This window comes from Pseudomonas sp. RL_5y_Pfl2_69 (assembly GCF_963970465.1).
In the GTDB taxonomy this organism is placed as follows: domain Bacteria; phylum Pseudomonadota; class Gammaproteobacteria; order Pseudomonadales; family Pseudomonadaceae; genus Aquipseudomonas.
Window position 1 is genome coordinate 1 of record NZ_CAXAOU010000008.1, and the last position, 113867, is coordinate 113867.

General features: G+C 58.5%; 107 protein-coding genes, 1 tRNA gene and 3 pseudogenes (1 of these 111 running past the window's edge). 54 read left to right on the forward strand and 57 right to left on the reverse strand.

The genetic code is table 11. From position 1 onward, the window contains the following. Positions 1-270 precede the first annotated feature (270 nt). The gene (locus AACY07_RS14685) at positions 271-2730 is read right to left on the reverse strand and encodes a UvrD-helicase domain-containing protein (protein WP_339475554.1); all 2460 of its coding nucleotides are present in this window, start codon (positions 2728-2730) and stop codon (positions 271-273) included. Positions 2731-2996: 266 nt separating this feature from the next. Here AACY07_RS14685 and AACY07_RS14690 point away from each other — a divergent pair, with 266 nt between their 5' ends. Further along, positions 2997-3692, forward strand: coding sequence for a pirin family protein (locus AACY07_RS14690; protein ID WP_133078013.1), 696 nt, complete (start codon positions 2997-2999; stop codon positions 3690-3692). 275 nt (positions 3693-3967) lie between these two features. Here AACY07_RS14690 and punC read toward each other — a convergent pair whose 3' ends face one another. Then, positions 3968-5149, reverse strand: coding sequence for a purine nucleoside transporter PunC (gene punC / locus AACY07_RS14695; protein WP_133078012.1), 1182 nt, complete (start codon positions 5147-5149; stop codon positions 3968-3970). Positions 5150-5268: 119 nt separating this feature from the next. Between punC and punR the strand changes: the two genes are divergently transcribed. Beyond that, positions 5269-6228, forward strand: coding sequence for a DNA-binding transcriptional activator PunR (gene punR, locus AACY07_RS14700; RefSeq protein ID WP_339475556.1), 960 nt, complete (start codon positions 5269-5271; stop codon positions 6226-6228). Here punR and AACY07_RS14705 read toward each other — a convergent pair. After that, positions 6164-6775 carry a LysE family translocator gene (locus AACY07_RS14705; protein WP_133078010.1) on the reverse strand — a complete coding sequence of 204 codons (612 nt, stop codon included), beginning with the start codon at positions 6773-6775 and terminating at the stop codon, positions 6164-6166. The genes punR and AACY07_RS14705 overlap by 65 nt on opposite strands. Positions 6776-7013: 238 nt before the next feature. Further along, a complete protein-coding gene (locus AACY07_RS14710) occupies positions 7014-7541 on the reverse strand; it encodes a DUF4174 domain-containing protein (RefSeq protein WP_133078009.1) in 528 nt (175 codons plus the stop codon). Between the two features lie 226 nt (positions 7542-7767). On the opposite strand from AACY07_RS14710, the gene AACY07_RS14715 reads away from it, so the two are divergent. The 3 genes from AACY07_RS14715 to AACY07_RS14725 all read left to right on the forward strand — a co-directional run bounded on the left by AACY07_RS14715 (position 7768) and on the right by AACY07_RS14725 (position 9680). Beyond that, positions 7768-8307, forward strand: a complete 540-nt coding sequence (locus tag AACY07_RS14715) for a DUF3455 domain-containing protein (RefSeq protein ID WP_133078008.1) — start codon at positions 7768-7770, stop codon at positions 8305-8307. 90 nt (positions 8308-8397) lie between these two features. Continuing rightward, positions 8398-8961, forward strand: coding sequence for a sigma-70 family RNA polymerase sigma factor (locus AACY07_RS14720; protein ID WP_339475560.1), 564 nt, complete (start codon positions 8398-8400; stop codon positions 8959-8961). After that, the gene (locus tag AACY07_RS14725; RefSeq protein WP_326426928.1) at positions 8958-9680 is read left to right on the forward strand and encodes an anti-sigma factor; all 723 of its coding nucleotides are present in this window, start codon (positions 8958-8960) and stop codon (positions 9678-9680) included. Before AACY07_RS14720 ends, AACY07_RS14725 begins: the two co-directional genes overlap by 4 nt. Here the strand turns inward: AACY07_RS14725 and AACY07_RS14730 are convergent. Together AACY07_RS14730 and AACY07_RS14735 are read right to left on the reverse strand one after the other, a co-directional pair. Then, the gene (locus tag AACY07_RS14730) at positions 9667-10251 is read right to left on the reverse strand and encodes a DedA family protein (RefSeq protein ID WP_339475562.1); all 585 of its coding nucleotides are present in this window, start codon (positions 10249-10251) and stop codon (positions 9667-9669) included. The genes AACY07_RS14725 and AACY07_RS14730 overlap by 14 nt on opposite strands. A gap of 71 nt (positions 10252-10322) precedes the next feature. Further along, positions 10323-11369 (reverse strand): DMT family transporter, encoded by a 1047-nt coding sequence (locus tag AACY07_RS14735; RefSeq protein ID WP_339475564.1) that lies wholly within the window; start codon positions 11367-11369, stop codon positions 10323-10325. A gap of 269 nt (positions 11370-11638) precedes the next feature. On the opposite strand from AACY07_RS14735, the gene AACY07_RS14740 reads away from it, so the two are divergent. Beyond that, positions 11639-11725, forward strand: a tRNA-Leu gene (locus AACY07_RS14740). Between the two features lie 146 nt (positions 11726-11871). On the opposite strand, the gene AACY07_RS14745 is transcribed toward AACY07_RS14740, so the two are convergent. Beyond that, complete coding sequence (locus AACY07_RS14745) at positions 11872-12885, reverse strand: GlxA family transcriptional regulator (protein ID WP_339475566.1); 1014 nt, start codon at positions 12883-12885, stop codon at positions 11872-11874. A gap of 215 nt (positions 12886-13100) precedes the next feature. On the opposite strand from AACY07_RS14745, the gene AACY07_RS14750 reads away from it, so the two are divergent. Then, complete coding sequence (locus tag AACY07_RS14750; RefSeq protein ID WP_339475568.1) at positions 13101-13646, forward strand: cysteine hydrolase family protein; 546 nt, start codon at positions 13101-13103, stop codon at positions 13644-13646. A gap of 210 nt (positions 13647-13856) precedes the next feature. Here AACY07_RS14750 and AACY07_RS14755 read toward each other — a convergent pair whose 3' ends face one another. Further along, positions 13857-14678 (reverse strand): MinD/ParA family protein, encoded by an 822-nt coding sequence (locus tag AACY07_RS14755; RefSeq protein WP_339475571.1) that lies wholly within the window; start codon positions 14676-14678, stop codon positions 13857-13859. A 148-nt stretch (positions 14679-14826) separates the two neighbouring features. Between AACY07_RS14755 and AACY07_RS14760 the strand changes: the two genes are divergently transcribed. Then, on the forward strand, positions 14827-15069 hold the full coding sequence (locus AACY07_RS14760; protein ID WP_339475574.1) for a hypothetical protein: 243 nt from the start codon (positions 14827-14829) through the stop codon (positions 15067-15069). A gap of 471 nt (positions 15070-15540) precedes the next feature. Here AACY07_RS14760 and AACY07_RS14765 read toward each other — a convergent pair whose 3' ends face one another. The 5 genes from AACY07_RS14765 to AACY07_RS14785 all read right to left on the reverse strand — a co-directional run bounded on the left by AACY07_RS14765 (position 15541) and on the right by AACY07_RS14785 (position 19400). After that, positions 15541-15825: a helix-turn-helix domain-containing protein gene (locus AACY07_RS14765; RefSeq protein ID WP_339475916.1), complete on the reverse strand. Its 285-nt coding sequence runs from the start codon at positions 15823-15825 to the stop codon at positions 15541-15543. A gap of 163 nt (positions 15826-15988) precedes the next feature. Then, positions 15989-16318: a type II toxin-antitoxin system RelE/ParE family toxin gene (locus AACY07_RS14770; RefSeq protein ID WP_339475577.1), complete on the reverse strand. Its 330-nt coding sequence runs from the start codon at positions 16316-16318 to the stop codon at positions 15989-15991. A gap of 370 nt (positions 16319-16688) precedes the next feature. Further along, a complete protein-coding gene (locus AACY07_RS14775; protein ID WP_339475580.1) occupies positions 16689-17228 on the reverse strand; it encodes an AAA family ATPase in 540 nt (179 codons plus the stop codon). A 126-nt stretch (positions 17229-17354) separates the two neighbouring features. After that, complete coding sequence (locus AACY07_RS14780; RefSeq protein WP_339475583.1) at positions 17355-17783, reverse strand: LexA family protein; 429 nt, start codon at positions 17781-17783, stop codon at positions 17355-17357. 114 nt (positions 17784-17897) lie between these two features. Further along, positions 17898-19400: a GGDEF domain-containing protein gene (locus tag AACY07_RS14785; protein WP_339475918.1), complete on the reverse strand. Its 1503-nt coding sequence runs from the start codon at positions 19398-19400 to the stop codon at positions 17898-17900. Between the two features lie 419 nt (positions 19401-19819). Between AACY07_RS14785 and AACY07_RS14790 the strand changes: the two genes are divergently transcribed. Then, complete coding sequence (locus AACY07_RS14790) at positions 19820-20350, forward strand: glyoxalase superfamily protein (protein ID WP_339475585.1); 531 nt, start codon at positions 19820-19822, stop codon at positions 20348-20350. A 280-nt stretch (positions 20351-20630) separates the two neighbouring features. On the opposite strand, the gene AACY07_RS14795 is transcribed toward AACY07_RS14790, so the two are convergent. Beyond that, positions 20631-21083 (reverse strand): hypothetical protein, encoded by a 453-nt coding sequence (locus AACY07_RS14795; RefSeq protein WP_339475919.1) that lies wholly within the window; start codon positions 21081-21083, stop codon positions 20631-20633. A gap of 198 nt (positions 21084-21281) precedes the next feature. After that, positions 21282-22163 carry a LysR family transcriptional regulator gene (locus tag AACY07_RS14800; RefSeq protein ID WP_339475587.1) on the reverse strand — a complete coding sequence of 294 codons (882 nt, stop codon included), beginning with the start codon at positions 22161-22163 and terminating at the stop codon, positions 21282-21284. 122 nt (positions 22164-22285) lie between these two features. On the opposite strand from AACY07_RS14800, the gene AACY07_RS14805 reads away from it, so the two are divergent. Next, on the forward strand, positions 22286-23392 hold the full coding sequence (locus AACY07_RS14805) for an NADH:flavin oxidoreductase (RefSeq protein WP_339475588.1): 1107 nt from the start codon (positions 22286-22288) through the stop codon (positions 23390-23392). A 10-nt stretch (positions 23393-23402) separates the two neighbouring features. On the opposite strand, the gene AACY07_RS14810 is transcribed toward AACY07_RS14805, so the two are convergent. Beyond that, the gene (locus AACY07_RS14810; RefSeq protein WP_339475589.1) at positions 23403-24281 is read right to left on the reverse strand and encodes a serine hydrolase domain-containing protein; all 879 of its coding nucleotides are present in this window, start codon (positions 24279-24281) and stop codon (positions 23403-23405) included. Between the two features lie 268 nt (positions 24282-24549). Here AACY07_RS14810 and AACY07_RS14815 point away from each other — a divergent pair, with 268 nt between their 5' ends. The 5 genes and pseudogenes from AACY07_RS14815 (at position 24550) to AACY07_RS14835 (ending at position 30704) form a co-directional block, all read left to right on the forward strand. Continuing rightward, positions 24550-25038, forward strand: a complete 489-nt coding sequence (locus AACY07_RS14815) for a GNAT family N-acetyltransferase (RefSeq protein ID WP_133078663.1) — start codon at positions 24550-24552, stop codon at positions 25036-25038. A gap of 225 nt (positions 25039-25263) precedes the next feature. After that, entirely contained in the window at positions 25264-26163 is a 900-nt protein-coding gene (locus tag AACY07_RS14820) for an alpha/beta fold hydrolase (protein ID WP_133078662.1), read from the forward strand. A gap of 566 nt (positions 26164-26729) precedes the next feature. Further along, the gene (locus tag AACY07_RS14825) at positions 26730-27230 is read left to right on the forward strand and encodes a sigma-70 family RNA polymerase sigma factor (protein ID WP_339475593.1); all 501 of its coding nucleotides are present in this window, start codon (positions 26730-26732) and stop codon (positions 27228-27230) included. 11 nt (positions 27231-27241) lie between these two features. Further along, a pseudogene (locus tag AACY07_RS14830) lies at positions 27242-28187 on the forward strand (FecR domain-containing protein). A gap of 114 nt (positions 28188-28301) precedes the next feature. Continuing rightward, positions 28302-30704 carry a TonB-dependent siderophore receptor gene (locus AACY07_RS14835; RefSeq protein ID WP_339475596.1) on the forward strand — a complete coding sequence of 801 codons (2403 nt, stop codon included), beginning with the start codon at positions 28302-28304 and terminating at the stop codon, positions 30702-30704. 348 nt (positions 30705-31052) lie between these two features. On the opposite strand, the gene AACY07_RS14840 is transcribed toward AACY07_RS14835, so the two are convergent. Then, positions 31053-32063, reverse strand: coding sequence for a zinc-dependent alcohol dehydrogenase family protein (locus AACY07_RS14840; RefSeq protein ID WP_339475598.1), 1011 nt, complete (start codon positions 32061-32063; stop codon positions 31053-31055). Between the two features lie 160 nt (positions 32064-32223). On the opposite strand from AACY07_RS14840, the gene AACY07_RS14845 reads away from it, so the two are divergent. Together AACY07_RS14845 and AACY07_RS14850 are read left to right on the forward strand one after the other, a co-directional pair. Then, positions 32224-33138, forward strand: coding sequence for a LysR family transcriptional regulator (locus tag AACY07_RS14845; protein WP_339475601.1), 915 nt, complete (start codon positions 32224-32226; stop codon positions 33136-33138). Between the two features lie 135 nt (positions 33139-33273). Continuing rightward, positions 33274-33501: an AbrB/MazE/SpoVT family DNA-binding domain-containing protein gene (locus AACY07_RS14850; protein WP_339475603.1), complete on the forward strand. Its 228-nt coding sequence runs from the start codon at positions 33274-33276 to the stop codon at positions 33499-33501. 523 nt (positions 33502-34024) lie between these two features. Here AACY07_RS14850 and AACY07_RS14855 read toward each other — a convergent pair. Both AACY07_RS14855 and AACY07_RS14860 read right to left on the reverse strand, forming a co-directional pair. After that, positions 34025-34918: a hypothetical protein gene (locus tag AACY07_RS14855; RefSeq protein ID WP_339475606.1), complete on the reverse strand. Its 894-nt coding sequence runs from the start codon at positions 34916-34918 to the stop codon at positions 34025-34027. A gap of 731 nt (positions 34919-35649) precedes the next feature. Next, positions 35650-36165 (reverse strand): DUF2938 domain-containing protein, encoded by a 516-nt coding sequence (locus tag AACY07_RS14860; RefSeq protein ID WP_339475608.1) that lies wholly within the window; start codon positions 36163-36165, stop codon positions 35650-35652. Between the two features lie 79 nt (positions 36166-36244). On the opposite strand from AACY07_RS14860, the gene AACY07_RS14865 reads away from it, so the two are divergent. After that, positions 36245-36706 (forward strand): helix-turn-helix domain-containing protein, encoded by a 462-nt coding sequence (locus AACY07_RS14865; protein ID WP_339475610.1) that lies wholly within the window; start codon positions 36245-36247, stop codon positions 36704-36706. A 133-nt stretch (positions 36707-36839) separates the two neighbouring features. Here the strand turns inward: AACY07_RS14865 and AACY07_RS14870 are convergent, their stop codons facing one another. The 3 genes and pseudogenes from AACY07_RS14870 to AACY07_RS14880 all read right to left on the reverse strand — a co-directional run. Then, a complete protein-coding gene (locus AACY07_RS14870) occupies positions 36840-37169 on the reverse strand; it encodes a hypothetical protein (protein ID WP_133078653.1) in 330 nt (109 codons plus the stop codon). Between the two features lie 44 nt (positions 37170-37213). Then, the gene (locus tag AACY07_RS14875) at positions 37214-37780 is read right to left on the reverse strand and encodes a DJ-1/PfpI family protein (RefSeq protein WP_339475615.1); all 567 of its coding nucleotides are present in this window, start codon (positions 37778-37780) and stop codon (positions 37214-37216) included. A gap of 107 nt (positions 37781-37887) precedes the next feature. Then, positions 37888-38075: pseudogene (locus AACY07_RS14880) on the reverse strand (integrase); the annotation flags it as partial. 59 nt (positions 38076-38134) lie between these two features. On the opposite strand from AACY07_RS14880, the gene AACY07_RS14885 reads away from it, so the two are divergent. The 14 genes from AACY07_RS14885 to AACY07_RS14950 all read left to right on the forward strand — a co-directional run bounded on the left by AACY07_RS14885 (position 38135) and on the right by AACY07_RS14950 (position 49219). Continuing rightward, positions 38135-38482, forward strand: a complete 348-nt coding sequence (locus tag AACY07_RS14885; RefSeq protein ID WP_339475617.1) for a metalloregulator ArsR/SmtB family transcription factor — start codon at positions 38135-38137, stop codon at positions 38480-38482. 22 nt (positions 38483-38504) lie between these two features. Further along, the gene (locus AACY07_RS14890) at positions 38505-39788 is read left to right on the forward strand and encodes an arsenic transporter (protein WP_339475620.1); all 1284 of its coding nucleotides are present in this window, start codon (positions 38505-38507) and stop codon (positions 39786-39788) included. 28 nt (positions 39789-39816) lie between these two features. Further along, a complete protein-coding gene (locus tag AACY07_RS14895; RefSeq protein WP_339475622.1) occupies positions 39817-40287 on the forward strand; it encodes an arsenate reductase ArsC in 471 nt (156 codons plus the stop codon). A gap of 9 nt (positions 40288-40296) precedes the next feature. Then, a complete protein-coding gene (gene arsH, locus AACY07_RS14900) occupies positions 40297-40995 on the forward strand; it encodes an arsenical resistance protein ArsH (RefSeq protein ID WP_339475624.1) in 699 nt (232 codons plus the stop codon). Positions 40996-41250: 255 nt separating this feature from the next. Next, a complete protein-coding gene (locus tag AACY07_RS14905) occupies positions 41251-42234 on the forward strand; it encodes an AraC family transcriptional regulator (RefSeq protein ID WP_339475627.1) in 984 nt (327 codons plus the stop codon). Positions 42235-42381: 147 nt separating this feature from the next. Next, entirely contained in the window at positions 42382-43416 is a 1035-nt protein-coding gene (locus AACY07_RS14910) for a DUF1254 domain-containing protein (protein ID WP_339475630.1), read from the forward strand. Positions 43417-43466: 50 nt separating this feature from the next. Beyond that, positions 43467-44312 (forward strand): MipA/OmpV family protein, encoded by an 846-nt coding sequence (locus AACY07_RS14915; RefSeq protein ID WP_339475633.1) that lies wholly within the window; start codon positions 43467-43469, stop codon positions 44310-44312. A 14-nt stretch (positions 44313-44326) separates the two neighbouring features. Further along, a complete protein-coding gene (locus tag AACY07_RS14920) occupies positions 44327-45142 on the forward strand; it encodes an acid phosphatase (RefSeq protein WP_339475636.1) in 816 nt (271 codons plus the stop codon). A 16-nt stretch (positions 45143-45158) separates the two neighbouring features. Beyond that, the gene (locus AACY07_RS14925; RefSeq protein ID WP_339475638.1) at positions 45159-45926 is read left to right on the forward strand and encodes a hypothetical protein; all 768 of its coding nucleotides are present in this window, start codon (positions 45159-45161) and stop codon (positions 45924-45926) included. Between the two features lie 330 nt (positions 45927-46256). Then, entirely contained in the window at positions 46257-46799 is a 543-nt protein-coding gene (locus tag AACY07_RS14930) for a DUF3833 domain-containing protein (RefSeq protein WP_339475641.1), read from the forward strand. Then, a complete protein-coding gene (locus AACY07_RS14935) occupies positions 46796-47506 on the forward strand; it encodes an SDR family NAD(P)-dependent oxidoreductase (protein ID WP_339475644.1) in 711 nt (236 codons plus the stop codon). The genes AACY07_RS14930 and AACY07_RS14935 overlap by 4 nt, the downstream gene beginning before the upstream one ends. A gap of 14 nt (positions 47507-47520) precedes the next feature. Further along, complete coding sequence (locus AACY07_RS14940) at positions 47521-47826, forward strand: DUF6482 family protein (RefSeq protein WP_339475646.1); 306 nt, start codon at positions 47521-47523, stop codon at positions 47824-47826. 111 nt (positions 47827-47937) lie between these two features. Next, a complete protein-coding gene (locus tag AACY07_RS14945) occupies positions 47938-48801 on the forward strand; it encodes an AraC family transcriptional regulator (RefSeq protein WP_339475648.1) in 864 nt (287 codons plus the stop codon). A gap of 34 nt (positions 48802-48835) precedes the next feature. Next, on the forward strand, positions 48836-49219 hold the full coding sequence (locus AACY07_RS14950; RefSeq protein WP_133078639.1) for a cupin domain-containing protein: 384 nt from the start codon (positions 48836-48838) through the stop codon (positions 49217-49219). Between the two features lie 44 nt (positions 49220-49263). Here AACY07_RS14950 and AACY07_RS14955 read toward each other — a convergent pair whose 3' ends face one another. Beyond that, entirely contained in the window at positions 49264-49833 is a 570-nt protein-coding gene (locus AACY07_RS14955) for a YceI family protein (RefSeq protein WP_339475650.1), read from the reverse strand. A gap of 480 nt (positions 49834-50313) precedes the next feature. On the opposite strand from AACY07_RS14955, the gene AACY07_RS14960 reads away from it, so the two are divergent. The 3 genes from AACY07_RS14960 (at position 50314) to AACY07_RS14970 (ending at position 53008) form a co-directional block, all read left to right on the forward strand. Then, on the forward strand, positions 50314-51297 hold the full coding sequence (locus AACY07_RS14960) for a DUF1852 domain-containing protein (protein ID WP_339475653.1): 984 nt from the start codon (positions 50314-50316) through the stop codon (positions 51295-51297). 27 nt (positions 51298-51324) lie between these two features. Further along, positions 51325-52359, forward strand: a complete 1035-nt coding sequence (locus AACY07_RS14965) for a methionine synthase (RefSeq protein ID WP_338647756.1) — start codon at positions 51325-51327, stop codon at positions 52357-52359. 139 nt (positions 52360-52498) lie between these two features. After that, positions 52499-53008: a flavin reductase gene (locus AACY07_RS14970; RefSeq protein ID WP_133078635.1), complete on the forward strand. Its 510-nt coding sequence runs from the start codon at positions 52499-52501 to the stop codon at positions 53006-53008. A gap of 79 nt (positions 53009-53087) precedes the next feature. Here the strand turns inward: AACY07_RS14970 and AACY07_RS14975 are convergent, their stop codons facing one another. From AACY07_RS14975 to AACY07_RS14990, 4 genes are all read right to left on the reverse strand, one after another. Next, on the reverse strand, positions 53088-53927 hold the full coding sequence (locus AACY07_RS14975; RefSeq protein WP_339475655.1) for a 5'-nucleotidase, lipoprotein e(P4) family: 840 nt from the start codon (positions 53925-53927) through the stop codon (positions 53088-53090). A gap of 187 nt (positions 53928-54114) precedes the next feature. Then, positions 54115-54483 (reverse strand): histone-like nucleoid-structuring protein, MvaT/MvaU family, encoded by a 369-nt coding sequence (locus tag AACY07_RS14980; protein WP_339475657.1) that lies wholly within the window; start codon positions 54481-54483, stop codon positions 54115-54117. Positions 54484-54724: 241 nt separating this feature from the next. Then, positions 54725-55546, reverse strand: coding sequence for a P-loop NTPase (locus AACY07_RS14985; RefSeq protein ID WP_133078632.1), 822 nt, complete (start codon positions 55544-55546; stop codon positions 54725-54727). A 1073-nt stretch (positions 55547-56619) separates the two neighbouring features. Next, positions 56620-57117 carry a winged helix-turn-helix transcriptional regulator gene (locus AACY07_RS14990; protein ID WP_133078631.1) on the reverse strand — a complete coding sequence of 166 codons (498 nt, stop codon included), beginning with the start codon at positions 57115-57117 and terminating at the stop codon, positions 56620-56622. A gap of 121 nt (positions 57118-57238) precedes the next feature. On the opposite strand from AACY07_RS14990, the gene AACY07_RS14995 reads away from it, so the two are divergent. The 3 genes from AACY07_RS14995 (at position 57239) to AACY07_RS15005 (ending at position 60982) form a co-directional block, all read left to right on the forward strand. Further along, positions 57239-58267, forward strand: a complete 1029-nt coding sequence (locus AACY07_RS14995; protein WP_339475662.1) for a histone deacetylase family protein — start codon at positions 57239-57241, stop codon at positions 58265-58267. Positions 58268-58325: 58 nt separating this feature from the next. Continuing rightward, entirely contained in the window at positions 58326-59396 is a 1071-nt protein-coding gene (locus tag AACY07_RS15000; protein ID WP_339475664.1) for an ornithine cyclodeaminase, read from the forward strand. A 170-nt stretch (positions 59397-59566) separates the two neighbouring features. Next, positions 59567-60982 carry an amino acid permease gene (locus AACY07_RS15005; protein ID WP_133078628.1) on the forward strand — a complete coding sequence of 472 codons (1416 nt, stop codon included), beginning with the start codon at positions 59567-59569 and terminating at the stop codon, positions 60980-60982. Positions 60983-61036: 54 nt separating this feature from the next. On the opposite strand, the gene AACY07_RS15010 is transcribed toward AACY07_RS15005, so the two are convergent. Next, entirely contained in the window at positions 61037-61930 is an 894-nt protein-coding gene (locus AACY07_RS15010; RefSeq protein ID WP_339475920.1) for a LysR family transcriptional regulator, read from the reverse strand. Between the two features lie 193 nt (positions 61931-62123). Here AACY07_RS15010 and AACY07_RS15015 point away from each other — a divergent pair, with 193 nt between their 5' ends. From AACY07_RS15015 to AACY07_RS15045, 7 genes are all read left to right on the forward strand, one after another. Then, positions 62124-62600 carry a (R)-mandelonitrile lyase gene (locus tag AACY07_RS15015; RefSeq protein WP_445261383.1) on the forward strand — a complete coding sequence of 159 codons (477 nt, stop codon included), beginning with the start codon at positions 62124-62126 and terminating at the stop codon, positions 62598-62600. A 94-nt stretch (positions 62601-62694) separates the two neighbouring features. Next, positions 62695-63534 (forward strand): SDR family oxidoreductase, encoded by an 840-nt coding sequence (locus AACY07_RS15020; RefSeq protein ID WP_339475669.1) that lies wholly within the window; start codon positions 62695-62697, stop codon positions 63532-63534. A gap of 148 nt (positions 63535-63682) precedes the next feature. After that, the gene (locus AACY07_RS15025) at positions 63683-64018 is read left to right on the forward strand and encodes a hypothetical protein (RefSeq protein WP_326426970.1); all 336 of its coding nucleotides are present in this window, start codon (positions 63683-63685) and stop codon (positions 64016-64018) included. 587 nt (positions 64019-64605) lie between these two features. Beyond that, entirely contained in the window at positions 64606-66105 is a 1500-nt protein-coding gene (glcD, locus tag AACY07_RS15030; protein ID WP_339475672.1) for a glycolate oxidase subunit GlcD, read from the forward strand. Continuing rightward, a complete protein-coding gene (glcE, locus tag AACY07_RS15035) occupies positions 66105-67166 on the forward strand; it encodes a glycolate oxidase subunit GlcE (RefSeq protein WP_339475675.1) in 1062 nt (353 codons plus the stop codon). Before glcD ends, glcE begins: the two co-directional genes overlap by 1 nt. A gap of 3 nt (positions 67167-67169) precedes the next feature. Next, on the forward strand, positions 67170-68423 hold the full coding sequence (gene glcF, locus AACY07_RS15040) for a glycolate oxidase subunit GlcF (protein ID WP_339475677.1): 1254 nt from the start codon (positions 67170-67172) through the stop codon (positions 68421-68423). After that, on the forward strand, positions 68402-68803 hold the full coding sequence (locus tag AACY07_RS15045) for a heme-binding protein (protein WP_339475679.1): 402 nt from the start codon (positions 68402-68404) through the stop codon (positions 68801-68803). The genes glcF and AACY07_RS15045 overlap by 22 nt, the downstream gene beginning before the upstream one ends. 736 nt (positions 68804-69539) lie before the next feature. On the opposite strand, the gene AACY07_RS15050 is transcribed toward AACY07_RS15045, so the two are convergent. From AACY07_RS15050 to AACY07_RS15070, 5 genes are all read right to left on the reverse strand, one after another. Continuing rightward, the gene (locus AACY07_RS15050; protein WP_133079456.1) at positions 69540-70967 is read right to left on the reverse strand and encodes a sigma 54-interacting transcriptional regulator; all 1428 of its coding nucleotides are present in this window, start codon (positions 70965-70967) and stop codon (positions 69540-69542) included. Next, positions 70936-72414: an ATP-binding protein gene (locus AACY07_RS15055; protein WP_133079455.1), complete on the reverse strand. Its 1479-nt coding sequence runs from the start codon at positions 72412-72414 to the stop codon at positions 70936-70938. Before AACY07_RS15055 ends, AACY07_RS15050 begins: the two co-directional genes overlap by 32 nt. 100 nt (positions 72415-72514) lie before the next feature. After that, positions 72515-73531, reverse strand: a complete 1017-nt coding sequence (locus AACY07_RS15060) for an SCO family protein (RefSeq protein WP_339475682.1) — start codon at positions 73529-73531, stop codon at positions 72515-72517. Then, positions 73528-76335, reverse strand: coding sequence for a multicopper oxidase domain-containing protein (locus AACY07_RS15065; protein WP_339475684.1), 2808 nt, complete (start codon positions 76333-76335; stop codon positions 73528-73530). The genes AACY07_RS15060 and AACY07_RS15065 overlap by 4 nt, the downstream gene beginning before the upstream one ends. 183 nt (positions 76336-76518) lie before the next feature. Continuing rightward, positions 76519-77970, reverse strand: coding sequence for an ATP-binding protein (locus tag AACY07_RS15070; protein WP_133079452.1), 1452 nt, complete (start codon positions 77968-77970; stop codon positions 76519-76521). A 281-nt stretch (positions 77971-78251) separates the two neighbouring features. On the opposite strand from AACY07_RS15070, the gene AACY07_RS15075 reads away from it, so the two are divergent. Genes AACY07_RS15075 through AACY07_RS15090 form a run of 4 tightly spaced genes read left to right on the forward strand, consistent with a single transcriptional unit; the run spans position 78252 to position 83878 of the window. Next, on the forward strand, positions 78252-79598 hold the full coding sequence (locus AACY07_RS15075) for a hypothetical protein (protein ID WP_133079451.1): 1347 nt from the start codon (positions 78252-78254) through the stop codon (positions 79596-79598). Between the two features lie 35 nt (positions 79599-79633). Beyond that, complete coding sequence (locus AACY07_RS15080; RefSeq protein ID WP_339475690.1) at positions 79634-81883, forward strand: Ig-like domain-containing protein; 2250 nt, start codon at positions 79634-79636, stop codon at positions 81881-81883. A gap of 57 nt (positions 81884-81940) precedes the next feature. After that, the gene (locus AACY07_RS15085; RefSeq protein ID WP_219261748.1) at positions 81941-82402 is read left to right on the forward strand and encodes a curlin; all 462 of its coding nucleotides are present in this window, start codon (positions 81941-81943) and stop codon (positions 82400-82402) included. 27 nt (positions 82403-82429) lie between these two features. Further along, positions 82430-83878 carry a curlin gene (locus AACY07_RS15090; protein ID WP_133079448.1) on the forward strand — a complete coding sequence of 483 codons (1449 nt, stop codon included), beginning with the start codon at positions 82430-82432 and terminating at the stop codon, positions 83876-83878. A 713-nt stretch (positions 83879-84591) separates the two neighbouring features. Here AACY07_RS15090 and AACY07_RS15095 read toward each other — a convergent pair. From AACY07_RS15095 to AACY07_RS15190, 20 genes are all read right to left on the reverse strand, one after another. Then, on the reverse strand, positions 84592-85452 hold the full coding sequence (locus AACY07_RS15095) for a CsgG/HfaB family protein (RefSeq protein ID WP_133079447.1): 861 nt from the start codon (positions 85450-85452) through the stop codon (positions 84592-84594). A 31-nt stretch (positions 85453-85483) separates the two neighbouring features. Next, on the reverse strand, positions 85484-85903 hold the full coding sequence (locus AACY07_RS15100) for a curli assembly protein CsgF (protein WP_133079446.1): 420 nt from the start codon (positions 85901-85903) through the stop codon (positions 85484-85486). Further along, positions 85900-86262 (reverse strand): curli production assembly/transport protein CsgE, encoded by a 363-nt coding sequence (gene csgE, locus AACY07_RS15105; RefSeq protein WP_339475922.1) that lies wholly within the window; start codon positions 86260-86262, stop codon positions 85900-85902. The genes AACY07_RS15100 and csgE overlap by 4 nt, the downstream gene beginning before the upstream one ends. A 26-nt stretch (positions 86263-86288) precedes the next feature. Continuing rightward, on the reverse strand, positions 86289-86828 hold the full coding sequence (locus tag AACY07_RS15110) for a type II secretion system protein (protein WP_133079444.1): 540 nt from the start codon (positions 86826-86828) through the stop codon (positions 86289-86291). Continuing rightward, positions 86803-87177: a type II secretion system protein gene (locus tag AACY07_RS15115; RefSeq protein ID WP_339475695.1), complete on the reverse strand. Its 375-nt coding sequence runs from the start codon at positions 87175-87177 to the stop codon at positions 86803-86805. The genes AACY07_RS15110 and AACY07_RS15115 overlap by 26 nt, the downstream gene beginning before the upstream one ends. A 4-nt stretch (positions 87178-87181) precedes the next feature. Further along, positions 87182-87655, reverse strand: a complete 474-nt coding sequence (locus AACY07_RS15120; RefSeq protein WP_133079442.1) for a prepilin-type N-terminal cleavage/methylation domain-containing protein — start codon at positions 87653-87655, stop codon at positions 87182-87184. A gap of 2 nt (positions 87656-87657) precedes the next feature. Beyond that, the gene (locus AACY07_RS15125; RefSeq protein WP_133079441.1) at positions 87658-89490 is read right to left on the reverse strand and encodes a secretin N-terminal domain-containing protein; all 1833 of its coding nucleotides are present in this window, start codon (positions 89488-89490) and stop codon (positions 87658-87660) included. Then, on the reverse strand, positions 89487-90011 hold the full coding sequence (locus tag AACY07_RS15130) for a hypothetical protein (protein WP_339475697.1): 525 nt from the start codon (positions 90009-90011) through the stop codon (positions 89487-89489). The genes AACY07_RS15125 and AACY07_RS15130 overlap by 4 nt, the downstream gene beginning before the upstream one ends. Further along, positions 90011-90559, reverse strand: a complete 549-nt coding sequence (locus AACY07_RS15135) for a GspMb/PilO family protein (protein ID WP_219261740.1) — start codon at positions 90557-90559, stop codon at positions 90011-90013. The genes AACY07_RS15130 and AACY07_RS15135 overlap by 1 nt, the downstream gene beginning before the upstream one ends. Further along, complete coding sequence (locus AACY07_RS15140; protein WP_133079438.1) at positions 90546-91091, reverse strand: PilN domain-containing protein; 546 nt, start codon at positions 91089-91091, stop codon at positions 90546-90548. Before AACY07_RS15140 ends, AACY07_RS15135 begins: the two co-directional genes overlap by 14 nt. A 1-nt stretch (position 91092) precedes the next feature. Further along, complete coding sequence (locus AACY07_RS15145; protein WP_339475699.1) at positions 91093-91896, reverse strand: hypothetical protein; 804 nt, start codon at positions 91894-91896, stop codon at positions 91093-91095. Continuing rightward, complete coding sequence (locus AACY07_RS15150) at positions 91877-93583, reverse strand: GspE/PulE family protein (protein WP_133079436.1); 1707 nt, start codon at positions 93581-93583, stop codon at positions 91877-91879. The genes AACY07_RS15145 and AACY07_RS15150 overlap by 20 nt, the downstream gene beginning before the upstream one ends. 84 nt (positions 93584-93667) lie before the next feature. Beyond that, on the reverse strand, positions 93668-94198 hold the full coding sequence (locus AACY07_RS15155; protein WP_133079435.1) for a response regulator: 531 nt from the start codon (positions 94196-94198) through the stop codon (positions 93668-93670). A 218-nt stretch (positions 94199-94416) separates the two neighbouring features. After that, positions 94417-95370: a peptidylprolyl isomerase gene (locus AACY07_RS15160; RefSeq protein ID WP_339475702.1), complete on the reverse strand. Its 954-nt coding sequence runs from the start codon at positions 95368-95370 to the stop codon at positions 94417-94419. Positions 95371-95383: 13 nt separating this feature from the next. Continuing rightward, the gene (locus AACY07_RS15165; RefSeq protein WP_339475704.1) at positions 95384-96934 is read right to left on the reverse strand and encodes a cytochrome c/ABC transporter substrate-binding protein; all 1551 of its coding nucleotides are present in this window, start codon (positions 96932-96934) and stop codon (positions 95384-95386) included. Between the two features lie 9 nt (positions 96935-96943). Continuing rightward, complete coding sequence (locus AACY07_RS15170) at positions 96944-97579, reverse strand: SCO family protein (RefSeq protein ID WP_339475706.1); 636 nt, start codon at positions 97577-97579, stop codon at positions 96944-96946. Beyond that, positions 97576-98232: an SCO family protein gene (locus tag AACY07_RS15175; RefSeq protein WP_133079431.1), complete on the reverse strand. Its 657-nt coding sequence runs from the start codon at positions 98230-98232 to the stop codon at positions 97576-97578. Before AACY07_RS15175 ends, AACY07_RS15170 begins: the two co-directional genes overlap by 4 nt. Before the next feature lie 13 nt (positions 98233-98245). After that, a complete protein-coding gene (locus AACY07_RS15180) occupies positions 98246-100174 on the reverse strand; it encodes a cytochrome D1 domain-containing protein (protein ID WP_339475709.1) in 1929 nt (642 codons plus the stop codon). An 87-nt stretch (positions 100175-100261) separates the two neighbouring features. Further along, on the reverse strand, positions 100262-106084 hold the full coding sequence (gene mnxG / locus AACY07_RS15185; RefSeq protein WP_339475710.1) for a manganese-oxidizing multicopper oxidase MnxG: 5823 nt from the start codon (positions 106082-106084) through the stop codon (positions 100262-100264). Positions 106085-106285: 201 nt separating this feature from the next. After that, the gene (locus tag AACY07_RS15190; RefSeq protein WP_133079428.1) at positions 106286-106903 is read right to left on the reverse strand and encodes a lytic transglycosylase domain-containing protein; all 618 of its coding nucleotides are present in this window, start codon (positions 106901-106903) and stop codon (positions 106286-106288) included. 193 nt (positions 106904-107096) lie between these two features. Here AACY07_RS15190 and gspG point away from each other — a divergent pair, with 193 nt between their 5' ends. The 4 genes from gspG to AACY07_RS15210 all read left to right on the forward strand — a co-directional run bounded on the left by gspG (position 107097) and on the right by AACY07_RS15210 (position 110288). Further along, on the forward strand, positions 107097-107531 hold the full coding sequence (gene gspG / locus AACY07_RS15195) for a type II secretion system major pseudopilin GspG (protein ID WP_133079427.1): 435 nt from the start codon (positions 107097-107099) through the stop codon (positions 107529-107531). 14 nt (positions 107532-107545) lie between these two features. After that, a complete protein-coding gene (locus AACY07_RS15200; protein ID WP_339475714.1) occupies positions 107546-108733 on the forward strand; it encodes a type II secretion system F family protein in 1188 nt (395 codons plus the stop codon). 292 nt (positions 108734-109025) lie between these two features. Continuing rightward, the gene (locus AACY07_RS15205) at positions 109026-109658 is read left to right on the forward strand and encodes a hypothetical protein (protein WP_339475716.1); all 633 of its coding nucleotides are present in this window, start codon (positions 109026-109028) and stop codon (positions 109656-109658) included. Positions 109659-109679: 21 nt separating this feature from the next. Beyond that, positions 109680-110288: a helix-turn-helix transcriptional regulator gene (locus AACY07_RS15210; protein WP_219262771.1), complete on the forward strand. Its 609-nt coding sequence runs from the start codon at positions 109680-109682 to the stop codon at positions 110286-110288. A 612-nt stretch (positions 110289-110900) separates the two neighbouring features. Here AACY07_RS15210 and AACY07_RS15215 read toward each other — a convergent pair. The 3 genes and pseudogenes from AACY07_RS15215 to AACY07_RS15225 form a co-directional block, all read right to left on the reverse strand. After that, complete coding sequence (locus tag AACY07_RS15215) at positions 110901-111383, reverse strand: GNAT family N-acetyltransferase (protein WP_339475924.1); 483 nt, start codon at positions 111381-111383, stop codon at positions 110901-110903. A gap of 45 nt (positions 111384-111428) precedes the next feature. Further along, positions 111429-111860 (reverse strand): annotated as a pseudogene (locus AACY07_RS15220) (GNAT family N-acetyltransferase); the annotation flags it as partial. A 518-nt stretch (positions 111861-112378) separates the two neighbouring features. Beyond that, positions 112379-112753: a tautomerase family protein gene (locus tag AACY07_RS15225; RefSeq protein ID WP_133079281.1), complete on the reverse strand. Its 375-nt coding sequence runs from the start codon at positions 112751-112753 to the stop codon at positions 112379-112381. A 106-nt stretch (positions 112754-112859) separates the two neighbouring features. On the opposite strand from AACY07_RS15225, the gene AACY07_RS15230 reads away from it, so the two are divergent. Continuing rightward, on the forward strand, positions 112860-113729 hold the full coding sequence (locus AACY07_RS15230) for a LysR substrate-binding domain-containing protein (RefSeq protein ID WP_339475719.1): 870 nt from the start codon (positions 112860-112862) through the stop codon (positions 113727-113729). Positions 113730-113765: 36 nt separating this feature from the next. On the opposite strand, the gene AACY07_RS15235 is transcribed toward AACY07_RS15230, so the two are convergent. Then, positions 113766-113867: the end of a DUF2867 domain-containing protein gene (locus AACY07_RS15235; protein ID WP_339475722.1), read on the reverse strand. It continues 420 nt past the right edge of the window; only the last 102 of its 522 coding nucleotides appear in the window; its start codon lies beyond the right edge, outside the window; its stop codon occupies positions 113766-113768.

Below are 113867 nucleotides of genomic sequence, written 5' to 3' on the forward strand. Positions count from 1 at the left end.
ATTACATCGAGATGTTCTACAACGCAAAACGCCGCCATGGTTTCAACAATCGGCTGTCACCGGTAGAGTTTGAAAAGCGTTACGCAATGAGCTTGCAAGGTGTCTAGAGAATCCGGGGCGATTCAGTTGCTGAGCCCTACTCATTCAAGTGCGGTCATTCAAGTGCAGTTATTCGAGTGCAGTTATTCGAGTGCGGTCATTCGGGTGCGGTGATGCCATCCAGGGCGGATGGCAGATGGACGGCCTTACCGTTTCGACGCTTGCTGAAGATTACGCCCGCAAATCCTCAAAAAACGCCTTGCCTTGAGGCACACGATCAGAGGCCTTGGGGACATTCGGTCCCTGGGCATCCTGATTTTCCAGATACCAATAGCAGTGCTTGACCGCCCGGGTGATGCCTACATAGGCCAGCCGCAGGATTTCGTCTTTCTGGGCGCTGTCATAAGGCTCAGGGTCTGCGTCCTTGCCCAGGCCAGCCATGCGATACACCTGATTCTTGTAGGGCGAAGACGTCAGGTGCTGGCAGTCACCCAGCAAGAAAACGGCATCCGCCTGCAATCCCTTGGAGCTGTGATAGGTCAGTTGCTTAAGCCTGCGATCCTCAGGCGCCAACCTAGAATCAACATTAACTACAGACTGAATATCCTTTTCTATCAATAGTTTATCGCTACTTTTTCGATACAACATCAAGATGCTGTCACCGGCGTTGTAATGCTCGATCAGGCGCGCAGCCAACCCCTGATCATCGCGATGCAGCACATTGACCGGAACTGGCGTCTTGGGCTCGCCACTGGCCTTGGCCTTTTTGCCGGCAATGGAGGGCGCCGCGCGCACAATATGCTCGGCCGCATCGATGATGTGCTGATGACTGCGGAAGTTGTCGCTGAGCATCACCCGCGTGGTCGCGGGCGACGGGAATTCCTTGTTGAACTCCATGAAGTATTTGGGCGAGCTGCCTCGCCAGCCGTAGATCGATTGCCAGTCATCCCCGACACACAGCAGCGACGAGCGCTGGGCCCCGCGCCCCACATGCATCGCCGGTCCACGACTGCGGATTTCGCGCAAGCTGGCGCGCAACCAGGACACGATCTGCGGTGAGACGTCCTGAAACTCATCGATCATCAGATGGGACAGCGGGCGCAGTTGCTCATGGCTCAGCAACTTGAAATTCTGCGGGGTATTCTCGCCAAACAGGGAGAACATGCGGTTGTAAGTCATGACCGGTGGCGTCTGGGCCAGCAGATGATCCTCCAGCGCCCTCCAGTACAGGCTCAAGGCCTCAAAGAAGAAACGGTCCGGGTCTTCCTTGGCAAAGCGCATATCGCCCACCGCCGCCGCCACGTCGAGCCCCAGGTTCTCGATAAAGCTTGCCGCCGCGACAAAACTGTCGAGCAGCGGCGCTGAACCCAACTCACCCTTGAGTTTGTAATCAAAGCCCGGGCCTGCGCTGGCATCACCCGCCATTGAACTGATAACACGCTTGGCAGAGTCATAACTATCTAGCCAAATCAATGGCTTACCGCAGAAAGCTCGAAACAGAGTGCGCTTTACTGCCCACTCGGCACGCACACTGAGCCGGGCACCTGGACGGCAAATCTGCGGATTCTCCCGAGGATCGAAGCCCAGTACTACCCAGGCATCCAGCTCGGCAATGTAACCGTGGCAATGGAACTGCGAGCCATTGATCTCGACGGTTTCGCGATTGGGCTCGATACCTTTGATCGGCCACGCACCGGCGGCAAACCACAAGTCTTCCAGGGTGTCGCAGAGTTCTTCATCGCGCTTGGCGGCCAGTTCGGTCACGGCCATGCGCTTTTGCACTTCAGGATGGTCGCGCTCCAGCTCCTTGAGCTGCAAGGCATGCATGCGCAGAGGTGCCAGGGTCTGACGAAAGCGCTCATCGCGGGTGTACAGACCGTGGTAGCAGGCATTGAGCTGCTGACGCTGGGCATCGTTGATGCGCAGGTCAAACGGGTTGCTGTCGGCATCTTCATCGTTGAGCAGGCTACGGGTGTTCAGGGTCTCGAAGGCCTGCAACCGGGAGTAGCCGGGCAAGCTGCGCACCATGGGCAAAATCCGCGAGTGAAAGGTGCGCACTACATCCCGGGCTTCCTTGAGCGACAGGGTGCGGCCCCACAAGGCAAAAATCTCTTGCAGCTTCTTGATGAAATCCTTGCGCGATTCGCGGGTAAAGGTCACGACGGTCATCGAATCGAGCTCAAAACCCAGGTAGTGGGTCAGCAGCAGGATCCGCAACACCAGCGATGTCGACTTCCCTGCCCCGGCACCCGCGACCACGGAGGTAGACGGCGTATCGCTGAAGATCATCTTCCACTGTGCGGCACTGGGCTGAGCGTGCTCGGGCAGGATGGCGGCAACATCCGCCTTGATCTGCTTTTTCAGTTCTGGCCCCAGCGGCAGCCGCCAGTCATCGAACAGGTTGTCATCGATACCGGGCGCCCGCAGCTCCTGCGGGCGCGTGTCGCTGATAAACAGCACCTGACGGCCCTCTTCCAGGCCTTCGGCATGGCCCTCTGAAAAGCCGTAATCGACCCCGGCACTGTGCCCGCTGCGAAACCCGTCCGCCTGGCCTTGCAACCAGGACGCAGCATGTTGTGCCCGCAAACGGTTCAAACCACTGCCAAATAATCGCGCAGCCAGGCGCTTGAACAATGGCAATTGGGTAATGGGGGCAAGTTCTTCAGGCAGTTCGGGGGTGTGTTGCGGCACGCTGACTCCAGGGTGTGAGGCTGTCCGGGCGGATGGGCTATGGTCGCCCCATTGCGCACAGAGATCTAGCTAATTGCTTGAGCATCAGCCGTTTAGGGCAGGCAGTGAAGGTAAAGCCTATTTAGAGACAACACTAGACATCTATTTATTAGATTGGTTACACGCATTTTTTAAGCTTTTTATCGATATGTTCCTGGCAGAGAATCACACCATTATCAACCGGGTAGCCGTTCACACCCACGGGCAACCTGAACAGGAGACGCATCATGCTTGAACTCAGACCCTTCACTACCCTGGGCGGTGCCAACCACGGCTGGCTGGACGCCCATCACCACTTTTCATTCGCCGAATACTACGACCCACAGCGTATGAACTGGGGCAACCTGCGGGTGTGGAACGACGACGTTATCGCCCCTGGCACCGGTTTCCCGAAGCACCCTCACCGCGACATGGAAATCATCACCTATGTGCGTGAAGGTGCAATCACCCACGAGGACAACCTGGGCAACAAGGGCCGCACTGAAGCGGGCGATGTCCAGGTCATGAGTGCGGGCACCGGCATTGCTCACAGCGAATACAACATGGAGTCGACACCGACCAGGATCTTCCAGATCTGGATCATCCCGAACAAGGAAGGCGAGGCACCGTCCTGGGGCGCCCGGCCCTTCCCCAAAGGCCAGCGCGAAGGCTTTGTGACCCTGGCCAGCGGCAAGGATGGGGACCACGAAAGCCTGGGTATTCGCGCTGATGCACGACTGGTCGCCGCCAACCTCAAGGCCGGAGAAACAGCCGAGTACCGGCTGGACAGTGGCCGCCGCGCCTACCTGGTACCTGCCACCGGGGTGATCGAAGTCAACGGCCTGCGTGCCAGCGCCCGTGACGGCGTGGCGGTGGTCGATGAGTCGGTACTGCGCGTGACAGCCATTGAAGACAGCGAAATCGTGCTGGTGGATGTGGCCTGATCCACCTGCTAGGCCACCAAACCTGTAGCCGCTGACGAGCCGTGCGAGGCGGTCGTAAAACCAGCGCATTATCACGACTGCTACGCAGCCGGACGCAGCCTCGCACGGCTCGTCAGCTGCTACGGTTGTCGCATCTCATACCACCGCGTAGCAGTTGACGAGTAGAACGAGGCTACGTTCGAGATGGTGCGCCACTGCGACGAAGCGGTCGCAAAACCTGAACACGCGTTGTGCCTGGCAAACCGTGGACTCAGATTTTACGACTGCCGCTACCTTCAGGAGGTCGCGAATGCCTTGGCATTTGCCTTGCGCCGCTGAATCAAGTAACCCAGCACCGCCAAGGGCGCAGTTGCCAGCATCACTTCAACGGTGATTTGCAGTGGCTGGCTGATAAACGCCGAAACCAGCAGGCTGCCCAGAAAACACAGACCAAGCTGCAAGGTGTTTTGCAATGCAGCCGCTTTGCCGGAATTTTCCGAAAACGGCATCAAGGCATTGGCAACCACAATGGGATAACTCGCACCGTTAACCAGTGCCATCAAACAAAACGGAATCAGCAAGGTGGTCAGCGTTGGCTCGGTTTGCGTGGCCACCAGATACAGCCCCACCATGCTCGCGCAGTAAGCGACCAGCAACCAGGGCAACAGCGTACGGCCACTGACCCGCAGCAGTGCACTGCGACAGCTGTAGCCACCGACCAGAAACGCCAGGGTGGGCAGCGCGTAACTCAAGCCTATATCGCTCGGGCTGTAGCCCATGTCGCCCAGGATAAAAGGCGATGCCGTCAACCAGGCAAAGAAGCTGGCCGAGCAAGCCGCGAAGATCATCACATTGCCACTAAACGGTGCCGAGCGCAGAAGCTGCCAATAGCTCACGCCTGACGCTACCGTCCGGGGCGTTGTGCGCGCTTTTTCCTTGAGCATCAGCGTGGGAATGATCAGCAGTACCGCCAGGCCCAGCAACACCGCGAAGATCGCTTGCCAGCCCAGGTGACTCAGGACCACGGCGCCCAGCAAAGGAGCCAACGCCGGTGAGAGGCCCATCAGCGGCATGATCCCGGCGAATACACGGCTGGCCTTGTCGGCCGGGTAGCGATCAATCACCAGCGCTTGCCAGGTAACGGCCGCGGCACAAATACCAATGGCCTGGATAAACCGCAAGCTCAAGAGCAACACGCTGCTCTCAACCCAGAACATGCCCCCACACCCCAGTGCAAACAGGGACAGTCCCGCCAGCAGCACCGGCTTGCGACCCAGGCGATCCGACAGCGGTCCCCAGAGCAACTGTCCCACTGCAAAACCGGCCAAAAAGATACTCAGACTCGCGCCCACAGCGCCGGCAGACAGCCCTAATTCACTGCGCAAAGCGCCGAATGCAGGCAGGTACATATCCATCGCCAGGTAGCCGAGCATGCTGAGCCCGGCCAGATAACAGGTAAAACCAAAAGAATTCTTCATGTGCACCCAAAAACTTGCCATCAAACAATTTGTTGACTGCCGCCCATTATCCAGCCGAGGATCAGCTTGTGAAGCGATAATAATTGCCAACTGGCATCGAATTTTTTGAAGGCAAACCCATGTGGTCCGAATACTCGTTGGATGTCATTGATGCGGTAGCCCGCCACGGCAGTTTCAGTGGTGCGGCCCAGGAGCTGCACCGCGTGCCCTCAGCCGTCAGCTATACCGTTCGCCAGTTGGAACAGTGGCTGGCCGTTCCGTTGTTTGTTCGTCGCCACAGGGATGTGGAGCTGACGCCCGCCGGGCAGATGTTTGTCAAAGAAGCCCGCGACGTGATGAAAAAAATGCTGGGCACCCGACGCCTGTGCCAGCAGGTTGCCAATGGCTGGAGCGGTCAATTGCGGGTGGCCGTGGACTCCATCATCAAGCATCCGCGCTGCCGGCAAATGGTGATCGATTTCTATCGGCACTTTCCCGACGTGGAGCTGATTGTCCAGTACGAGGTGTACAACGGTGTGTGGGACGCGCTGGTGGACGGTCGCACCGACATTGTGATCGGCGCCACGCGAGCAGTGCCGGTGGCGGGCAGCTTTGCTTTTCGCGACATGGGCTTTCTGCACTGGCTGTGCGTGGTCAGCCCACAGCATCCACTGGCTTCGGTTACGGGGTTGCTGGGCGATGATCACCTGCGCCCCTTCCCTTCACTGTGCATGGATGACACCTCCCGCAGCCTGCCCAAACGGGACACCTGGACGCTGGACAATCAGCGCAGAATGATGGTGCCCGACTGGGCCACGGGGCTGGCCTGCCTCAGCGACGGGCTCTGCGTCGGCATGGTGCCTGCCCACCTGGCCCAGCCCTTGATTGAACAGGGCAAGCTGGTGGCGCTGCACTTGCAACGGCCCTTCCCGGCCAGCCCTTCATGCATTGCCTGGTCGCAAAAAAATCACTCCCCGGCCATGACCTGGTTACTGGAGTATTTGGGCGACACGCCAACCCTGAGTCAGGAGTGGCTCAATGAACATCAAACAGAATCGGATACAGCGACACCACCAGCAGAGTTGCCATCGTCAGATTGAACGCCAACAACCATTTTGGTTTGGTCAGAACGCTGCGTAGCGCGCTGCCACAGCCTGCCCAGACACACACGCTGGGCAAGTTGATGACGGCAAAGACCAGGGCGATGATGAACACATTGGCGATGTACCCCTGGGACGGCGTGTAGGTCGTGATTGCACCGACGGCCATCACCCAGGCCTTGGGATTGACCCACTGGAACGCCGCTGCACCCCAGAACCCCAAAGGCTTGCCCTGGGCAGAATCCGAATCCGAAACCGGCCCTGACGTGGCGACTTTCCAGGCCAGGTACAGCAGGTAGGCCGCGCCCAGGTAACGCAACACGGTATAGGCCACAGGCACGGCCTTGAACACGCCGCCCAGCCCCAGCCCTACCGCCAGTACCAGAAACATGAAGCCGAAGCTGATGCCCAGCGCGTGGGGAATGGTGCGCCTGAACCCGAAGTTGACGCCCGATGCCAGCAGCATGGTGTTGTTGGGCCCGGGCGTGATGGATGAGACAAACGCAAACAGTGCGAAGGCAGTAATCAATTCAAGGGAGAACGGCATGAGGGTATCCGGCAGTCAGAGGAGCGGTTGACTCACCCTATCGGATTACAGTGCTGGCATTGCGCTACAGCTGGGCTCTATTTTTACCACACACATTTGAAGGCGCACTTTCGTTTTGACGACGGGATTTTCACACCACTTTCACATCGCCGGGCCTAGATTGGATCCACTCCTTAGTGAATCCCATTTGGCCCGCTTCCCCCAGCGGGCCTTTTTTTGCCTGTCTTTCAGTGACCACTCAGTCTTCCAGGGCCTTGACCTGCTTTGCCGGTTTGGCCGATTTGCCCGCAGCAGCACCCTTGACTGGAGTCTCGACCGCAACCGGCGCCTGGGTTTCCTTTTCAGCCGCAGGCAAGGCATCGATGGTTTTGAACAGCTCGCCAAGATCAACGTCGCCGACTGTCTCGACTTTCTTTTCGCCATCCTTGCCGATCAGGATCACTTTGGCCTTGTCAATGATCATCCCCGGCTTGAGTCCGCGAATCATCGACATCGTGCTCTGGGGCTCAAGGTCCTTGCCATCACGTTTGCCAGTGATCCCGACAATCGTATAAAGCACCATGTTGCGTTCGTTGAACGCCTGTTTGGTGGCCGGGTCTTCGAGTGCTTTCTTGAGGGCTACCAGGGTTGGATCAGCCTCGGCACGAGCAACAATCACCAATGGACGAGCTTTGCCGCGATCCTGTTCAAGGGGACTTGGAACTTCAACAGCTTGCACCGTGCCACTCACCAGCACACTGGCAAGGATCAATAAACGGATAAACATCCAGATCTCCTTTTATTATCGGACCGGCTTCGCGAGCGTGTTGCCAATGCCTTGAAACCCGTGGCGTTGAGCCTGTAACTCAGAGCTTAGGCCAAGGGCTCAGTCACGCAACCGGGTCCCGGACTTTGCCTTTCATGTTTATTTTTTGCAACTGCATCCAAACCCCTCGCCCACGGGTAGTACCTGTAACAGCCACTACGCTGTTAACCCATCAGGAGATAGGTACATGAACGTAAAACGCTTGATCAGCCATGCCAGCGTTACACTTGCCGCCATGATGTTTGTCGGGGTGCCAGTCGCCTATGCCCAGGCTGATTTGCCCGAAAACATTAGGGTTCCCGACGGACACAAGATGGCGATGACGACAGTTGGCGTAGGCGAAATCACTTACGAGTGCAAAGAAAAAGCCAATGCGCCCGGTCAGATGGAGTGGTTTTTTGTAGGTCCAAAAGCCCAACTCAACGACACAAATGGTAAACAAGTCGGCACCTATTTTGGCCCGCCAGCCACCTGGCAAGCCCTGGACGGTTCCAAAGTGACGGGCACCCAGCTCGCGGTAGCTCCTGCCGGCGCAGGCAATCTGCCGTACCAACTGGTCAAGGCCAATCCGGCTGAAGGCAAAGGCGCCATGAGCGGCGTGAGTTATATCCAGCGTGTCGCCCTCAAAGGCGGCGTGGCTCCAAGCAGCGAATGCACGGCCGTCAACAAGGGCCAGCGCCAGGTGGTGCCTTATCAGGCTGACTACATTTTCTGGGCCAGCCGTTAAGATCCGTGGCTTGTAGCGTTTCTCGTCTACGCTGCTTCGATGGAGCCCGGGCACGACCCGGGGATGTCCCACCTTTAACGGCTGAATACAGTGACGCTACCTGAGCCATTGTTTGACTACGAAGCCTGCCTGTTCGCCTGCGCCCGCGGTGAACGGCAGGCGCTGGTTGCCCTGTATGCCCAGGAAAGCGCACGACTGCTCGGTGTTGCCAGGCGCATTGCCCGCGACAACGCTCTGGCCGAGGACATCGTGCATGACGCCTTTATCAAGATCTGGACGCGCGCTCCCAGTTTTGACCCTCAACGCGGGTCGGCACGGGGCTGGATTTTCAGCGTGACCCGGCATCTGGCTCTGAACTTCATGCGCGACAATCGCCTTGAACTTCAAGTCAGCGAAGACAGCGAACTGGCACTACAGCCCCTGGCCGACCTCGATGGCAGTCAGGCGCAGGATGCCCTGGAATGGCGAACGGGCTCCGAGCGGATTTACGGCTGCCTCGAACAACTCGAACCCGTCAGGCGTACGTGCATCGTGCATGCCTACGTCGACGGTTATACCCACGCCGAAATTGCCGAAAAACTGGCCACGCCCCTGGGCACGGTCAAAGCCTGGATCAAACGCAGCTTGAGCGCCTTGCGCGAGTGCATGGGATGACTTTCAAACCTGAAGACAACGACCCGGCCGATCTTGATGCATTGGCGGGCGAATACGTGTTGGGAACCCTGGACGCGCAACAGCGACGCTCAGTCGAGCAGCGCCTGGCCCATGAAGCCGACCTGCAAGCAGCGGTGCAGCGCTGGGAAGCGCGCCTGTTGCCACTCAACGACCTGGTGCCCGCACAGACGCCATCCAGGCAGCTGTGGCCTCGAATCGAACGCAGTCTCAACGCACTGAATGTTCCTGTACCCCGGACTCAGGCCAGCACATCCTGGTGGAACCTGCTGCCATTATGGCGCGGCCTTTCAGCGGCGGGCCTGGCGGCAACCCTGGTGCTGGGCACGGTGTTATTGACCGCAACCCCGACAGCGTCCCCGCCTGCTTACATGGTGGTACTGGTGGCACCGCAAAATCAGGCACCGGGCTGGGTGATCCAGGCCAGTAACCGCCAACACATCCAGCTTATCCCCTTGGGCATCGCACAGGTGCCCAGCGACAAGGCGCTGGAGTTCTGGACCAAGGGCGATGGCTGGGATGGCCCCGTGTCCCTGGGGCTGGTCAAGCCAGGACAAACCTTGTCATTGCCACTGGATCGCTTGCCACCGCTGGAGCCCAATCAACTCTTTGAGCTGACCCTTGAAGGTCCCAACGGCTCGACGACTGGAAAGCCTACTGGCCCGATTCAATTTATCGGCCGTGCCGTCAAAGTGATTTGACGGCCTTGCTTCTCGCCCGGTAATGACGTGCCACGGCCACGGCAACCATCAGCGCAATGACCCCTAGCGCAATCGGCAAACGATACGGTTTGAGGTCGCCCAGCATCCCTTCCAGAAACTCCCCGGCCCAATACCCGCCGCTGGCAAACAGCGTTGCCCATACGGCAGCGCCCAACGCGTTGATGCAGGTGAATTTCAAAGGCGAAACCTTGCAGGCCCCAATCACCATTGGCCCGACCAGCCGCATGCCATAGAGAAACCGCACCGAAAAAATCGATACCGCAGGATGCTGATTGATCATTTGAGTGACCCGGTCGATGACAGCCTGCTGCTTGTGCAGGCGCGGTAGCAGGCGAGCGCCGAAATACCGGCCGATCCAGAACAGCAACTGATCACCCAGCATCCCCGCCAGACTGGCGTAACCAATCACTGGCAAGAGCTTGAGCACATGCTGGTGCGCGGCCATCCCGCCCAGCAGCAGAATGGTTTCACCCTCCAGCAGACACCCGATGAAAATGGCCAGATAACCATAGGTTGTCAGCAAGTAATTGAAGTCGATGTGTTCGAACATGGGTGCTTTATAGCTCCATTGAAGGTCTGGGTGTTACGGCGTCCCTGCGACTCAATCTATCACGCAGCCACTCAGTGCCGATGTCGATGATGAATATCCGGAAAGTGCGGGTGACTATGACTGATCACGTGATGTTGATGGGCATGACTATGGGGGGCGTTCCCGGTGACGTCTTCATCATGTTCATGCTGATGATGTTCGTCGTGGGCATGCCGATGGGTGTGCTGCAACGGCTGATGCAGATGGACATGCTCATGGCGCTCGGTCAGGTGCAGCCAGACGCCAAACATCATGAACGCCGCCGCGACCCAGAACAGCACCGACACCGACTCACCCAGGACCAGGATAGAGATCGCCGCGCCCAGGAAAGGCGCTGTCGAGAAATACGCTCCAGTCCGCGCAGCCCCCAGGCCACGCAATGCCAGTACAAAAAGCACCAGACTGACGCCGTAGCCCAAAAAGCCGATCAGCAATGTCGGGCTTAGCACCGCAAGTGGCGCAATCTTTGCGCCCATCATCAGCGCGATCGCGCAGTTCACCAGCCCTGCGAACAACCCTTTGGCCCCTGCAATAAACAGCGCGTCCGAGGCAGACACCTTGCGCGTCAGATTGTTGTCAATCGCCCAGCACAAACAGGCAAACGCGACGGCCAGCGGCCCGAGTAAGGAGAGCGACACACTTGACGCCGTGCCTGAAGGCCAGGACAACACAACTCCCCCGGCGATAATCGCCAGCATGCCCAGCACAATCCTCCGATCGGCGTTTTCCTTGAACACCACCCACGCCAACAGAGCAGTCAGCACGGGTTCAAGATTCAACATCAGCGACGCGGTGGCGCCACTGGTCAGGGTCAGACCGAACATCAAGGCCACAGGCCCCAAAATCCCGCCAAACACAATCGCCCCGCCCAACCAGGGCCACTCGCCGGCACTCAAGCCCGACGGTTTCCAGCCTCGATCGCGAATACAGCGCACCAGCAGCAGGCCCACCCCGCTGCCCAGATACAGCAAACCCGCCAGCATCACGGGTGGAACCTCGGCCCCCAGTACCTTGGCCAGAGGCGTACTAGCCCCAAACAGCGCCGCTGCAGCCAATGCGTAAACCACACTCGTATTCATCACATCCACTTCTTTAATCGTCGTGCATGCAGCCTAGACCAGCCCCCAAGAAACGGCCGTCTTAGCGGCACAAACCTTGGGGCGTTCGGTATATCTATGATTTTCCGAAGGTTTTACTCAGCCGTCAGGCAAAAAAATGTACCTGATTGAACGCTATCGAACTTGCCTCATCGGCGCAGGCTCTATATATTCGTCCACCTGTCACGCAGGCTCTTGAGTACTTTGACTTCTAAAGCACCTTCCTTCCTGACCCGCTTCACAGCGCTACCGCCCGAATGGCGAAACTGGTAGACGCATGGGACTTAAAATCCCCCGCTCGTAAGGGCGTCCCGGTTCGATTCCGGGTTCGGGCACCAAACAAATCAAGGGCTTGCATGAGATTCTTCGTGCAGGCCCTTTGTTTTTGTTCCGCAACAGCTCCCTTTTCGACCCTCCCTGGCGTCCAGCCAACCTACGAAAATCCGTTTCCCCATCGCCTGCCAGACTGCTCCTTCAAAGAGGATCACTTATGCCGAACTCTGGCCTGATGCTGGCTGCCGCTCGCCTTGCCGCCCGGTATCGTTTCGCGAGAGAACATCCGCCGATACTCTGAAGGCGACGTGCCAAGCTGAGCGCCAAATTGTTGCCTCAAGGACAAGGGGGTTCCAAAACCGGCCTCGCCGGCAACGCATTCAATCGGTAAATCCGTCGTTTCAAGCAGTTCCTGCGCCCTGACGACTCGTTGAGCATTCAACCATTTAGAGACGGTACTGCCAGTGGCCTCCCGAAACCGCCGCGTAAACGTACGCCTGCTCATTTTCGCCCTGTCTGCCAGGGCGTCGAGCGATAGATCACTGGCCAGGTTCACTCGAGCCCACGCCAACACATCGGACAAATGAGTCTCGCTAGAGAGTTTGGGCACAGGATGCTCCACGTATTGAGCCTGACCTCCCTGCCTGTGCGGTGGGGTCACCAACATCTTCGCGGTGCGATTCGCCACATCAGCTCCGAGCCGCTGGCGTACCAAATGCAGGCAACAATCGATTGCCGCCACCGTTCCAGCCGAGGTCATGATGTTGCCGTCACTGACATAGAGCACATCGGGCCTGAAGCCAACCTCTGGAAAGCGTCGCGCAAACTCGTCTCTGCCTGCCCAGTGAGTGGTCGCTTCTTTACCATCAAGCAGTCCGGCTTCTCCCAGTACAAATGCTCCCAAACACAACCCGACGATGAGCTTGCCTTGTGCATTCGCCTGCTGAAGGGCCCTCACAAGCGGTGTCGATGCCGCGATCAATTGTTCGCCCCACGATGGAATGACAATTACATCAGATGCCTCCATCAACTCCAGGCCATGGGCAACCGATAAGTCGATGCCTTGGTCGCAACTCACCATTCCAGGTGTCTCTGTGCAGTAGCTGACCTCGTATCGAGGTTCGCCAGGTTCGGATTGAGCCGCCCCCAACACCATTCCCGGCACCGAAAGATGGAACAGACTCACGCCGTTAAAAGCTAGAACAGCGACACGTATGGATTTCATCTGGCAGCCCCGATCATTTGGCCCGATTTTAACGAATTATGTCATTTAGGCCGCTATCAGGCTTCAACGCATTGGGCAAGAATGGTGTATTCGATGCATTTGCTGGATAACTGATTCAAACCCTGCTGGACGTAGGCAGAAGGCATCTTGCTTACCCGAATGCCGTCCCAGCTTTCACTACAACATCACATTGATAAGTTGATTGGAGATCGTTCATGAAACAAGGTCTTGTAGTAGTTGATCTGCAAAACGAATACCTGCCCACAGGCAAACTACCGTTGGACGGTATCGAGGCCGCTGTGGCGAATGCTCGTCGGGTCATCGACCATGGGCGAAATAAAGGGATTCCTGTTTTTCACATACGGCATGAATCCGATGATGCGAATGTCCCGATTTTCGTCAAAGGCTCCAGCGGCGCGCAGATTCAGCCAGAGGTGGCTCCTGAAGGTGACGAGCCCGTGATTGTTAAAAAACACATCAATGCCTTCAGAGACACTGACCTCAAGAAGCAGCTGGATGCTTTCGATGTTCAGGATATCGTGGTGATAGGCGCGATGAGCCACATGTGCATTGACGCAGTCGTGCGTGCTGCAGCGGACATGGGCTATCCGGTTACTGTGCTGCATGATGCTTGCGCCACCCTGGATCTCTCATTTCACGGGGTGAACGTGCCTGCCGCTCAAGTGCATGCGGCGATGATGGCCGCCTTTGAGTTCGGCTACGCCACAGTGAAATCTGTGGACGAGTACCTGTCGGCATAAACGTGTAGAGCTTCTACAAAGCCCTTGTCAGGTTCTTGTGTGGCCGCACGGCCGGCAGCGCTCTCGGCTCCCGACTCAACATCCTCCAGTGCCTTTGCTGCAGCAATGGCCTGGAGAGCTAACCGTTCACAAGTGCGCAGGCTATGCAGGAATGACTCACTCGTTTGCGCACCAGGGTGTGCGCAAGATCTGCTTGCGACCTTGGTGTTCTCACCCTCTCGAGTTAGAGATGAGCTGCTCAATGAAAAACTCCAGCCCCCCTCTGGGGCTGCCCGGCAATGGCCAGGCGTCGACCCTCAGGGCAAGGCTCTGAAATGCCTTGGCGATCTGAGAGCGCGGAAAACTTTGATAAACGGCGCGTTGAGTCTGCACGGATTTACGCACGCATTCGTCATACGGAATCGCTCCCACGTACTGCAAAGAGACATCCAGGAATTGATCGGTAATCTTCGTCAACTTGGCGAACACGCTGCGTCCACCCTGGTACTCAGGCACCATGTTTGCCAAAACCCTAAAGCGGTTTATCCCGTAGTCACGATTCAGCAGCCTGATCAGTGCGTAGGCATCGGCGATAGACGCTGGCTCGTCACAGACCACCAGCAAGACCTCTTGAGAGGCCCGGGCGAAACTGATCACCGATTTACCGATCCCGGTCGCAGTATCAATCACCAGCACATCCAGACTGTCGGCGATGTCGTTGAAGGCCTGGATCAGTCCTGCGTGCTGAGTGGATGACAGGTTCACCATGCTCTCGACACCGGCAGAAGCCGGGACGATACGCACACCTCCCGGCCCCTGCACCAGTACATCCGATAACGCACAACGACCTTCCATCAAGTCAGCAATCGTGTATCGGGGGATAACGCCCACTGCAACATCAACACCCGCCAATCCAAGATCACCATCGAGCAAGACGACTCGTCTTCCGCGACTCGCCAACGCCAAAGAAAGGTTCACTGCCACAGTCGTCTTTCCGACGCCCCCCTTACCACTCGTCACAGCGACAACTTGTACAGAGTGCGCAAGTTCCATGTCAGTTATCCCGCAGATGTCATGTCTTAAATCATTGATTACCCCATTAATAGTTAGCGCAGACAATACTCACATAGCATTAGTAAATGACTGCATATCCTGGATAGAGAACGAGGACTTTCAGGTAGGCGACTCGCGCGCCAGGGCCATGCGCCTTGACCTGTTGTCAGACATTCGCAGCGCACTGGAAACCGCGCTGCAGGGCGGGCAAACCCTCAAGCAATTCACAGCCGCCTTACAACCGACCCTCCAAGCCCTGGGCTGGTGGGGCAAACAGGTCATCGTCAACAGCCAGGGAGTGGGCGAGCTGGCCGGACGAAAAGGAATGGGCACGCAGACCGTAGCAGCTGTCGAGGAACGAAGGCTGCGTTCGGCGGCGAAGCCGTCGTAAAACCATTCAACCTCGGTGTATCAGGTAAGTCGCATTTACCAGGTTTACGACGGCTTCGTCGAGGTGCCGCATTACGCCGAACGCAGCCTTCGTTCCTCGGCAGCGGCTACAAGGTCGCGGCAGACATTTAGCCTTTAAAAACAGCCGCTCCATACGACCTTTCGCTTTCATTTCCGCGAAATATCCTAAAAAAATCCAGCTCGCTTGCGCCTGCCCATGAGCGCGGGGGGCTTTTTACGGAAGCAGCATTATTGTTAATCAGGTGCGACTGGCTCGACCGATCAGCGGGTACAACTCTTCTAAGACCTTATCTACACTGGTTTTTTTCGCCACACTAACAAGGTATCGCTGGGCCGCTTCGCCGCCAGCTTCCGCCAATGCCGCGTAAATACGATTTACAGGCCAGAAATAAAAAGGGCCAACCACATGATGGCCGACCCTTTATGCTTACTTGATACGTATGCCTGAAAATCAGGCGGCCTTGTGGCTGATATGAACTTCAATTTCCAGGTTGGCACCGGCCAACATGTTCACCAGAGCATCCAGAGAAAACTTGTCAATTTTCCCTTTCAGCAAATCATTCAGCCTTGGCTGAGTGATATGCAGCCGCTGGGCCGCCTCTTTTTGCGAAACATCCCAGGTTTTCACGACCTGACGGATAGCCCGCATCAGTTGAGAACGGACGCGCAGGTTCTCGGCTTCTTCTGGCGTATCAACCAACGCATCCCAGACACTGCTGGCCCGTTCGTTTGCCATATGTTTTCCCTCTGATAAATCACTTGCACTCATGGTGTTGGACAACAATTTCGCAGCTAATTCGTTTTTTCGTACATACCTTCACAACCACTTACGAGTCAGGTCATAGCCAGGGCTTAACCCCTTTACCGTCCGGTGAAGGGCCTGCCACGCCGCCCCGGGCTCAACCCAGCGTTTTGTACCGGGCCCGGCCCAGATCCAAATCGCGCTTTTCCGTCTTTTGAGTGGTTTTGCGAAAGGCATGCAACACATAGATTGCCTCCGGCCGGTTCACCACATAAAACACGCGAAAAGCCCCGTCATCACAGGCAATCCGAATTTCCTGAACCCCCTTACCAACGGAAGGCATCGGCTTAAAGTCGTCAGGCTCATCGCCGTCTTCCAGCAGAGCTAACTGAAACCCGGCCCGCTGCCTGGGCACTGCTGGGAAGTCCCGCAGGTCTTGCAAACTGCTACCCACCCACTCGATAACCTTCTTTTGCCGGTTGCGCATGTTTGTTCCCCAGTCCGTTAAGACATTTTCTTAATCTGTTGGTAGTCATTCGCCGTCCCCTTTTCTGGTCTATGAAGTCTGCTGGATTCGTTGCGCCCAAAAGATGGGTTCACCGAATTTCTCACCCCAGCGAGAATTACATTATATCTGTTTTGATATAAAATCAAGTATCGGTATTGCTTGTCCGCTTTGCTCCTCAGCGCGATTCGCGCTAGCGGGTGAGCGCAGGGCGCCTGCCGATAGCCTGAGGAAGGCTATCTCCGGTTGAAATCAGATGGTTGAGCGGCAGCGAGCGTCTGAAAATGATGGGATTTACCTCGGACTGGATGCGGCCAACCTTGCAGAGAGTGACGTCCCCAGCCCTGCAGGCTCAGGCAGGCCTGCCATCAAGGCCCGACACAGGCATTGCGGGCAAGGCATCGAGAAAATCGGCAATCTGGCGGGTCGTCCGCAAGTGGATGACAGGCACCTGCGGCCCCACTTTTTTGCGCACCGTCTCGATACCCGGGCGTGTGCCTTGGTCGAAATTCCATACAAACTTCAGGAACACCCAGTCGAACTTCTCCCTGCAACCTGCTGCAAGGTCAGGGCGGGAGCGGTTTGTAAGGCTGCGCATGATCACCCGGGTGAAACACGTGAGACGCGGCGTATCCAGCCAAATGATCACGTCGGCACGGGGCAGGCGAAGGTCGAAGGTACGCCGGGCATAATTGCCTTCACACACCCAGGCATCCGGGGCGATTGCCTGGCTGACCCTCTGGCGAAACTGTTCAGCATCCGGTTCGATCCAGCCGGGCTCCCAGAACAAAGGGTCCAGGTGCACCACGGGCAGGTTCAGGCGCTTGCCGATGGCTCGGCCGAGGGTCGATTTTCCGCTGCCGCCATTACCCAGTATCACAATCCGTTGCATGCCGACTTCCTGTTGAAAAAAAACAGAAAATTCTACCGATCGGGATGGTCCGTTAAAAGCTGAAAGACAGTGACTTGATGCTCATTTCCTGAAGCTCATTGGCCCTCTCACCGCCAATGAGCAACGTTAATGACCATGACTGCGCACGCTGTGGGTGATCACCCCCCAGATCGACAGGTCGTCACCTTCCATGACGTACCGGTCCGGGTATCCAGGGTTTTCAGACCGGAGAATCACTTCCTTGCCGCGCAAGCACAGGCGCTTGCAGATGGGATCATTGTTCAGCAGCGCCACCACAATATGGCCGTGGACAGGCTCAATGGAACGATCGATGACCGCCAGATCCCCTGAGAAAATCCCGACCCCCTGCATGCTGTCGCCATCAATCGACGCCAGATAGACATGGGGCGCACGCACATTGAGTACCTGATCAAGGGAGATGACTTTCTCGATGTGGTCTGCAGCGGGTGATGGGAATCCCGCCGGAATCTTGAACGAGCACAGCGGCAAACCAATCCCGTCCTGCGCAAGAGGTCCCAGAAATGTGAAGCTCATGACCCGCGCCCTTATTTAGCTGTATGAATATACAGTTAACGCCGTAGGACGATTCTGGTCAATATTTCTGTCAGGGATTTCGACGAGAGGAACCCACACAAGCCCCCCCGGGCTTCATCCGCAGCGCTTCACGAACTGGTTTCGACCCAGTGTCTTGGCGCTGTACAGCGCCTGGTCTGCCGCTTCGATCAAACCCTGCATGTGATCCAGCTGTTCACCTGCGGCACAACTCATCCCGATGCTCACACTGACTCGTCCCAACGGGCTGGCGGTGTGGGGGATGTTGGCTTGCTTCAGGCGATCGAGGATAAGTTGCGCCACCACCGCCGCCCCCTCAATGTCGGTGTTGGGCATGACGACACTCATCTCTTCTCCGCCATAACGGGCGACCACATCCGACGGTCGACGCACGCACTCCTCGATAATTTTGCCAACCGCCTGCAGACAGGCGTCTCCGGCCACATGCCCAAGGGAATCGTTGTACAGCTTGAAATGATCGAGATCGATCATCAGCAGGGCCAAAGACGTCCCTTCCCGCTTTGCCCGTCGCGCCTCTATGTCTAATGTCACATCAAAGCAGCGCCGGTTGGCCAGGCCGGTCAGGGCGTCCTTCATCGCCAGCAACTCAAGCTGGCGGTTCGACGAAAGCAATTGCTGCTGAGCCCCTCGCAACTGATCTTCTATCTGGGTTCGACGGCGGATATCCAGGATCAAAAACCAGCCGATCAGGCCGGTAAGCCCCAGCAGCGCAGTCACCACCACGGCTGACAGCAATGCCTCCATGCGCCACGCGGCAAGGGCTTCGCGTTTTCCAAGGGCGACGGTCGTGATCAGCGGCAACTGGCTGCTTTTTCGGAAGGCATAGAGCCGCTCCACACCATCCAGGCTGGAGGTGAACGAGGCGGTACCGACGGATTGATCAACCAGGTATTTGGCATAGATCGGCGACTTCGAAAAGTTGCGGCCCATGTCCTGCTCGCGAAAAGGATAGCGAACCAGCAACGTACCATCGGTATAGGACAACCCGATTGCACCCTCCTGCCCCACATCGATCTTGCCAAACAGCCGCAGGAAGTTCTCAACCCCCAGAGTTACCGCCACCACCCCGGCAAACGCTCCGCGAGCATCATCGAAGCGCCGGCTGACAGTCACCACCCACTCATGATTGGCACGGCTCTGGATTGGCGGGCCGATAAAGGTCTCGCGGGATGGATCGTCGCGGTGATGAATGAAATAGGCACGATCACTGCTGCTGGCCCCGACCGGGATCCGGTTGGAGGACATCAACCAGCGCCCCTGGTTGTCGTAGATCGTGATCCCGCTGAGCTGTGGCATCAGGGGCTGCTGGCGGTCGACCAGCGCACCCAGCCGCTGGATCTGGATGGGGCCGCTGCCTTCAGTCTCCAGGCGCTCGACGAGCCCGAGCAACAGCAGCGAGCTTTGCCGGACAATGCCTTCGGAGTAAGTCGCGAGCGCCTGGGTAAGGTTCAACCCGTGGACGTTCACATCCGCCAGCGCCCGCTCACGTGAGGCCAGCACTTTCCAGACAGTCAGCGAGGCCAGGGAGCAGCCGATGACAAACAGCAAAAGAACAACCAGATGGGTATCACGCTTCACGTCATTACCTGATGGAAAATCCATTTTTCCGTTCCAGCCACTGTGGGAGAAAGGCAATAGCGGCAGCCGTATGCCCTCACCTGGGGCAAGGATACAAGCAGTTACATGTTGCTGCAGCAACAGATTATCCCGTCAGCGGGCAGATGCCCCCGCGCGGTCAAACAGCATCCCTCAACGCCCCGTTCGACAAGGGGCTCGCCCAGGGCAGCCTCCAGCTGGGTGGTGTATCACTGCGACGGGGGCTTGATCTGTTTAGGGCTCATCAAACTGGGTATGCTGGGCGCCGGCTGATACTGCCTGCCGCTCGCGCCCTCCAGGGACTGGTGAAAGTATTTTTGAAAAACCCAAACCCTGTAGATTTTCTTGCAGTCGAGGTTTGGCAACGCGAGCACCTGACTGACTCGACTCCAGGAGGAACGATGATTTCCATTGAACACGCCAAGCAGATGGCCAAACGACTGCGTGCAGTGCTGAAAACCCGCGGGCAAGAGATCACCCACTCGACCGCGCTGGAGTTGATAGCCCAGCAACTGGGCTATCAGAACTGGAACACAGCGTCAGCGCTGCTGCACCCGAAAACTGCCCCGCCAGCGATAACGTTCGAAAGCCCCATCCCCCTGTTGCGCATGTTCGACGAAGCCAAGGCACGTGAGTTTTACCTTGGTTTCCTGGGCTTTCACGTCGAGTTCGAGCACCGCTTCGAGGCTGGTCTGCCTCTCTATCTGGGGATCATCCGCAACGGCTTGCGCATCCACCTTTCTGAACATCACGGTGATGCGAGCCCCGGGACCACGGTATTTGTGCCCATGCATAATATCGAGCTGCTTCGCGATGAATTGCTGTCCAGGCAATACGGGTACGGACGTCCCGACATTGTCCAGCAGGGCTGGGGCAAGGTGCTGGAAGTCCATGACCCGTTCGGTAACCGGATCAGGTTTTGCGAAGACTGATCGAACGAGCGCAAAGCGGTCGCCAAGCCGGTACACGCGGTATCCCTGATCAACCGCGCAAGCTGACTTTACGACTGCTTCGCTGCGCTCCTCAGCGGCTACAGATGACGTTGAAAAAAGCTCGCCAGGGTGTCGAAATGAATGAGGTCGACGCGGTCAAGGTAAGCGACCATAACTAGTCACTCCCATTTTCGTGGACTGCTTGATGGTATCGTTTCTGTCTGCCAAGAGCGGGTCTTCGAGGGCACTTGTTAAATCAGCGGTGACTCAACACTTTCAATCAATACTGCTTTGTTGCGCTGGCTATGCGCCGGTACTTACGCAACTCCCGATAAGCGCTGCGGATATCCAGAAAAAATATCTCTGCGCTGCGCCAGAGCAGCATCCACACCGTAACGGTAAATACTGCCACCGGGATGGTGCTTTCAATGCCTAGCGCTTTGCCGATCAGCCCCACCACCAGTGCCATGCCCAGGAGTGTCAGCGCTTCCAGCCGCAGGATGAGAATATCCCCTCTGACTTGCTCGCTCTTCTCTGCAAAGGTATTGCTGATGGCTTGCTGCAGGCGTTCTCGCTCATTTTCGGGGCAGTTGATCTGCAGGCACAGTTTGGGGTAGTACCAGGCGCTCTCCAACAGGTAGTCCACCAGCTCCGGGCTTAGTTTGGGGGCGTCCGGCGAGGCAAATGGATTGAGGTAATCGTGGGTGATCGTCAAATCGATTTTTTTGAGCATTACGAACTTTGGCCTGGTTGAATTGGGGTCGGAGGCTTCAGTGATCCAGATAAAACTAGTCCAAGATAGCTGTTCTGCTTTGTCGGCGGTCACTCGCGCTGTTGCAGGCGCGGATTTATTCGCAGTGCGCTGGCTGAACGTGCACCTCGTCTGCCTCCATCAACGCTGATTATTATCGCTCTCTGCGAGTGGGGAACATTAGTCGCGGGGATCGAGCACCGCCTCCAGGCGCTGAAGGAACACTCCTACTCTATGGGGCACGTGCTGACGAGTGGGCAATAGTGCGGTAATGAACAGTTGTTCCGGGTCAACATCCTCCAATTCAACCAGGCAAAGGCTTCCAGCAGCCAGATCATCACGGATGTCCCAGTACGTGAGCATCGCAATCCCCAAGCCTTGCCTGCTCGCCGTGCGCACCGCCTCGACACTGTTGGCCGAAAAAACGCCCTCCGCCCGCATGGAAACCGCTTCACCGTCACGCATGAACGGCCAGAAAGGCATCCCATGCAACGCTATGCGGCGGTGGCTCAACAGTGCGTCCATCGTAGCGGGTATGCCGTGGCGCTCCAGGTACAACGGACTGGCGCACAGCACTCGAGGGTTCGGTGCGAGGGGACGCGCGATTAAAGTCGAGTCTCGCAGGGTCGAGATGCGCACCGCGACATCGATCCCGAGACCGACAATGTCCACAATGCTGTCTGATAGTGTCAGATCAACCCGCAGCGCCGGGTGTTCTGCCAGGAGAGCGGGAATCAGCGGCATGATCACTGCCTGCCCGAACACGGTGGGAGCAGTGACCTTCAAGACACCGCTGGCAGCTCCGGCATTGGACTTCAAACTGACCCTCGCCCCCTCACTGGCTTCCAACAGCGTCGTTGCAAAGGGGAGAAATGTCTCGCCTTCGGCCGTCAGTGAGACGGAGCGCGTTGTTCGATGAAACAGTCGAACGCCTAGTTCACCTTCAAGCGATGCCAGCCTGCGAGATACTGTCATGGGCGCCAGGCCGAGTCGTCGAGCGGCTGCCGAAAGACTGCCGCTTTCGGCAATGGCGCTGAACACTTCCACATCTGGAATTTGCATCATTACATCCGTTTTTGATAAAGCGGCTTATCGTTTTTGCTGGCTTCTCAGCGTTTCAAGCCAGGTTTATCGTCCTCTACATCGCTATTTAAAAGCATCTTGGATGAACGAGGACTGACTGCATGAACGACTACAATCAGCGGATTTTAACTCAGTATGATATTGGCCGCCTCAGATTGAGGAATCGCCTTGCCGTAGCACCCATGACTCGTGTCAGTGCTACCGAGGCGGGCCTGGCGACCGCTGAGATGGCGCGTTACTACGAGCGATTCGCAAAAGGCCGCTTTGGCCTGGTCATTACCGAAGGGCTGTACACCGATCAGAAGTATGCTCAGGGTTACCCCTTCCAACCGGGGATCAGCGATGTTGAACAGGCTCAGGCCTGGCGTGGTGTGACCGATCGTGTTCATGCCCGGCATGGCGCGGTATTCGCACAACTCATGCACGCTGGAGCGCTGAATCAGGGCAACCGCTTTAAAACGGCTACCGCTGCACCCTCGCCCGTTCGACCGAAAGGAACGCAGATGAAGTTCTATTACGGTGAGGGACAGTATCCGCTACCCCAAGCGATGAGTGATGAGGATATCGCCGATGCCATTGCGGGATTCGCACAAGCGGCGGTGCTGGCAACCCGTACCGCGGGCTTCGACGGTGTTGAAATCCATGGGGCGAACGGCTATCTACTGGATCAATTCCTGACCGGCTACACCAATCAGAGAGACGACCGCTGGGGCGGTAACGTCGCTGGCCGGATTGCTCTGACACTGGAAGTCATCAAGGCAGTCAGAGCGGCCATCGGCACGCTTGCCCCCATCGGGGTACGTATTTCACAGAGCAAAGTGAATGACTACGAACATAAATGGCCTGAGGGCGAATCAGCCGCCGAGGTCATTTTTGGCTCGCTCAAGGACGCTGGCATAGACTTCATCCATGTGACGGAATTTGAGGCCTGGAAACCGGCGTTCACAGAGGGAAATGCCAGCCTGGTTGAGTTGGCTCGCCGGTATGCACCACAGGTGGCGATCATCGCCAATGGTGGGCTGGATGTACCGCAACGCGCCGAGCAGGTATTACGAGACGGCGCCGATATGATCGCGCTGGGCAAGGCCGCCCTGGCCAATCCCGATCTTCCCAACCGCCTGGCAACCCATACCGCCCTGGACGAATTCGACCCCTCGATCCTTGGGCCGATTGCGAATATCAAGGACAGTGAATTGACGTTGGCGTGACACCACCCCACTACCGCAAAGCCTGTAACAGCTTCTCGACAACGAGGGCTTCGACGGATCCTTCACTGCTACCTTCGTCAAAAACAGCGCAGCACGCCGATGCGCCGCCATCGCAGATACGGTAAACGGCAAGGACGCCACCAGGCCCGCAACCTGTGTGCCCGCAGAGGGTAAAGCCCCCTTCAATCGGACCCAGCATCAAACCCAGACCATACCCCGGTGTAATCCATGGGCGTCCTGGAATCGGGCTGCCCAAAGTTTTTGCTTCCTGCATTTCCTGGAGCAAGCCCGCAGGGAGGAGATGCCCCGCGAGAAGTCGGTCGAGGAATAGCGCTGCTTGCGAAATGGGGCCGATCAGCAAGCCGTGATAGACCCAGCCAGGGTCGTAATTTGATTGATTTCCAAGGCAGGAGTCTCGTAAATCTGCTCGCGTTTTAGCGAAATAAACATTGGAAAGCCCCGTAGGCATCAGTGCGTATCGAGCCACTGCTTCTTCAAGCGACAGATCGGTCACCTGCTCAATAAGTCTGCCTACAAGCAGGTAACCCACATTGGAGTAACGCCATCCGGTTCCGGGGCTATATCGAAGCCGGGCACCCTCAAGGCGCTGCATCATTTCGTCGACTGACCACGGAGCCTCATCGTTAGCGACAGCGGCGTGATAATCCGCAAGCTCACCATAGTCGGCGAGCCCTGCCTCATGTCGAAGCAGTTGGCGTAATGTGAACGGTTGATCACGAACCGGGGCGTCCAATCGGAGCCGTCCATCACGCACCAAAGACAGAGCGGTAGCGGCCAGGAGGGTCTTGGTAAAGCTCCACCACGGCACCGCCAGTTCTGATCGGCAGGACGCAGGTTGCTGACCATTTGATACGAGTGAGCTCAGCATTGGCTTCCCTGAATGGTTGAGCGGATTGACGCCTCAACAAGATATCCCATTCAACCTCACGCGCAGGGCGGAAAGTCAGGTGGAGGCTTATGTCATGTCCTGAGGGACGGGCTGCTCTTGGCCGATTGTCGTCCCTCGTGACAGGCAGGTATCGGCCAGAAGCTGCCTCTCACCAAGGGCAAACATCAGCCATTTGCGGACATAACATCGCTTTCAATCCCCTGAGCGAGTCGCTAAATTACTGAATCATGGAGCTTAGAGACGAGCAATGAAACTGAACCACAGGCCAGTGAAGGCTAGCGACGTAAGAAAGATCTGCGGCTTTCCTCAGAACGCTCAAGAGTTGTTTTTCATGTTTCCGAAGGCGCACTTCCCGTTAACGGAAACGCAGTTGAATATCGCAATCTCCCAACGCTTCGACTCTACCGTTGTGGAGATCAATGGGACTGTCGTTGGGTTTGCCAATTTCTATCGAGCTGAACGCAATGGCGTTTGCTGTATCGGCAATGTCATCGTCTCGCCGAGCGCTCGGGGCGAAGGAGTGGCTACGTTTATCGTAGAGACGATGACCGGCTTGGCATTCGAGCGTTATGGAGCCAACGAGGTGCAGATTTCCTGTTTTAACGAAAACACGGCAGGGCTGCTGCTCTACCCCAAGCTTGGGTTTGTCCCTTATTCCATTGAGGAGCGACCTTCTTTGGGAAACGGCCGATCGGCCCTCATACACATGACGCGCAGCAGAAGCTCGACAGATTGAATACACAGTCGATTACTACCCTGGATGACAGGCTGAAATCGACCAGAAGCGGACGCCAAGGATTGCCGGCGGGGAGAGTTTCCTGATGCCTTTGTGCGCCGTATAGTGGGAATACTTTTCGGTCAAAGGAATGGCTATGAACCCGCTAAGCGGCCTACCCGTCGGTGTAATCGGCGACCGTGACACTGTAAATGTCACGTCGCATTGCTCGAAAAGGGGAACGCCATGCGTGCAGGCGTGATCCTTGCCGGGATTGGCACCACGTTGGCGCTGTTGTCTGCATCGCCAGCCCAGCCTAAACCCCTGCCGCCAGTCACTGTCAACCAGGGTGGTATCTCAGTGCTGGTACAAGGCTCGGGAACAGATATCATCTTAATTCCAGGGTTTGCGTCGTCCTACGAAGTCTGGGCTGATTTGGCCTCCAGATTACGGCACAGCCACCGTCTCCATCTCGTGCAGGTAGCTGGCTTTGCCGGCTCGCCTGCCGTATCCAATCCAGACGGGAGAGTCGTCGCGCCGACGGTCGAGGCGATCGCTGAATACATCCGCAGCCAGCGCATCGAGGCGCCGGTCATCATCGGTCATTCGTTGGGTGGTGAGGTGGCACTGATGGTGGGTGCGCGTCATCCCGATCAAGTGGGACGCCTGATGATTGTCGATGCGATGCCCTTCTATACGTTGCTCTTTGACCCCTCCGCGACCAGTGAAACGGCGACCCCGCATGCTGCTGCGATGCGCGATGCAATGTTGGCGGCAACGCCTGAGCAGGCGCACTCCATGCAGCAGGCAGCCATCGCCCGCCTCGCTAAAACTGAAGCGGTCAGGCCAGGCCTGGTCGCTGCGGGGATGAACTCGGACCGAAAGACGATGGCCGATGCCATGTATGAACTGATGGTCACCGACCTCCGGCCTGAGCTTGAACGCATCAAGGTGCCTGTCGAGGTCGTCTATGCCTACGACCTGCTTTACGGCGTAGAGGCATCCCACATTGATGCAATGTTCCATAACGCCTATGCCTCGACCCCAAACATCAGCTTCAGGCGCATTGACGGCAGTTTTCACTTCATCATGCTTGATCAGCCAGAACTGTTCGCCAGTGCTGTCATCAAGTTCCTGAACCGGTGAGCGACGGCGGGGTAGCTAGAGCGATGCAGATGATGGTGCCGCAGCCCACGGAATAGACTGCACCTGACTGACAGTCAGGCATGCCCCGGTCATCGCCTCACTGCCTTCACCCGACTCAGGATCTAGCGGCGCCGGTCTCGTCAGCCAGCATAGCCTCCACCCCCGACTTCTTCGGAAGTCTTTAGGAGACCAGATCATGAGATGCCCAAGCTCCCGGCCATAAGGAGCCGCCAATCCCGAGTAAGTGGACAACCCTCACAAGTCGCAGAGGCCTTGATCCCTGATAACACTCAACATTCTTGGCGGGATGACGTAGGGAAGGTTTCAAGGGTTTAGCTTGTAGATGAGTTTGATCATGGGATCGGTCGGTATTGGCCTGGACAAAACACCTTCCATTGACACGACCAGGCCACCATTTGAATGGTCCGCACAAGGTTTGCAACATAGGTGCGTAGCACTTCGCCGCGAGCTTTATTCTTCACCGCTAACAAACCGACATTGCGCAAATCTAGAGCAACAAGAATAATGCAAATCATTATCAATTGTTGCTATTGGTTTGTCCGCTCATGCCTGCTCCCGATCATTCTGCCCTGCATCTAATGTACAGCGAACATAACGGCTGGCTCAAAAGCTGGTTGCGCGCCCGCATGGGCAACGCCGCCGATGCAGCAGACCTGGCCCAGGATACCTTTGTGCGTCTGCTGAACTCCCGCGACGTCGAACAGATTCGCGAACCGCGCACCTACCTGAGCGCGATCGCCCGGGCACTGATGATCGACAAATTCCGTCGCCGCGCCTTGGAGCAGGCTTACCTCGAAGTCCTGGCCCTGCGCTCGGAACCGCTGGATATCTCACCTGAAACACGCCTGATGATTCTCGAAACCCTAGTAGCCATCGACACCATGCTTGATGGCCTGGGCGAGCGTACGCGGCAGATATTCCTCGCCGTGCAATTGGAAGGCCTGAGTTATGTGGCCACTGGCGAACGCCTGGGCGTGTCGGTGACCACCGTCAAGAAACACGTGATCCGCGCAATGACCCATTGCCTGCTGCTTACGGAAGACTGATGGCCGCGCCCCTGGATCTGCTCACCCTCGAAGCCGCAGCCACCTGGTATGTGCGTCTTAACAGCATGCCGCCCACAGAGGCCGATCAACAGGCCTGGCGCCACTGGCTGGCCGCCAACCCACAGCACGCGCGAGCGTGGGCACGCGCGAGCGTGGGCACGCGTAGAAAAACTGCAAAGCCAATGGGCTCGGTTGCCCGCAGACGTGTCACTGTCGACGCTGGCCGGGGTAAAGGCCCGCCGCCGCGCTGTGCTCAAGACCCTTGGACTGTTGCTCGCCGTGGGCGGCAGTGGCTGGCTGGCCACCGAGCATCTGCCCTACCAGGCGATGCTTGCCGATCAACGCACCGCCACCGGCCAGCGTCGGCACATGCGTCTGGACGACGGTAGCCAACTGGACCTCAATACCGACAGCGCCGTCGACATTGCCTTCAGCGCCGACCTGCGTCTGATCCGCCTGCACCGCGGCGAAATCCTGGTAGACACAGCCAAAGATAGTCGCCCGTTTATCGTCGAAGCCCCCCAAGGTTCGGTGCGTGCCCTGGGCACGCGTTTTGTCGTGCGTTGCGGGCCTACGTTCACCGATGTGTGCGTGCTGGATAAGGCGGTAGAGCTACGCCCTCTGAATCATCCTTCACGGGTACAGTGCCTGAATGCCGGCCAGCAGGCCCACTTCGACCGCGACCAGATCAGCGCCGTGACCCCCTCCCCGGCAGGTGTCGGTGCCTGGAGCCAAGGCATGTTGACTGTCATCGAGTGGCGCCTGGGGGATTTTATCGCCGAGCTCAGCCGTTACCGTCGCGGCGTGCTGCGCTGTGCCCCGTCCGTTGCCAGCCTGCGGTTGAGTGGTGCATTCCGTATCGACGACACCGATACCATTCTGGAAAACCTCAGCCAATCCCTGCCCGTCAGCGTACGTTTCGTGACGCGTTACTGGGTCAGTGTCGAAGCGGCCTGAAGTTTTTTGCGAATTATTCCCATCCTGGGTTGCCGATTCCTATTTTCGTTCGGCCATGTACAGAAAGCAGCGTTTACGACTGCTTCCCTACCCTGCCAACGGAAGGAAACCTGTATGTCACGATTCACCCTCAACGCCGCCCGGCCACTTGCGCATGCCGTTCACCTGGCTGTGGCGCTTGGTGTATTTTCGGCCTTGAGCCTGGCGCCAACCCATGCGCTGGCGCAAAACCAGACCCACACTTACCAAATCAATGCGGGCTCGCTCGGCACGGCGCTGAGCCTGTTCGCGACAGCGGCCAATGTCACGCTGTCGTTCAACGCCGATCAGACCCAAGGCATGACCACACCGGGATTGAGCGGCACTTATAGCACCGACGAAGGCCTGGCACGCTTGCTCGCGGGCAGTGGCTTGCAGGCTCAACGCCAGGCCAATGGTGCTTATGTGCTGGTGCCCGTGCCCAAGAGTGATGCGCTGCAATTGGGCGCTACAACCATCTCCGGCCAGGCCTTGGGCTCAGTCAGCGAAAACACCGGTTCCTACACTACCAGCTCGATGAGTACCGCGACCAAACTGGCGGCCTCCATGCGCGAGACGCCGCAATCGGTCACGGTAATCACTCGCCAACGCATGGATGACCAGAACATGCAGTCTCTGGAGGACATTTCGACCTACACCCCAGGCCTGACCATGCGCAAAACCGGTGGTGAGCGCCCTGAGTTCTATTCCCGCGGTTCTGCCATCGACAACATTATGATCGACGGACTGCCAGTCGCGTATGACAGCGACACCCTTGGCACCTCGACCCTGGCGCTGTTCGACCGGGTTGAAGTTGTGCGCGGTGCGTCGGGCCTGATGCTCGGTGCCGGCAACCCGTCCGGCACCCTCAACCTGATCCGCAAACGGCCCACTGTCGAGCCGCAAGTTTCTGTCACCCTGGGTGCCGGTTCATGGGACAACTATCGCACCGAAATCGATGCCAGCAGCGCCCTCAATTCCAGCGGTTCGATCAGGGGCCGCGTAGTCGGTGCCTTCCAGGACAAAGACAGCTTTACCGATGGCTACAGCAGCAAGCGCCAGTTGTTGTACGGCATCACCGAGTTTGACCTGAGCGAAGCCACTACCCTGACCCTCGGAGCGTATTACAACCGTGAGGACAACCCGGGGGCCGACTGGTCAGGCATTCCGACCCGTGCCGATGGCACGTTCCTGCCGATATCCCGTTCGACGCGAATGAGCCCGAACTGGACCTACTGGAACAAGAAAAATACCAGCGCATTTGCCGAAATTGAGCACCGCTTCGACAACGACTGGAAACTACGCCTGAATACCACGTGGCTGCGAGGCGACCTGGACATGCTGGGCACCAGTTTCTATCGACTGGATCCCAGTGCAGATCAGTTGAACCTGAACGTGGGCCGCTACACCTACCAGCACACGCAAAAAAGCGTCGACGGCTACGTTTCCGGCCCCTTCACCCTGCTTGGTGCGACCCACGAACTGGTGCTCGGTGGCAGTTATCGCAATGATAGAACCGACGATGGCCCCGGCGGTGGTTTCCTCAACGACCCGAATATCGTGCTCGATCCATCAAACTTCGACTATCACGGCGTAGAGAAACCGGCCATCAACTACAACTGGTCACGCAAGGGCAAGGTCGATCAATACAGCACCTACGCCACCGTACGCTTCCATCTGCGCGACGACCTAAAACTGATCCTCGGTTCACGCCTGGACTGGTACGAATACGAACAGAACACTATTTCCGGCGATTACACATTCGGCGCCGACTACAAGGCGACTCGGGAATACACCCCCTACGCCGGCCTGATCTACGACATCAACGATACCTACTCGGTGTACACCAGCTGGACCAGAATCTTCCAGCCGCAAGCGAACGTGGACTTCCAGGGCAGCCTGCTGCCGCCGGTCACCGGCACCAACCGCGAAATCGGGATCAAGGGCGAGTACTTTGACGGTGCGTTGAACGCCAGCCTGGCATACTTCCAACTGAACCAGGAGAACCTCGCCCAAGGGCTTGATGCCTGTGCCGATGGTGTTGCTTCCTGCTCCGTGGCCTCCGGCGAAGTGGAAACCAAAGGCGTTGACCTTGAACTGCAAGGCATGCTCGCCCTTGGCTGGCAGGCCTCGGCGGGCTACACCTATGCCGGCGCCAAGAACGTCAAGGGCGGCAGCGGTCGCTTCGACAGCGACACGCCATACAACCTGCTCAAGCTGTCCACCACCTATCAATTGCCGGGCGATCTCGAAAAATGGTCGATCGGTGGTTCATTCCGCAGCCAGAGCAGCACATACACAACCTACGGCGTATCTCAGGGCGGCTACAGCATCGTCGACCTAATGACCGGCTACAACGTGAACAAAAAACTCAAGGTGCAAGCCAACCTGAACAACGTGTTCGACAAACATTACTACCAGAGCATCAGTAACCCGGCGGGCGCAAACATCTTCGGCGACCCGCGTAACGTGGCCGTGACCATGAAGTGGAGCATGTAAGCTACGTACTTCTGAGAATGACAACATCCTACTTGGGCGGGTGTTGTCGTTAGGACGCTGAACCGCCCCGGATATCTTAGATAGTGAGCGACCGCTTTTGGCCGATTTCTGCCTATCTCTAAGGGCAGCAGTCGGCCATTAGCTGTCAGTCACCAAATGCACATTTCGACCCATAGCTACCCTTCGTAGAGGGTAGCTATCTACCTTCCTGAATATGACGCATACCGCATCGAACGGCATCAGATCCTTGCCGTCCGAGATGAGACAGGCGAGCGCCGCGGTCGGTCCGCCCAAGTGAAGTGCTGAGGCGACATACCGGGTCACCTCCATATCGCTTGATTTAAAGGGTCAGGAAACTTTGATAACCACTTTGCCAAAGGCGCCTCGAGCCAGGTGCTCGAACGCCTTGTGGGCGTCTTCGAATGAATAGGTCTGATCGATCACGGGGCGGATCGCGTGTTCGTTCAGGAAGTCGTTCATGCGATCAAACGACGATCGAGGCGCCACTGCGATGCCGCGGATAGTTGTCTGGCGGAAAATCAACGGCATCAGGCTCAGCGTTGTGGTCTGACCGGTCAGAAAGCCGATTTGCGCGATCTTGCCGGCGGCCTTGGTTGCCAGGATGGACTGATTCAAGCCTTCCCCACCGGCGACATCCAGTAGCAGGTCCACGCCTTTACCGTCGGTGAGCCTTAGTACTTCCTCTTCCCAGCGCGGGGAGGTCCGATAGTTCACGCCGGCGGCTGCGCCAAGTTTTTTCACCGCATCAAGATTGGCATCGCTGCTGGAGGTAACGATCACCTTGGCGCCAAGCGCAGTTGCCAGTTGCACGGCAAAAATCGATACACCCCCGGTGCCCTGTACCAAAACGGTCTGGCCCGGCTGCACCTGGCCGTAGTCAACCAGCGAATACCAAGCTGTCAGCGCCGCAATCGGCAGTGTCGAAGCCTCCTCGTCGGACATGTTGTCTGGCGCACGAACAGCGCTTTCTTCGTGAATAATCATGTACTCAGCCAGGCCACCTGGCAGCGGCATGCCGAAGCAGTAGGCAGGTTCGTCCGGCCTTGGCTCACCATCAATCCAGCGCGAGTAGAGGTGCGAGTTGACGCGGTCGCCCACTTTGAATCGGCTTACGCCTTCACCCAAGGCGACGACAGTGCCCGATGCATCGCTGACCGGGATCAGTGGCTTGGGTACCAGGTGAGGTTCGTAGAAGCCATCGACGATGGCCTTGTCGCGAAAATTCAGGGAAACCGCTCCGATCTTTACCAACAACTCGCCGGCCTTGGGTGTGGGCTTAGCTGTTTCGCCAAGAGCCAGATTTTCGAGACCAAAATCGTTCAAAAGCCATGCTTTCATCTGTCTATCTCCAGTTAGGGGAACTTACTGGCGACATTCTTCCCAAGTCAGACCGTTCAATAAATACCCAGGCCGGCAAAGGATTGTTGTTTTTTCAGACAACAATAAGGCTGGTAGCTTGCTATGATCAGGCAACAAAAAAGCTGAGTGAGAAGATGTAATGGAACTGCTCCAGTCCATGCAAGTGTTTGCCCGACTAGCCGAACTTGGCAGTTTCACCCGCGCGGCGGATGCCATGCAGATCGGCCGCCCGCAAGTAACTCGCGCGATACAGGAGTTGGAAACTTCGCTTGGGGTACGGCTATTTCAGCGCACAACCCGCACTGTGAGGCTCACTTCGGAAGGAGAGCAATTCTACGAGCGTGTCAAAGCGATTCTTGACGAAGTTGTGGGTGCCACGGCGATGTTCTCCTCTCCAGGCTCAACCCTGCGCGGTAGATTACGGGTCGATATACCCACCGCGTTTTCGCAGCCGGGGCTGATCGAAAGCTTGCGAGCGTTTTCCACCCTCTATCCTGCAATCGAGCTGGCCCTGGGGGTCACCGATAGAACCGTCGATCTGGTCGCAGAAGGTGTGGACTGTGCGCTGAGAATCGGCGAGTTACCAAGTTCGAGCCTGGTAGCCCGTCGCATCGGGATGGCTACCATGATCACCTGCGCGGCGCCCCAATACCTGAAAGAGCACGGCGAGCCCAAAACCTTAGAGGATCTAAGAGCACACCGCGGTGTGACCTTTCTCTCTGGCCAAAACCAGCGCCCGCTGGCTTGGCAATTTATGGACGGGGCTCGCGAGCAATCCCACATCAGCCGCCAGGGCATCAAAGTCAACGAGTCCAACGCCTATGTCGAGTGTGGCGTCGCTGGCTTCGGCATACTTCAGGCCCCTGGTATTACTCTGGACCGTTTTTTAACCGACGGAACATTGGTTGAGGTGCTGCGAGCCTATCGTCCGCATCCAAGGCCCGTGTCGATCCTGTACCCCAGCCGCTCGCATCTGGCGCCGCAGGTCGAGGTTTTTGTTGATTGGGTTCGCGAACAATTCCCCAAACTTTATGGGCGCTGGCTAGAGAGTTAGCGCAAAGCGGAAGTGTGGGTGCGGAGTGACCGCTTTTGGCCGACAGCTGCCCGTCACGATAGACAGAAAATCGGCCAGAGGTAGTGCTCAGCGGTCAGCATCAAGCTTCAACTTGCGAAGACATTCGCGAGCATAATGAACCGTTCCCGCCAAGACCAAAGTGTGAGTGACATCATGACCGAAGCCCAGCACTGGACGGTGAAATGCCAAGATCCTGCGGATGGAGGTGGCGACGTCGTCATTGATTTGCCGCCTGAGCTACTCGTCAGTTTAGGACTGAGCATCGGTGACGTGTTGACGATTGAAGTGATCGACGGCGCGATAGTTCTGACACCGAAATCGAGCGACTCAGCTACACCCTGAGTCGATCCCGTACGCTCCACCTAATCATCAAGCGGGAATAAGTGAACGACACATCTGTCGGTTTCCGAAATAAATGCGAAATTCTAGAAATAGCTGCGACTACAAAGACAGAAAAAATCCCGCATGAGCGGGCCGGTGGTGTGCAGGGATCTTTTCCTACAGTTCCGTGTGTTCGTTGCGTTCCCGCTGCTCACAAGCGGCGAGAAGAATCCGCTGCTCCCGATAACAGCGACCAACCAAATAGAAAGCCAAACCACAAATCACCTCAATCACACATGGACGTAGTACCCACGTGCCAGCGTATGGAATCGCGGCCTACCGTGGTAATGCTCACCAAGGCGGTGATACCAGTTGTGCCGAGCCTGGACAAAGCCGTAGCTGTATTCCTGATTTCGATGGTCAGAGTAGCTATCCCGGTTGAGGAAGCGAGCGACATTCGGCTTGCGAGAGCAGCGCAGAGTTGGTGCGCGCCACTCCCGTACGGCATGTAAGTAGCGAGTCATAGCAATTTTTCACGCCTTGATCATTGTTTCTTATTTGCGTTTTGATCGAAATTAAACACAGTGCGTATAACTACGTTGTACATGCGTTCCAGCTCGCGCTGGTTATTCTCAGGCTTACTCTTCGGCGACGGATCTTCTTCATAAAACTTGAGGAATTCTGCATACAACCGCAATGCAGCCTTGGCGCTAGCCCGATATTCCGTTGAGTTAAAAGCTGGCTTCTGCGTTGGATCAAGCATTTCTTGGGGAATGACGGGGCCTTTTATGTTCTTTTGACGGGCCTCCCAACGCATAAGTCGAATCATCATAGGCTCTACCTCGCCTCCTTGAGCCTTAACCCTTACCTCGGGCTTTGCCTGAACCACAACATCAGGCTTGGCCTTAACCTCCGGCTTAGCTACCTGCACAGGAGCTACTCGCACGGCAGCGCAGGTTTCTGGGTGATAATTTGAAATCATCCGGTAGGTCTGGGCCTGCACCGCAACCTTGTACCTTGCACCACATCCGGCACAGGTGCGCTCAAAATAAATATTGGCAAGATGCTCCGCTGCCACTCGGGCAAACCTCTGGTCTGACACATCTTGGCCACACACCGGGTAACTGAACACAGTATTCAGGAAAGATTCGTTGCCCCGCACGCAAGCATCCGCCACACGATTACCCAGTTCCTCAGCTATTTGTGCGTACATCGCCACACGATAGGCCTCGACCGAGGCCCTGCTTGTGGGGTCGTAGTCGTTATGAGGGCCTTCATCGAGAGAAATCCGGTCGAAAAATGCCCGGCACTCCAACACAGACGCATAAGCTGCATCGTAGTACCGTACACGCCGCCTCGAACAGCCAGGCACCCGCTCGCGAATGCGAACCGCCATGATTCGGTCTGCGAGATAACTGGTGAATTCGTTGTAGTTCATAACACGTCCTTGAGAGTGGGGTCAGTGTGCCGAGCGCCTGACACAAAACCGCAAATTGGGTGATGACACTTTTCCTATGCCGCCGCAGCGGCTCGATCTTCGGGGTGAGCCCATTCGCGGACATGGCCATACAGCGCCGGTTCATCAATATCGACACCTGCCGGGTTCAGTTGAACGTCTTGTTGCTCTGCATGCTCCAGCAGCTCCGCGAGCAGGGCCTCCTGAATAGCTTACAGGTAGGCCCGCTGTGGTGTTCACAGGAAATTCCACAGGCTGTCGCAGCTATTAACGACAGCCCCTAGGGCAGTCGCATTAATTGCCATCAGCAGTCGCAGGTATTTTGAAAATCTGGAGCCGCCGATTGGGGCCTTCGCCAATCAGATGTCGCATCTATTTCAGTAACCGACAACATCTTAGCGGCGGCGATTGGGCATTTGCCTCCCCAGACGGTCAGCTTTTAGTCGAACTGCGACCACCGCCCGTTCTGACTGATCCACCCTTGTTCTCCACCAACATGGAGGACGCGCCATGAATACCACTAATAGATCCCGCCACCAGCCTTGGAACAAGGGAAAGCTCGTCGGGCAGAAAGTGAATCGCCCCGGGTTTCGTAGACGTTAGGTGACCGCTTTTGGCCGAAAGCAGCCTGTCACGAAAGACAGCTCCGGGCCAAAGGCAGACACTCGGGACCTACGATCTCACCCTGAGCCCCACCGCTGTACCAAAGGCACTCAACTTTGGCAGAACGATGCCGGAAAGAGCAGCATCAACAGCCATGCAGCCACAAAGAGCCCCACTCCGAATGTCAGATGAGCACTGACGCTCCTGCGCCTTACCATCCAGGGTGCCTTTGTCTTCGAACCGGCAATGCCGAAACCGAGCGCAGGCTGCATGATGAAAAAAGGCGCAATCACACTGACTAAACCCACCACCAGCGCAGGTGCCAGCGAAGGGTCGCAGATCCACGCTGGGCCTCTCGCACCGATCAGCACCATGGCGAAGACGACGCCCGTGATGTAATGGAATACCCACCCCATCAGGCGTTCATTCCTGACAGGAGGCGCCGCCATGATTGAGGCATGACGAAACCGCCCTTGCAACATATAGCCCAGCCAGCGACCAACCAGACCATAGTCAAGCGACGCTAAACCCAATACTCGTGCTTGAACGAAACTCGACGCATCCATGATCAGCGTGGCACCCATTCCAATAAACAGAGTTCGTAGTGCAGTCTCGGCTATTCCCATGTTAGTTCTCCTTGTCTTGAGCTTGTTTCGGCGGTTTGATCCGAGCACTCTGCAAGTTCAAGTCGACTTGAGGTCAAGCATGAAAGAGATGGATATAGGTGAGGTGGCACGCTGCTCCGGTCTGCCGGCTTCAACGCTGCGCTACTACGAAGAAAAAGGTCTCATCAGTTCTATCGGTCGTCGCGGCCTGAGTCGCGTGTTTCGTGCCGATGTGCTCCAACGCTTGTCCTTGATCGCGCTCGGGCAATCTGCAGAACTTTCACTGGACGATCTCGTCGCCATGCTGGACGCAGAGGGGCAGCCTGACATTGATCGTCATCGGCTTAACGAAAGGGCTGACGAACTGGACCGCGCTATCGAGCGACTTAGTGCCATACGCGACGGGCTTCGTCGAGTAGCCTGCTGCCCTGCTGATCGTCATATCAAATGCCCAACGTTCCAGAAATTGCTGAATTCTGTCGGGAAGGGAAACTTCAAGAGAAAAACCGGAAAGGGGCAGCTACGCAGACGTGGAGCCGTTCGGCACCTCGAAGAAAAATGACAGGAGCTGTAAAGTGGAAATCATGATTGCTGTTTTGGACTCCCCATCAGAGAAGGATCAAGGGGTGTCGACCGAAGATCCAGCACGCCTGGACAGCATGCGCCCCAAAACATGTCGGCTTGGACAGCGTGGATCAACTTAAATGCCCAATCGCTCCCAGAGCCTCAATCAAACGCAACAAGGCTGGTTTCTCGGCTGGTTTCTCGCCGATGCAACACACGTCCGGGTCGCTGAGAGAGCACCAAACCGACACAGGGTCGCCTACCTTCAGCCCGTGTGAGGCTTTACGCAGAGTGGCAGTTGACCAAGCGTCAATGGTTTCGTTGAGAGACTTGTAAAAACGCTTCCCATTGACGCTATAACTGAAGCTCATGAACTGCACTCCCATCCACGGCCCCTCACCCCCTACAAAGGTTACGTAGCCTTGTACCACTTGCCCCACAGGTACATCGTCAGCGCTCATCATTTATCTCCTGAAAATGTGCCCGACATCCCGGAACGACGCGATCACCCATGTTCCGCTGCCAACATCGACCTGAATTGAGAAATGCTCTCTGGAGATAGCCCGGCACCTTCGAACACTGCGCAGGTGAAGCTAACGGGGGCGGTGCCTGGGGCAGTAATGGTACGGTCTGCCATCACCGCTATTGAGCTGCTTCGGTAAAGCGTGCAGCCTGCATAACTGACGGCATTTTGTAAGAAGTCAGCGCTGTTCGAGGTATGAGGAACCTTGTCCAGAAGCCCGGCCCTGGCAAGTGCCAGCGTTCCTCCACAGATACCGGCAATGGTGGCTCCACTTGAACGACTGGCATGAAGAAAGTCTCCAATATCCGGGGCTTCAGCACTCTCCCAGACCACTCCTCCAATGACGACGACAACGTCCGGTTTCCAGTCCAGACATTGTTGCAAGCTGCTATCGACCGTCACAGCCAATCCACCCTGCGAACAAAACTGGCCCGTAGCAGGCGCGAAAAACCTGACGTCGATCCCGTAAAACGGGGACGCCGTACCAGCAATGAAAGCATATTCCCAGTCCGCAAAACCGGGTGTCAGTATCAAACCCACGCGTGCCATCAGTCAGAATCCTCCATGAATGGCCACAACATATGACGACAACAATCAGACATCAAGGGCAGCTTCGGGCCGGTTAATGGCGGCCTGACTTCAACCGTCGCTAAACATTGTTCCGTCATCTCCAAGGCCTCATCGACCTCAATCCCCAGATATCGAATGGTGTTCTCCAGCTTCGTATAGCCAAGCAGCACTTCGTCCTGCGATAGATCAGTCATGCCTTCGTACGTCTCATCGCATGAGTGCCATACATGGCGGGTTCAAGGCCAACGGCATTAACCCAGCCTTGGACGTATTTTCTTGCCAGTCATATATGAATATACGTATATTCGGAATTCCATATGTAGCGAGCCTCCCATGATCACTCCCACCGAACTCTTCAAGAGCCTGGCCGATGAAACCCGCGTCCGCGCGACCCTGCTGATTGCCGATCAAGTTGAGTTGTGCGTGTGTGAATTGATGTGCGCCCTTGATGAAAGCCAGCCAAAAATCAGCCGCCACCTGGCGCAATTGCGCAGCAATGGTTTGCTGCTTGATCGTCGTCAGGGCCAATGGGTCTATTACCGCCTCAATCCGGATTTTCCGGCCTGGGTTCACGACATCTTGCAGGTGACGTCCAGGGCCAATGCCGATTGGCTCAAGGACAACGCCGCCCGTCTGCAAAACATGGATGGCCGTCCGGTTCGCGAAGCGACCTGCTGCTGACCCCGGATCAAGTGAGTCTTGAATGTTTGTCGCTATCGCTGTTTTCGTCTTCACACTCGTGCTGGTCATCTGGCAACCCAAAGGCCTCGGCGTCGGCTGGAGCGCTACCCTCGGCGCAATGACAGCGCTGGCGGTTGGTGTCGTCTCGCTACATGACATTCCTGTGGTGTGGGCCATCGTCTGGAACGCGACCGCCACGTTTATCGCGGTGATCATCATCAGTCTGCTGCTGGATGAAGCCGGCTTCTTCGAATGGGCCGCGCTGCATGTTGCGCGCTGGGCGAAAGGCAGTGGTTACCGCTTGTTCGCGTTTTGTGTACTGCTCGGGGCGGCAGTGTCGGCGGTTTTTGCCAATGACGGCGCGGCGCTGATCCTCACACCCATCGTCATGTCGATGCTGATCGCACTACGCTTTTCAGCTGCCGCAACCCTGGCGTTCGTTATGGCTGCAGGCTTCATTGCCGACACCGCGAGCCTGCCACTGATAGTGTCCAATCTGGTCAACATAGTCTCCGCTGACTATTTCAAACTGGGCTTTGCCGAATACGCGTCGGTGATGGTGCCGGTAAGCCTGGCCAGTGTCGCCGCGACCTTGCTGGTGCTCTTTGTCTACTTTCGCAAAGACCTGCCGCACCACTATGCGACGGATGCGTTACAGGAGCCCAAAGCAGCGATCCGCGATCGCGCGACGTTCATCGTCGGTGGCTGGACGCTGTTGATCCTGCTGGTAGGGCTGTTCGCCCTGGAACCGCTGGGCATCCCGGTGAGCGCTGTGGCTGCGGTCTGTGCGGCAATCCTGTTATGCGTCGCCGCCAAGGGCCACACAATCTCGACACGTCGCGTGCTGAGGGATGCTCCGTGGCAGATCGTAGTGTTTTCACTGGGCATGTATCTAGTGGTCTATGGCCTGAAGAATGCCGGACTGACGGACCTTCTCTCCGAACTGCTCAACCGCCTCGCTGAACAGGGAATATGGAGCGCCACCCTCGGCACGGGGCTGCTGTCTGCGCTGATGTCGTCGGTGATGAACAACATGCCCAGCGTGCTGATCGGCGCGCTGTCGATTCAGGCCAGCGATGCGCAAGGGCTGATTCGCCAAGCGATGATCTACGCCAATGTCATCGGCTGCGACCTGGGCCCGAAAATCACCCCCATCGGCAGTCTGGCCACGTTGCTCTGGCTGCATGTGCTGGAGCGCAAAGGCCTGCGCATCACCTGGGGTTACTACTTCAAGGTCGGCGTCGTGCTTACCCTCCCGGTGTTGCTGATTACCCTGTCGGCGCTAGCCCTGCGCCTCAGTCTTTGATGTCCGCCCAATGCGCAAGGAAAACCCCATGCGAGTCCTGTTTATGTGTACCGCCAACAGTTGCCGCAGCATCCTTTCAGAAGGCATGTTCAATCACCTGGCACCGCCGGGATTCGAAGCGGTGAGTGCTGGCAGCTTCCCCAAAGGCCAGGTACTGCCGCGCAGCCTGACTACCTTGCAACAGGCCGGTATCTCGATTGACGGCCTGTACAGCAAAGGCAATGACGCCTTCGAAGGCAATCCGCCGGACATCGTCATTACCGTTTGCGACAAAGCCGCGGGTGAAACCTGTCCGGTGTATTTCGGTCCGGCGCTAAAATCCCACTGGGGGTTAGAGGATCCCTCCGAAGTGACGGCTGACGAAGCGGCCATTGACGCTGCCTTTCGCGCCACCCTGGCGCACATCGAACGACGATGCCGGGCCTTTCTTGATCTACCGTTTACCCGCCTCAGCCGCGACGAACTGAAAATCGAGCTCGACCGCATCGGCGTGCTTTAAGGAGGATATATGTCCGAACATCTGCCCAACCTCGACTCCACCCTGTTCGATCATTCCGGGCCATTGCTGATCGAGGGGCACAAACCGCGCATCCTGCTTCTCTACGGCTCGACCCGAGAGCGCTCTTTCAGTCGCCTATTGGTCGAAGAGGCCGGACGCCTGCTCGAACACTTCGGTGCCGAAACGCGCATCTTCAACCCGTCCGGTCTGCCCCTGCCTGACGATGTGCCAGTCGACCATCCCAAAGTGCAGGAGCTGCGCGATCTGGTGCTATGGTCCGAAGGCCAGGTCTGGTGTTCGCCTGAACGTCACGGCGCGATGTCGGCGGTGTTCAAGGCGCAGATCGACTGGATCCCCCTGGAGCTTGGCGCCGTAAGACCCACCCAGGGCAAGACGCTGGCAGTGATGCAGGTGTGCGGCGGCTCACAGTCGTTCAACGTGGTCAATCAACTGCGCGTGCTGGGTCGCTGGATGCGCATGTTCACCCTCCCCAATCAGTCTTCAGTTCCGAAGGCGTATATGGAATTCGATGAGGCCGGACGGATGAAAGCCTCTGCGTACTACGACCGCGTCGTCGATGTGATGGAAGAGCTTGTGAAGTTCACTGTGCTGCTGCGCGATCGGCAAGATTTTTTGGTAGATCGCTACTCAGAACGCAAAGAATCGGCTGAGCAACTGATGGCGCGTGTTAACCAGCGTTCAATTTGAGAAGGTGGCATGTCTTTGGAGTTAAAAAACGGAGCGATTCAGTTCGCACAGCCGCCTTTTTCTCTTTGGCGATACTTGCTGCTTGAAACCCGTCTGCACGCGCTACGGTGCGGTGTGAATGTCGAAAATCGATGATCGAAAGTCGTGGCTCCTGTACTGTCAACAGCGCGACTTTGGCAAAATGTTTGCCCGCTTTTACATGCGTCCCAAAACGGTTCTCAAGTGCATTGCCTTTAAATACAGGTGCGGATACCCATGACGAATGCCAGGCCGGCCATCAGACTCAGCACACTCAGGCAAATTGCCCCCTACCTGAGCATGCGCGGGGTGTCGCCGCTGGAGTTCTTTCGGCGTTTTGGTATTTCCCCCCATGTTTTTCAAAACCCTGAAGCCTGGGTACCGCGAGCGGACTGTTTTCATATTGCCAACAAAATGGCCGCTATCGCGCAGGATCCCTTCGGCGGGGGGATGATCGGGCACCTCACAGATGTGCGCTCAACCGGCATGTGGGGCGAGTTGATATTGGGCTCGACCAACCTCGCCCAGGCTTGTGCAGCAGCGGCAGTCCATACGGATTTGTTACATCAGGGAAGCGAAGTCAGAATTATCACCGAAGGCCGCACGACGAAACTGATCCAGCACTTTACCGGGCACCACGGGGCTGATCCCAAGCAGGTCATTTTCGGCACACTGGCGGTACTTCGAAAAGTGCCGCTCATGTCCGGTGCGGCTGGTGCCATACGTGTGCATCTGAAAAACCCGAGAGAGCGCGGCGACGAGGCGCTGGAAGAATACCTGGGCCCGAACCTCGTCATGAACGCCGAGTACAACATGATCGAATTCGATCGTGAGTTGCTCGAAATTCCCCTGCAACCTGTAAAAGATGTCGCCTGGAAAATCACCCAGGCCTTGAGGTCGACCGCTGACGCAGCTGACGTGCTCGCCCGGGAGATAGCGGATCAGGAACTCTCCAGGCTGACGACTATTTCAAGAAAGATCGGGTTGTCTGTTCGAACCTTGCAGCGTCGACTTGAACAGTGCGGCATCGACTTCGATGCTCTGCGTGACGAGACACGTCGCAGTGAAGCCCTTAAGTTGATTGCCACCGGCAGATACAGCGCGACTGAAGTTGCCTATATGGTCGGCTACAGCGATCCAGCGCACTTTACGCGGGCCTTCAAGCGCTGGACCGGGAGCCCGCCGTCGCGTTATCGCGCCCTGTTGAAACAAGACCTCTAACCCCCTCCCCAAAACATCCCCCCACCTTTCCAAAGACACCTTCGCGTGCCTGCTCACTTTGCTTTTGGCACCAAATGGCAAGTTTGGGTCAAGGCGTTCTTATACAGTCGAAAAATTAACGCCCACTTATAAAAGCAAGAGGTTTAAATGTCCCATTCATCCACGGCCTGCATCTTCGCAATAGCGCTGGCAGCGTTTGGAAGTGCCAACGCACAGTCGAACTCGGATGCGTCGATACCGGTGGGTGTAGATAATTTTGCCCGTGCAGAGTCAGACCTCTACTTGGGGAAAATGGTCGCGACTGGCAGTTTGGGCCGGTTTGTTCATACCCGCGAAGCGGTGCCCGTCGACGCCCAGAATGTGGTCCGGATGAATCGGGACACGCTCTATTCGTCTGCGGTTTTCGATCTCGATGCAGGCCCCGTCACGATCATCTTGCCTGAGGCCGCCGGACGGTTCATGTCGACGGCGGTGATCAATGAAGATCACTACGTTCCTATCGTCACTTACGGCGCCGGCCGCCAGACCCTGACGAAAGAGGCAGTCGGTACACGTTATGTGTTTGTCGCTGTGCGCACGTTCTTCGATCCCACGGATCGCAAAGACCTTGAAAAGGTGCATGCGCTGCAAGACGCAATCACCGTCAGCCAGGCCAAGGTGGGGGAATTCGTGGTTCCGAAGTGGGACCAGGCCAGCCAGACAAAAGTGCGTGATGCCCTGGAGGTCCTGGGTTCGACCATTCCTGATTACAACCAGTCCTTTGGTCCCAAGGGCACGGTCAATCCCGTTCACCACCTTATCGGCACTGCCACAGGGTGGGGCGGTAACCCGGCCAAAGACGCCATTTACCTTGGCGGCGTGATGCCTGAGAACGATGGCAAGACCATTTACCGGCTCAACGTGGGGGATGTCCCCGTCAACGGTTTCTGGTCTGTCAGTGTTTACAACGTAGAGGGTTACTTCCAGAAAAACCCTTACGACGCTTATTCGTTGAACAACTTAACGGCCAAGAAAAATGATGACGGCTCGATTGTCATCCAGTTCGGTGGCTGTGATGGAAAGATCCCTAACTGCCTGCCTACTCCGCCCGGCTGGAACTATACGGTCCGTCTTTATCAACCGAGTGACGCGATATTGAACGGCCAGTGGAGTTTCCCAAAACCGCAGCCCGTCGCCCTCTAAATCAGCCATTAACTAAAAGTTCTGACGTCTTGCACCAAAGGAAACAATCAATGACGACCATCGGTGGTTCAAACTTTTTCAAGCATCCAGCGCTGTTCATGACAGGGGCCACCCTCGCCCTCGCGATGGCACTGCCTGCACACGCCGACGACTCAGGCAGCGAGCCGTCTGTAACAGTCGGTGGCGGACTCGCCGTCGCCCCCTTGTATGAAGGCTCTTCACACTACGCCGCGTTCCCGTCACTAAAACTCAAGGCGGTTTTACCTACTGAAAGCTGGGGCAAGTTTACCGCCTCATTCCCGGACGGCCTGCGCTGGGACTTGCCAGGATTGTCCCCTTTCGGGATCGCCCTGTTGCTGGGTTACGACCAGGGTCGCAAGGAAAGAATCCACACACTGGGCGGTCGCGATGACTACCTGAGGGGAATGGGTAACCTGGACAGCACTGCACTTGTCGGGGCGGAAGCGTATTGGGTTCTGCCGGGCGGTCGTTTGTTTGTTCGTGGCCTGCAAGCTAGCCAGAGCCGCGATTACGGTGGCGAAAGCCTTGGGCGTACCGCGTTCCTGGAAGCCGGTTTCGCCACAACCTACGCGCTGTCTTCAACATTGACCCTGGACTCGACCCTGTACGGCACCTGGAGCAATGAGAAAGACATGATGGCGCGCTTCGGCGTCACCGCCCAACAAGCGGCGCGCACCGGCTTCGACGAATACCACCCTGGTGGCGGCATGCGGGACGTGACCTTGAAGCTGGGCCTCACGTGGCAATGGCAACCACAGTTGGCGCTGGAAGGCGGCATCAAGACCTACGCCCTGGTCTCCGACGCCCGCAACAGCCCACTGACGGGTGATAGCGTGGGCGCAGGCGCTTATCTGAATGCCCTTTACCGGTTTTGATAAGGGAACACTCGATGAAAACAGTACATAAGCAACTGGGGCTGGCGGGCCTGCTCTGGTCGGGGCTGGTGCTTGCCGACGATGCTGCCACCAAGGTCACGGACCCTCACTTCAAGCTGGCCCCAGGCTATTTACCTTCAGCAGACCTGCCCCTGGGCCTGGCGTTGCTGGGCGCCCCGCCAAAGCCCGACTCTGCGGCGCTGGCACGGGATGAGGAAGCACGGCGAGCAGCGCTGTCGCTACGCGGTACGGCCCGGGAGAAACTCGCTGCAGCGGATGCGGAGCTGTCATTCCCGGGCCCGGCCAACGCATTCTCCTGCGCGATGGGTACGCCGATCACCGAAAAAAATACACCCCATCTTTATACCTTGATGCAGCGCACCCTGTCGGATGCGGGCGGCTCCACCTATGCCGGGAAGAATGCCTACAACCGCACCCGACCATTCGTGGCACATAACGAAGGAACCTGCCGCAAAGACATGGAACCGCTGCTGCGCACGGATGGCTCCTGGCCTTCCGGCCACTCCGCAGCCGGTTGGACCTGGGGGCTGTTGCTGGCCGAGATACAGCCTGCGCGTGCAACCGAGTTGATGACCCGCGGGTTGTCATTCGGCCAGAGCCGGGTCATCTGCGACGCTCACTGGCAGAGCGACGTCGATGCAGGCCGCATCATGGGCGCTGCGACAGTGGCGAGCCTGCACAGCAATCCGACGTTCCTGGCGGATATGGCGGCCGCCAAGGAAGAGGTCAAGGCTGCGCAAAAAGCCGGCTTGAAGCCTGCACAGGACTGTGCGGCCGAGGCCGTGGCGCTCTCACTGACCCAGCACTGATCGGGAAAACACCCTCATGTACAGTGACAACACCCGCTCGGCTTTACGGCGCAAGCACGCACGTCTGACACTATTGGCTGGCGCCTTCATCGCAGCCGGGCCCGCGATGGCAGCAGACAACGAAGACTGGACGTTCAACGGCGGACCTTACCTATGGGGCGCTGGCATTCGTGGACACGTGGGTCATGGCAGTACTGGCACCCAGTTCATCAAATCCGATTTCTCCGACATCGCCAAGACGGTCGATATGTCGGTGATGCTGATGGGTGAGGCGCGTCGAGGCCCCTACAGCGTGCTCGCCGATCTGATGTACATCGACACCGACACCCGCAACCACCTGCCTGGGGGCGCCAAACTCGAGGTAGAAAGCAAGACAGCCTCCGGGTTCCTGGGTGGCGGCTACACAGTGCTGGGTGATGATAATCGTCGACTGGATGTCGCCGGTGGCGTGCGTGTCTGGTACAGCGGCACCACCCTCACCTTCCATGGTGGCCCCCTTGGTGGCTTGTCGGGCTCTGACAATGCGACATGGGCAGACGCGATGGCAGGCCTGCGCGGGCACTATGCCGTGAACGATCGATTCTGGTTGTCATCCTGGGGGATGGCGGGCGCCGGGCAGTCCCGGGAAGACTGGGACCTGGCAGCGCTGGCAGGCTGGGAGTTTTCCCCCGGGTTTTCGGCGGTGGCCGGTTACCGGGCGATGGGGGTTAATTATCGTCATGACGGCTTTGTCTACGACATTGTCCAGAAGGGGCCGTTGCTGGGTATTAGTGGGCGATTCTGAGCCGCTCATCCTAAAGCTCCCACACAGCACAATCAGCTATCCGAGCAACCTCACATCTCTGCGTTGTGAGGTTTTCGCGTGCGCACAAAAAAGATTATTGATTCATTGTCAGGTGTTTTTTTTCAGCCTATCTTGATCAAAACCTATACAAAATATTTATCGCGTATAGGTATTTGGCTATAGAGATGAAATCGGTCATGGCTTCCTCTGTAATGCCGGGCGCCTTGGGTGATAGTCGACGACGACAAATCTGTACGCGGGCTGCCAGCCGTTCAGGCCTCTGGTTCGAAACTTCACCTTCACCACCTGTGAACTTCAGGGAGTAAGGCAATGACCCGATTTCTGCTGTTATTGGCCCTGGCACTCAGCGTCGCGAGCTGCTCCAGTGTGGATGTCGCCCGTTATACGGATCAGCAACCGGCATTGGATCTGGAGCGTTTTTTCAGCCAGCCCGTCAAAGCCTGGGGGATGTTTCAGAAGCGCAGCGGTGAGGTTGCCAAGCGTTTCGAGGTCAACATCGCCAGCCGACGCGAGGGCAACAGCCTGATTCTCGACGAGCGCTTCCTTTACAGCGACGGTACTCGCCAGCGCCGCGTCTGGGTCCTCACCCCTGAAGGCCAAGGGCGCTGGAGCGGTCGTGCGGATGATGTGGTGGGTGTCGCCAAGGGCCAAGTCGCTGGAAACACCTTGCACTGGCGTTATCGCCTGAACCTGCCAGTCGGTGACTCAACCTACGAAATGAGCATGGACGACTGGATGTACTTGATGGACGAGGACACGTTGATCAACCGCACCACTATGTCCAAGTTCGGGGTAGAGGTCGGCCAGGTGACGTTATTCTTCCGTCGCCAGGGCGCGGGAGCAAACCCATGAACCGGCCCTGGACCATGGCCTCCCTCGGCGACGGTTATCGCGCGCTGGTCATCGGCGCCAGTGGGGCCCTTGGCACGGCTTTTTGCGAACAGCTCAGACAGGATCCGCGCTGTGCCGGAGTTCGCGCCCTGGGGCGCCAGACCGTTCCCGAACTGGACCTTGAGCGCCCCGACACGATTGCCAGCGCCGCCACCGAACTGGCAGCCGAAGCGCCCTATCAACTGATCGTGCACGCTGCCGGCCTGCTCCATCGCGACCGGATCAAGCCGGAAAAAAGCTTCAGCGCGATCGAACAGGAGGCGCTGCAGGCCGTCTTTCAAGTGAATACGCTGGGCCCGGCGCTGGTATTGCGCCACTTTCTGCCGCTGCTCGAACCTCGGGGAGCGATGGCAATGCTTTCGGCAAAGGTCGGGAGCATTGGCGACAACCGTTTGGGCGGCTGGTATGCCTATCGCGCCTCCAAGGCGGCGCTGAACATGCTGATCAAGACCGCCGCCATTGAACTGGCCCGCACTCGCCCGCAGAGCCGTTTGCTCAGCCTGCACCCGGGCACGGTTGTGTCAGGGTTGTCGCAACCTTTCCGCGGAGCCTGCAACGCCCGTCAGGCTGAGGTGGCCGCTGCCCAATTACTGACCTTGATTGACCAGTTGACGCCGGCCGACAGCGGCCATTTCTTTGCCTACGATGGAGAACGCCTGCCCTGGTAGGCAAGGAGTGAAACATGAACCTGCAAACCCTCACCGAACGTGCGGCCAACAGCGAAATACGCGAGCTGGAGTTACTGTCAATCGAAGGTGGATTTTATCTGGCACGGGTCCGTCAGGATCTCGGCCAGTTCACCTTGCTGGATGATGCAGCCCAGCCAATGCACCTGCGTTCGATCGCCCACCTGCGAGAATTGCTGCACGCCGTACCGGCATTTCCTTGCGTACTGGTGCAGCAATGCGTGCACGACGAAATGTGCGGCCGGGTTGCAGGGCCTGTCGAGGCGCTGCGCCTTCCATTTTCGCTCACCATGCCCTTGTGATTTGGACCACGCCGAGCATCACTGGATGAACGTTACCCGCCGGTTGTATAGTTTTCCATCCAGCGTTCAGCACGAACCATCAGCCCCCAAGGTTCTATTGGATAACTCTTCATGAATCGGCATACATCGTTGCCCGCTACGGACTGGGTTCTGCGTAACGCCGAACCCGGACGAATTGAACGAATCGAGGCATGGTTCGGGGGGCATGGCTATGACCCGCACCGTCATGACACCTACTCCATCGGGCGGACGATGTCGGGCGTACAGAGCTTTCACTACAAGGGCAGCATGCGCCACGGTATGCCGGGCAATACGCTGGTATTGCACCCGGACGAGTTGCATGACGGCATGGCCGGGACCGAAGCGGGCTTTCGCTACCGGATGGCTTATGTGGACCCTGCCCTGATTCAGCACGTATTGGGGGGCGAATCGCTGCCCTATGTGCCGGGTGGGCTGTCTGACGATGTACGCCTGTATAACGCCAGCCAGGCTTTCGTACAGGCAATGGACCACCCCCTCGATCCCCTGGAGGAACAGGACGCCCTGTTCGACCTCGCGATGGCGCTGCGCGCTGTCGCAGGCAAACCCCGGGGGCGCAAGAAGCTGGACTACCAGGCGAGCCTGCGGGCCCGGGACTTCATCATGGCCAATCTTCACATGACCATCACGCTGGAGATGCTTGAGCATGCCAGTGGCCGGGAGCGGTGGAGCCTGTCGCGAGACTTCAGGGCGTTATTTGGCACCAGCCCCTATCGCTTTGTGACATTGCGCCGGCTTGACCGTTTTCGCGCACTGATCCTTGATCGGTTCACCCTCGTGGATGCCGCACTGGCGGCAGGCTTCCATGACCAAAGCCATATGACCCGGCATTTCACTGCCTGCTACGGCGTGCCGCCAATGCGCTGGCTGGAGCGCCTGGGAAGCGAGCGTCAACGTGCAGGATCGTACAAGCCGGGACCCGCGCCCGTTCGTTAGTGTGATGGCTCCCGTTTGTAATGGAGAGTCAGTCATGCATCAAACCCGACAACCAGCCACACATGCCATCAACCTTGCCCAAAAAGCCTCCCTCATCGAGCAGCAGTGGAGCCCACGGGTAATCGCCGAGATGAACGAGTATCAGTTCAAGGTGGTGCGCATTGAAGGTGAGTTCATCTGGCATTCACATCCGGAAACCGATGAAGCCTTTTTGGTGATAGAAGGCACGCTGCGCATCGATCTACCCCACGGCAGCGTGTATGTCGCGCCGGGTGAACTTTATGTGGTTCCGCGAGGGGTCGAACACAGAACAGCTGCCGAAGGCGAAGCCCGGCTCATGATGATTGAACCGCGAGGGGTACTGAATACCGGCCATGAAGGGGGTGAGCGTACGGCCGACAACGACGTCTGGATCTAAGCAGGGGCAACGGTCCAGCGCGGGCTGGACCACACCCAATACTCTCAGTGCTCCGGCGCAACCATCCGAAAGCGTATGTCGATGTCATCGGAAACCAGGCTGTCGGACCACTCCCCGGCGCCGACCTTGAAGTCACTGCGCTTGAGCACCAGCTCGGCGTCGAAAATGCCAATGGTTCGATCTGACTTCAGCAGCACCGGCACTGTCACTTCCCGGGTAACCCCCTTGAGTGTGAGGTTGCCCGTGATCTGGTAACGATTGTTTCCCATGTCCTTGATGCGGGTCGACTCAAAGATCGCCACGGGATAAGCCGTGGTATCGAACCAGGCAGGCTTTTGCAGCTCGGTGTTGGCGTCTTCGCTACCGGCGTCGATGCTGTCGAGGTCGATGGTCAGCCTGGCCCGGGCCGCCTCGGGGTGTGCGGTGTCGAATTCGAGAGTCCCGACAAACTTGCCAAAGGTGCCATAGACCCTCGATCCCATCTGGTTGAAGGTAAAACTCAGGGTGCTGGCCGCGGGATTTACGCTGCTGTATTCGGCGGCATCCGCGCCGGGGAAAAGACCGAGGGTCACAGTAACAGCCAGTGCGGCGGAACGTAGAGATCGAGGGCTCATTGCATTCTCCAGGACCGGCCCCTTATGGGTCGACGTGTGTAGCAGTAGATAAACTCAAGCAAAGAATCGCCGTTTATTCCAGCCCGCAGACGGTTTAGAGCCCACGCTTTGCCTGACGGCACACAAAAGCGACTGATGGCTCGCAAACACCTGTCATTGCCCAGCAGCGTGGTCTTTTAAACAAGAGGGAGGGTTGTTAGCCGCGATTAAATGAAATGGCCGCCATGAAAGTCGAGCCAATGCATTGAATTCTGCCAGATATTAATGCCTGCAATTCAACGTAAATCCCATCATGAACAGGACTAACGATTTAGTGAAATCAATTCATTGTCGCTCAATCAATCGCCCGGCTTAAAATACGTCTTAATGACAGGCACTCTACATTTTACTGAGAAAAAAACCAGAAAATAACAGTGGAAAACACTGAAAAATAATAAACACATTCAGGACTTATCTCAGACATCAGGATGGCAAATTACAATGAACACCGCGTTCTCATTTACGATCAAGAGCCTTCGTTTCGACGAAGACTATCACCCCTCCGAAAATACGCGCATCACGACCAATTTTGCTAATTTGGCCAGAGGAAAGAGTCGCCAGGAGAATGTGCGCAACACGTTGAAGATGATCGACAACCGCTTCAATGCCTTGGCCCACTGGGACAACCCTAAAGGCGATCGCTACACGGTTGAACTCGACATTATTTCCGTCGAGATGAACATCGACAATGAAAACAGCAGCACTGCCATCCCTTTGATTGAACTCCTGAAGACCTGCATCATTGATCGAAAAACCAATGAACGCGTTGACGGCATGGTCGGGAATAACTTCTCTTCGTACGTGCGTGACTACGACTTCAGCGTGGCGCTGCCGGGGCACAATGAGGGCCGGTCCGAATTCAGCACACCTGAGCATTTTGGCGACCTCCACGGGAATCTGTTCAAGTGCTTCGTGAATTCAAGCACCTACACGGATAACTTCAACAAATCACCCGTTATATGCCTGAGCGTCTCGAACACCAAAACCTACCATCGCACTGAAAACCAGCACCCCGTACTGGGCATTGAATACCAGCAGGATGAATATTCTTTAACGGATGAATACTTCAAGAAAATGGGGTTGAAAGTCCGCTACTTCATGCCGGCCAACAGTGTGGCGCCTTTGGCTTTTTATTTCTCGGGCGACTTGCTGGGTGATTACACCAACCTTGAACTCATCAGCACCATCAGTACGATGGACACGTTCCAAAAGATCTACCGCCCTGAAATCTACAATGCGAATTCGGCCGCCGGGAAATCCTATCAGCCCAGCTTGAAGCACCAGGACTATTCACTGACTCGAATTGTTTACAACCGAGAAGAACGTAGCCAGCTGGCTGTTGAACAGGGCAAGTTTGTTGAAGAGCACTTTATCAAACCCTATCAGGCAGTACTTGAGCAGTGGTCGGCTAATTACTCTCTTTGACACCTAACATATTCAAGGTCTTCTAACATGAAAAAATTGCTACCCACTTCAACGGCTGGCAGCTTGCCTAAACCCGCCTGGCTTGCACAACCCGAGACACTGTGGTCTCCCTGGAAACTGCAAGATGAGGAGTTGGTCGAAGGCAAACAAGATGCCTTGCGACTGGCACTTCAGGAACAACAGCACGCGGGCATTGACATAGTCAGTGATGGTGAACAGACGCGCCAACACTTCGTCACCACCTTTATTGAGCACCTCAGCGGTGTTGATTTCGAGAAGCGTGAAACCGTCAGGATTCGTGATCGCTATGATGCGAGCGTACCGACGGTCGTGGGCGCGGTTGCTCGCCAAAAGCCGGTTTTTGTCGACGATGCCAAGTTCTTGCGACAGCAAACCAGTCAACCTATCAAATGGGCGCTGCCGGGCCCCATGACCATGATCGATACGCTTTATGACAATCACTACAAAAGTCGCGAAAAACTGGCTTGGGAATTCGCCAAGATCCTCAATGAAGAAGCCAGGGAATTGGAAGCTGCCGGTGTCGACATCATCCAGTTTGATGAACCTGCCTTTAACGTGTTCTTTGACGAGGTGAATGAATGGGGGGTGGCCACCCTGGAAAGAGCAATTGAAGGCCTTAAATGTGAAACGGCTGTGCACATTTGCTATGGCTATGGCATCAAGGCCAATACCGACTGGAAAAAAACCCTGGGGTCCGAGTGGCGCCAGTATGAGGAAGCCTTTCCCAAGCTGCAAAAATCCAGTATCGACATCATCTCGCTGGAGTGTCACAACTCTCATGTCCCCATGGACCTGATTGAACTCATTCGCGGTAAGAAAGTGATGGTCGGGGCCATTGATGTGGCCAGCCATATCATTGAAACACCCGAGGAAGTTGCCAACACGTTGCGCAAAGCACTTCAGTTCGTCGACGCCGACAAGCTCTATCCTTGCACCAACTGCGGCATGGCCCCCCTGCCTCGCCAGGTAGCAAGAGGCAAGCTGAACGCGTTAAGTGCAGGGGCAGACATCGTTCGAAGAGAACTCTTGAACCAGCGCTGAGTTAAAGCCGCAAGTGGTGCACGGGAAGCGGACTGTCGGGCCCGCTTCCAGCACTGGCCACCGCTCAAGTCAGCCGACATTCACGGCTACTTCAGGCCTTTTCTCACGCTCGGGTTGCACCCCATTTTCAGGACTTGCCATGTCACTTCCCAACACGACTATCGAGCCATTGAGCTTTCGCGAAGCGCTCGGGCATTACGCATCCGGTATCACGGTGATTACGTCACAGCTGGATGGCGAGCCGATTGGCTTCACCTGCCAGTCGTTCTATAGCGTGTCGACGAGCCCGCCGCTGGTGTCATTCAGCGTCATGGCCAGTTCGGCCAGCTATCCAAAAATTCGCCAGGCTGGCCGATTCGTAGTCAATATCCTGTCGGACGAGCAGGCCGGGATCTCCAACCAGTTCGCTCGCAAAGGCACGGACAAGTGGCACGCCGTCGAGTGGCAACAATCGCCGCTGGGTAATCCGATCATTGCCGGGAGCCTGCACTGGCTGGATTGTGAAATTAACGCCGAACATGCCGCCGGTGATCACCTGATCGTGATTGGCGAAGTGAAAGCGTTAAGCCTGCAAGCAACTCCAGTTACGCAGCCACTGCTGTATTTCAAAGGGCAATATTGCAACATCGCCACCCAAGGCGCTGTTTGAGGGTTTACCTGCGCTGCCCTTCGTTATCCCTCCATCCATCAAGGATCTTTCTGGCCGCGAGCGCAGGTTCATCTGTGTGTTACTCCTTGGGCTGCCAGGCGGTTGAACCCGCCGCTGCCTTGAACTTGCTGCGGTTGTCAGCCGTTGCAGGCGGTTCAGAGTCGCCAAAAATAGCCTTGAGCCAATGCCCGTCGGTAGGGTTCGGGAAGATGATGAACTTGCGACCGAACTGCTCTTTATCTTCAGTCATCAGGTTCAGGCGTTGCTTGACGTCGGCAACGTAATACTTGCGCTTGAAGTCGTTGAGGTTGTCACCCAGCATCACGACCACGTCAAAATCTTTGGCGATCTCCAGCTGTCGGGGTTCTTTGTTGGAGCTGTCGCGATAAACCGTCAGGTGCTTATCGTCGGCAAAAGGCAGTTTGTTTTTACGGAGATTTTCCAGGGCATATTGAAAGGTATTTTCACCTTGATCACGGCTCGTGACATAGAAAACCTCTACCCCCTTGGAGTGTGCGTAGTTCAGAAACTCCAACGCTCCGGGTGTGGCTACAGGGCCATTGTCAGCAACCCATTTGTCCCACGCACCGTCATCAAAAAACTCTTTTCCCGAGTTGATCATGTAACCCCAGTAGCTGTTGCTGCCCAGAACGGTGTCATCGACATCGCTGATGACAGCCAAAGGGCGATCCCCCTTCTTGTGAGCCTGGAGTGCTCGATCGAGTTGCATCCTCGCTACATTGAAGCCTTGATAGTAAAGCGCTTCGAACTCGGCAGCCGTTTGCTTCCAGGCGACTGCGGCAGTCAATAGATTGGAAGGAGCAGCGCTGCTCTCTTCGGCAAAGGCTTGTGTTCCCTGAAGCATCAGAAGCGAGATGAGCAACGGTGTGGCTAGCGTTCGATTGGTTTTTATTTTCATTTTCTGGCCCGTACCACGAGGATTGAACAACTTGGACAAACACGCCAGGGAGTTCTACATCAGCCAAAGTTTCAGCTCAATGTGGGTGTCGCGTTTCTGGCTCAATGAGGCGTAATTCCCTCTTTTGCCACTGGGTCACGGGCCTTGAAGAGACGCCTGAGATTCACGTGCTCGATCCGTCCATGACTTATGTCAGTAGCCAGCTTCCGACCTGATCCGGGCCATGCTCCTTTTTCCAGGCCTGAAGCATCTTGTGATTGCCCCCCTTGGTCTCGACGACTTGATGGGTGTGCGGGTTCAGGTAACGCTTGAGAACCCGGGGAGTGCGCGGGGCCTTGGCCACACCCGCGCCGTTGTCGGTTGCACGAGCATCAACCGGTTCAAGCAAAGCCACGATCTGATGGAGGTTGACCCCGTACGCCTCCATCAGTGTGCGCAACTTGTGTTCAAACTCGGCTTCTACTTGAAAGGACTTGTCGTTCTTGAGCGCCTCCAGGACCCGCTGTTGTTCAATGATCTGACGTTCGAGGTCCCGGTATCTGGCAACTTTAGACATTGGCTTATGCTCTCTGGATAAATACGGTGACGTGACAGGTCAAGGGGGAAACTCCCCCTGGTCCCTGCTGTTTCAAGTAATGATTTTCGTCATCGACACCCGAAGTGTATGTGACCGTGACTCACGACACCTGACACCCCTGAAATCAATAACGCTTGCGCCCGCTTGAAACAGGCAAGTACAACTACCTGTATCAACAGACACAAAAAAACAGTTAACACTCAACGGCCAAACAACAACCTCATCTCATAGAGTTACTCACCAGTCCCTCTATGAAGAACTCTATGTGTCCTCGCGGACTGTTTGAAATTGGCCAGGCATCGATCTTTTGAGCAATAGCCCTGAATGCCTTTGCGCTCTTGGAACGCGGAAAGTTTCGGTAAACGGCTCGTTGTATATGCGCAGCCTTGCGGACCTCCTGGTCGTACGGAATGGCCCCCACATACTGCAGCGTTACGCTTAAAAAGTTATCCGTAATCTTGACCAGCTTTGCGAACAGCCTTTGGCCGTCCATGGGATGGTGCTGCATATTGGCCAAGACCCGAAAACGGCTGATGCCATGGTCTCGATTAAGCAGCTTGATAAGCGCATACGCGTTGGTAATCGAGGTCGGCTCGTCACACACCACCAGCAAGACTTCCCGGGCAGCCCGAACGAAGCTGACTACCGATTCACCGATACCCGAAGCGGTATCAATCACCAGCACATCGAGCGTGTCAGCTATGTCGCTGAAGACCTGAATCAAGCCTGCATACTGAGCTGCAGACAAATGCGCCAGGCTCTGATCACCTGACGCGGCATGGGCAATGAGCACCCCGCCAGGCCCTCGCATCAACACATCGGTCAACTCGCAGCGGCCCTCGATCAGATCGGCAAGGGTGTACCGCGGGTTAAGCCCCAGCAGAACACCTATATTCGACAATCCCAAGTCAGCTTCCAGCAATACAACCCGCTTGCCGAGTTCTGCCAGCGCCAATGAGAGGTTAACCGCTACAACGGTCTTGCCTACGCCCCCCTTGCCGCTTGTAACGGCGATAACTTGTACAAAATGTCCGCCCTCCATTCTCTTCATTCCTTCCTTGTGTGAAGCATGAACACTCTGTAAAGCGAGGGATAACCAATAAGCTTAACCGATACCCCTGATTAACTTAGTTCGACTTTAGTCACTGAGACGTGAAGTTGGATTTACTGTATGCCACGGTAAACCAGCGCTTCACCCACCTGCCCCAAGTAGTCTGACGAAAAATAATGATCGCCGTCAGCATCGAGCAACCTGCCCTGCAGGATGGCCTGACATTTAGCCACAAAAGCGGCTGCCCACTGTGCTTTTATTGTTAACAAGGGGCCCAACACCCCGCAAAAGCTGTTCAATTAGTCCTTAATCGGTCAGGAGTCCACACAAAACATGGTGCCATAACGGCTAATCTATAAAAAAATAAAACAAAAGAAAAGCCATATAAAACAAAATCCAGCCACGGGACAGCAATAAGGCATTTGAATGGCGCCAATAACTCGTCAAACAGTAATCAACACATGAACAACCACTCAGCCCATATAAAGCAGGATCAAAACTTGGTAAAACAACCAGCCATCCAAATGGCGCCAACAACCCGTCAATTCAAACACATATAACAATAGATAACAGTCAAGCCGGTTACAAATCAGCAAGTTTAGTACTATTATCAATCCGGCTTCTTGTCCGGCACTGCACACCTGCCTTCCTGAAAACCGTTAACTCGAAGAGCACGCCACGCTTTTATGGCGCCGAACAAAACAAGACATTAATTAACATCCTTATTAGTAGACCACCCACGTAATGAACACTGTTTTACCCGCCTAAAAAACAACGCCAATGCAACGACAACCATGGACGGGCTTATGGACTCTGCAAACACCCCTCATTCCTGCCACCTGACGCATTATGCATCAGGCGAATCCCATCCCATTGAGGCAGCTCTATGACCCACGTACCCGGACATGGCTGGATGTGGGCATATCGCAAGATGCGCAGCCTGTTGTGCCCGCCGCTGTCCTCTGCCTACAGAGCAACGCTGTATGCACTTCGAGGCGACACAGGCACTTTTTATAACAACCGCACTTATCAAAAAATCCGTATCCGCCGGTAACTGCCCGGTGTTACTTCGTGGCCTGCCCCGCGATAGCCACACGGCTGGTGCTCTTGACCTCGCGCAATGCCAGGCTTGACTGAATTGACGCAATACCTAGCTGTCGCCTCAATACGCTTTCGACAAAGTCACTGTAACTGTCAAGATCCTGAGCCAGCACTTGTAAAAGGTAGTCGGCATCACCCGTGATCTTGTGGCACGACAGGACCTCGGGAAGTTGCTTGATGACCGCCTCAAAGGCTTCCGGGGTCTGATCGGTGTGCGTGGCAAAACGGATGTGAACAAATGCCATGATATCCAGCCCCAGCATCCGCCGGTCCAGGTTCGCCTGGTAGCCCTTGATCACGCCCTCTTCTTCCATTCTTTTACGCCGCCTCCAACAGGGCGTAAGGCTCAAGGAAAGCCGTTCGCTCAATTCTGCGTTGGAAATGCTTGCGTCTTCTTGCAGCAAGGCAAGGATGGAAAGATCGGTTTCATCAAGAACGACGCGACTGGTATTTTTTTTCATATTTTTTATTTAATAAGGAAAATATTACTAAACATACTAATCACACAAACAAAAAAAGCAAAGAAATCGCATCCAGACCAGAACAAAATAGATACCTGAATAAAAAAACGGATGCGAAAAAATGTTCACAGTTTTCAGTGATTCTCATCGACTGCACCACGGCACCGAACTGAAGGACGGTGTCCTCAAGCCTTCTTTCGAACAGCCAAGCCGGGCCGATACCGTACGGGACAGAGTCCGGCATGTCGGGCTCGGCGAGATCATCGCTCCGCGATCATTCGATCGGGCGTGCTACGTCAACGCTCACAGCGAGCGCTATGTTTCGTTTCTGGAAACCGCCTGGTCCGAATGGACGGCAATCGGCCGGACCCATGACGCCCTTCCCTTGGTATGGCCCGTGCGCGACTTGTCGAATGATCACGTCCCCGACTTTATCGATGGCAAGCTCGGCTTCTTTGCCATGGATGCCGGTTCGCCGATCACCAGCACCACCTGGGAAGCAGTTAAAACCAGTGCCGATATTGCACTCACTGGCCTGTCATTGATCAACGAAGGCCAGAACAGCGCCTTTGCCCTGTGTCGTCCGCCCGGACACCATGCTGCACGCGAATACATGGGTGGCTATTGCTATCTGAATAACGCGGCCATTGCCGCTCAGCATGCAGTGACTCATGGTGCAAAACGCGTGGCAGTTCTGGATGTCGACTTCCACCATGGCAATGGAACACAGAACATCTTTTATGACCGAAAAGATGTGATGTTTGTCTCCCTGCATGGGGAACCGTCGGTTTCCTATCCTTACTACTCCGGCTTCAGTTCCGAATGCGGCGCAGGTGCCGGCGAGGGGTATAACCTCAACTACCCCTTGCCAAAAAACACGACCTGGCAGAGCTATCAGAATGCTCTGGTTCACGCCTGCAAAAAACTCAAGGAGTTTGCCCCTGAACTGTTGGTTATCTCGTTGGGTGTCGACACGTTCAAGGATGACCCGATCAGCCACTTTCTTCTGGAAAGTCATGACTTCTTTGGCATGGGTGAAATCATTGCCACGGTTGGCGCCCCCACGCTCTTTGTCATGGAAGGCGGTTATATGGTCGATGAAATCGGGATCAATGCGGTCAACGTACTTCACGGGTATGAAAGCAAGTAACACTGATTATCTGTAGCCGATAAAACTTTCACGCCTCGCAACTTCGAGATCCATACCAATGACTTTATTTATAAACGTTGATCACGCCGCTACGCTGTTTGCAAATATTGGCGTCGGCAATGCCATCCAGCAAATGGCTCTTTATATCAAGGCCGATTACTGCCGCTGGGCTGACTTTGATAAATCCCCGCGCACCGCCAATCACTCTGAGTCCGGTGTCATTGAGTTGATGCCGACGGATGATGGCAAGCAGTACTCGTTCAAATACGTCAACGGCCATCCTGCCAATGCCATCAGAAACCTGCCGACCGTCATGGCCTTTGGCGTATTGGCCGATGTCGGGAGCGGATACCCCACTTTCCTCAGCGAACTCACCCTGACCACGGCGGTGCGCACGGCGGCAACGTCGGCTCTGGTGGCACAGTCCCTGGCCCGCAAGAACTCGACCCGCATGGCCATTATCGGAAACGGTGCCCAGAGCGAATTCCAGGCCATTGCCTTTCATGAAATGCTGGGGATCAACGAGGTGCAGATATTTGATATCGATCGTGCTGCTTCGTTGAAGCTCAAGCAGAACCTGGAGGCGTATACCGGCATCACTGTCACCGTGGCCTCTTCGGTGCATGAAGCGGTCAAAGGTGTCGACATCATCACCACCGTGACGGCGGACAAGGCCTACGCGACCATTCTGACCCCCGACATGATCGAGCCGGGCATGCATATCAACGCGGTGGGCGGTGACTGCCCGGGGAAAACCGAACTGCACGCAGATATCCTGCGTAACGCCCGGGTCGTCGTCGAGTTTGAACCCCAGACACGCATCGAAGGTGACATTCAGCAACTGGCCCCTGATTTTCCGGTCATCGAATACTTCCGCATTGTTCGGGACAACGAACCAGGACGCGAAAGCGACACCCAAGTCACGGTGTTCGACTCTGTAGGCTTTGCCCTTGAAGATTTCTCTTCGCTTCGTTATTTGCATGACCAGGCCCGCAAGTATGCCCTCGGTGAAGAAATCCACCTGGTGCCCTCCCCGAAAAACATCAAGAACCTGTATCAGTTGATTGATGAGGCCACTACTGTTTCGGCCACCTTGCCCATTGAGACGCGACACTTTTCAGCGAGCTGAAATACTCAGCCGTTTGCTTGTCAGGCAGGTGCCGTGTCTCGATACCTCACTTGGCAGCCACCGCCCTGACCGCCTTATTAACTCGCAAGACATGACCACGCTACTTATAAAAATAAACGCGCACTCTTTTTCTGCCAAAACTCAAAAACATAAAATCAAGAGGTTTTGTGATGAAAACTGACACCCATGATTTAACAGAGCGGCCCGCTTTACAGCGCACGCTCAGCAATCGTCACATTCAACTCATGGCCATGGGCGGCGCTATTGGCACCGGCCTGTTCATGGGGTCCGGAAAGATCATCGCCCTGTCCGGAACATCGATCATTCTGATCTACATGATCATCGGACTCTTTGTTTACTTCGTCATGCGCGCCATGGGAGAACTGCTGTTATCCAACCTCAACTTCAAGAGCTTTGCTGATTTCGCCGGTGCCTATCTTGGCCCTCGGGCAGCCTTCTTTCTGGGGTGGTCATACTGGTTGAGCTGGAGTGTTGCCGTTGTTGGGGATGCCGTGGTGGTCGGGGGGTTCTTTCAGTACTGGTTCCCCGATGTTCCGGCCTGGATACCCGCCATTGGCATGATGTTCACCCTGTTTGCGCTGAATGTGCTCACCGTCAGGCTGTTTGGTGAAGTCGAGTTCTGGTTCGCGATCATCAAGATCATTGCGGTCGTTACGCTTATCGGCGTGAGTGTCGTGCTCATCGCCAGCTCCTTCGTCTCTCCGACGGGAGTAACGGCTTCACTGTCACACCTGCTGGACAAGCAGGCTGCATTTCCCAACGGGCTATTCGGCTTTTTTGCTGGCTTTCAGATGGCGATCTTTTCATTCGCGGGCACCGAGCTGATCGGTACGGCGGCCGCTGAAACCAAGTCGCCTGAAAAAACCTTGCCCAAAGCCATCAACTCCATCCCCCTCAGAATCATCTTGTTTTATGTTCTGGCACTGGCCTGCATCATCGCTGTGACTTCATGGCAGCAGGTTTCCCCCAACAAAAGCCCTTTTGTTGAACTGTTCCTGATCGCAGGGTTTCCGGCGGCTGCGGGCATCGTGAACTTTGTCGTTCTGACCTCTGCAGCATCGTCCGCCAACAGTGGGGTTTTCTCGTCCAGCCGGATGCTGTTCGGCCTGGCCGACCTGGGTAATGCGCCTCGCATCTTCAAGCGGCTCTCGAAAAACAGTGTTCCTCTCACCAGCCTGGCCTTCACAACATTCCTGATGCTGGTGGGCGTACTGCTGCTGTTTATCATCCCTGAAGTCATGACCGCCTTTACAATCGTGTCGACAGTGTCGGCCATCCTGGTGATCTTTACCTGGTCGACCATCCTGGCGTCCTATATTGCTTATCGCAAAACACGGCCCGACCTGCATGCACAATCCCGCTACAAGATGCCAGGAGGCCTGCCCGTGGCATGGTTGTCCCTGGCATTCCTGGCATTTGTGCTGTGCCTGCTTGCCCTGCGACCTGACACCCGCCTCGCCCTGTGCGTGATGCCTGCATGGTTCATCTGGCTGGCGATCGCCTATCAACTGACGCAGTTCAGGAACAAGCCGTTGACCCGCCAAACCGCCAGACAACCCGGTTAAAGCTACTGATGATTTATGGCCATGGATTGGCCATAAATCGAGCATAGAAGAGGATCAGGCCTTGTAGCGCAATGCTTCCACCAGTAAGGCAAACGCAGGTGAAGCCTGGCGTCGACTCGGGTAGTAGAGGTGAAACCCGGCAAATCGTGGCGACCAGTCTTCCAGCACATGGATCAGGCGCCCTGCGTTGAGGTGGGGCACGACCAGATCGTGGGGAATGTAACTCAGCCCAAAACCATCCAGCGCCGCTTGCAGCAGTTGATAAACACCGTTGTAGGTCACTTGGCCCGTCACCCGCACATTGAGGCTTTCACCCTCCTTGGCAAACTCCCAGGCATACAGTCCACCATTGGTGGGCAACCGCAGGTTGTTGCACAAGTGATCTGTCAGCGCCCTAGGGGTATTGGGTAATGTTCGATGGGCAAAGTAGTCAGGTGAACCCACGACCGACATGCGCATGTCCGGCCCGATCCGCGTGGCAATCATGCCCTGTGCCACATCCTCGCCCAACCTGACACCGGCATCAAAGCCTTGGGCGGCAATGTCGACAAAGCTGTAATCGCAGCAGACTTCCACCGAAATGTCCGGATACCTGGGGAGAAAGTCCTTGAGCACCGGCCGAATGATCTGATCCAGCACATGGTCCATGGCATTGATCCGGATTGTGCCCGCAGGGGTGTCGCGCAAATCACTCAGGCCGGCCAGTTCGATTTCGATTTCCTCGAAATGAGGCCCTACCCGCCTCATCAACCGCTCGCCCGCCTCGGTGGGCGAAACGCTGCGCGTGGTACGGGTCAACAGGCGCAGCCCCAGCCGAGCTTCCAAGCCACGAATTGTGTGACTGAGCGCAGATTGCGAGACCCCGAGTCTGGCAGCTGCCTTGGTAAAACTTCGCTCCCTCGCAACAGCGAGGAAGGCAAGCAGATCGCTGGCGTTTTCCCTGAGCATTAATGAGGCACTCACATAAGTATTTTCGAATTCTAGCGACTAATCATAATAATTCGCAGCTGATAGATTGAATATCTTGCTCCAGATCAGCAGCGCTCACGCCTGCCAAGGCACACAGCGCATTGGGGCTTTCAATTTTTCAGGCTGCTGGCCATCAGCCTTTACCGGCGGCCATTGCCCTGAGCGAATCGTCATGAAAAACCTCGCAGCCACAGCCTTATCGCTGTCATTGCTCGCCCTTGATGTACCCGCAGAGGAGAAGTCAATGCTCATCATCCATCCCAACGGCTCTCAGCCATCGGCCAAGGGGCCAGGTGATTACTTCACCGGTACCGTTCGCGTCGATGCGCCTTTCAAGGGAACCCAGGACGCCCGTGTCAGCGGTGCTACGGTGACCTTCGAGCCCGGAGCCCGCACTGCCTGGCACACCCACCCGCTGGGCCAGACCTTGATCGTGACCGCCGGATCCGGCCTGGTACAGGAACTGGGGCAACCCGCCCGTTCAATCAAACCGGGAGACACCGTGTGGATCCCACCTAATGTCAAACACTGGCATGGAGCGACCGCCACCACGGCGATGACTCATATCGCCATTGCCGAAGTACAGGACGAAAAGGTGGTGGACTGGATGGAGCAGGTCAGCGACCAACAGTACGCCCAAGGCCTTTAATTCCCGTACGTTCTAACGCTCTCGCCAGTTGCGGCTACGATAACTGCGGCAAGAAACACTCAGTCGCTGCCATCAACATTCACTCGAGGTATTCATGAAGAACACCCGTAGCGTCACCGTCGTCATAGGCGCAGGCTCCATTGGCCAAGCTATTGCCCGCCGTATCAGCGCAGGCAAACACGTGCTGCTGGCCGACCTGCGGCTGGAGAACGCCGAGGCGGCGGCCACGGTGTTGCTCGACGCAGGCTTCGAGGTCACCACGGCTGTCGTCGATGTGTCCTCACGTGAGTCGGTCCAGGCCCTGGTTAAATTGGCAACCACCATTGGCGAGGTCTGCGCACTGATCCACGCTGCCGGTGTTTCTCCGTCCCAGGCGCCGGTATCGACCATCCTGCGTGTGGATCTGTATGGCACGGCACTGGTGCTGGAAGTGTTCGGCAACGTGATCGCCGAAGGTGGATCAGCAGTGGTCATCGCCTCGCAATCAGGCCATCGCCTGCCCGCCCTCACGCCAGAGCAAAACAAGGCACTGGCCACCACCCCTGTCGAAGAGTTACTGGCACTGCCGATGCTTCAGGCAGAACAGGTGAGCGATCCATTGCACGCTTATCAGATTTCCAAACGCGGTAATTCGTTGCGCGTCATGGCCGAGGCGGTGCGTTGGGGCAAGCGCGGGGCACGGGTCAATACCATCAGCCCGGGCATCATCTTTACCCCATTGGCCAGAGATGAACTCAGCGGTCCACGCGGCGAAGGCTACCAGCGCATGATCAACCTCTGCGCCGCCGGCCGTGGCGGCACACCCGATGAAGTTGGTTCGGTCGCAGCACTGTTGATGGGGCCTGAAGGGACATTCATCACCGGCAGTGACTTCCTGATGGATGGCGGTGTCACCGCAGCCTACTGGTACGGCGACCTGGCGCCTCAGGAGTAGATGCCCCGGATACAGGGCAGAACGAAGGCCCACGTTCACCGCTGGTCATAAAAGACGAACCCGGCCTGACCGTGAAGGTCAGACACGTTATGGCAAGCAGCGCGCCAAGCGCTGCCAAGAGTCAGCCATCCACAGTGGAGGTGTTGTCATGAGTGCCCTGACGATTGAAGGCTGGTGCAAAAACAGTCCCGGCGAAAGTCCCATCCCGGTCGGCGAGATCCATTTCTACGTCGACGGTCCCCTCCATCGACGCATGGAACAAGCCGAGGAACGCCTGCAGAAAACCCAGGAGCCTGAAGTCATGGTCGACGTCGACATGAGCACACTGGATCTGACCCTGCCCCAAGGCTATGGCCCGTTGTCGGACTGCCAGATGCGCGTCTATTTGCACCTCGACCGTGGTCAGTTCCATTTGGTCGGTCATCAATCGAGCGACGGTAGCCTGATCTACACCAATGCGGTCCTGATTGACCAACTGCTCTAGGCGTCACTGCCTGCTCCAGAGATGCTCCGGCCCACTTGCCGCCAACAGGCGGTCAGGTGGCCAGATCACCTCGCCTCGCACTGCCCTTCACACCACCCGACGGCCCCTCCTGACCTACTGCCATAAATGAGCTGGGGAACTACTGGGCCAGAGCCGGTCCAAACAGGCTCAAGTCATTGATTATGCAGATCTCAGGGGTCAGGTGATGAACAAGCAGGATGAAGGATGAGCACCAGGACAACCCACGGCTGGATGTGGGCATACAGCAAGATTCGCGGTCTGCAATGTTCCCGATTGTCATCGGCCTACAGGGCCTCCCTCTACGTGATGCGCGGTGATACGGGAACGTTTCACAGCGATCTGAGCTGGCAAAAAAATCGCATCCGGCGCTGACCGGACAGCCACTACCCTCACCCCGCAGACCTGCACGTTGCCCTGCGACGGGCTTGCTTGCGCCATCGCAACCTTTACAAAATCGTTTCCACCCGCCAAACAATACATGGACAGGAGCGCGCCCGAGTCCAATGATGGACCGCTGCATCCGGATACAGACCTCTAATAAAAACAATCGAGTGTCGTGAGCCGCCATGAACATCCTTTACGATGAACGCGTCGATGGCATCCTGCCCGACGTCGATTTAGCCCTGCTGCTGCACACCTTGCAAGCACGTTTGCCGGACCTTGAAGTCCTGCATCAGCGTGAAGAACTCAAGCCCTACGAGTGCGACGGACTGTCCGCCTACCGCACCACGCCCCTGCTGGTGGTGCTGCCTCGTCACCTCGACGAGGTGCAGGGCGTGTTGCAGATCTGCCATGAATTACGTGTCCCGGTCGTCGCACGCGGGGCCGGTACCGGTTTGTCCGGGGGCGCACTGCCGCTGGAAAAAGGCGTGCTGCTGGTGATGGCCCGTTTCAACAAGATCCTGCACATCGACGCTGCGGCCCGCACTGCACGGGTGCAGCCGGGTGTACGCAACCTGGCGATTTCCCAGGCGGCAGCACCGTTTGGCCTGTATTACGCCCCCGATCCCTCCTCACAAATCGCCTGTTCAATCGGCGGCAACGTCGCGGAAAATGCCGGTGGCGTGCATTGTCTCAAGTACGGTTTGACCGTACACAACCTGCTCAAGGTCGACATTCTTACCGTAGAAGGTGACCCCCTGACCCTGGGTTCGGACGCGCTCGACTCCCCAGGCTTCGACCTGCTGGCGCTGTTTACCGGCTCCGAAGGCATGCTCGGCGTCATCACCGAGGTCACGGTCAAACTGCTGCCCAAGCCCCAGACCGCCAAAGTATTGCTGGCAGCATTCGATTCAGTGGAGAAAGCGGGTCGGGCCGTGGGCGACATCATTGGCGCAGGTATCATCCCCGGCGGCCTGGAGATGATGGACAACCTGGCCATCCGCGCCGCCGAAGACTTCATCCAGGCAGGCTACCCCGTCGACGCCGAAGCCATTTTGCTGTGCGAACTCGATGGCGTTGAAGCCGATGTACATGACGACTGCAACCGCGTGCGCCATGTGCTGGAGCAGGCCGGCGCCACCGAAGTGCGCCAGGCAAAAGACGAAGCTGAACGGGTGCGTTTCTGGGCCGGGCGCAAAAACGCCTTCCCGGCCGTGGGTCGCCTCTCACCCGATTACTACTGCATGGACGGCACCATCCCGCGCCGTGAGCTGCCGGGCGTGCTGCAAGCCATTGCCGCGTTGTCGGCCGAGTACGACCTGCGGGTAGCCAACGTGTTTCACGCCGGTGACGGCAATATGCACCCGTTGATTTTGTTCGATGCCAATCAGCCAGGGGAACTCGATCGCGCCGAAGCCCTGGGCGGCAAGATCCTTGAATTGTGCGTGAAGGTCGGCGGCAGCATTACCGGTGAGCACGGTGTGGGTCGCGAAAAAATCAATCAGATGTGCGCGCAGTTCAACAGTGATGAGCTGACCCTGTTCCACGCGGTCAAGGCGGCCTTCGATCCCGGTGGCCTGCTCAACCCCGGGAAAAATATTCCGACCCTGCATCGCTGCGCCGAGTTTGGCGCCATGCATGTTCATATGGGGCAGTTGCCCTTCCCTGAACTGGAGCGTTTCTGATGCACAGTGAACACGACAGGGATGACAGTCACCGCCTGCTGGAACAGGTCGTGCAGGCTCTCCAATACGCGACCCCGCTTCGTATTCAGGGCTCCAACAGCAAGATGTTCCTGGGTCGCCCGGTAGCGGGCGAAGTGCTCGACACAAGATCCCACCTGGGCATCGTCAGCTATGACCCGACCGAGCTGGTGATCACGGCCCGCTGTGGCACCCCACTGTCGGAGTTGGCCCACGTTCTGGATCAATCCCGACAAATGCTGCCCTGCGAGCCCCCCGCCTTCGGTGACGCCACGGTAGGCGGCATGATTGCCAGCGGGTTATCGGGCCCCCGCAGGCCCTGGTCGGGTTCGGTCAGGGACTACGTACTCGGTACACGGGTCATCACCGGGCACGGTAAACACTTGCGCTTTGGTGGCGAAGTGATGAAAAACGTCGCCGGCTACGACCTGTCGCGCTTGATGGCGGGCAGCTACGGCACCCTGGGGGTTGTGACCGAAGTGTCGCTCAAGGTGCTGCCCAAACCGCGACAATGCCTGAGTATCAGCCTGGAACTGGATGCTGCTGGCGCCCTGCTGCGCCTGGCGCAGTGGGGCCAGCAACCGCTGCCGATCAGTGCGGCATGCCATGACGGCCAGCGCCTGCACGTGAGGCTTGAAGGGGGGGAAGGCTCGGTGGCGGCGGCCCATGAACGGCTGGGGGGCGAATGGCTGGACGCTTCGTACTGGACCGATCTCAACGAACACCAACTGAGTTTCTTCGATGAAACCCAGCCCCTCTGGCGACTGTCCTTGCCCAACAACACCCCGGATCTGGTCCTGCCCGGCAGTCAACTGATCGATTGGGGCGGCGCACAACGCTGGCTCAAGTCCGATGCCGATCCAACGCTCATTCGCCATGCAGTGACAGCAGTCGGCGGGCATGCGACCTGCTACCGGCACGGCCTTGTCGAGAGCCCGTTCCAGCCCCTGCCCGATGTACTGATGCGCTACCACCGCACGCTGAAACAACAACTCGATCCACGGGGCATCTTCAACCCCGGTCGCCTGTACGCGGAGTGTTGAGCCATGCAGACCACCCTGAGCGAAAAAGCCCGCCAGCTGCCCCGTGCCCTGGAGGCCGAAAGCATCCTGCGCAGTTGTGTGCACTGTGGTTTCTGTAACGCCACCTGCCCGACCTACCAGTTGCTCGGCGATGAGCTGGACGGGCCGAGGGGACGTATTTACCTGATCAAGCAAGTGCTCGAAGGCCACCAGGCGACCGAAAAGACCCAGCAGCATCTGGACCGCTGCCTGTCGTGCCGCAATTGTGAAACCACCTGCCCTTCCGGCGTCGATTACCACAACCTGCTGGATATCGGCCGGGCCGTGGTTGACGCTCAAGTGCCACGGCCGCTTGGCCAGCGCTTGTTGCGTGAAGGCCTGCGCAGTGTTGTCCCGAGTACGGGCCTGTTCAGAAAGCTGGTCAGCAGCGGTCAGGTCTTGCGCCCCTGGCTGCCTGCCCCCCTGCAAGCAAAGGTGCCCCGCCATGTGCCCCCAGCAAAACCCCGACCGACTACTCTCCATGCCCGACAGGTGCTGATGCTCGAAGGCTGCGTGCAGCCCAGCCTGTCACCCAACACCAACGCTGCTGCCGCCAGGGTTCTGGACAGGCTGGGGATCAGCGTCATGCCCGTCCGGGAGGCCGGTTGCTGCGGAGCCGTGGACTATCATCTGGACGCCCAGTCGGCGGGGCTGGATCGCGCCCGCCGCAACATCGATGCATGGTGGCCCGGTATTGAAGACGGTGCCGAGGCCATAGTGCAAACCGCCAGCGGTTGTGGCGCTTTTATCAAGGACTATGGCCACCTGCTCAGCCGCGATCCGGCTTATGCCCGCAAGGCGGCCAGGGTCAGCGGGCTGGCCAGGGACCTGGTTGAAGTACTGCGCGGCGAGCCGCTGGAACAGCTCGGCATCCACAGCGATCAACGTCTGGCGTTCCACTGCCCTTGCACCTTGCAGCACGCGCAGAAGCTGACCGGCGCGGTTGAAACCCTTCTGACCGGCCTTGGATTCAACCTGACGGTGGTTCCCGACAGCCACCTGTGCTGCGGCTCGGCGGGCACTTATTCGCTGACCCAGCCTGAACTGTCCCGGCAACTGCGCGACAACAAACTCAATGCCCTGGAAAGCGGACACCCCGACATTATTGTGACGGCCAATATCGGTTGTCAGTCCCATCTCGACAGTGCAGGCAGAACCCCGGTCCGTCACTGGATCGAACTGCTCGAAGCCGCACTGCCCCAACCAGGAGAGCCTCCATGCAAACCAAAGCCGTACTGAGCCAAAAAGAAGTCAGCAAAATCCTTGCCGCGGCCCGCAGCGAAGCTCAGAACAACAAATGGGCCGTCACCATCGCCATTGTCGACGACGGCGGTCATCCGCTGGCCCTTGAGCGCCTCGACGGCTGTGCGCCCATAAGCGCCTACATTGCCACCGAAAAAGCCCGAACCTCGGCGCTGGGTCGGCGCGAGTCAAAGGGGTATGAGGAAATGGTCAACGGCGGACGCCACGCCTTCCTGTCTGCACCTCTGCTGACCTCCCTGGAAGGTGGCGTGCCGATCATCGTCGATGGGCACGTGATAGGTGCCGTTGGCGTGTCCGGGGTCAAGGCCGAACATGATGCGCAAGTGGCCAGGGCCGGCGCGCAATGCCTGAAATGATCCGGCCTCGATTCAGCGATCACCTAAACAAACAGCGCCTCAGTGGGAGCGGGCTTGCTCGCGATGAAATCACCTCGATGTGCCGGCAAACCGCGTCGCCCGCATCGCAGGCAAGCCAGCTCCTACAGGTCTTGTGTTGAACACACATGCTGGAGTGTCTGTGGGAGCGGGCTTGCTCGCGATGGCATCACCGCGATGTGCCTGGAAGACCGCGCCGTCTGCATCGCAGGCAAGCCAGCTCCTACAGGTCCTGTGTTGCACATAAATACTGCCGTGTCTGTGGGAGCGGGCTTGCTCGCGATGGCATCACCGCGATGTGCCTGGCAGACCGCGTCGTCTGCATCGCAGGCAAGCCAGCTCCTACAGGTCTTGTGTTGAACACACATGCTGGAGTGTCTGTGGGAGCGGGCTTGCTCGCGATGGCATCAGCGCGATGTGCCTGGCAGACCGCGCCGTCTGCATCGCAGGCAAGCCAGCTCCTACAGGTCTTGTGTTGAACACACATGCTGGTGTGTCTGTGGGAGCGGGCTTGCTCGCGATGGCATCACCGCGATGTGCCTGGCAGACCGCGTCGCCCGCATCGCAGGCAAGCCAGCTCCTACAGGTCTTGTGTTGCACATAAATACTGCCGTGTCTGTGGGAGCGGGCTTGCTCGCGATGGCATCACCGCGATGTCCGTGGCAGACCGCATCGCAGGCAAGTCAGCTGCCACAGATAATATTGCCCGGCATTGCACTCACCACTGGCGTTTGTCCGGGCGTTCCAGGCCAAGCTTTTCTATCCGGTAGCGCAACATGTCCCGGCTCAGCCCCAGCAGACGGGCCGACTTGGTGACGTTCCAGTCGGTCTTGTCCAGCATCTTGCGCACCATGTCCCGCTCTACTTCGGGCAGGTTCATCGACTCCATCCCGTTGTACACCGGGCGTGGTTCCTGATGCTGCACCTCCTGTTGCATCGGCGGCTCATCCACCAGGCTCAGGCACACGTTCAGTTGATTCGCAGCAATGGTGTCGCTCTGGGCCAGCAACACCGTTTGCTCAAGCATGTTGCGCAGTTCACGCACATTGCCCGGCCAGCTGTAACTGAGCAGCAGTTCTTCGGCCTGGTGGCTGAAATGCAGCAGCGGCTTGCCATAGCGCTTGCCGTGGCTGGCAAGGAAGTGCCGCGCCAGCAACAGAATGTCCTGACCCCGGCTGTACAGTCGCGGCACCTTGATGGAAATGATGCGCAGCCGAAAGAACAGGTCACGACGGAATTTACCCTGCTGGACCATCTGTTCCAGGTTGCAATTGGTGGCGCTGATCACCCGCAGGTCGACCTTGCGCTCCTTGACCGAGCCCACACGGCGGATGGTCCGGTCTTCCAGCAACTTGAGCAGCTTGGCTTGCAGCAGCAGGTCCATTTCGCCTACTTCGTCGAGAAAAAGCGTACCGCCATCGGCCGCTTCTACCAGCCCCACTCGACGGTCCTTTGCATCGGTAAAGGCACCTTTCTCATGACCAAACAGCTCGGACTCCACCAGGTTGGACGGAATCGACGCACAGTTGAATTCAATAAACGGGCCTTTGCTGCGCGGCCCGTCGAAATGCAGCGCCCGCGCCACCAACTCTTTGCCTGTGCCCGTCTCACCTTCCACCAGTACCGGCGGCAGGTCGGTGTTGGCCATGCGGCGCTCGGCGTCGAGCAACTGGGAGATGGTGCCCTTGAGATACTGCATGGGCGCCGACTCGCCGATCAACGCCTGGACCCCTGATTTTTGCGCCTCACGGTCCTGGTAAAACGACAGGGTGCGTTCCATACGGTCCGTCGCCATGGCCTTGTCCAACAACAGCTTGAGCTCGGCCAGGGCCACCGGCTTGGTCACGTAATGGAAGGCGCCCTCCTTCATCGCGATGACCGCATCCTCGACGTTACCGTAACCGGTCATCATGATCACTTTCACATCCGGCGCGCTGTCGCGCAGCTTCTGGATCAGGTCATGACCGCTCATGCCCGGCAGCGAGTTGTCGGTCAACACCACGTCCGGGGTGAAGGCCGTCATTTTTTCCAGCGCCTCTTCAGCCGAATGGCAGATCGTCACCTCGAAGTTTTTACGCTCCAGATAAGTCTGAATATTCTCGGCTAAAAGTTCGTCATCCTCGACCAGCAGAATGCTGTGTTCCATATTCTTCTCCCGTTGCCACTTTAAAGTTGAGTCGCACGCGGGTTCCTTCCTGCTCTCGGCTGGTCAGTTCGACCGAACCTTCGAAGCGCTCCATGATTCTTTTAACCAACGCCAGGCCGACACCCAGGCCGCCTTGCTTGGTGGTAAAAAACGGTTTGAAAACCATCTGTTGCTGCTGCGGGCTCATGCCTTTACCCGTATCGCTCAAGGTCATGCTCAATTGACCCGGCTGCGAGGATTCGATGTCGATCGTCAGCACGCCGCCCTTGGGCATGGCCTCCAGGGCATTGGCAAACAGGCTGTTGAGGATTTGCGTGAGCAGCACTTGTTGACTGACTACCGGCTCGAACGCCGGGGCGTTGAACCGCACTTCGACATTCGAACTGCGGATCAGGGGTTCGAAAGCGCTCAAGGTGTCTTCGAGCGCCAGCACCAGATCCACAGCCTCGGACTCTTCCGTGGCCGGGCGCAAAGACACCAGCAGCTCACGGACCCAGCGCGACATGCGGTCGACCTGATTGATGATATCCCCGATGTTTTTCTGTGCGCTCTGGCTGGCAAGGCCCTGGGACAGTTCGGCGCTTGAGCGGATGTTTGCCAGCGGGTTGCGCAGGCTGTGGGCCACGGCCGAAGACATGGCTCCCAAGGCGACAAACGTTTCGTTGGCGATCAGTTGCTTTTGCTGGCTTTCGAGCAAGCGGGCGGCGCGGCGCACAATCCAGAACAACGCCAGGTAGATCACCAGCCCGCCCAGAATCGTCGCCAGCCAGATGCTTTTGAAACCGCGCTGGATGCGCGCGACCAGATCCGTAGGTTCCTTGTAGATCTCAACCATGGCGATAACGTGACTTTTGTCGGCGTTGAACATCGGGATGTAGTTTTCGACGAACAGGTAATCGGGCTCGTGCAGCAGCCGTTGTTCAGGACGCTCGTCGTCAATCTGGTGATAGCTGGTGGATACCGCTTCCTTCATTTCGAAGGATTGATCCAGCTCATCGTCATTTTCGATACGCACGCCCACCAGTTCAGGGTTGGTCGACCAGACTACCGTGCGATCAAGGGCATAAACCGTGGCCAAAAGCAGATCCGGCAGATGCTCCACATGGTCAAGAAACTCGGTGCGCGCAGTGGCCCGCGTCTCGGGCGGAACATCCGGATAGGCGTTGTCCTGACGCGGGTCGAGCATTTCGCCCATGGTGCGGCCCGGCGTGATCGAGGCATGGCGGATTTCTGCCGCACCTATGGCCTGGATAAATTGCGCGGTCAGGATCGAGTCCCGCTCAATACTCTCTTCGACCAAAAAACGCGTGGAGATATGGCCCAGCCCCAGGGCGACGGCGGCAATGATCAGAAAGCTGCCCAGCGAAAACCAGCGCAGCAGGTTGAACCGCCCACGTTTTAGCAGTTGCGCGTTGGGGTCAGCTTCTATCTTTTCGGGTAACGGCATGGGTGTTCCCCGGTTGCTGATCTGAGCCTTTGCATTCGAGTTCAGAGTCAGTGTAGGCGCCCATTTTCAAGACGGGCGATACAATGATGCTATTTTGCCTCTACGGCGCTTGTGCAGCCAGAGACTGCTGTCGATCCGTCTCTTCCTGCAGGAAGCCAATAATGGCCTGCGCCGCGTTTTCATCCAGCCGCAGGTTGGGCATCGGGATCTTGCCGTAACGCTCGAACAGTTCCAGCGCCACGGGGTCCTTCTGCGCCAGCATGCGGTCCGGCTCGCGAATCCAGCGACTCAGCCAGGCCGGGGCGCGCTGTCGTGTCACACCGATCAGGTCAGGCCCGATACTGCGCATGCCGATACCTTGCCCGTCCTGCATGCCCAGGCTGTGGCACGAGGCGCAACGTGTACGAAACAGCTCTTCACCGTTGCTTGGGGGACGAATTTCAGGGGCATCGACATAGCTTTCTTCGGAGCTGGGCTGTTTCCAGTTTTGCAGGGTATTGGCCAACTGATCGGCCAGAATCCACGGATTTTCAAAGGGCGAAGCCTTCATCCAGCGACCGGTTTGCTGATTGCCCACGATCAGGCTGAGGTTGTGATCCTTGGTCCGGCCATTGTCCACGCCGTCAATGAACAACCCCAGCTTGTGCCGCAGTTCGGTGACCGCGTCGAACTCGCCGGTAAGAAACTGCCAGCCTGGCCCTACCTTGAAGCGTTGCGCGTATGCCTTGAGCACCTGGGGGGTATCGCTCAAGGGATCGATACTGATGGAGTAGAAGAAAATATCCTGGCCGACCCGATCACCCAGCAATTTTTGCACCTGGCGCAGGCGCGCCGTTTCAAGCGGACAGGAGTCACTGCACGAGGTGAAGATAAAATTGATCACCACCACCTTGCCCTTGATCATGTCATCAAAAAAGCGCACCTGCCGACCGTCCTGGTCGGTCAGCAGGGTGTTGGGGAAGTAGTCTTCGCCCCAGGGCGTTACCTGTTCGCTGAGTGCTGCCGGCTCGACTTCGTGGCCCACACACACCTGGGTCCCCAGCAGGCAGGTGACCAGCAACACCAGGTGCATGCGCAGTGCGCGACAGAGGGCTGCGTCGGCTCCCCCAAGGTTCATTTGGTCACCTGCACTTGAGGGCCCACGCCATCGCCTTTGCGGAAGGTAGGCAATGCCGCCGAGTTCACGTAGCGCACCCCGTCCCAGCTCGGCAACGGCGTTGGCATCAACTGGAATTGCCCCGGTTTCTCGATGTCCCAGCGCAGCAGCATGGAGTTGTCCTCATGCTGGGTGTTGTGGCAATGCTCCATGTAGGTGCCGGCAAATTCGCGGAAGTTGATCGCCATCTCGACGCTGTCCAGGCCGTCCTTTTCCGAGCCGATACGGTACACGTCCTTGCGGGCCCATTTTTCCCATTCAGGTGGCGCCTTGCCGCCCCGGCTGAGAATGATCCCTTCCTCGAAGTGCACATGCACCGGATGGCTCCAGCCCTTGCCGCCAGCCTTGATGTTCCACACCTCAAGCGTGCCGAACCCGGCAGTGCCTGCATCGGTGGGGCCACTGGCCAACTGGGTGGCTGCATTGAGCCGCCGTGGGTCCATGTGGTAGCCGAAGCCGCCATCGGTCTTGACCGTCCAGGGAGCTTCGTCGGTGCCGTCAGAGCGGCCGAAGATGAACGTCCGGTGGCGGGCCTTGGCCAGCAGGGCCTTGTCTGCCGCATTGTCGCGGTGCAGCTTGAGCGGGATCATGACCAGGCCTTCAGCCTTGCCCGGCTTCGCCGGTTCATAGGCGGCGGGGTCCATGGCCAAATCCTGGCCGGTGTAAGCCTTGACGTTGAACTGCAACACCTTGCCCACCGCCGGATCCCCCTTGTCCCACTGCGGACCTTTGCTCGACTGCTTGATCACTGCCAGGTATTTTTCGGAGAGCACATCGCCCAGTGCTACGGGTTCTTTGGGGCCCTTGCCATCGTCATGCACCAGCAGATTGACCAGGAACAGCTTGTCCCCTGGCTTGATGCCGTTTTTTGAAAAATTGACGAGGATGTCAAAGCGTTCGGCAATGCCCTGGGTCGGCAGGATTGCGTTGTGATTTTGCTTGTCGCCGTCCGCATCCAGGTCCATTGAGCCGTCAAAAGGAACGCTGTGCTCCATGATGTTGCCGTCGTTGGCGATCATATGAAACGGCACGCGGGCATAAGAGACACCAGAGCCTTTTGGCCCCTGGAACTCGCCGCTGGTGCCTTTGATTTCACGCACCATGGCCAGTTTGAAATAGCGCGACACCGAACCATTGAGGATCCGGAAGCGGTAGCTGCGGGCACGCACGTCGAGCGTCGGCTTCCACTGCCAGTTCACCAGCATCTGGTCGCCGATGAAACCATCGGTGTTGAACGGGTTGAACCACAGCTGACCATTGGCGTCCCAGGCCTTGTCGGCGAGTACCAGGTTGACGTCGTAGTCACGGTTGCCCCACGCCAGCGCGCTGCCACTGGGCAAGCGCAGGTTGACGCCGTCGTTCACCGATTCGTTGCCACGGTCCAGGGCGCTGTAGTAGTTCATCATCGCCGCGTTGCCCTTGTAGACATTCTGCGCGGTGAAATCGAGCATGTGGTCGTGGAACCAATGGGTGCTCATGGTCTCACGCCAGTCGCCACGGATCTTGATCGTGCCATTTTCGCAGGTCTTGCGACTGGGCTTGATATCGTTGGTCCACAGGGTTTCACCGGGCGAACACGGGAACGCGGCCCGAGGATCATGGGCATCGGTGTTGATGCTGTCGTAGCCGGCCAGCTGGATCGGCCAGCGATAGTCGTAATATTGGCCAGGGAAGAAAAACGCGTTGGCATAGCCGTCGCTTTCCGCTGGCGCGTGACCGTTGTGTTCGTGGGTGCTGATGGTGTGCAGGCCAAAGCCCATGTTGGCCGACGGGTCGATCGGCAAGCCGTTGTAGTGCCGCATCAGCACCGGCTGACCGTAGCGCACCATCAACAACTTCGGTGGCAAGGTGCCGTCGAAGGTCCACACCGAGTTGTGGTTCTGCACCGGCATGCTCGGGTGAAAGCGTGCATCAACGCCTTTGGCTGTGCCATCGGTGGCCGGTACGCCCGCCACGTTGTGGTACAGGCCGCCGGGGCCGAACTCGCCCAGCGCATAGCCGTGCATCTGCCGACTGTCCCGCAGGCCGCCGTTGACACGCGCCCCGGTCTGCACGGTCTTGTAGGCCAGTTGCGGGTAAAACTCGTTCCAGCGCTGATGGGACCAGCCCTTTCCTGGCGGACGCCCTTCTGCAGACGAACCTATGCGCCGGTTGAGAAAGAACTCGATCTGCGCCTGCCACGGATTGCGATCCACGACATTGGAAAACTGGCTGGGAAACGGGGTCAGCCCCGGTTGGCGCAGGAAGGCGTCGAGGGCCGCACCGGGTGGCGCACTGCGTGCCACGCTGACGGGATCCTGTTGCGGCAGCGGGCCGATCGCTGCGGGCGGAAATCCCAGGGGCGCTGCCGGTGTGGTGGGGTCCAGTTTTTCCGGACCGAACTCTTCGAACAACACCAACTGCTGGGTAAACGGCTGGGCCCCGAACAACGGGCTGGGTTTGCCGTTGGTGGGGTAATTGAAGCTGGTCTGCTGCGCGGGCGGCAAGGCGTTCTCCTGACGCTCGGTTGCGCGGGTGCCTTTGACCCCATTGGGCAGGTCGAAGGAGTCCTGGTTGGCTTCCGGCATGGTCAGGATGGCGTTCAGCGCTGCCGGTTCATCCGCCGGTTCATCGTAAAAAGCGGACGGGTCCGAAGGTTCGGGCTGTCGCTCATCATCAATGGGGCTGGCACGCAGAGGCGTGATGCCAAGGATCATTGTCAGCAGAACGCTCAGCGGAGCAAGCACACCGAGCCACTTGGAAAGGAATCGCGCTTTTGTGTCCATCACCAGCCGCCTCGAAGTCATAAAGGGGGTAATGGGGACGGTGCAAGGAGTCGGCCAATTTTAAACAATTACTTACAAATAAAATAAAACGATACAAAACAACAGCTTACATGAAGATTGTGTAAAGAATCAGGGGGATTTCCCCGGGGGATACACCCGCTAATGGGGAAAGTTCACACCCGCTTACTGGGGGATTAACTTGAAAGTGAGGTGCACACACGTCCCCTCGCCCTTTGAACTTTGCAGGCTTGCCGAGCCGCCGTAACGCTCCATGGTCCGCTTGACCAGCACCAGCCCCACTCCAAGCCCGCCTTGCTTGGTGGTGAAAAACGGACGGAACGCCATACTGCGCTGTTCCTCGTTCATGCCTCTGCCGTTGTCACTCAACACCACGCTCACGCTGCAGGCATCGTTTGAAACCAGCAAAACAGTCAAGGTTCCACCCTTGTCCATCGCGTCCAGAGCGTTGGACAACACACTGTTGAGAATCTGGTTCAACTGCAGCTGCTGGCTAAGCACCAGCGGTGTGGAGTGCGGCTCGAATTCAACCCGGATCGAGGCCTTGGCAATCTGCTGTTCAAAAGCCACCAGGCTTTCATACAACGCCGCCACCAGATTCACCGGTTCGGGTTCACCGCTGAGCGGGCGCAAGGACTGCAGCAGTTCGCGAACCCACTTGGACATCCGGTCAACCTGAAGCACGATGTCGTTTATGTTCTTGTGGGCGGCGCCACCGTCGAACTCCAGCGCCAGCTCGGCGCTGGAACGTATGGTCGCCAACGGGTTGCGCAGACTGTGGGCAACCGCCGAGGACATTTCCCCCAGGGCGACAAACGTTTCGTTGGTCACCAGCTGTTTTTGCTGGGCCTCAAGCAGCATGGCGGCCCGGCGTACGATCCAGTACAGGCCCAGGTAAATCAGCCCTCCGCCCACGGCAGTGGCCAGCCAGATCAGCAGCAATCCCCGGACCATGCGGTCGATCAGGTCGCTGGGTTCCTTGTAGATCTCGACCATCGCCGTGACCTTGTCGCCATCGGCATCGAACAACGGAATGTAGTTTTCAATAAAGACGTATTTCGGCGGGACCAAGAACTTCTGCTCCATTCGGGCTTCATCGACATTGTGATACCTGGCCGACACGGGCGTCTTGGAGTTGAAGGCCAGGTCCAAGTCTTCGTCGGCGTGGATCGTGGTGCCGATCAACTCCGGGTTGGTGGACCAGATGACAGTGCGGTCAGGGGCATAGATGTTGGCAAGGATCACGTCCGGCAAGTGCTCGATATGATCCAGGAACTCACCTCGGGCGCTGGCGCGTGCCTTGGGGTCGACGTCGGGGAAGTCCTTGTCCTGGCGCGGATCGAGCAATTCCCCCATGGTCCTGACATTGGGGATGGATACATGGCGAACCTCGGCCGAGGCAATCGCCTGGATAAACTGGGAAGTCAGCAACGCATCGCGGTGGACGCTCTCGGCAATCACGAATTGGGTCGAGACGGCGCCCAGTGCTGCCGCGACTGTGCCGATCACTGCGAGGCTGATCAGCGAGTACCAGCGCAGCATGTTGAACGCGGGCTTGCGTGAACCCATGCGCTCTTTGGCCTGGACGACCCGAAGTGTTTTAGTCAGCACACTCATAGACGTTGCTTCCAACATTGTCCCCTCTAGGGTTATAGCCCACTTATGGGCGTTTGCCCGACTCTGGGTGTGACTCACCGCCATCCCCCGCTGCCCCCCAACTGACCCCAGGTGTGGGGACAGATGCCCGTCCTGAAAACCTGGCTGTTGAGCTGCTCAACGCCGCGAGACGCTTGTAGCCGGGGCTTTCAGGGGCATTGCGGGCTGTTGGTATGGAATTTGCCAAAACCCTCCTAACTGGCCCACCTCCGAGGGGCAGGTTTCCATTAGAGGGAATACACATGCACCCTTTACTGTCCAAAACGGCGGCCGTTCTGGTCGTCAGCGCCCTGGCCCAAAGCATTTCCCAGGCAGCGCTGTTTGCAGTCGACACCGGGCCTTACACACCTGCCAACGGCGGCTTTGCCGCCTGGTACCAGGACAGCCACGGCCGCACCCTCGACTTGTGCCTGTCCAAAGCGGTGAGTTCCCGGGTGCCCGGCACACCGGGTGCACCGACCTACATGTGCAACCTGCTGCCAACCCCCGGCGTGTTCGATGATGCGCAGCCCGTGGTGTTTCCCACCAACTTCCCTGACGAAGCGTTCTGGTTCACCGCTGACGGCACCATCGTCGATGCCGCCAGGGGGATCAACCTGGCCTACGGCTCGGCCATCGAAGCGGCCTTCGCCGCCGATGAGCCGATCGAGGGTGACCAGATCAGTTTTGCCCGCGTGCGGATTCGCGTCGATGTGCCCACTGCCGGTACGTACGTGATCACCCACCCTTACGGTATCGAGGTGTTCACCGTCGACACTCCGGGGCGCCGGGCAATCAATATGACCCGGGACATCGGCATCGGGGCCCCCAAAACCTACGATGGCGCCCTCAAGGGCGATATCGGGCCGTTCCTGCGCAGCGTCAACGGCCCCTACACCGAAACCAACCCGGTGAGCGGTGGCGCCGAACAGTTCGTCGGCGACCCGAACCTCACCGAAGCCGTGACCGGCAGTCCGTTCAACACCAACTACATCCGCATCGAAGGCCCCGGCGGGCTGGACTTGCGCAGCACGGTATTTGCCGTCTCGGGCAAATTGTCCACCGTGGTACGGCCAACACCGTTGATCACCCAACGCAGCACCTACTCACGCAAACAGGGTGCCAGCGCCCCCATCGCCCAGCAGGATGTGTTTGTTCTGGCGCCTCCGCCTCCGGCCACTGTTTCCCTTAGCAGCAGCACCCCGGAGCTGAAACTGACCGAGGCCGACACCACCGGGAGCTGGTACGTCCAGAACCCGGTCAATCCGACCTTGCCAACCACCTTGCAAGTCACGGCCGACAACCATCTGGCAATTGCCAGCAGTACGCCGACCACCCTGCCCATGGCACTGACCGACCTGGTGGTGATCCAGCGTGCCGAATACAGCTTGAGTTCCGGGCAACTGACCCTCGTGGCCACGACCAGCGATGAAACCTCGCCGCCGGCCCTTACCGCCACGTCCGGCACCGGTGCTGCCATCGGCGCCTTGAGTGGCAGCGCAGCGGTGAAAACGCTGACCACGGGCATCTCGCCGATCCCGCCAGCCAAAGTCCGCGTGACGTCATCCAATGGCGGCAGCGATATCGAAGAAGTGGTCATTGTGCAATGAACGCTCACATGCCCAGACCCCCATCAGGAGGCATCATGAACAATTGGCCACGCCTGGCGCTCAACGCCCTGGGACTGACTCTATCGCTGACCGGCAGCGCATTCGCTCAACTCGCAGCCGTCGACCCTGGCCCCTACACCTTCGCCACGGGGAAATTCCCCATGTGGTATCAGGACAAAAACCTGCTGTCGATGGAGCTGTGCCAGTCCCGGGCTGCCAGCTCGCGGGTAGCGGTCAGCGTGCCACCGGCCTACATGTGCACGCTGCTGCCGGAGCCGGGCATTTACGACGACACCCAGCCGATGGTGTTTCCGGACAACTGGCCACCAGAAGCCTTCTGGTTCCTGGCCGAAGCCACCATTCCCGCTGTGGGTAACAGCGGTTTTGAAATGGATGCCTACGTGGCCGGGATCGAAGCCGCCTTCGCCTCGGAAAACCCGGTGGACGGCGACCAGCAGAGCTTTGCGCGCATCCGCATCCGGGTCTCGGTTCCCGTTGCGGGGGTCTACACCATTACCCACCCCTATGGCGTGGAAACCGTCAACGTGACCACCCCGGGGCGCAGGGCAATCAACATTACCCGCGACGTCGGCATCGGGGCGCCGGGCAACTTCAGCGGCGCGGTAAACGGTGCCATCGGGCCGTTCCTGCGCAGCGTCAACGGGCCTTATACCGAAGTGAACCCGGACACCGGCGCCGTCGAAACCTTCGTGGGTGACCCCAACCTCACCGAACTCGTGACCGGCAGCCCCAACAACACCAACTTCGTGCGTATCACCGGGCCGACGGGCACTATCCAGACCAGCCTTTTCAGTGTCGCTGGCAAGGTGCTCGACAACCGGGCGCAAACGCCGGTCGAGATTTCACGCGCGACCTACCGACGGACCACTGCCGGCGCTGGCAGCAATACGCGGGTCGAAGTGTTCGCCAAGGGCGCGAACACCTCGTCCGTGTGCTTTCGCGAATCCATTGCCCTGGTCGCCGGGCCACCCCAGTCGCCTTGCCAGACCAACCTGATTGGCGACAACAATGGCCTCTTCTTCGGGCAACGCTTGCTCACCGGAGCCGTGCCACCGGTCGTGGTGGTGACGGCCACCAACCCCACCGGCACCACACGCCCGACCTCGGTGTCGAGCAAGCTGACCGACCTGGTGAAAATCCAGACTGCGCGCTACAGCTGGGACAACAAAAGCCTGGTGATCGAGGCCACCTCAACCGATGAAGTGGCCATTCCAGACATGGTTGCCCAAGGCTACGGACGCCTGTCCAAAACCGGTACCTTGCAGAAGATAACCGTCGCCGGTCTGGTTCAACCTCCAGCCAGTGTCACCGTCAAATCTGCAGCGGGGGGCAGTGACACCGAACCCGTGGTGGTTGTGGGGACTGCGCCGAACATCGGCGCCAATCAGCCGCCGATCGCCATTGCCGATACCGGCAGTACCAGCTCGGGCGTGCCGATCACCCTTAACCTGCTGGCCAACGACAATGACCCGGATGGCAACATACCGCTCAGCATCACCGCATTGACCCAGCCCCCTGCCGGGCAAGGCACAGTGGCCCTGAGCGGCAGTACCGCGGTCATCTACACCCCACCGGCAGTGGTCAATGCACCGCTGACCGCCACCTTCACCTACAAGGCACAGGACATCAAAGGCCTCGCCTCGACCACGGCAGCCACCGTCAGCATTACCGTTGCGCCAAACCGGCCTCCCGTCGGCGTCAACGATGCCGTCGCGACCCTGGGTGTCGCCATTCCGATCAGTGTGCTGGCCAACGACACCGACCCGGAAGGCAACCTGCCGCTGGCAGTCGCCAGCTTCACCCAACCGGCAGCGGGTCGCGGCACAGTCACCAGCAATGGCACGGTCCTCACGTACACCCCGCCCGCCACGGTGACAGCGGCCTTTACCACGACCTTCACCTACACCCCACGGGACAGCCTGGGAGCGGTCGCTACCGCACCCGCCACGGTAACCGTGCAAGTCTCGCCAAGACCGGCGGCGGAAACCTTTACCGTCACCACGGCAACCGTCTCGGCACGCTCCAACAACCGCTTCACCTGGGACTTTGCCGGTACATCATCGGTCGTCACCGGCAATACCATCACCATCCAGGTCAGCACCCCGACCGGGCTGGCAACACTGGGCACTACCACGGTACCGGTGACCGGGCGCTGGCGCCTGACGGTGAACAACATCACCACCGTGGCGCCGTCGGCCAACCCGACCGCGACCATCACCTCGTCCCAAGGCACCGTACGTACCGTGTCGGTTACCGCGAACTGAGCCTGCGCCCCATCAGCCGTGCGCTGATGGGGCGCAACTCCTGCCAGAGGACACCCCATGAACACTTCAACCGTCGTCCTGCTCTGCATGCTTGCGCTGGGTTGCGGCGCGGGCGCGCAGGCCGATGACTTGATGGAAAACGACGACCTCGGCGCCGCGTCCGACCTTGGCGAGTTGCCCGCGCCGGTTGGCCAGCAGGCATTGATCCAGCAGTACGGACAAGCCAATACCGCCAACGTGCAACAGAACGGCCAGTCATTGCTGGGCACCATTGTGCAGTCCGGCAGCAATCAGGAAGCCTTCATCCTGCAACAGGGCAACGACCTGATGGCAATGATCACCCAGCAAGGCAGTGGTAACAGCGCTGACATCAGCCAGAGCGGCAGTCACAACCGTGCGCAGATATCCCAGAACGGCAACAACAACGACGCCACCATCGATCAGGCCGGTACGGGGCTGCAAAGCGCCGTCAACCAGGCCGGGAATGGCATGAGCGTTTCAGTCAAACAATATCGTTAAAGCACTGCGCTACCTGGAGGTTTCATCATGTTCAAACTGACGCCCCTCACCGCCGCCATCCTGGTCATTGTCAGTGCCCAGACCATGGCTGACGACAGCCTGTCCACCCAGAACCAGTACGGGACGGCCAACATTGCCGATGTGAAGCAAAGCCAGGCCCCGTTCAGCACGGCCAACCAGCAGCAGTCAGGCCAGGGCAACGACGCTGCCGCCGTACAGGACCACGCGACCAGCCCCATCGAGCAGCATCAGGAAGGTGATTACAACGCAGCGTACGGCGAGCAACTGTACGAGAGCTTCAGCACCATCACCCAGCAACAGCTCGGATCCTTCAACGTCAGCCACGCCAGCCAGTCGATCGGCGAAGGGGGCAGCGTCGCGCTGCAACTGCAGCAAGGCGTCGGCAACTTTTCGTTTATCTATCAGGACAGCCAGGACGGTACCACCGGCAAAACCCTGCAGTTCGGTGACGGCAACGAAGCCTATATCGAGCAGATTTCTCCGGGCGTCGCCAACAATGCCCTGGTCATCCAGTACGGCAACACCAACTACGGTACGGCTGAGCAAGTGTTCCACACCGCCGGCCAGATCGATATCAACCAGGCAGGCGATGGCAACTACGCCTACGCTGATCAGCGCAACGGCCTGGGTGGTAACGTGACGGTCAACCAGTATGGCGATTACAACGGCACCGAAGTCTGGCAAGAGACCCAGACCGGCAGCCTGACCACCATCAATCAGTACGGACTGAGCAACGAAGCGGTGGTCGACCAGAGCTTTGGCGAAAACAACTTTGCCCAGATCCTGCAGGTGGGTGATCTGAATGCCATCTACGCCGACCAGTTTGAATCGGTCAACTCGACACTGGCGCTGTACCAGGAAGGCACGGGCAACGTGCACTTCACCTATCAGGCCGGTGAAAACCAGGTGCTGACCGCCACCTCCCTGGGTAGCGACAACAAAGTCTACGCCAGCAACTGGAAAGGCCCGCAAACGGGAGGTCAGTTCGGCAAAGACCAACGGGCAACGGTCAACCAGGTGGGCAGTGGCAACGTGGCCAGCTTCACCCAGGACGGCGTCGGCCACATCATGACGACCCATCAGTCAGGCACTGGCAACGCAACCACCATCAGCCAGGCCGACAACTACAACGAGCTGTACTTTGATCAGAACGGCAGCGACAACATCCTCATCGCAGACCAGCGCGGCACCACCAACCTGGCCCAGGGCTTCTCCAACGGCAACGGCAACAGCACCACGTTCGAGCAGTCCGGCAGTGGCAACCAGGCGTTCACCGCACAGCTGTATGGCAGTGACAACCAGATCACGGTCAAACAGGCCGACACTCTGAACGTGGCTTACGTGACCCAGGGCGGGACAGGCAACATCGCCCGTGTCGACCAGAGTGGGGTGACGCAACTGGCGACCGTGCAGCAATCCGGCTCGGCCAACCAGGCGACCGTGTTTCAGCAATAAGCCCGAGGTAAAAAAACCGCGGCCCCCTTCATACAGGGCTGCGGTTTTTTTATGGCTGTGCGAACAGAGTGCCTGCCATGGCCAGCAGTTGTGGTTTGTGTCGGGGCGCGGATGTTGTGAGCACTGTAAAACCTGTAGGAGCTGGCTTGCCTGCGATGCTGACGCCGCGGTGCTTCAGGCTCATCGAGGTGATGCTTTCGCGAGCAAGCCCGCTCCCACAGCAGGTAGGTTTGTGTCAGGGCGCGGATGTTGTGAACACCTTAAAACCTGTGGGAGCTGGCTTGCCTGCGATGCTCACGACGCGGTGTTTCAGGCTCATTGGGGTGATGCTTTCGCGAGCAAGCCCGCTCCCACAGCGGGTGGGTTTGTGTCAGGGCGCGGATGTTGTGAGCACCTTGAAACCTGTGGGAGCTGGCTTGCCTGCGATGTTGACGCCGCGGTGTTTCAGGCTCATCGAGGTGATGCCTTCGCGAGCAAGCCCGCTCCCACAGCAGGTGGGTTTGTGTCAGGGCGCTGATGCTGTGAGGCTGACGCCGCGGTGCTTCAGGCTCATCGAGGTGATGCCTTCGCGAGCAAGCCCGCTCCCACAGCATGAGGTTTTGTGTCAGGGCGCGGATGCTGTGAGCACCTTAAAACCTGTGGGAGCTGGCTTGCCTGCGAGGCTGACGCCGCAGTGTTCCTGACTCACTGCGGCTGTACCATCTGCAGTTCGGTCATTCAGCGTCAGGGTCGACTTTGTTCTGGGTCAGGTAACGGCCCAGTGTCTCGTTCTGCAATGGGGTTGAACTGTCCCCCGCCACTTGCCACATCTTGCGCTCAATACCCTGGGCCACCAGGTGCCCGACCGCCGATTCAATGGCCGACAACACACACAGCTGCGCCGGTTCGTTGGTGGTGTAACCCACTTCGGCCTCAAGCAGTTTCTTGAATTCGATGAACTTGAACACCCCGGCACTGCGGCCTACCGAGTAGATGGTCTTGCTGGTCATGACATTCGCCAGCACCTGGCCGCTGCGCACGTCCACCGCCCGCAGGTTGACCGACACCTGATCCACCCGGTATTCCCGGGAAATATCGATGCCCAGGTACCGCGCACCCTCCCCGCCGCTGCGCACGTTGGTGTCGTAGGCAATGATGCCGCCTTCGAGCATCAGGTTTGCCGCCTGCAAGGGGGGCAACTCACCCTGGATATTGACCGGAGTGTCGGCTTTTTTCTGCGAAGCACGAATGATCTTGCGCTCGGTCAGCAGGTTCTGCAGGCCTTCACGCTCAAGCACCACGAACCAGCCACTGGACTGCATGGCGTCCATCAACATGCTCGCCGCACCCTGGGTGACGCTCGTGGAAAACGAACTGGCCGGCGTCGGTTTGTATTGCCCGGTCTGATCGCGAAAGTTGTAAACCACCGCCATCAAGCGGCCTTTGGGCCGGGGCATTTTCAGCAAGTCGTAGTAGGTCGACGCCCGGGGTGTCAGGGTCGGTGCCTCGGTGTCCTGTTCGGCCGATACCGTGTCACGCAGGCTGCAACCCTGCAACGCAACACACAATAGCCCCAGCATCAGTATTGTCTTCATGTCCATTACTCCCCATCGCCCCAAAGCCCCATCAGGGAGCGAGGCCATTAACCCGGATTTCCGAGATTTCACCGGTCGCCCGGTCGGTCACGACAATGGTCAGTGCACCGGAATCATCGGTAACGTTGACGATAAAAGCGTCAGTGGACAGGCTCCCCGTGTTGCCGGTGGAGATGTTGTCCAGCAACTGCCCCAGCAACCGCGACTGCAATTGGCTGGTAAAGCGTTCAAGGGCCGAGGTCCCGACAGGCGTGATGCGCGCCTTGATGTCGGGATCGTCAAAGTCATTCTGTGACTGGGCATTGTTCAGCAACCAGGTGCCGTTCAACGGGTTGCCGCCAAACGACGGGTTGATGGGCGTGTAGACCAGCTCTGTGGCCTGGGCCAGGCCACACCCTCCCAGGCATAACAGCCAGAGGCAGGCACGCTGCGAACGTGATTTTGTTTTCATAATTCGTCCCTCTCAAGGTCCGTGGTGTCTTGCAACAAGGTTTCCAGCTTGCGCTGGACAATCTGCATGCGGACCAGGTCGGCGGCCTCGTAGGCTTCGTCCTTGAGTTCCACAGTGTTGGGAGCCAGGAAGCGGCGATACACCAGGCGTTGCTGATATTCCACCGTGACCAGGCTGCCCCAGCGCGCCGAAGGTCGCTCGCGTACCACCAGGTTGAAATCCATCGGGCTGGTGGCACGCAGGCGTTCACTGAACGAGTAGTAAAAGTCATGGCCAATGTGTGAAATCGTGTCATCCACGATAAAACCGAGCATTTCTTCGTCTCCCCTGGCAGCAGAAAGCGGCATTAACAGAGCCATGACCACGGCGGCCAATGTGCGACCGTTCATGGCTGCACCCCCTGCAGGCCGCCGGACTGCCCCTTGGCCCGCTGTGGGGTGCCGTCGAGAAAGGCTTTTTCGGCCACAAACTGCCAGTCCTTGTAACTGGCCATGCCGTTGAAGTCCGACCACTGGCTGGGAAAGTCCGCCTGCTTGAGCGGCTTGACGGTAGAGGGGCTGCTGACCCCCGTGATACGACCGTCGAAACCGCGCTGCAGGGTCCACTCGCCGCCTCCGATCGGGTCTGGATAGAGCTGGCGGATATGGTGTTTGGCATCGGGAAAACGCTCGTCCTGCAACAGGTCTTCGAGGGCTTTCGGGTACTGGGCCAGGCCCGGCGAGGCGCGGTAGTAGCTGCGTAACGCCTGGGCATATTGAGTGCCAACCCAGAGCAACTGGCGCTCGCTGTCGCGGCGCGCGGCGGTCGACCACAGCTGGCCAGCACTGGCCAATCCCATGCCCATGACCATGATCAGGAACAACACGCCCAGGTAGGTGAACCCGCCCTCGGCTGACGGCTTACCACTCGGAATAAAGACTGCCATCACGCGCCCTCCCTGTAGCACCGCTCTTGATGTCTGCCACCCCACCCGCCACGCCTTCGGGAGGTGGAACCACAACCCAGGTGTCCTTGCGTTCGGCAATCGGGTCCATGGGTGAATTGCGCAAGTAGCGCTGTTCCACCAATTGCTCAAGGGATTCGGGGTAGTGCCCGGTATCGCCGTAGTAGTGGTCCAGGGCTTCGCGCATCGCCGAGAGGCTCTGGCGCAGCGTGGTTTCCTTGGAGGCCTCAAGGCTGTTGAAGTAGCGCGGCAAGGCGATGGTCATCAAGGTGGCGATGATTGCCATGACCACCATCAGCTCCAGCAGGGTAAAGCCTTTTTCCCGGCGCATAAGCTCACCACTCCCGGTACGCAATGCCGTTGAGCCCTTTGCCCCGGGCCTTGGAGTACACGTCAAACACGTCCTCACCTTCACGCGGGCTTTGCGCCGAGCTGTCATAGGAACGCAGCCCCCAACCGCCCTCGTCGTCGCGCTTGACGGAGGTCAGCGGGTCATGGGGCACGCGCCGCAGAAAGTAGAACTTGGCGCCCTTGGCGCTGCGCACATCACGTACTCCGTCCACCAGCACTTGCAGGTTCGGCGGGTAGCCACTGCTGTTCAGGGACTTCTCGATGTAACCGGCGTCGAACGCACGCTTGTAGGCGTCGATGGCATCGCGAATCTGGTACAGGGACGTGCGCAGGTCCTGCTCCTTGCCCCGGCGCACCACGGTCTCGGTCAGCGGCGCCGCCATGCCGGCCAGGAGGCCGATCAGGGCTAGCGTCACCACGACTTCGATCAAGGTAAAACCACGTTGCGAGGCGTTCATGATCAAGGCTTCTCTACGAAAACTTGGGTGGAGGCAGCCATCGGGCTGTTGATGATTTCGGTCCGGGTCGCCGGTTCCATCCCACGTTCAGGGGCCTGTATGTGCATGCTTGTCTCGGTGCCTGTCGGGAACTCCATGTCCGAAGGGCTCTGGTACGGCAGGTTGCGCACGATGCGTGGGGTGATCGACAGCACCAGCTCCGATTGGCCAACGGTGTCCTTGTTGCTCCCGAACAGCCGGCCCAGCCAGGGAATGTCACCCAGCCCGGGGATTTTGTTGCCGCTGGCGCCATGGTCGTTGCGCACCAGCCCGGCAAGAATCTGGGTTTCACCGTCATGCAGGCGCAGCGTGGTCTGGGCGTTGCGGGTGTCGACCTGAACCGGAATCGTGCCTTGGCGGGTGGGTTGCAGCGGCGTGGCGTTACTGACTTCCAGGGCGATCTTGATCGCCACTTCGTTGTTCAGGTGCACGGTGGGCTGGACTTCGAGCTTGAGACCGACATCCAGGTAGGTGACGCTCTCGGTGATCACCGGGCCCTGGGTCGAGGGCACTGCGGTGGCGCTGATGATAGGAACGCGCTGACCGATGTGGATACGGGCCTGTTCGCGGTTGCTGACCCGGATCACCGGGCTGGCCAGGGTGTTGATGTCGTTATCCTGAGCGTTGATCTTGGCCTGGGGCGATGGCGAGATGCTGATCCGGCTGGAGGTGATGCCTTTGAGTTGATCCAGTACCGTCACGTCCCCGCCCGCACTGTTCAATACACCGAAGGTGTTCGGCCATTGCAGGCCAAGGTCGAGAATGCGCTGGCGGGCCACTTCCATGACTTCCACTTCCAGCACCACTTCAGGGTTGGACTGATCCTGGGATTGCAGCAGTTTTTCCGCCATGCGAACCGCATCTTCGCTGTCGCGCATGGTCAGGGTGTTGAGGCGCTCGTCTACAAACACATCGCGGGTTTTGAGCATGGTCTTGATCATGTTCAGCGCGGTGTTGGCGTCGATGCTGGTCAGGTAGAAGGTGCGCATCACCAGCTCCTGATAGTCCTTGAGCTTCTGCGGCGAGTCCGGGTAGATCAGCAAGGTGTTTTCGTTCACCACTTTCTGGTGCAGCTGGTTCTGCTGCAGCAGCAAGGCCACGGCGTCTTCGATACGCACGTCACGCACGAAGATGGTGGCTTTCATGTCCGGGCGCAGGTCCTTGTCGAAGATGAAATTCAGACCGGCTACCTGGGACAGCACTTCGAAGATTGTCTTGAGGTTGGCATCGCGAAACTCCAGGGTCACCGGCCGGTCAAGACGGGTACGCAGTTGCGGGTACTGCACGACATTGCGGCTCTGAACCAGGCGAATGTTGCCTTGCAGTTCCAGGGCGCCGTCATTTGTCGGGTCCAGTTCCAGGATCTGTTTGACCTGACGGTCGGCGCCGTAGATGTCGCCGCGACGCAGGTCGCCACGGGCCAGTTCCAGCTTCTCATCCATGCTGCGCAGGTAGTCCAGTTGGCGCAGGGAGTCCTGGGCACGCCGGTTGTTCGGCTCGATGGTCAAGACCCGGCCGTAGCCCATGCGGGCTGCCGCAAAGCTGCGCTTGGCGCGGTCCTGGTCGGCTTCGGTCATCAGCGCCGTAATGGAACGGGCGCGACCATGGCTCAAGGCAAGGTGCAATTCGGTGTCGCGGGGGTTCTCGCGCAGTCCGTCCTCGATCCGCGCCAGGCCAGCTTCGTACTGGCCCGCCTCGATCAACTCGTTCGCCTCCTTTTGTGCGACCTTTGCGGTGCTGCACGCGACGAGCGCGGCGCATAAGCCAAGGCTCATCATCAAACGGGATCGGTTCATTGCGAGCTCCCCACAGACAGTGTCTGAGACAAGTGCAGCGGCAGGTACACGAAGCTCAGTTCCACATCGGAAATGCCCTCGATCCGCCACGTCTTGTCGATTACGTCGCCTTTGCGCACGACGTATATTTTTTCTCCGTCCTGCAAGAACACTTGCAGGTCGCGACGATCATCAAGCCTGCCGACAAATTGAAAGGGCATGGGCGGTACGGTCGGGGCTTGTTCGACCGGGGTCACGTCAACGGGTTGTTCGATGACCGTGGCGAGGACCGCTGCAGCTTTCCAGCTGTGCGCGGAAAACAGGTCGCCGACCGGGCTCAGGTCGCGGATCGGTGCTGCCTTGACCGTGGCCGGTGCGGCGGGCAAGGCTCCCCGCAGAGTGGAAGGACCCTTGCCCCCCGGGGTGGCGACCACGAGCTGATCGTCACTCTCCTCTGCCGGTTGCAGGTACCCGGCGCCCCAGGTCAGCGCCGCAGCCACGGCGAAGAATCCTGCCCAGCCCACCACGCGTTTAGTGTTCATCATGACCTCGACAGATAAAGGGTCATGCGGATCCGGCCAGTCAGGTCGGTGTCGGCGATCTTTTTACGTTGAAACTCCACGTCCTCCACCACCACCGCAGGCAACTGCCCCAGCAAAGCGTGGAGGAAACGGCGCAGTTGCGGATAACTGCCGCGCACCGGCAGCAAAATCTGATAACGCGCCAGGTGAGTCTTGGGGTCGATGCCCAGGGAGTATTCGCCACGGGCCAGGGTGATGTGCTCCTGGGCGGCCAGCGCGTAGATCTTGTCGATGGCCACGGTTGCCTGGGGCTGGGACGGCAGCTTGCTGCGAAAATCGTCGAGCTGGCGTTGTGGTCCGGCCGGAGCCGCCACGCTGCCGTCTTCGACACGGGCCAGGTACTCGCTGGCTTCACGGGTCTGTTGATTAAGCTGCTGCAGCGCTTGCCAGTCGGGCATCAGCACGGCCGGGCCATACACCAGCGCGACCAGCACCAGCGCCGCTCCGGCCAGACCGGGAACGCCCAGGCGTTGCAGGTACTCGTAAATGATCAGTCTAGGGATTTGCATCGCCTATCTCCCAGGTTGCCGACAGGTTGAATTGCACCGGGTGTTCCGGCACGTTGGCGACGATTTCGTGACTGAGCAGTGACACATCGGACAGCTCGTCACTGGCCTCAAGGCGCCGGTGAAAGTCGAGCATGGCTTCCAGGTCGCGGGCTTCGGCACTGATCCGCACCTGGCCCTTGCGTGCATCCGGGGTCAGGGTCAGCAAGGCGATGTTGTCCAGCGGCAGGCTTTCCAGGGTGGCAAACAGACGCTCCCACGGGCGGCGCAATTGCTGGGAAACCTTGCGCATCTCTGCCAGGTTCTGCGCCTGTTCGCGGGTTTGCGCTGGCGTCAGGCCACCCTTGGCACCGCTGTTGCCGGTCAACACGTGTTGGGTGGTCTGCAGGTCGCCTTGCTGTTGTCGGGCCTGGGCACTGAAATGCTGCTGACCCACAAGGCAGCCCGCTGCCAGCAACACACCGGCCACCAGCAGGCTCCAGCCCAGAGGGCTCGAACGGCGAGGCGGCTGAAAATCCAGATTGAGCGCGCGCATGTCAGGCCACCGCCCGGGACATGGCATGCAGGCTGTCACGCACGCCCGTACGGTCCTCATCCAGGGAACAGAGCTGCACACCCGGCACCTCGGGCGCAGAATCCAGGCGTGCTGGCGCATGCAGGTAAACATTCAGTGGTCGCTCGTTACTGGAGGCTTGCAGCTGGATTTCACGGCTGATCAACGCACTCAGTGCGGCATCGCTGTCGCTGCTGCCCACCGAACGCACCGCCACCCATCGCCCTTCTCGCGCCAGGAGCAACACGCTGCGCACCGGTTCGGCCACGACAAAAAGGAAATCATCCGTACCCAGGCGTTTATCGAAGTGATTGAACGCGGCCATCAAGTACGGCTGGACCGAACTCAGGCGCAGGCCACGTCCGGCGACCAGGCTGCGCAAACGCTCCAGCAGTGCTTGAGGCAAGGCGGCCGCAATCCGGTCGTAGCCTGCCGGTTCGGCTGACAGCACCAGGCTCCAGGCTTGGCTATGGGCGCCGTAGAGGTCCTCGAAACACAGTTTGGCGAACCCCAGCAGTTCATCGGGACGGCTGATCTGCTCGCTCCAGGGCACCAGGCAAAAGCGGCTGAAGTGCCCGGAAATCACCACCCGCAATTGAGCCCCGCTCGCCGCATGTTCGCCCAGCAGACGGTCGAGGGTTTCCAGGGCTACCGCCCAGGCATGAAAACCCTCGTCGATAAAGCCGACGCTGCTCAGCCACCGGGTTTCGCCGCCCAGGCACCGGCCCAGGCCGACACCACTGGCGCCGACCACGGCCACATACTGATCACGAGATAAAAGTGACACGATTGATCTCCTCGAGCGTGGTCCGCCCTTCCATCACCAGTTCCAGGGCAGACTCGCGAAGCAGGCGCAAGCCACGGCTACAGGCCACGGCCTTGATTTTTGCAACAGGCTGACGCTCGACGATCATCTGGCGCAGTTCATCGTCCAGGTGCAGCAACTCGGCAATGGCCGTGCGCCCGCGATAACCGGTGCCCCGGCAATGGCCGCACCCCTTGCCGTGGACAAAGTTGTAGGCAGCCACCTGTTGTGGATCGAGGCCGGACAGTTGCAGCTCATCGGCACTGGGCTGATACGGCGTGCTGCACGTGGCACAAACCAGGCGGATCAGCCGCTGGGCGAGCACCGCGTTAAGGGCCGAGACCAGGCTGTAGGGATCGATTTCCATTTGGGTGAATCGGCCAATCACGTCAAACACGTTGTTGGCGTGGATGGTGGTGAACACCAGGTGCCCGGTGAGGGCTGACTGCACGGCGATCTGCGCGGTGTCGGGGTCACGGATTTCACCGACCATGATCTTGTCCGGGTCATGGCGCAAAATCGAGCGCAGGCCCCGGGCGAAGGTCAGGCCTTTTTTCTCGTTGACCGGAATCTGCAGGACGCCCGGCAGCTGGTATTCCACCGGGTCTTCAATGGTGATGATCTTGTCCACGCCGTGGTTGATCTCGGTGATCATGGCGTAGAGGGTGGTGGTCTTGCCGCTGCCGGTGGGACCGGTGACCAGCACCATGCCGTAGGGTTCGGCGGCCAGCCGCCGCAGCTGGCGCAGGGTTTCATCGGCGAAGCCCAGGGCCTGCAACTGTACGCCGCTGACCTTGTCGGCCAGGTCCTGCTTGTCCAGCACCCGCAGCACCGCGTCCTCGCCGAAAATGCTCGGCATGATGGACACCCGAAAGTCGATCTGGCGGCCACTGATGCCAATCTTGAAGCGGCCATCCTGAGGCACACGCTTTTCGCCGATATCCAGTTCGGCCATGACCTTGACCCGGGAGATCACCTGTTCGGCGAACTCGCTGCCCTGAATCTTGCTGATGTTGTTCAGCACCCCGTCGATCCGGTACTTGATGACCAGGCCGGCCCCGGTAGTGCCCAGGTGAATATCGCTGGCGTGCATTTTCAGCGCGTCATACAGGGTCGAGTTGACCAGTTTGACCACCACGCTGGCATCTTCACTGATGCTGGTCAGGGACAGGCTTTGCAGGTTGTCGCTTTCGACATGGGCATCGGCCTGGGCGTTGAGCGATTCCACGGCATGAAAGCTTTCTTCATGACGGGCCAGGTAGGCCTTGAGGTCATCGGCATGCACCAGGTACAGCGGCGCGCCGTGGAGGCAATCATCGATCCAGGCCAGGCGCGCAGTATCAAAGGGATCGGCAAACACGCCAATGACCGTTTCGTCATGGCGCAGCAGCATGAATTCGCGTTTCAGGCACTGGGCCAGCGTGACCCGATCGAAAATCGGGGTGGCCTTGAACAGGGTGTCGGTATCCAGAACGGGGTAGTGCAACGTGCGGCCGAGGCATTCGATGAAAGGCATGGGGGCCAGTTCACAGAGTACCCCCAGGGCTTCGAGCACCCGTTCGCCTGAAGTGACGGCAAGGGCGCGGGCCTGGGCCAGTTGTTCACTGGAGAAAGGAGGCGGTACGCAGTCCAGCAGTGCCGGTTCCACGGCAAGGGATAGACGGTCCATGGCTTGCTCTCCAACGCCGGGGGCTTGACGCCCTGTCGACGCGGCGAGCAATTGCGGCCTGGACCGGAACGGCTTGTCGCGCCACTACTTCCCGGTGAGCAAGCGTTCGTCGTCTTGGGCAAGGGAGGCCGGTGTTCGTCGGCGATCCTCCAGCACCCAACTGCCGTCGTACAGCTGCAGCGGGAAACTTTGATTCCTGTTCTTGCGTCGTTCGACGAATCCTTCAGCGCGTGGGTGGCTGCTGCCCGGTTGGTCCTTCACCTCTAAAAGGTCAAAAATTGCTCGTGCCAGTTCTGCCAATGGAAACGGTTTGAACAGGATATGACTGACCCCACGCTGGCGGGCCCGATCACACACTTCAGTGGTGGGGTGCCCGGTAATCAGTACAAAGTGGCATGTCCTGTTCTGGCGAACGGTATCGAGAACTTCAAAACCTTCCATATCGGGCAAGCGGTAATCGAACACCACCACATCGGGTGCAAAAACCTCGGCTACACCAATGGCCCTGGCACCTTCATGCGCTATCTGGACTTCCAGCCCCTGCGCCTGCAGATAATCCTGCAGGTTTTGCGCAAGCAGCTGTTCGTCATCAACAACCAGTACTTTGTTCACCAAGGTGGACTCCTCGTAACAGCAGGTCCGAGTATCAAGCCTGACGGAGTGCTCACCTTACTTAGGCTTGAGCACACTTCATGCCAGGCAGCACGCAGCGCTTTGGGCTGCTGTATCTGCTTGATACTCATCATAAAAAATTATCCCTGTTACTCCATCCCCCAAAGGCGGGGACGTGTACGGGTGTGGCTTGAAGCTTTTCCCCACTTTTGGGGCCAGCTTCAGTAATTGTCAGTGCGCTCGATGCGGTTGCGCGACCGTAGCTGCTCCAGGACCTGAAGGCGCGCTTGCGACTGTTGCTGTTGGGCGAGGTAAGTGCGAACCATTGCAAATCCCTGCTCCTCTGTGACATCAACTGCATCCAAGTGGTTCTGCAAATAAATAAGATGCCAGCCCACCGCAGTGCGTACCGGTTGGCTGATGTCGCCAACGGCCATGGCAAAGGCCACCGCGTCGAATTCGGGCAGCATGCGCCCCTTGGGAAAATAGCCAAGATCACCGCCTTCGCTGGCGGACGAACCTTCGGAACGGCTTTTGGCAACGTTTGCAAAGTCAGCGCCCTGAGTAATTTCCCGACGTACCTCTACCAAGCGTAGACGCGCAGCCTCGATTGTGGCGGCGCTAGCACCCTGAGCCACCTTGATCAGGATATGCCGGGCATGGACTTGCTCCGGCCGATTCATCTCGCTGCGGTGTTCCTCATAAAAAGCGCGGACCTGCTGATCGTCCGGCGCACCGACGGTTGTCAGTTCGGCAAACACCTTCTGGGCCGCCAGTTCGCGGCGGGTGTACTCGGTATAACTGGCCTCGTCGAAACCCGCGTCGTTGAGCCTGCGCGCAAACACTTCGGACCCGCCCACCGCAGTGCGCGTCTTCTCGACCTGGTCGTTCACCACCGCATCACTGATCACAACGTCGCGCTTGACGGCCTCCTGCCATAGCAATTCCTTGTCAATCAGGGCGTCCAGTGCCTTTCGCCGTAATTGCTGATACGCCTTGGGGTTGCGAATATTGCCCACTGCCCGCCCCTGGTCTTCCAGGTACTCGGCGAAATAACGCTCGAGGCGAAATGCGGGAATTTCCTCGCCATTGACCCGTGCCACGACGGGCTCGTTGCTGCACAGCGCCGCGGGGCCCCAGAGGGTCAGCAGGATCAACCAATTATTGAGTTTCATAAGGGGTCTCCGGTCAGGGCATCGCAGCAACGGGTTTATAGGGGGCTACCAGATAAAAGCGCTGGTCCGGCAGTTCCAGTGCGACCACATGGGCCCCATTGAGGCCCAGGCGGCGGCCGGGGCCGAAGCTGATCTGCGGCGTCAGCCCGGTGGCAAAGTCATGCAGCCCTTCCAGGGCACTGACCAGTTTTTCGCGACTGGCATCCCTTCCGGCCTGCTTCATGCCCTCGGCGAACAACAGCATCGAGCTGAAGGCGCCTACTTGCACAAAGGCATGCTGCCCACCCAGGCCCTCGGAATCGCGCACCTGCGTCAGCGCCAGGCGTCCGGCCGGGGTCCAGTCACTGGGTATGAAGGGGTAGGCAATAAACACCCGGCGGGAAAACTCGACGGGGACCTGGAACAGGTCCCCCGCCACCTGTTGCGCCGTGGCAAACAGATAAGGCGCCTGCCCTGCCCCCTGAAAACGGTTGGCGAGGCTGCTGAAACCGCCACCGCTGCCCAGGTAGAAAACCGAACGGCAGCCCGAGGGAAACGACTCTTGCGCAGGGTCGTAAGCCTGCACATGAACGTCCTGCCAGGCATGAGCCTGTAAATAGAGGCCAAGCTCGTCCGCGGACTTCTGCTGTCCGGGCGCACCGGAGTAAAGGACCCACGTTGGCCCCTGCAACGCCACAAGCTCCTGGCTGGCAAAGTCGGCCAAGGCAATCAACTGCTCGCGCAACCCCGGCAAGGGTTCGAAAATCAGCCTGCTGGACTGGCTCGTACCGAGCAGCGACAACGCCCCTATCAGTGGAACGCCGGCCTGCTCCAGATGGCGTGCAAGCTCGGTGTCGAGTGCCGGGGCCAGGGGCGCGATCAACGCGAAGATCTGCTCCTGATCAATCAGCCGGTCCAGCGCCTGCCCGGCACTGGCGCGATCCGGACCGGGATCGAGGATGGTCAGGCGCAGCTGGCGACCATGAATGCCACCCGCCTGGTTGATTCGCTTCACAGAGCCATTGAGCACCCCGGCGATGGTGGCGGCCTCTTCGGCCAGCGGTCCTTCGGAAGGCAGCAACGTACCCAGGGTGATGCTGTCGCCCTCGAGGCCGGGATCACGATCGTCCGCCACGCGCTTGAGATAAGCCGTGAGATTGCGCTGGTCGTTGATCGACAGGACGAACTGCGGCATGGCCGGGTCGAGCCGATTGCCGCCGGGGTCACGGCCTTCCTGAATGGCCCGGGCCAGCGCACCGTCCGAGTACGCCGGGTAGCTGCGGCCATTGATTTGCTGCTGGCCATGAATGCTGCTCAGGCGCGACCAGCTCAGGTCTGGCGGTCGTACACCCCCCTCCGGGCGCCCGAGCCCGTCGGTGCCGTGACAGTTGGCGCACGGCAAGCTGGTGGCGGGCAACAACATACCGGCGGCGCCGACCCTGGCCATGATCGGTTCACCACTCGCCGACACTCCTTCACGGTACAGGCGCTTGCCGGCACTTTCAGAGGGGGTCAGAGGCAATGCCTGGGCACAGGCAATTGCGCCTGTGAGCAGTAACATTGCAAGGGCGAGTGAGGTTTTCATGGGGCACGCTCAACGCCCGGCTACAGGCATTGTCAGCAGCTGCAAGCGCTGGGCAATGGCCGCCGCCGGGGCATCGGGGCGGATCTTGCTCCAGCGTTTGTTGGCCACATCACCGACAATCAGTTGCGTGGAGTGTTGCTCGGGGGTTGGCACGATCTGGCCAATGCGCCCCAGTACCAACTCCATCTGCGCCTTGTTGCCGGTCAAAAAAAGCCAGTGGGGATCGTCGACCCCTTGTTTCAAGGTGTAAGCCTTGAGCACCGCCGGTGTGTCACGCAGCGGATCACTGGTAAGGGAAATGAAAGTAATGCCATCGGCCTTGTCCCCCAACACCTCACGCACCTCCTTGAGTTTGCGGGTGATCAACGGACAGGCATCGTTGCAACTGGTGAATATCACGTTCAGCAACACCACACGGTTTTCCAGGGCGTCGCTGTAGAAGCGCAGGGTCTGACCGTTCTGGTCCAGCAAGGGGGTGTCGGTAAACCAGGTTCTGGCATCACGGGTGCCCGTGGACGGAGGGGCTACAGCGGCAACCGCCGCCGGTGCTTCAGAGGCTGATTGCGAGTGCCCTTCGTGGGCGAGCGTCACGCTGCTGAACAGGCAAACGCACACACTCATGGCCATGCGGTCGAGGATTTTCATGGCTGCTGCTCCATTGCAACGGCGGTGTGTTTGGCATGGGCACCGCGCTGACCCCTGAGTTTTTCCACTTCGTGGATCAGCACCGCCGGGTCAGTGAAACCGTAAAAACGGGTCCAGTGCCGGCTATTGCCGTCGCCCACCAGAATCAGCGGTGCATGATTTTTCAAGTCGCCGCCGAACGTACCCAACCCCTTGAGCGTGTCATTGACCGACTGGGTCGAACCCGTCAGCCAGCTCCAGCCCGGCCCGCTCTGAAAGGCACGGGCGTATTCATTCAACCGGCCGCTGTCGTCACGCTGCGGGTCGATGCTGATGGAGACCAGTTGCACTTCGCTGCCCACCCGCGCGCCCAGCTGTTTCTGCACCTTGCCCATGATGGAGGACACCACCGGGCAAACCGTAGTACAGCTTGTGTAGATGAAACTCATGACCACGATTTTGTTGGCCACCAGATCCGGCTCCAGATGGACCGACTTGCCGTTCTGATCAACCAGCGCGACGTCGGCAAAACTGACTGGGGCGCCCTGGGTGCTGGCGGGGGTCGCCGTCATGTCATGGCCGGCATGTTCATCCGCCGAATGGGCCTGGGCCTGGCCGATACCGCAGGCCAGCAGCCAGAGGGTCGTTAGAGCACAATGGGCAAATCGGTTCATGTCGATTTCCTCTTCAATGAGCAGCGCCGGGAAGTACCCGCACGCTGGCAAAAGTCTTGTCGTCGAAGCCCGCGCCAAGGGACGCTGCGCGCACATGCAGGTACCAGGCACCTGGCTGGTCGAGGGTCAGCGGGACTTCGTAGACGCCCTCTCCCACCTCCCGCGCCGCCACCGCCTGTGCCCGTGAGGACGGCGCGAGGAAGTAGCGCACCTGAACATCCCCGACCCCGCTGCGCCGGGTTTTCTGCTTGCCCTGAACAATGCGAAAACGCACCACGTAAGGGCTGCCAAGGGGCGTCGTGGAGGTATCGAGCATGAACTCGACCTTGGGCACGCCCGCCACCCGGCTCGCCTCTGTCGCCGGTTCTACATCCGCCGTGAAGCAGTGGATGATGTTCGGCTGATTGAGCAGGAAGGCCACATCGAAACGTCCGGCGGGGGGCAGCTTGATCCGAGCGCTGTAGAGCCCCGGCGAGACTTCACGCAGGCTGCGGTCAATCACCAGCGCGGCCCGCGCCACTTGCCCGCGGTTGGGGTAGCCGGACATCGGGGCATTCATGCCCTCGGCGTAGAAGTAGGTGGTGTTGTCCACCGGGTTGACCACGAACACCGCATTGTCGTCCCGCGACACCGCCAGGCTTGAAGCCAGGGGCAAGTCACCGGCCAGGCGCGGCGCCTGTGGGCCTGCTTCGAAGCCCTGGGTGATCGGGGTACGCCCTTCCCCGAGCGACGCGAGGTTGATCATCGTGACCTTGGCCGACGCCAGGCCCCGGATGTAGGCATAGGCCTTGGTGAACACCACTTGATAGGGTTCGGCGGACACCGCCACGTCATGGATCAGCGAATCGTTGCTGGCATCGATGACCGACGCCTGGTTTTCCAGGGTATTGAGCACAATGCCAAAGCGTCCGTCGGCGCTGAAACCCATGGGCCCCAGGCCCTGCTTGAGCCTGATGACCCGTCGTACCGCCAGGCTTTGGGTGTCGACCACCGTCACCGTACCGTCCTTGCCATCCGCTACATAGACGGCCTGGGACAGTGGCGAAATGGCGATCGACAACGGGTGTGAGCCAGTCTTGAGCTGCTTGCTCAGGGTCAGGCTGGCGATGTCGATGATGCTCACCGTGCCGTCATCGCGGTTGCTGACAAACGCATGCCGACTGTCCTTGCTGAACGCGATCTCATGATGACCGGCGCCAGTTGCCAAATACTTGAGTGGCTTGAGGCTCTGCGCATCGATCACCGTGACCCCGGACTGCTCGCGGGCCTTGGCGTTGTTGCCCACCCACAGCAGGCGTTCGTCCGGTTGCAGGGCCACGCGCACCGGGTTGCTGCCCGCCGCAACCGAGTCGATCAGCTTGAATTGCTCGCTGTCGATCACCGCCACTGCATCGGCTTTGGGCATGGACACAAACACCCGCTTATTGTCTCTGGGCGTGATCCAGTCCATGGGCGGCTGTTTCAGGTCGATGCGCGATAACGTACTGGTGATCCCCCCCACTGACACTTGCGGGTCAACCACCGACACACTGGCATCACGATTCATCACCATCAGGAAATAGCTGTTGAGATCCAGCAGCGGCCGGGCGCCGATGCTCGACTTGAGAAACACCCCGACTCGCGACTTGCAGCTGTGCTCACGCCCCTGGGCCAGGTCGGCGGCAACGGCCTGGGGGTCGAGCCAGGCACCCGGTGCAACCCCCGCCAGAGGCTGGCCAGACGTGGCGTCGGTGATCCGGAAACGCACATCGGCGAACTCACCTTCACGCAGTACGCCGTCTTTGGCCAAGGGCTGTACATTCAAGGTGACGGTCACACCGTCACGCACCAGCGTTTGTTCGCCCTTAGCCTGTGGTTCGGCCGCCCAGCACACGCCCCCCAGGGCGCACAGTGTTGTTGCGAGCATCCACCCACACACACCGGTTCCAATGGCCTTGTTCATTGTCTTTCTCCCCGTCAAGTTCCCGCATGCCGCCCCCCCTGAACAGCAGGAGCGGGCTTGCTCGCTCCTGCTGATACGCACGGCCCGTCAAGGCGTCGGCGCAGGTTCCAGCTCATTGGATACCCGTAACAATCCCCACAACCCGGCGGTGTTGCCGTAGGCGGCGTAATCCCGGAAGAGGTAGTCCCCCGGTATTGCATTGATGCCCCCGGCACTTGGGTGCATGAAGCTGAAGTGCGCCGCCGGAAGGACGCTTTCATGGGCGCCGATGTACATCGACATCGGGTTCAGGCCAAACCGTACCGAGCCCACGCCAGGCGTACCCATCGGATAGCCACCGGTGTCGCTTTTTTCCGACTGGAACGGGTTGACTGACCACACGTGTCCGTCGAGCTGGAACGTGCTGCCACGACTGCCGCCGGTAGGCATCAGGATGTGGGTGCGGAACGGTTGCCCCGGTTTCACATAGAGCACAGGGGTTTGCGGATCGCTTCCCACCAGGGCGTTGCTGTACGCCATGTGCGCATTGGGCACGTCAGCGTAGCCCCCGCCTTCTGCGTGGCCGAACGGTGCATCGGGGGCCAGCCCGAAGCGGTACCACAGCGGTTCGGCCTTGTAGTTGATCGCCATGCTGGAGTTGTCCTGCGGATCCGTAGGCACTCCCAGGCCTTCAGCCGCAATACCTTCCACTGGCCGACCACCCGCCCAGCGGATATTAAGGGCTTTTTGCCAGACCATCGCAAAGTCGCGGTAAACAGCCTGGCCCGGCGCAGTCACGCTGGCATTGACCTTGCGGATATCGTCAACCCAGGTGGCCCCCACCGGCAGGATACTCATGGCACCCCCCAGGCCTTTCTGCGGCTGTTTGATCACATCCGACGGGGTGAAATTCAGCCCGCCAAACTCCACGGCCGTGGCGTTGATGTTGTCGACGCTGCGCCCCAGTTGCGTGATCGGCTTGCCTTCGCGCTCCAGGTGACCGGCGTAGTACTGATAGGTGCGGGTCGGGTAGGCACCGCTGTTGCCAGCCCTGGGAGCCACGGTCTGCACCGGGTTCGCTCCCACGTTGGCACCATCGGACTTGGTGATGTCATACGCCAGCAATTGGGCATGCAGGCCAACATGGCTGGACGGACGCATCAAGTTGTTGCTGAAGGTGCTCGAGCCGTCACTGCCATTTCGATCACGCTTGACCACACCCTGCATCACGGCGGTCTGGGTCAGGTCGGGCATGACACTCGGCAGACGGTTTTCCAGTGTGATGTTGATGCAGTCCCCGGCCGTTGCGCGCAACACCAGCGGCTCGACGGGCACGCCGGGTTTGAGCTTGCCGCTGACCGGGTCCAGGTCGGCCTTGCGTACATAGAGGATGGCGGTCGGGTCATGCAGCGGACCGCTCTGGCCGCCGATGGTCATGGTTACCCCGTCCTCGGGATCGGTCACAGTGACACGGGGGATACTCACCGGCCGCGAGTTGTACACCAGGGTCCCGCCAGCGGGTTTCAATGGCCCGCCCACATGCTGGCCAATGCCTGCCGGATCGCCGAGGGTCAGCCCCAACGGATTGCCGAGGATGTCGTTGGCCAGTGCGGCGACGACTTCATAGTTGCGCTGCACAGTGGGACGGGTACCGATGCCGTTGGGGTTGGCGCTGATTCTTGGGCACGAGCCGTCGAAGGCCACGGTGTTGCGCATACCGGCCGGTTTCGGGTTGTTCGGCAGCGCAAACAGGTCGGTACGCTGGGCGGTGTAGTTGCGCATCACACCCCAGATCCCGCTCCAGTAACCTTCGATCGAAGCGTCCATCGAGTACAGGTAATCCCCGGTGGTCGCCGCCGAACTGGACAACATCGAGATCGGCGCGATAAAGCCCATCTGCTCGGAAATCCCGATCATCTGCGAAGCGCGCCAGCCGGAGTTGGAGCTGTTGCCGAAGCCCGAGCCGCTTTGCAGCCACTTCACGCCGTGCAGCGTCACGTTGTGCTCTTCTTCATGACCACCGGCATGTACCCGCAGCCGCACATTGTCACCCGTGTAAGTACGCAGCATTGGTGTGAACGGGTCGCCCGGTTCGGCGCCACCCCGGTTGATGTGCGGCGGAAACAGCGTGGTGCCGCCGGTTGGCCCGGTGGCGGACGTGATCAGGTTGGGCGCCAGGTTCATGGCCGGAATCGCCCGGTCGGTGCGGCTTTGCAGCGCATACGAGAGGTCGCCGCCCAGGCCGTCCGCCTGCATGCCACGCTTGCCGTCGGGGCCGACCTTGTTCGGGTCGTAAACCCGCAACGCCAGCGGTTCATTGCGGTAATTGATCACGAACATGCCAGGGTCATCCACGGAGATGGCCTGTGGGCATGGACGCGTTGGGCAACCCGCGACCCGTCCGCCCTGCACTTCGACAATGCCTTCAAGCAAGCTGCTGGCATTGCTGCGCACCGGCGGGTTGATGGCGTAGCGGAAGCTGTCCGCAGTGGCCGGAAACGCCTGGGGATTGGGCACGCCATTGGGCCCTGCGCCCACATACACACCGGCTTCATAGGCGTGCTGGAAATCGCTGTATTCGAGGAAGAACTCACGGAAGCTGTCGTTCTTGCCATCGCCGTCCAGGTCACCGGTGGACACCACGGCTTGCCACGAGGTCGGCCCGCCGTCCTGACGCGCGCCGCTGTAGAGGGGCTCGCCGGTTTCGGCGTGGAACCAGGTGGAACCGGCCGGTTCGGCCAGCACGGTGGCGTACAGGCCAATCTGTTGATGGGTCGACGGGCCCAGGTGGTCGTGGGTAAAGATGGTGCCCAGGCCACGGTCGATGCCTTTGATATTGACCACAGGGTCGACAAACCAGCGTTGCATCGCGGTGCGCGCACCCTCCCAGTCAGCCCGGCCGAACTGGCCGAAGTACGGGTGATTTTTGGCTTTCGGACAGGCTGGGGTGCCATCACGCACATCGGCCCCAGTGCACTGGTTGAACGTGCGGATGGCATGGATGCGTTCCTGCACGGCGCCGGGTGAAAGCACACCGTCTTCGTAGTTCCAGCCGTTGGCCGAGCCGTCTGCGGCAGTCAGGTCCCATTTAGGCAGGTGGATGTGTTGGCCAATGACGTCGGTGGGGGTCCGGACCTGATAATCGTCCATCTCATAGGTGGCCGGCACCAGGTTGGTCTGCTGGTACTGCACGCAGTCAAAGGTGTTCATGCGCATCACCAGAGGTTCTGGCGGACGCTGCTTGGTGATCACCGGCCAGGCGTCTTCCCACAAGGCCAGAATGCGCGCTTGCGGAAAATGGTAGCCAACCTTGTTGTACACCGCGTCGAACTGAATATTGGCTGCCTTGTAGATCCGTGGACGATCTGCAGTAAAGGTCGAAGAGCCGGTGAACGACATGCCGTCCATGCGCTCGCCGCTATTGAACTCGCCGGTCCCGGCGGCGCTGGTCAGGCGTTTTTGCCGATCATCCATGCACGGTTCGTAATACGGCGCGCCTGCAATGGGCAACGCGCCGTTGGTGCGGAAGTTGCGCGCGACGACTTGCTTGCCGGGTAACAGGGCAAAGCTGGGGTGGTCTTTTTTCGCGTGGAAGGCCATGGCGGCCTGTTCGACCTCGGTGCCCTCCTCAGGCATGTAGATCGGCTTGGCCCGCGTCACTTCCTTGGAAAAATCCAGCGAGGTCGTCACGGTGTGGGCCTTGCCTCCGGCAGAGAAGCCGGCCAGGGAGTGTCGTCCCAGGCCGCCGTCCCAGCCACCCGACTGAGCCGGGTCGAGGTTGGCCCACAACGCCTTGCCGCTGTTTTTCAGTGTCTGGGCCTTGCCCGCGTCGAGCATGTCCAGTGGCGGGGTCGGTGGGCGTTGGCCGACCGAGCTTTCCATGCCGCCGATCCAGAACGGATAGCCGGGGTTTTTCAGGCTGCCGTCAGCATTGCGGTTGGCTTCACTGCGATCCACCAGGGCCAGAGAACCAATGGCCTGGGCACCGCCACTGCGATGCACGCCGTCGTCATCATCGTCATCGTCATCGTCCCCGGCAGCGACCAGGGTCTCGCTGATTCTGGGTACTACAGCCACTTTGCCTGGCATCGGCGCCATTGCCTTGCCGGGCAACGGCACCACCGCAGGAATCGGGGTGCCCGCCACGATCTCTCCATCGGGCAATGCACGGGCACCGGATGCGGGTTTGCCGCTGCGCAAGGCAAAAGGCGTGGTGTGATAACCGTCGCTGCCCTGTTGTGACACTTCCAGCCGGGTGCCTTCTTCGAACACATCGTGCACCCGCCACATGGCCCACATGCCCTGGGCAAAGTGCGGGTAGAAGTGGCAGTGATAGATTGCATCACCGGCAACACGGTTGCGGTTGCCCGAGCCACCGTTGGCAATTTCGTAGGTGTAACCGGCGCCCGGGCCAATCCCCTGGGCGTCTACATAGTCGGAGTTGTCATCGTTGGGGTTGAACAGCCATTGATGGCCATGCAAGTGGAAGATGTGTTGCTCATGCCCGTTGTGGGTGTTGCGAAACTTGACGAAGTCACCGATGTAGCTGTGGTTGACGTTGGACGGCTCGGAGGGGTACAGCGCCATACTCGCCTTGACCCCGACTTGCTCGGCACGGGGCACTTCGCCGGGACGGATGTTCTCCAGCCCGACGTTGGCCGGTACGTCCACCAGCATTGCCACATCGCCGACGGTGTGCGAACTCAGGAAAAACTCTTCGTACGCGCAAGACAGGCAGTCGTGCATCGGCCCGACCCCGAGCCGGTTGGCGACCACTTCGGCCCCCATGCCGCCAGAGCCATAGTTGATCATGAACGAGTCCCGGGTTGGCTCCAGTACATGGGCCATGACCGGGTCTGCCCAGTACGCCGGAAAGGCTTGGGTGACAGCGGTTTCGTCCTGGAACTGCGAGGCAAAGTCACGGAAGGGTTCGAGACGGTTGGGCAACGCCGGATTGCGTTTGCCAATGGACTCCAGGGGATAGGTCGCAGGCGGGAAACTGCCGTCGGCATTGCTGCCCATCACGATCGCATCGCTTTCGCTGGAGATGATTTCATTGCCATCGACCATGTTGATGATCGGCGTACCCGCCTTGCCTTCACGGATCCAGGGCTGGCGCTGCGGGTAGCGGGCCTGGTAATCGACAATCGGCTGGCCCGTCGGCGTACGTCCGCTGGAAGCCAGGCGCATTTCTTCTTCCGTCACGGTATTGCGATAGTTGCGACCGCCCTTGGGCATCACCACCACTTCCCCGAACAGACCGTTGGCCACGTTGCCTGCATCCCCTTCACCACCGAATGTGGCGCCACGGCTGCTGGCGGCGAATGCGCCTTCGCGCTCGGCATACAGCGTGTAGGTGCGGGTCGCTCCGGGGGCAACCAGGGTATTGGCGTTGCGTCCGGTGTAGGAGGAAATATCGTCGATACTGTTGACCGCTTGCAGGCCGTTGACCTGGAACCCCACATGGCGGTCAGCGACTTGTTCGTCAACCTTGAAGTTGTCGTTGCCGGCTTCGACTTCAACTTCGCCTTCTACTTCGCCCTCGTCCCCGTCTTCCTGGCTGCCGGGGTTGGCCTGGTAAGCCAGCAGGTTCTGCAAGTTGACGGTCAGGCAGTCACCGGCGGCAACCCGCAACACCAGCGGACGCGGGCGCTTGTCGGGTCGCAGCGAGACCTTGCCCGGAACTGCCGCCCCGCCCATGTTCAGTGGCTGGTCATGGTCATCAACCACGTCACGGCGCAGGGCGAACATCATGCCGTTGACGTTCTGCGCACCCAGGCGGTTGAACATCAGCGGCTGGTCCAGCGCGACGATATTGGCGACCAGATTGCGTTCACAACGTGCTGCCGCCTGGGCCGTTTCAATGCCGATCAGCGGCGTGACCAGTAACAGCAGGTTTAACAAGTGATGAGCGTGGGGAATGCCGTTCATGATCACTGATCTCACTGTTAGTGCTCAGGGAGTGATGCTCGCTAAACCTGGTACTGCATAGGCCATGCCATAAAAATTTGTATTAATTTTCAATTGCTTACGCTTTGAATCCGAGAATTCGGGGGAAATTCCCCACTCTTTCCCCACATTCTGCTGTGCCTGGGCGACCCAACAATCGGGGACACAGCCCCGACACCGGGCTCACAGCGGCGAGTCCGCAGGCAGCCCCTGCAAACGCCGGTACTGGCGCAGGACGCTGGGCACATAACGCTGGGTTTCGGCAAACGGAGGAATCACTCCACCACGACTGAGCACGGCTTGCGGCCCGGCGTTGTAGGCCGCTACGGCCAGGGCAATATCGTTGCCGAACAGGGTCATCATGCGTTTGAGGTACTTGGCCCCGCCCTGAATATTGGACTGGGGGTCGTAGACGTCCGTGACTCCCATCTCCCGGGCTGTATCGGGCATCAGCTGCATCAGCCCGCCCGCACCTTTGGGTGATGTTGCCCTGGGGTCGTAGTTGGACTCGTGCTGAATCACTGCGGACAACAGCGCAGCCGGTAGCTCATTGGCAGCCGCTGCCGCCAGCACCATCTCGGCATAGGGTTGTGCGGCAATCATCTGCGGCTGTTGATCGATGCCGGTCTGGGCCTGGACCTCTGCCGACTCGCGAATCACACGCTCATAGTGCCGCCCGGGGCGGTGAACGTTGGACAGCACGTAGCTGCCATTGGCATCCCGGGATACAAACACATCGGCGTGTACGACAGCGCTCATCAGCAATGCGCCAAGCAGTGTCGTGGTCATTGTCCTGGTCATTTCTACCTCCCCCGACCGGCCCCTGGAAATGGGGGTAATGCCCCAATGGGTGATCGCGAGGTAGCCCTATGCAAGCACCGCGCCGTAACGCACAAGGGCCGGTATACGGGGGTTACAGCCAGGTCTGGAGGTCTGAGCATGGCAATTGCATAAGCCTTGCTGGCGACTGTGCTGCCCACTGAGTGAGGTCATCATGAATCAGCGTATGTGTCATGCACCGCGAACCCAGCACGGGTTCACCCTGCTCGAATTGTTGGTGGTTCTGGTGGTCCTCGGGCTATTGGCGGGCATCGTCGCGCCGAAGTATTTCGCCCAGCTGGGCCGTTCCGAAGTGAAAGTGGCCAAGGCGCAAATCGAGGGCCTGGGCAAGGCTCTGGATTTGTACCGGCTGGAAGTCGGCCATTACCCTTCCACTGAACAGGGCTTGCAGGCACTGGTCACCGCGCCCAGCGATGAAACCCGCTGGACAGGCCCGTACCTGCAGAAAAAGCTGCCTCAGGACCCGTGGGGGCGCAACTACACCTACCGCTACCCCGGTGAAAACGGTGAGTACGACCTGCTGTCCCTGGGCAAGGACGGACAACCCGGTGGAGAAGGCGAAAACGCCGAAATTACCAGTTGGCAATGACGGGAGTCGCAACCATGCGCTTTCATCTCAAGGCAGTGGGCAAAACCGGTGTGGTCTCGATGACCGTCGAAGCTCAGGGCGATGGCGAAGCCCGGCGCATGGTCGAGGATCAGGGCATGCGCGTGGTCAGCCTGCAGGCCGAGCGCCGCTGGCGAGCGTGGCATCTGCAACAGCGCGAGACCTTCAACCTGGTGTTGTTCAGCCAGGAGCTGACCACCTTGCTCAACGCCGGCCTGCCGTTGATCGATGCGCTGGAAAGCCTGGCCGAAAAGGAAAACGCCCCCCAGGCCCGTAAAACCCTGAGTGAGCTGGTTCGCCTGCTGTACGAGGGCAAATCCTTCTCACAGGCGTTGGCCCAATTGTCGGCGGTGTTCCCTCCGCTGTACGTTGCCCTGGTGCAATCGAGCGAGAAAACCGGGGCCGTGGGTGAGGCGCTGGGGCGGTATGTCAGCTACCGGCAACGCATGGACGAGGTTCGGCAGAAGATCGTCAGTGCATCGATCTACCCTCTCCTGTTGCTGGTGGTGGGCAGTGGCGTGGTGCTGTTCTTGATGGGTTACGTGGTGCCCCGCTTCAGCCTCGTGTTCGAAGGCCTGGGCGAGAATTTGCCGTGGTTGTCGCAGGTGCTGATGAATGGCGGGATGTTCCTGCACGCCCATCAGGGCGAGTTTTTTGGTGCCGTGGTGGCAATCATCGTTGCCATCACCTTCCTCCAGCGCCGACCGGCCTTTCGCCGGGCGGTTGGCCGATTGATCGAAAAAGTGCCGGCGGTCCATCAGCGCATCGTCATGTACGAACTGGCGCGATTTTATCGCTCCCTGGGCATTTTGCTGCAAGGCGGCATTCCGCTGGTGACGGCCATGGGAATGGTCCGTGGTCTGCTGACGGTGGCGTCCAGCCAGCGCCTGGATCAGGCCTGCGAACGGGTGCGTGAAGGTCAGTCACTGTCGGCGGCGCTGGAGCTCAATCACTTGGTGACGCCCGTTTCCCTGCGCTTGCTGAGGGCGGGTGAACAGTCCGGTAATCTGGGGCAGATGATGGAGCGCAGCGCCGACTTCTATGACGAAGAAGTCGGTCGCTGGATCGAATGGTTCGTACGTTTGTTCGAGCCCTTGCTGATGACCTTCATCGGCCTGCTGATCGGGGTCATCGTGATCTTGATGTACATCCCGATTTTCGAACTGGCCTCCAGTATTCATTGATCATCAAACCCCTGCCCCGCTCCGTAGCAGTTGACGAGCCGTGCGAGGCTGCGTCCGGCTGCGCAGCAGTCGTAAAGTCAGCTTCCACGGTTAATCTGGCATACCGCATGTACCGGTTTTGCGACCGCTACGTCGCAGTGGCGCACCATCTCGATCGCAGCCTCGTTCCACTCGTCAGCGACTACATGAATTCCCCGCGACCATCGATCGGAATCGCCCTGCAAATCCAATAAAAACATATTTTGATGCTTAAATTAATATTGTTGGATTATTCGACTCAGAGGGTCCTGCCATGAACATCAAGATTGCGATAGTGCTCCTGCTTTCCCTGCTTGCCCAACCGGCCTGGAGTCAGGCCAGCAACCCGCCCCAGACCAGCGCCACCAGTGCAACGGCGCTCACTACCCGACTGGCCCTTCGCGACCTGTGGGTGGAGCACATTTTCTGGATCAGAAATTATGCGATCGCCAATCAGGACGGCAATGCGGCACAAGCCGCCGTAGCGCAAAACGAGGTCGTCAGTGATGCCAAGGCCATCGCCAACAGCATTGCCCCACTTTATGGGCAACCGGCGGCCGACCAGTTGCTCACACTCCTCGCCGGGCATTGGGGGGCGGTAAAACATTACAGCGATGCACGGGTCGCCAACGACAAAGCCGGTCAACAGGCCGCAATCGCTGAGTTGTCTGCGAATGCCAAGTCGTTGGCCGCCTTTCTGGCCAAGGGCAATCCCTATTTGCCCGAGCCCACGCTGCAAGCCATGCTGAGTGCCCACGGCGCTCACCATGTGACACAGATCGAACAGCTGGCCGCCAAGGACTACAAGGGTGAGGCCCAGACCTGGGGCATGATGCGTACGCACATCCTTGCCCTTGCCGATGCGTTGACGGCGGGCTTGATCAAGCAATTCCCCGAAAAATTTTGACTGCAAGCAGGAGCCGGACAGATGCTGGAAGGAATGGGGCGAACCCAACAGGACTTGTTGAAGGCATTGCTGTACTCACCTGCGGGAATGAGCATTGATGAGCTGGCCCACAGTCTGGGGGTGACACGCACTGCGATTCGTCAGCATCTTGCTGCGCTGGAGCGCGACGGTCTGGTCATGCGGGGCGCCACCCGGCCCACCGGGCGGCGCCCCGAACAGCTCCACCAATTGACGGACCACGCAAAGGAGCTGTTCCCGCGCCAATACCCGCTGCTGGCCAACTTGCTGATCGATCAGGTTGCAGGTCTGCTCGGAGAGCAGGCGCTGTCCCAGTTGATGCAGGGCCTGGGCCGCAAGCTGGCCAGCGATCTTGAACCTGAAGTTGTCGATGAAGCGCGCATCGTTCAGTACATGAACCACTCGGGATACGAAGCGCAGGTGTTCTTCAGATCATCGGGCGAACCGGAGATTGTGGCCCACAACTGCATTTTTCATCAGTTGGCCAAAGCCCATCCCGTGGTGTGCGAACTGGACCTGGCATTGATCGGTGCCCTGGGCGGTGGCAAGGCAGAGCATCTTGAATGCATGGTGCGTGGCGGGCAGGTCTGCCGCTTTAACGTGGTCAGGTAAACCGGATTACAATCGGCAACTTTGCGGGTTATCAGAACCGGCCTGCGTACTTGACGCCACACTTCAAACGGCCATTCAACGACACGCCATCACAGCACTGTCGCGTTAGAGTCGCATTGGCAAAATAGAATGGTTATCGGTAGCAAGGGTTACTCATCGGATCCCGTAAGTGCTTACTTGATCTACTTACAAAGCAGCGCTATTCCTTACAACTGCCAACATAAAAAATAAAAAACAGGAATACCGTGATGCCTAGATTCGTGGTTGTCCCCGCCGTGCCCAAGGAGACGGGATCAATGCGCATTGGATCGCGCTTTTATTGCACCACCGGCCCGATAGGTTTCAACATTTATGACTGTGGGGCCCTGTGCAGGCTGCCCGAGAGTTATCCAGCCCGGGCAGACGCTGATGGCGCCTGTAAACAGCTCAACAGTGTGAGCCTGCAAAACATGATTGATGAAAGCGTTTACGCTCACTCGCCCTGACAGTGGTTTGCACTTGGGCATGACGTAAAACAGCTGAAGTGGGCTAACGAACTGTTCAATTAAAAACTTCAATTCAAATGAATACTTTAATTAATTCTAAGTATTCATTTGACTGAAGCAAGTGCGGTTAGTTGCGCACCGCGCACGTCATGGTCTGGACTTTTATATGGGGGTGGCTTGCTAGAGTTTCCCACTCATCCATAAAAACGAAACCGTGTTTCAGGTAGAAGCTGGAGGCCCTTGCGTTGTCCGCAGATACGTCCAGATAAATGAACTCATGCCCGTCCTGCAACGCCTGGCGTTTGACAGCGCCCACCAGTTGAGCGGCTGCGCCAGAACCGCGAAAATCAGGTTCGACCCACATGGCGATCACGTTGTAACGGTGGCCCTGGATCACGGCCCCGATCATGCCAACCGGCTTGCCATCCTTGATGGCCAACCAGAATTTCGTCCCGACTTCTGACGAAGCGCGCTCTTGCCACTGGGCATCGGTGTCATTGGCCGCCGTTTCATGGCTCACTCCAAACGCTGTGGGTGCGTCCAAAAGTGCCGCAAGGCGCACGTGCTTCAAAAGCATCCAGTCCCTGGTATGCGTCAATCGAATGACCATGTCTTTTCCTGATACGGGTTCACAAAGACCTGGCTGATACTCGCTCAATGACTTTTCAAAACGCACATCACCCTCAGGCAGTTTTTCCACCACCTGCCAGCCCAGGCTTCGATAGAAGCCGCTGGCACGACTGGTTTCAGCGGTTTCAAGCCATATGGTGCGGTGGTGTTGAAACAGGAATTCCTCGGCCCTGGCCATCAGACGGCGGCCTAACCCGCGCCCCTCGAACCCAGGCCGGACAAACGCGGCAAACACGCAGCCATCTTCAGCGTCAGCCATGGAAAACCCGACAGGCACACCCTCAACCTCTGCCACCCACACACATGGCGAAGCCTGGATAGCCTCTCGTATGGCTTGGGGCGTGATGCCCATTTCGCTCAACTGATCATGGGAGAGGTGATTCTCCGTGACACTGGTTCGAATATCAAAGATGGCGCTGATGTCTGCCTGATTGGCGATTCTGACTGTCGTTTCCATGAACGGCTCCTTGTCTATCATCCGCCAGAGGGTATCTGCCCGGGCGGGTACAGCACAACAAGCGGCAAATCAGCCATATCCAAAAGAGATGGCACCATCTGAAATCAGCACTACAAGTGTGTACCAAAGGCTGCCTAAGATAAGTCATGACTCCTTACAAAGGCCGCCAGCTTCACGCGGCGCACAAAAACCGGAGAGTGCTTGATGTCCCTTCCTGCTGCCTGCGAACACCCGCCCCTGCCCGACATGTTGCGCGATCAATTAAGCGACTTGCTCGGCACACGATTCTCCATTTCACGCAGCCTGTGGGAGCTGGCTTGCCTGCGATGCTGGCGACGCGGTCTGACAGCAAGACCCGGGCGATTCCATCGCGAGCAAGCCCGCTCCCACAGTGATCCTGCAATCATTGACACCACGCAGCCTGTGGGAGCTGGCTTGCCTGCGATGCTGGCGACGCGGTCTGACAGCAAGACCCGGGCGATGCCATCGCGAGCAAGCCCGCCCCACCTCAGCATTGTTCAGTTGCCCCGCCCGCCCCCGAATGACCAGGCCTCGGCCTCTGTGGTGGTCACGATCACCATGACATCCTCAGGGTCCAGGCCGGTGGCACGGTTCAGTTTGGTGACCAGGTCTTGATAAAAGCGCTGCTTGGTCAGTGTCGAACGCGGGCGCCCTGCCGTTATGGCAATCAAGACAAAGTCATGACTGCGCGGCCCGCCGAGGTAGCCCGGATCGAAAATCAGCTCGCCTGCTTCATGCTGGTCAATGACCTGGAACCGGTCAGCCAACGGCACCTCGAAACTCTCGACCAACGCATCGTGCAACCCCTGTGAAAGGGCCTGCAAATACTCGGCAGACTTGCCCCGGTGCAACGAGATACGTGCAAACGGCATGGCGCATTGCTCCTGTGAAGTGATGACCGAAGAAATCTATCAAGTCGCAACCATTGGGAATATCAGATTAAATGACGCCCATCGTTCCAAAATTGTGGATGATTAAATGCGACGCCCTGTCTTCGACCTCGATGTACTGCGCACCTTCGTGACTGGCGTGGAGCTCAACAGTTTTGCCAAGGCGGCAGGCCGCCTGGGCCGTTCGACCTCCCCCGTGAGCGCACAACTCAAGAAACTTGAGGAGCAGATCGGCACGCCCGTCCTGCTCAAATCCGGCCGGGGCCTGGCACTGACGCCAATGGGCGAATCCTTGCTGACTCATGCCCGTCGGCTACTGGAACTCAACGACAGTATTTTCCAGACGCTAAATGAACACCAGACGCCAGAAACTGTGCGCCTCGGGCTTCAGGAAGACTTTGGCGAGCACTTTCTAAGCGACATTTTGCGCCGGTTCGCCATGACCTATCCCCTGGTAAACCTGGAAGTCAGGATCGCGCGCAATGCCCAACTGTTGGCCCTGATGGACAGCGACGGGCTTGACCTGGCACTGGCCTGGGACACCGGGCAGCCATCCGCCTGTGCTACGCGCCTGGGTGAAGCGCAAATGCACTGGATCGGGTCCCGGGACACACCGGCCCGCTACATGCCTGGCGACGCGCCACTGCCCTTGATCCTGTTCGACGCCCCATGCGTCATGCGCAGCGCGGCGATCAAGGCGCTGGATGAAGCAAAAATTGCCTGGCGGATTGCACTGACCAGCCCTGGCGTGGGGGGGATCTGGGCGGCCGTTGCCGCCGGACTGGGAGTGACCCTGCGCACCCGCATCGGGTTGCCGAGTCATCTCGCGATTATTCGCGGGTTACCCGCGGTTCCGACCCTGGGGTATGTGCTGCATGCTGTGAATGAGCACCTCACGCCTGCCGCCAGGCTGCTGGCCGAACTGATAGAAACAAGCCTGCAAGAGCAAATGAATTGATCCCCGGCTGAATGCAGCCTGTTGGTGCACCGGTGTTCAAGCCCTCTGTGCGAGTTTGCGTTTCACTTGCCTGAGGTAGCTGTTGACGATGAGCTTGTGCGCCGGGCCCACCGGCAACATGTAGAGACGGCCATAGGC

Excerpts from the sequence above, each read along its gene's own strand:
- AACY07_RS14935 (WP_339475644.1), top strand. The coding sequence starts at position 46,796 with ATGAACCGGCCCTGGACCATGGCCTCCCTCGGCGACGGTTATCGCGCG.
- AACY07_RS14960 (WP_339475653.1), top strand. The coding sequence starts at position 50,314 with ATGAACACCGCGTTCTCATTTACGATCAAGAGCCTTCGTTTCGACGAA.
- AACY07_RS15120 (WP_133079442.1), bottom strand. The coding sequence starts at position 87,655 with ATGAACGCCTCGCAACGTGGTTTTACCTTGATCGAAGTCGTGGTGACG.
- AACY07_RS14970 (WP_133078635.1), top strand. The coding sequence starts at position 52,499 with ATGTCACTTCCCAACACGACTATCGAGCCATTGAGCTTTCGCGAAGCG.
- AACY07_RS14815 (WP_133078663.1), top strand. The coding sequence starts at position 24,550 with ATGAAACTGAACCACAGGCCAGTGAAGGCTAGCGACGTAAGAAAGATC.
- AACY07_RS15230 (WP_339475719.1), top strand. The coding sequence starts at position 112,860 with ATGCGACGCCCTGTCTTCGACCTCGATGTACTGCGCACCTTCGTGACT.
- AACY07_RS15160 (WP_339475702.1), bottom strand. The coding sequence starts at position 95,370 with ATGAAACTCAATAATTGGTTGATCCTGCTGACCCTCTGGGGCCCCGCG.
- AACY07_RS15085 (WP_219261748.1), top strand. The coding sequence starts at position 81,941 with ATGAACACTTCAACCGTCGTCCTGCTCTGCATGCTTGCGCTGGGTTGC.
- AACY07_RS14730 (WP_339475562.1), bottom strand. The coding sequence starts at position 10,251 with ATGTTCGAACACATCGACTTCAATTACTTGCTGACAACCTATGGTTAT.
- AACY07_RS15205 (WP_339475716.1), top strand. The coding sequence starts at position 109,026 with ATGAACATCAAGATTGCGATAGTGCTCCTGCTTTCCCTGCTTGCCCAA.
- AACY07_RS14765 (WP_339475916.1), bottom strand. The coding sequence starts at position 15,825 with ATGGCAAACGAACGGGCCAGCAGTGTCTGGGATGCGTTGGTTGATACG.
- AACY07_RS14860 (WP_339475608.1), bottom strand. The coding sequence starts at position 36,165 with ATGGGAATAGCCGAGACTGCACTACGAACTCTGTTTATTGGAATGGGT.
- AACY07_RS14705 (WP_133078010.1), bottom strand. The coding sequence starts at position 6,775 with ATGCCGTTCTCCCTTGAATTGATTACTGCCTTCGCACTGTTTGCGTTT.
- AACY07_RS15165 (WP_339475704.1), bottom strand. The coding sequence starts at position 96,934 with ATGAAAACCTCACTCGCCCTTGCAATGTTACTGCTCACAGGCGCAATT.
- glcE (WP_339475675.1), top strand. The coding sequence starts at position 66,105 with ATGCACAGTGAACACGACAGGGATGACAGTCACCGCCTGCTGGAACAG.
- AACY07_RS14920 (WP_339475636.1), top strand. The coding sequence starts at position 44,327 with ATGAAAACAGTACATAAGCAACTGGGGCTGGCGGGCCTGCTCTGGTCG.
- AACY07_RS14780 (WP_339475583.1), bottom strand. The coding sequence starts at position 17,783 with ATGAGCTTCACATTTCTGGGACCTCTTGCGCAGGACGGGATTGGTTTG.
- AACY07_RS15020 (WP_339475669.1), top strand. The coding sequence starts at position 62,695 with ATGAAGAACACCCGTAGCGTCACCGTCGTCATAGGCGCAGGCTCCATT.
- AACY07_RS14820 (WP_133078662.1), top strand. The coding sequence starts at position 25,264 with ATGCGTGCAGGCGTGATCCTTGCCGGGATTGGCACCACGTTGGCGCTG.
- AACY07_RS15045 (WP_339475679.1), top strand. The coding sequence starts at position 68,402 with ATGCAAACCAAAGCCGTACTGAGCCAAAAAGAAGTCAGCAAAATCCTT.
- AACY07_RS14985 (WP_133078632.1), bottom strand. The coding sequence starts at position 55,546 with ATGGAGGGCGGACATTTTGTACAAGTTATCGCCGTTACAAGCGGCAAG.
- AACY07_RS14930 (WP_339475641.1), top strand. The coding sequence starts at position 46,257 with ATGACCCGATTTCTGCTGTTATTGGCCCTGGCACTCAGCGTCGCGAGC.
- AACY07_RS14835 (WP_339475596.1), top strand. The coding sequence starts at position 28,302 with ATGTCACGATTCACCCTCAACGCCGCCCGGCCACTTGCGCATGCCGTT.
- AACY07_RS15140 (WP_133079438.1), bottom strand. The coding sequence starts at position 91,091 with ATGCGCGCGCTCAATCTGGATTTTCAGCCGCCTCGCCGTTCGAGCCCT.
- AACY07_RS14945 (WP_339475648.1), top strand. The coding sequence starts at position 47,938 with ATGAATCGGCATACATCGTTGCCCGCTACGGACTGGGTTCTGCGTAAC.
- AACY07_RS15150 (WP_133079436.1), bottom strand. The coding sequence starts at position 93,583 with ATGGACCGTCTATCCCTTGCCGTGGAACCGGCACTGCTGGACTGCGTA.
- AACY07_RS14895 (WP_339475622.1), top strand. The coding sequence starts at position 39,817 with ATGCGAGTCCTGTTTATGTGTACCGCCAACAGTTGCCGCAGCATCCTT.
- AACY07_RS15130 (WP_339475697.1), bottom strand. The coding sequence starts at position 90,011 with ATGAACACTAAACGCGTGGTGGGCTGGGCAGGATTCTTCGCCGTGGCT.
- AACY07_RS15135 (WP_219261740.1), bottom strand. The coding sequence starts at position 90,559 with ATGCAAATCCCTAGACTGATCATTTACGAGTACCTGCAACGCCTGGGC.
- csgE (WP_339475922.1), bottom strand. The coding sequence starts at position 86,262 with ATGGCTCTGTTAATGCCGCTTTCTGCTGCCAGGGGAGACGAAGAAATG.
- AACY07_RS15125 (WP_133079441.1), bottom strand. The coding sequence starts at position 89,490 with ATGAACCGATCCCGTTTGATGATGAGCCTTGGCTTATGCGCCGCGCTC.
- AACY07_RS15215 (WP_339475924.1), bottom strand. The coding sequence starts at position 111,383 with ATGGTCATTCGATTGACGCATACCAGGGACTGGATGCTTTTGAAGCAC.
- AACY07_RS15000 (WP_339475664.1), top strand. The coding sequence starts at position 58,326 with ATGACTTTATTTATAAACGTTGATCACGCCGCTACGCTGTTTGCAAAT.
- AACY07_RS14805 (WP_339475588.1), top strand. The coding sequence starts at position 22,286 with ATGAACGACTACAATCAGCGGATTTTAACTCAGTATGATATTGGCCGC.
- AACY07_RS15090 (WP_133079448.1), top strand. The coding sequence starts at position 82,430 with ATGTTCAAACTGACGCCCCTCACCGCCGCCATCCTGGTCATTGTCAGT.
- AACY07_RS14750 (WP_339475568.1), top strand. The coding sequence starts at position 13,101 with ATGAAACAAGGTCTTGTAGTAGTTGATCTGCAAAACGAATACCTGCCC.
- AACY07_RS14845 (WP_339475601.1), top strand. The coding sequence starts at position 32,224 with ATGGAACTGCTCCAGTCCATGCAAGTGTTTGCCCGACTAGCCGAACTT.
- AACY07_RS15005 (WP_133078628.1), top strand. The coding sequence starts at position 59,567 with ATGAAAACTGACACCCATGATTTAACAGAGCGGCCCGCTTTACAGCGC.
- AACY07_RS15170 (WP_339475706.1), bottom strand. The coding sequence starts at position 97,579 with ATGAAAATCCTCGACCGCATGGCCATGAGTGTGTGCGTTTGCCTGTTC.
- AACY07_RS14690 (WP_133078013.1), top strand. The coding sequence starts at position 2,997 with ATGCTTGAACTCAGACCCTTCACTACCCTGGGCGGTGCCAACCACGGC.
- punC (WP_133078012.1), bottom strand. The coding sequence starts at position 5,149 with ATGAAGAATTCTTTTGGTTTTACCTGTTATCTGGCCGGGCTCAGCATG.
- AACY07_RS15100 (WP_133079446.1), bottom strand. The coding sequence starts at position 85,903 with ATGAAAACAAAATCACGTTCGCAGCGTGCCTGCCTCTGGCTGTTATGC.
- gspG (WP_133079427.1), top strand. The coding sequence starts at position 107,097 with ATGAATCAGCGTATGTGTCATGCACCGCGAACCCAGCACGGGTTCACC.
- AACY07_RS14790 (WP_339475585.1), top strand. The coding sequence starts at position 19,820 with ATGATTTCCATTGAACACGCCAAGCAGATGGCCAAACGACTGCGTGCA.
- AACY07_RS15070 (WP_133079452.1), bottom strand. The coding sequence starts at position 77,970 with ATGAGTGTGCTGACTAAAACACTTCGGGTCGTCCAGGCCAAAGAGCGC.
- AACY07_RS14925 (WP_339475638.1), top strand. The coding sequence starts at position 45,159 with ATGTACAGTGACAACACCCGCTCGGCTTTACGGCGCAAGCACGCACGT.
- AACY07_RS15080 (WP_339475690.1), top strand. The coding sequence starts at position 79,634 with ATGAACAATTGGCCACGCCTGGCGCTCAACGCCCTGGGACTGACTCTA.
- AACY07_RS15010 (WP_339475920.1), bottom strand. The coding sequence starts at position 61,930 with ATGCTCAGGGAAAACGCCAGCGATCTGCTTGCCTTCCTCGCTGTTGCG.
- AACY07_RS14755 (WP_339475571.1), bottom strand. The coding sequence starts at position 14,678 with ATGGAACTTGCGCACTCTGTACAAGTTGTCGCTGTGACGAGTGGTAAG.
- AACY07_RS15175 (WP_133079431.1), bottom strand. The coding sequence starts at position 98,232 with ATGAACCGATTTGCCCATTGTGCTCTAACGACCCTCTGGCTGCTGGCC.
- AACY07_RS14840 (WP_339475598.1), bottom strand. The coding sequence starts at position 32,063 with ATGAAAGCATGGCTTTTGAACGATTTTGGTCTCGAAAATCTGGCTCTT.
- AACY07_RS15210 (WP_219262771.1), top strand. The coding sequence starts at position 109,680 with ATGCTGGAAGGAATGGGGCGAACCCAACAGGACTTGTTGAAGGCATTG.
- AACY07_RS14855 (WP_339475606.1), bottom strand. The coding sequence starts at position 34,918 with ATGAACTACAACGAATTCACCAGTTATCTCGCAGACCGAATCATGGCG.
- AACY07_RS14775 (WP_339475580.1), bottom strand. The coding sequence starts at position 17,228 with ATGCAACGGATTGTGATACTGGGTAATGGCGGCAGCGGAAAATCGACC.
- AACY07_RS15190 (WP_133079428.1), bottom strand. The coding sequence starts at position 106,903 with ATGACCAGGACAATGACCACGACACTGCTTGGCGCATTGCTGATGAGC.
- AACY07_RS14905 (WP_339475627.1), top strand. The coding sequence starts at position 41,251 with ATGACGAATGCCAGGCCGGCCATCAGACTCAGCACACTCAGGCAAATT.
- AACY07_RS14735 (WP_339475564.1), bottom strand. The coding sequence starts at position 11,369 with ATGAATACGAGTGTGGTTTACGCATTGGCTGCAGCGGCGCTGTTTGGG.
- AACY07_RS14990 (WP_133078631.1), bottom strand. The coding sequence starts at position 57,117 with ATGAAAAAAAATACCAGTCGCGTCGTTCTTGATGAAACCGATCTTTCC.
- AACY07_RS14870 (WP_133078653.1), bottom strand. The coding sequence starts at position 37,169 with ATGAGCGCTGACGATGTACCTGTGGGGCAAGTGGTACAAGGCTACGTA.
- AACY07_RS14915 (WP_339475633.1), top strand. The coding sequence starts at position 43,467 with ATGACGACCATCGGTGGTTCAAACTTTTTCAAGCATCCAGCGCTGTTC.
- AACY07_RS14850 (WP_339475603.1), top strand. The coding sequence starts at position 33,274 with ATGAACCGTTCCCGCCAAGACCAAAGTGTGAGTGACATCATGACCGAA.
- AACY07_RS14795 (WP_339475919.1), bottom strand. The coding sequence starts at position 21,083 with ATGCTCAAAAAAATCGATTTGACGATCACCCACGATTACCTCAATCCA.
- AACY07_RS15110 (WP_133079444.1), bottom strand. The coding sequence starts at position 86,828 with ATGGCAGTCTTTATTCCGAGTGGTAAGCCGTCAGCCGAGGGCGGGTTC.
- arsH (WP_339475624.1), top strand. The coding sequence starts at position 40,297 with ATGTCCGAACATCTGCCCAACCTCGACTCCACCCTGTTCGATCATTCC.
- AACY07_RS14890 (WP_339475620.1), top strand. The coding sequence starts at position 38,505 with ATGTTTGTCGCTATCGCTGTTTTCGTCTTCACACTCGTGCTGGTCATC.
- AACY07_RS15025 (WP_326426970.1), top strand. The coding sequence starts at position 63,683 with ATGAGTGCCCTGACGATTGAAGGCTGGTGCAAAAACAGTCCCGGCGAA.
- AACY07_RS14955 (WP_339475650.1), bottom strand. The coding sequence starts at position 49,833 with ATGAGCCCTCGATCTCTACGTTCCGCCGCACTGGCTGTTACTGTGACC.
- AACY07_RS14715 (WP_133078008.1), top strand. The coding sequence starts at position 7,768 with ATGAACGTAAAACGCTTGATCAGCCATGCCAGCGTTACACTTGCCGCC.
- AACY07_RS15115 (WP_339475695.1), bottom strand. The coding sequence starts at position 87,177 with ATGCGCCGGGAAAAAGGCTTTACCCTGCTGGAGCTGATGGTGGTCATG.
- AACY07_RS14940 (WP_339475646.1), top strand. The coding sequence starts at position 47,521 with ATGAACCTGCAAACCCTCACCGAACGTGCGGCCAACAGCGAAATACGC.
- AACY07_RS15075 (WP_133079451.1), top strand. The coding sequence starts at position 78,252 with ATGCACCCTTTACTGTCCAAAACGGCGGCCGTTCTGGTCGTCAGCGCC.
- AACY07_RS14710 (WP_133078009.1), bottom strand. The coding sequence starts at position 7,541 with ATGTTTATCCGTTTATTGATCCTTGCCAGTGTGCTGGTGAGTGGCACG.
- AACY07_RS14885 (WP_339475617.1), top strand. The coding sequence starts at position 38,135 with ATGATCACTCCCACCGAACTCTTCAAGAGCCTGGCCGATGAAACCCGC.
- mnxG (WP_339475710.1), bottom strand. The coding sequence starts at position 106,084 with ATGAACGGCATTCCCCACGCTCATCACTTGTTAAACCTGCTGTTACTG.
- AACY07_RS15060 (WP_339475682.1), bottom strand. The coding sequence starts at position 73,531 with ATGAACCTTGGGGGAGCCGACGCAGCCCTCTGTCGCGCACTGCGCATG.
- AACY07_RS15200 (WP_339475714.1), top strand. The coding sequence starts at position 107,546 with ATGCGCTTTCATCTCAAGGCAGTGGGCAAAACCGGTGTGGTCTCGATG.
- AACY07_RS14865 (WP_339475610.1), top strand. The coding sequence starts at position 36,245 with ATGAAAGAGATGGATATAGGTGAGGTGGCACGCTGCTCCGGTCTGCCG.
- glcF (WP_339475677.1), top strand. The coding sequence starts at position 67,170 with ATGCAGACCACCCTGAGCGAAAAAGCCCGCCAGCTGCCCCGTGCCCTG.
- AACY07_RS14770 (WP_339475577.1), bottom strand. The coding sequence starts at position 16,318 with ATGCGCAACCGGCAAAAGAAGGTTATCGAGTGGGTGGGTAGCAGTTTG.
- AACY07_RS15095 (WP_133079447.1), bottom strand. The coding sequence starts at position 85,452 with ATGAAGACAATACTGATGCTGGGGCTATTGTGTGTTGCGTTGCAGGGT.
- AACY07_RS14980 (WP_339475657.1), bottom strand. The coding sequence starts at position 54,483 with ATGTCTAAAGTTGCCAGATACCGGGACCTCGAACGTCAGATCATTGAA.
- AACY07_RS14725 (WP_326426928.1), top strand. The coding sequence starts at position 8,958 with ATGACTTTCAAACCTGAAGACAACGACCCGGCCGATCTTGATGCATTG.
- glcD (WP_339475672.1), top strand. The coding sequence starts at position 64,606 with ATGAACATCCTTTACGATGAACGCGTCGATGGCATCCTGCCCGACGTC.
- AACY07_RS14825 (WP_339475593.1), top strand. The coding sequence starts at position 26,730 with ATGCCTGCTCCCGATCATTCTGCCCTGCATCTAATGTACAGCGAACAT.
- punR (WP_339475556.1), top strand. The coding sequence starts at position 5,269 with ATGTGGTCCGAATACTCGTTGGATGTCATTGATGCGGTAGCCCGCCAC.
- AACY07_RS14875 (WP_339475615.1), bottom strand. The coding sequence starts at position 37,780 with ATGGCACGCGTGGGTTTGATACTGACACCCGGTTTTGCGGACTGGGAA.
- AACY07_RS14975 (WP_339475655.1), bottom strand. The coding sequence starts at position 53,927 with ATGAAAATAAAAACCAATCGAACGCTAGCCACACCGTTGCTCATCTCG.
- AACY07_RS14950 (WP_133078639.1), top strand. The coding sequence starts at position 48,836 with ATGCATCAAACCCGACAACCAGCCACACATGCCATCAACCTTGCCCAA.
- AACY07_RS14995 (WP_339475662.1), top strand. The coding sequence starts at position 57,239 with ATGTTCACAGTTTTCAGTGATTCTCATCGACTGCACCACGGCACCGAA.
- AACY07_RS14745 (WP_339475566.1), bottom strand. The coding sequence starts at position 12,885 with ATGAAATCCATACGTGTCGCTGTTCTAGCTTTTAACGGCGTGAGTCTG.
- AACY07_RS14910 (WP_339475630.1), top strand. The coding sequence starts at position 42,382 with ATGTCCCATTCATCCACGGCCTGCATCTTCGCAATAGCGCTGGCAGCG.
- AACY07_RS14800 (WP_339475587.1), bottom strand. The coding sequence starts at position 22,163 with ATGCAAATTCCAGATGTGGAAGTGTTCAGCGCCATTGCCGAAAGCGGC.
- AACY07_RS14965 (WP_338647756.1), top strand. The coding sequence starts at position 51,325 with ATGAAAAAATTGCTACCCACTTCAACGGCTGGCAGCTTGCCTAAACCC.
- AACY07_RS14810 (WP_339475589.1), bottom strand. The coding sequence starts at position 24,281 with ATGCTGAGCTCACTCGTATCAAATGGTCAGCAACCTGCGTCCTGCCGA.
- AACY07_RS15225 (WP_133079281.1), bottom strand. The coding sequence starts at position 112,753 with ATGCCGTTTGCACGTATCTCGTTGCACCGGGGCAAGTCTGCCGAGTAT.
- AACY07_RS15065 (WP_339475684.1), bottom strand. The coding sequence starts at position 76,335 with ATGGACACAAAAGCGCGATTCCTTTCCAAGTGGCTCGGTGTGCTTGCT.
- AACY07_RS14760 (WP_339475574.1), top strand. The coding sequence starts at position 14,827 with ATGCGCCTTGACCTGTTGTCAGACATTCGCAGCGCACTGGAAACCGCG.
- AACY07_RS15015 (WP_445261383.1), top strand. The coding sequence starts at position 62,124 with ATGAAAAACCTCGCAGCCACAGCCTTATCGCTGTCATTGCTCGCCCTT.
- AACY07_RS15050 (WP_133079456.1), bottom strand. The coding sequence starts at position 70,967 with ATGGAACACAGCATTCTGCTGGTCGAGGATGACGAACTTTTAGCCGAG.
- AACY07_RS15180 (WP_339475709.1), bottom strand. The coding sequence starts at position 100,174 with ATGAACAAGGCCATTGGAACCGGTGTGTGTGGGTGGATGCTCGCAACA.
- AACY07_RS15055 (WP_133079455.1), bottom strand. The coding sequence starts at position 72,414 with ATGCCGTTACCCGAAAAGATAGAAGCTGACCCCAACGCGCAACTGCTA.